Genomic DNA, 91,432 nt, shown 5'->3' on the forward strand with positions numbered 1-91,432 from the left:
GATTTCTCCGACAGGAATGCGACGCATTACATAGTCCCGCACGTCCTCGTTCATGAGATTGCAGACCCCGGAAAAGATCGGGTTCTTCTTGGCGGCGTAATTCGCCAGCTTGGCAAGCGTCTTGGTAGGCGCGATGCCCACGCAGGTCGGGATGCCCGTCTCGGTTCTGACCGCATCCCGCATCCGGGCGGCATGGGCTTCCATGCGATCCCCGAAGCCGGATAAATCGACAAAGCTTTCGTCAATCGAGTATGTCTCAAGGCGCGGGGAATAGCTGTGCAGGACCTCGGTGACTCTACGACTTACGTCACCATTTATGTGGAATAGAAGTCAATCCCCGCCAGTCTGTTGCGGCAGTACGCTGAACCTTTTATTTTGCCGCTTCCATGGTCCGGGGATCAGCAGCGGATTTGTGTGGGAAGCGTGGACAATGGGGCGTAAATCATCGAAGTTTCCAGTGAACTTGCTGATTATGTTTACCGCTTTTGTAAGTAGGACATCACCATGAGCATTCGCGTCGGCATTGTCGGCATCAGCGGTTTTGGCGGCGGTGAAGCGCTGCGCCTGATCGCCAGCCACCCGTCGTTCGAACTGGTGTACGCCGCAGGCGAGGGTAGCGCCGGCAGTCGATTGATTGACCGCTTCCCCGGCGTGCCGGACAAGCTGGCCGACCTGGTGATCGAGAAATGGGACCCTGCTGCGCTGCCGAAGCTAGACGTGCTCTTCGCCTCGTTGCCTACGGGCACATCGGCCGAAGCGCTGGCGCGCGTTCCGGACGGAGTGAAGATCGTCGATATTGGGGGCGACCACCGCTACGTCGAGGGATGGGCATACGGCTTGGCTGACGTCTGGCCTGCACAACTCGAAGGTCAGAGCCGCGTCGCCAACCCCGGCTGTTTTCCTGCAGCTACGCTGAATGCTCTGGCTCCACTGCTGGTGAACAAGCTGATCGCGCCCAGCAACATCATCATCGACGCCAAGACCGGCATTTCCGGCGCAGGTCGGGGCGGCGGTGACAGCAAGTTCGGATACGCAGAGAGCAACGAGAACTTGCAGCCCTATGGTCTGCTCAAGCATGTCCACATGCCTGAGATAGCCAAGACCATCGAACATCTCAGCGGTGGCGACGCCTTCGGTCTGGTTTTCACGCCGCATCTGGTGCCGATGACCCGTGGTGTGCTGGTCACCATCTACTGTCGCGGAACCGCGACTACCGATCAGTGCCTAGACGCGGCAAGGCGCTACTATGCCGACCGTGCCTTTGTGCGGGTGACCGATAAGCCGCCGCAAACAAAATGGGCTACCGGCTCGAACCTTTCATTCGTCAGCTATGCAGCTGATCCAGAGCGAAACCTGGTGATCGCGATGGGTGTGGTGGATAATCTTGGCAAGGGTGCAGCCGGCCATGCGGTGCAAAACGCAAACCTGATCTGCGGCCTGCCAGAAACCACCGGTCTGGAAGGCGCATCTGTTTGGCCGTGACAGGAGGGCCCCATGACAGAAAACAACTGCGATAGCGCGACACTTCCCAGTGCCGATGCTGAGGGCATTGTGGACGTGTTGGGCTTGGCCGAAAACTTGAAGACCGAGATGCGCCATAGCTGGCTATCGAATGGCCGGCAGGAAAGTGTCGCGGAACATACGTGGATGATGTCAGTGGCGGCCGTCCTGATGGCTCCACACCTTCAGCATCCTGTCGACCTGGGACAGACCCTGAAGCTGATCGCACTCCATGACATAGCGGAGGCCATCACCGGGGATATTCCATATTTTGAAGAAAGCACCCGTAAGAACACCAAGCTTGCTTATGAAGCGGAAGCCATGGAAGCCATGCGCGGGATGCTACCAGCGGCGTCGGGAAGATTGCTCTTTGAGCTATGGCGTGAATACGAAGACTGCGAGACCGCAGAGGCGAAGTTTGCACGTGCGCTCGACAAGCTTGAGGTGCAGCACCAACACAATCTTGCGGATTTACAGACCTGGACCGAGCAAGAGTTAGATCTCGTCTACACAAAGATGGACCGCGAATGCGCCCATGACACGGCATTGATAACCTTGCTTGCTGTCATCAGATCCAGGGCAGAAAAGAAGATGCGGCATCATGGAATTGACCCAATCGAAATCAAAGCGCGCGCGCTCTGACCGGCGGCTCAGTCTCCTATCATCCTCTGACAATGGACCTGTTGTATGATCAGCTATATCACCGTCGGTGCCGATGACATCCCGCGCGCAAAGCGATTTTACTCTGCGTTCCTGCCTGCCCTCGGCTACGAACTGGTAGAAGGCCCGGAAGGTCTCAGCTACGAGCTCCCCGAGCTTCCTGACGAGCCTGCCGTCTTGCCCGCATTTTACGTCAAACCCCCATTTGACGGACGTCCGGCATCGGTTGGCAATGGCGCGATGGTGGCATTCCAGACACGAAGCCAGCAAGAAGTCCGTGAACTTCATTCGGCAGCGCTCGCTGCCAACGGTAGGGACGAGGGCCAACCTGGCTTCCGCGATGCGTATGGCCCTCATTTCTACGTGGGCTATCTCCGGGACCCTCAGGGAAACAAAATTGCGCTTTATTCCAACAATCCAGACGAGCCTGGACGAGACGGTTAGACCGCCATTTGCCCAAGTCCGATGAAAGCCCGGTTTGTCCATGGCCCGCAAAGCGGCAAGCGACGCTGCGCAGGGTTATCGACGCAAGGAGCCCATCTGAAGGAGCCCATCTGTATGGACCTGCACCAGTTCTGTTCCGGTCTTTTGAGAGCGATACTCGCCATCAAGGAGACCGGATATGGCAGCAATACACAGCGATGAGTTCAAGCGTGATGCAGTTCGCATCGCGCTCACCAGTGGCCTGACACGGCGTCAGGTTGCGTCTGATTTGGGGATCGGGCTTTCGACGCTCGGCAAGTGGGTTCGGGCGGTTTCGGAGGAAGCCAAGGTGCCTGCGCAGGATGCCGAGCTTCTGCGCGAGAACGAACGACTGCGCAAAGAGAACCGTATTCTCCGGGAGGAGAGGGAGGTGCTAAAAAAGGCGGCGATGTTCTTCGCGGCTCAAAAGCCGTGAAGTTTCAGTATATTGCCGAGTATCGTGGTGTGCTGACCCGCAGCCATCTGTGCCGCCTGATGGGGGTGTCAGAACGCGGACTTCATGCCTGGAAGCACCGGCCCCCGTCGTATCGCCAGCGGCGCGACATGGTGCTTCTCGCCCATATCCGCGATCAGCACCGCCTGAGCCTGGGCAGCTACGGTCGACCACGGATGACCGAGGAGCTGAACGAGCTGGGCATTCGTGTCGGACAGCGGCGTGTCGGGCGGCTTATGCGCCAGAATGGCATCCGGGTCATCCGCAGCCGCAAGTTCAAGCGCACCACTGACAGCGATCACGCCTTCAACATCGCACCGAATCTCCTGCAACAGGACTTTACCGCGAGCGGGCCGAACCAGAAGTGGGCGGGCGACATCACTTACGTCTGGACGCGCGAGGGGTGGATCTATCTGGCTGTGATTATTGACCTTTTCTCAAGGCGCGTCGTTGGCTGGGCCATCAGCAACCGCATGAAGCAGGATCTTGCCTTGCGGGCGCTGAACATGGCCATCGCGATCCGAAGGCCGCCGCCGGGCTGTATTCACCACACGGATCGCGGGTCGCAATACTGCACTCACGACTATCAGAAGCTGCTGCGCAAGCACGGGTTCAAGGTGTCGATGAGTGGGAAAGGCAACTGTTACGACAATTCCGCAGTCGAAAGCTTCTTCAAGTCGCTGAAGGCCGAACTGGTCTGGCGCCGCAACTGGCAAACCTGCCGCGAGGTCGAAGTCGCCCTCTTCGAATACATCAACGGCTTCTACAACCCGCGCCGGAAACATTCAGCCCTCGGCTGGAAATCACCAGTGGCCTTCGAACAAAGGGCCGCCTAACATGAGCACGTGACCGGAACAGAACCGGTGCAGGTCCAAACAAGCCGCGCGGGGTGCCGCGGGTAGATGACCGGCGGGTTCTGAACGGCATCTACTGGCGGCTGAGGACCGGCTCTGCGCGATGCCCTCTTTGCGGCACAACTCGGCGATACTGTCGTCACCGCGAAGACCTTCAAGCACGATGCGGATCTTGTCTTCGGCCGAGAAGTGGCGGCGGGTCTGACGCCGGATGTCCTTGACCACGCGCTCTGCAGGGGGCTTGGTCGGCGATTTTGAATTGGAGGATTTGGGCTTCATCTTCGTTCCTTCGTCACTACGACGAAGCCCAAATCCTCCTTAAATCACAACCTTAAATCTGTGCCATAGGCGCTGACGGGGGAAAGGGATAAGTCCGTCCGGGGAAAGGGGAACCTCGGCTATCACCCGATTTGCGCAACAGAGCCGGTGAGATCCGAACCACTACAGATCATTCATCAAAAAAGGCCAGAACGTGTCATGCAGCGTTCTGGCCTATCCATTTGAAACGCACTGATCCGCGTGGTGGGAAGTCTATCGCGACGCGTCGAACAATCGGGCTTTCAAGTCTTCGAAGTGATCAGCTATCTTTGAGAAGATCCCGGCCGCTTTCTTGCGGTCCTTTAGCGATTTCTTCAAATCCGCTATCGCATTATGTAGGTCTTTAAAGTCTTTTTTACGCCCGTAGCCCAGTGCTTCTGCGATCTCCAATTCAACCCTGGCTCCTTCGATATAGTCATCCAGAGACGGTTTTCCGTCAGCATCGGAAGCCTCACCTGCCTGTAGCGCCTTGGCCTTGGATATCATCGCTTTGGCCCGCACGGTTGGAAGAGGGACGACGGTTTCAACAACTGCGACTGTCGACAGGGCTGTGTTGAGGATCGTGGTTGCCGCCTCTGTCTTGCCTTCATCAATCAGACGCGTGGCTTCGAGGATCGCGTCAGGGTAGGTCTTCAACGGCAATGCCCTGAGCTCGATCACGATCTCACTGGCAAAATCACGCATCAGCGATCGCGCGATCTGAAAGTCTCCGCGGCGAACATGGTGCTCGATCAAGATGCCGATATCTCGTACCGTTTCCGGCGTAGCAATCAAGTCGACGATGCGATAGTCAGCGGCGACAGGGGCCATTGCGAGGTCCGGCTCTCGCGCGACAACCGTCTCAAGCTTTCCAGTCACCCGGGCCAACGCGTCGATGGCGTCCTGTTTATTCCCTTCATGCAAGGCCTCGATCGCTACCTTTGTTTCTGCCAGAGCATCGACCGCTTCCTTGATCAATTGATCCCTGCGATCGGAGAGCTCAGCGGAGACATGTTCCGAAACACTGCCGTCGACGTGTTCGCGCGGTGCATCGTTGCCGCTGGTCGCCCCAGCCTTCTCTGCCAATTCCGTGGAAGACTTCGTGGCATCACCGGCCGTTTCGGTCTCTTGAATAGTTTCTTGTTCAGAGGTCATGATCGGTATCCTTCGCTGTTTTGATGTGCGGAGGGCCACAAGAGCCCTCCGCGTTCAAACCTGAGACATGAGCAAAGTCAGATGTCACTGTTTCGATTGAACAGCCGCTCTTTCAGGCGTCCAAACCCATCGTCGATACGGTCAAAGATCCCTCCGGTATCCTCCTGCGCCTCAATCTGACGGTCCAACTCATCCAGCGCCTCATGCAGATCCTCGAAATCGCTTTCGCGGCCGTAGCCGAGCGCTTCGGCGATTTCGAGTTCCTGGCGTGCCGCCTCAACATAGTCGGCGGCCGTCAGATCGGCATCTTCAGTAGCGGCTTTGTCGTTCGCCGCCTCACCGTCGTCATTGAGCAGAGCTTTGGCCTTCTCGATCATCGCTACGGCTCTGAGCGGAGGCAGGGCGATCACTATGTCGGTCACCACCTGGGTGCTCAGTGCGGCGTTGAGTACCGTCATCGCTTCGTCGGTCTTTCCGTCATCAAGCAGTGCCGTCGCTGCAAGGATCGCGTCGGGATAGGTCGCAAGCGGAAGGCTGGTTGTCCGGATGACAACCTCGGACGCGAACCCGCTCAGCAGCGGTCTCGCTTCCTGGAACTTCCCATCGTCGACCAAGTCCGCGATCTGTTTGCCGAGTCCTCGGACGGCTTCGACGCTGCCCAGAACGTCATAGGTGACATGATCGATCCGTACGGGCGCCAAAGCGAGATCCGGTTCACGCGCGAGGACGGTCTCGAGCTTCCCCGTGGCCAACGCGAGCGCAGCAATCGCCGCATCTATATCGCCCTTCTCGATCGCGGCGATCGCAGCGTTCGTTTCATGGAGCGCGTCGACCGCCTCCTGGATCACGGCGGTGCGTTTATCGGCGAGCTGTGAATCGGTTTCGGCGGTCACGCTCTCTTCGACCTGCTCCCGGTTGACCGCCTGCGCTTCAGCTTCCGCCTGAGCCGTATCCTGAGACCAGGAAGGGCCGGCGCTGACAATCAGCAGGGCCAAAGCTGTTCCCGCGTAAAGATTCCTGAGTTTCATCAGTCTGTTCCTTTCGGCTGTGATTGGTTCTACGGCGGTTTCGCCGCAGAGTTGGCACGATCAATGCCCGGATCAGGCCTCCTTGACCGCGATTTTCCTGACCTTGGCCTGCGCCTCGGGAGTCTGGGGCAGCTTGATCGTCAGAACCCCGTTCTTGAAGGAGGCTTGCGCCTTTTCGCCATCCACACCGGGGGGGAGCGGAATTGTCCGGTAGATCGCGCCGTAGCTGCGCTCGGAGAGGTAGTATCCCTTCTTCTCCTCCTGGCGCTCGATCTTCTTCTCCCCCTTCACAGTCAACATGTCATCGTTGACCGTCACCTCGATGTCCTTCATCTCCATGCCCGGCAGTTCGATCGACACTTCGATCGCCTTGTCGGTCTCGACCACGTCGGATTTCGCCTCGCCGCTACCAAAGGGCCATTCGAAATGACCGACCCTGTTCCAGAAGTTCTCGAACACATGGTTCATTTCGCGCTGGAGCGTCGCGATCGGGTTGTCTTCGCTGCTCTTGGCGTCTGGCGCGCCGTCCTTGCGCGCCCAGGGGATCAGGTCCTTGATCTGCATGATGGTGTCTCCTTCGATTTTCAGGCGCCCTTGACGGCGATCCTTTTCGGCTGCGCCTCAGGGGCTCGGGGGAGCGTCAAAGTGAGGACGCCTCCACGCATCTCGGCTTCGGTCCTGTCGGGGTCGAAGTTCTCGGAAAGCGTGAAGTCACGCTCAAAATCGCCCTCGGCACGTCCAGCATAGGCAAGTTCCAGGTTTTCTGGCCGCATCGGCTCAACCTTGCCGCGGATCGTCAGCACGCGGTTTTCAAGCGTGATTTCGACCGCATCGGCGGCGACACCAAGCATTTCGACCATCATGGAGACACACTGATCGGTCTCGACGATATCGGTCAGCGGGTGGTAGATGCGGCCGCCGCCGGCGGTTTCAGGCGCGTCAGTCGGCGTCTTTTCGGTGGCTTGCGTGATGTCGGTGCTCATCGTTCCAGCCCTTCTCAGGCTGCCCTGATCTCAACTCTCTTCGGCTTCTCCTCCTCAGGCCGGGAGATGACGACCCGCAGTACGCCGTTCGCCATCTTCGCCTCGACCTTGTCATCCGAGGCCGCGAAGGGCAGACGGATCGCGCGAGAAAACTTGCCATACCCGCGCTCTCTGCGGTGCCAGCGCGCGCCCTCGGACACCTCGGACGCCGTTCGTTCGCCCGAAATCGTCAGGACGTTGTCCTTGACCGCGATCTCGATATCGCCCGGCTCGATGGCAGGAAGTTCGGTAGTAATGGCGACGGCTTCCGCATCCTGCCAGACATTCACTGTCGGGAATGCCGCACGAGACGGCGACGGCCAGAAACCGCGGTCGAGATCGCGCATCATGGAGCGCATCAGCGCAAAGGGGTCGCTGCGGCGTAGATATGTTGGATAGAGCATTGCTGGTCTCCTGTGGCTCAACGACGTCGTGCAGGAAAACACTGCTTTCGCGGTTCCATCGCCACGGCAAGAGATATCGATCCCGAAACCTTTTCGATTCTACGCTCACAAGGATACCACGCAGGTATAATTTATGCTAGCATTTCAATTTCTAGCGGCGTCTGATGGAGCTTCGCGACGGCCAACAGATCCTTGGAGGTCAAATGATGATTGCATCCGACCATGCGTTGATCGGGACGACGATCCATCGGGTCGCCCAGCACATCCAGCAGCGGATCGACGATGAAAGGCGTGAGACCGGTCTGACGCGACAGTCGTGGATGGCAGCCGCCCATGTGGACGATTCCCCGGCCTCGTGATCAGCGACCTCACGGCGCGGCTGGAGGGCAACTCGTGGACCGCATGGCGCGGGGGCTGGGTTGAGCGGTCGCCGTCATAAAATGAGCGGCGGTCGCAGACCGTTGTGCCGACGAGAAAGACGCAGAAAAGCTTGCGATAACTAGACCCCTGACGAGCGGCGTTGAAGGAAGACATCTTACCGGACCTATCAGTCGACGAGAGGCGTGTTCTTCTCGCACTTCTCGAACGCATACGTGCGCAGCACTCACGCTAGAGGGAGCAAATCGGTATGGAAAGAAAGACTGGATCTTCTCGAGCAATCGGCGCAGGGTCTCCTGCAACGAGAGACCGTGGACGAGCCCGATCTTGTGGCAATTGGGTCCAAGGTGAAAAGAACGGAAGCGGTCGCTGCGTGACACTGTCACTGGCGCAGATGATCGGCGACCAACCCTGACTGGATAATGAAACGGAGAAGACGAATGGCAAACGGAGCTTGCGATATTTGCGGTCGCCCGGCGACGGCGCGCGTGCGCGCCTCGGTGAACGGCAGGGTTCAGAACATGGAGCTTTGCAACCAGCATTACAGCGAAATGGCGCGCCGGTCGGGGCGCAGCGCCTCGCCGCTGGAGTCCCTGTTCGGACGGCGTTCCCTTCTTGACGAATTCTTCGGCGAGAGCGGTTTCGGCAGCCTCTTTGGTGACAGTCCGCTGCAAGGCGGCACGCTCGGCTCTATAGGTGATGGCGATGACGCTGTCGTCGACGCCACTGTCGGCGAGGGCGCGCCGCGGCGTGGATCGCGGCGCGGCGGCGGACGCACCATCGCCGACCGGCTGAGCGAACAGGGCAACAAGCTGCTGCAGGATGCGGCACAGAAGGCCGGGGAATTCGGGCGCAGCGAGGTCGATACCGAACATCTGCTTCTGGCATTGACCTCGTCTGACGTCGTCAAGACGATCCTGGAACAGTTCAAGGTCGATGTGGACGATCTGCGGCGCCAGATCGAGAAGGAAGCGAAGCGTGGAGACGCCAAGACGGAAGGCGAAATCGGCGTCAGCCCGCGTCTCAAGGACGCGCTGAACCGGGCCTTCATCGCCTCGAACGAGCTTGGCCATTCCTATGTCGGGCCGGAACATCTGCTGATCGGGCTCGCCGAAGAGGGCGAAGGCCTTGCGGCCGCGATGCTGCGCAAGCTGGGGTTGACGCCGCAGGCGCTGCGTCAGCAGGTGACGAAGGTGGTCGGCAAGGGAGCCGAGGAAGGCCGCGTCGAGACTCCGTCGAACACACCCGATCTCGACCAGTTCAGCCGTGACCTGACGAAGCTCGCCCGCGATGGCAAGCTCGATCCCGTCATCGGCCGCGCCCGCGAGATCGAGACGACGATCGAAGTGCTGGCCCGCCGGAAAAAGAACAACCCGGTGCTGATCGGCGAGCCCGGCGTGGGCAAGACCGCCATCGTCGAGGGACTTGCACAACGGATCGTCGCGGGCGAAGTGCCCGAGGCGCTGCGCGACAAGCGGCTGGTCGAGCTCAACATCAACTCGATGGTGGCCGGGTCGAAGTATCGCGGCGAATTCGAGGAGCGAGTCCAGAAGATCCTCAAGGAGATCACCGAGGAGAAGGACAGCCTGGTCCTGTTCATCGACGAGATGCACACCATCGTCGGCGCCGGCCAGGGCGGTGGCGAAGGTGGTCTCGACATCGCCAACACCTTCAAGCCGGCGCTGGCGCGGGGCGAGCTGAACCTGATTGGCGCGACGACGCTCAACGAGTACCAGAAATACATCGAGAAGGACGCGGCGCTCGAGCGACGGTTCCAGCCGGTCTATGTCGAGGAACCCACGATAGCTCAGGTCATCATGATCCTGCGCGGCCTGCGCGACACGCTGGAGGCGCACCACAAGGTGACGATCACCGACGAGGCCATCGTCGCGGCAGCCGAGCTTTCTGATCGCTACATCACTGGCCGCTTCATGCCCGACAAGGCGATCGACCTGATCGATCAGGCAGCCGCACGGGTGAAGATCAGTGCCACAGCGCGCCCTGTGGACGTCCAGGAGTTGGAGGCCGAAGCCGCGCAGATCAGGCGCGAGCAGGACTATGCCGCAGCCCGCAAGCAATTCGACCGAGCAGCAGAACTGAAGAAGGAGCTGGAGCAGAAGCAGAAGGAGCTGGACGAGCTTCTGGAAATCTGGAAGCGCGACCAGGCTTCGGCGACCGCCGAGGTGCGCGCCGATCACGTCGCGCAGATCGTCTCCAAGATCACCGGCGTTCCGATCACGGAGCTGACCGCCGAGGAGAAGGACAAGCTCCTCAAGCTCGAGGAGAAGCTGCACGAGCGCGTCATCGGCCAGGAAGAAGCGATCCGCGCCGTGGCCGATGCGGTGCGTCTCGCGCGCGCGGGTCTGCGCGAAGGATCCGGTCCGACTGCGACCTTCCTGTTCCTCGGGCCGACCGGGGTTGGCAAGACGGAACTGGCCAAGACGCTCGCGGAGGTGATCTTCGGCGACCAGGATGCGCTGATCCGCATCGACATGTCCGAGTATGGCGAGCGCCACTCGGTCGCCCGGCTGGTGGGCGCGCCTCCCGGCTACGTCGGCTATGACGAGGGGGGCCAGCTGACCGAAAAGGTCCGCCGCCGGCCCTATTCGGTGGTGCTGCTCGACGAGATTGAGAAGGCACACCCGGATGTGTACAACATCCTGCTTCAGGTGTTCGACGATGGCCGCCTGACAGATGGCAAGGGCCGCGTGGTGGACTTCACCAACACCATCATCATCGCCACCTCGAACCTCGGTTCCGACATCATCCAGCGCAACCTCACGAAACGCGGCAGCAGTGAGTTCGACGAGGCCAAGCAGAAATCCGAACTGATGGAGGTGTTGCGCGGTCATTTCCGGCCAGAGTTCATCAACCGGATCGACGAGATCATCGTCTTTCATTCGCTGAATCAGTCGGAGATCCGCCAGATCGTCGAGTTGCAGCTCAACCGGGTGAAGCGGACCGCCCTTACCCAGGGCGTCGAACTCGAATTGGACGTGAGCGTCGTGGATCACTTCGGCGCGGTCGGCTTCCGCCCCGAATTCGGCGCCCGCGAGCTGCGCCGGCTGATCCGGTCGGAGCTGGAGACCGAGTTGGCTCGCGAGATGCTCTCCGGGCGGATCGAGGATGGTGACAAGGTCCGCGTCGCCTGGTCGGAAGACGAACAGAGGGTCGTGTTCGAAAAGATCGTAAAGGACACCGGTGACGACAGCCCGGACGATCAGGCCAAGGCCGGGATCGAGGAGCCCAGCGAAGTTGCCGAAAACAACACGGACGTTCCGAAGCCCAGCGTTGGGGATGAGGTGCAGTCCAAGGACGACAAGTCCGCCGAGTGACAGCGCAAAAGACTGGCCCGGCGCGATATCGGTCGCGCCGGACCATCTCTTCGGAGAGTTATAGGAAGGTCCACGGCATGAACGTCATTAGATCATTCCGCAATCTCGACCGGCACGGCCAACAGCGCGCGCCTGAGGTCATCGAGGAAGAAGTGCGGCAACTTGAACCGCACCTTGCGCGCTTTCGCGAGGATCTGGTCCGGCTCGAAGTCGTTGCCTCGCAGACGAGGGGCAAGAAGCGCATCGAAGTCAGCCTGCGCCTGCAACTGCCGTCGGGCGTGATCGCGGCGCGGGAAGAGGGATTCGAGATCGAGCCTGTCCTGCGCAAGGCCTTTGCCGACCTGCGCCACCAGGTCGATCGGCATGTGGCGCGCCTCAAGCACGAGCCTGAATACAAGCGTCCCGCCCGCCGGCGCCGGATCGGCGCCCCGCTGTCGCCCGCGCGGGATGCGGCGGAAGCGGACCGGCGCCAGCTCTTCTTTGACCTGATCGAGGATCATCTCGATACGGTCTACGATACCGTCAGGCGCGAGTTGACCTATCTCGAGTGTAGCGGGTCTGTGCCGGCTGGCTACCTGAGCGTTCGCGATATCGTCGATGCGACGATCCTCAAGGGGCTGGCCCGCTTCGAGGATCGGCCTTCGGAGTTTTCCGTCGGCGACTGGCTGAAACGGCTGGCTTTTGAGACCATCGAGGAAGAATCCCGCGCCGCCCGCCGCGCCGTGCCTGAGGATGCCGCCTCCATCGAGGCGGAACCCGAGGCCCCGGCGGAGGATCCGACCGAGGCGGATCAGGCGATGTTCGAGTTCTACCAGCCCGACGAAGTGCTGATGCTGGAGGACCTCATCGCCGACGACGGCGGCACAGACCTCGAGACCGAAGTGGATCGTCATAAGATCGCCATGGCATTGCACCGGGCTATCGCAGATCTTGCTCCGGTCGAGCGCCGCGTCCTGTATCGGATGTACCTGGAAGACGCCACGATCGCGGAGACGGCAGACCTTTTCGGCCTGACCGAGACAGAGGTCGCCGAGATCGCAGAAAATGCGGGCGCGACACTACGCGCGAGGCTTGCCGAAGCCGGGTTGGTCAGAGATCCATCAGGCCGCGCGCCCATCGAACGGGAAATCGCTCACACGCAGCGTCTGCCTCAGCCGATCGAGGATCGCCGCCGCGTGGCCGCCGCCCTAACCGGCGAGGAGGCCGGCTCCGACACCTGACATGGAACTGAATAGGAGATCGACCAATGACCACAGCCTCTGAAAACCCGACCGACAAGATGCAGGACATGCTGTGCAGCCTGTCCCGGAATTGGTGGGCATTTGTGTTACGCGGCGTGCTCGCATTGATCATCGCAGTGCTAGCCTTCGTCATGCCTGCGCAATCGCTTCTGGCGCTCACGCTGGTCTTCGGCGCGTTCGCCTTTGCCGACGGCGCGTTCGGCCTCGTCGCCGCGATACGTAACATCCGCAAGGGCGAACGCTGGGGCTGGCTGATGTTCAGCGGCATTCTGGGCATCGCCACGGGCGTCGTCGTGGTTGTCTCGCCTTTTGTCGCGACGCTTGTGCTTGCGACATTCCTCTGGGCCAGCATCGCCTTCTGGTCCGTGTTCTCGGGTGCCCTCGAGATCGCGGCAGCGATCCGCCTGCGAAAGGAAATCGACGGCGAAATCTGGCTGATCCTGAGCGGCCTTCTCTCGGTCGTTCTCGGTGTCGTCGTGACCTGGATGCTGCTGACGCGCCCGGTCGAAAGCTTCCTCGCGCTCGGCTGGCTGATCGGCTTCTACGCCGCGTTCTTCGGGGTGATGATGATCCTCCTCGGGTTACGGCTTCGCAAGGCGGATCGTTCGGACGGTGCGGCCTTCGATGACGCTCCCCCATCGGCAAAGGCGTGAGGTGCCCTGTGGTGGATGACGGGCGACTTGCCGGCGAGGAGCACGATTTCACCCGATGGGACGAAACGATCTTCGACCGTTGCCTGAGCACCGGCTTCAATCCGTTCGGCAGCGGTCCGACGCCAATCTTCCTGCGGCACCGGGACGCAGAGGCGCCGGACGCCGATGCAAAGCCGTGCATGCCACCTGACACCGAAAATGCGAGGTGCTGATGTCGAACCGCCTGCCTGACTTGGCATTTGCGGCTGCGGCCGCTGCCTTGGGCATCGGCATCGTTTTCGTTTTTCGCTCGATGTATCTTGCCGAAGACACGCTGCCTTTCGCGCAGGAGATGACGCTCATCTTTCTCGGCGCTGTCGTGACGATCATTCTGACCGCGGCGCTTCTCAACCGCCAGACCGATCTCGAGCTTCGCAAGGAAGGAAGGGTCATCATCCTCCAGCAGCAATGCGACATTTACATGGCCTGCATCGAGAAGGTCGCAGAGATCGTGGAAACCGCAAGGCACGATGCGAGGCTGATCGATGAACTGCGTGTTCTCAGCCACAAGCTGGCTGTGGTCGCGAGTGCAGGGGTCGTGTCCAGCTTCGAGCAGGTACTGGAGAGCTTGCAGTCCGGTTTTGCTGACGGCACGCTCTCGGACGGGGACGGAGAGCGCGTGATGAATGCCGTCGCCGATCTTACGATAGCGATGCGGTCGGACGTGCTGCACGCTGCTGCCTTTCCTTCGCAGAACACCGAACGCGCCGTTCGCCTGAATTCGAGGCGAATGGAAAAACTCGACGATCTCGAACGTCACCTTCTCGTATCCACCGACACCCGGGAGAACTGATATGCGCGGCCATAATCGTCCACCATTCCCGCCGAAAATTCCCGGAACCGATCTGCCATCCTGGGACGTGCCGACGGCAATCATCTACCGTCCTGCCCGTTCCGCGATGACATCGGCGCCTCGGCCCAACTACTGGGTCCTGGAGTTCGAGCCGTCCCGGCCGCCGCAGATCGACCCGCTGATGGGACATACCTCCAGCGACGATCCCTATCGCCAGATCCGGCTGAAATTCCCCGACCGCGACAGCGCCGTGGACTTCGCCGAGCGGCAGGACTGGCGATATGTCGTGCGCGAGGACGTCGGAAAGGCCCGTGCGGCGAACCCGTGGGCGGGGGAGACGCGCCACCGGCTGCACAGGGGCGTCGATGCCCCGGGAGCCTTCCGGGTCCCGTTCCGCCCCGATCGCCGCCTCTCAAGAGGCGTCCAGCATGAGAGCACGGCCGACCCGTCTACCAGCGACAGGGAGAGTTTCGACCCGGTCCTCGAAGCCTCGCTCGAATCCTTTCCTGCCTCTGATCCTCCGGCGTGGACGGGTGTGACAGTCGCAGGGAAGAAACCGTGACGACGGCCGGCCACAGGCGCGACGAGGCGTCGCATGTTCCCGTGGGCTGACACCGTCGCACGCCGATACCCGCCGATCGTCGTCTGGTCGGTCATTGGGATCAGCGCCCTTGCGTTCCTCTATCAGGTCGGCCTGCCGCCGCGCGTGCTCGACCGGTTCCCGTTCGACTTCGCGCTAGTGCCGTCGCGCGTCTTCGGTCAGCTCCGCCTCGTCGCCCCGTCCGACTGGACCCCGTTCCTGACCAACATCTTCCTTCATGCGGGCTGGCTTCACCTCATCCTCAACATGTGGACGCTGTGGATCTTCGGCCCCGCCGTCGAAGATCGGCTCGGACCGGGTAGATTCACGCAGGGCCGAGTGGTGCGGGCCATGCAAGATGATGGCGCCCCAGTTCGAGGCGGCGGCGCGCTCGCTCGAACCCCATGTCCGCCTGGGCAAGCTCGACACCGAGGCCAAACAGCAGATTGCCGGCCGCTACGGGATCCGCGGCACTCCCACCATGATCCTGTTCAGGAGCGGCAAGGAAATCGCGAGGACGAGCGGTGCAATGCCTGCCGCGCAGATAGCGCAGTGGGCGCGGTCGCACGTCTAGAGTTTACAGGTATTGGCCTTACCTGCGCCATGCCATCAGGACAAGAAGGACAAGAACATGCATGGCGTGACCGGATTTATTGAAAGTGCGGCCTTGTTGGTCTTTGCCGCGTTCGTGCTCGTGACGATATGTTCACGGATCGGCATGCCCAGTATCGTCGGTTACATTCTTGCCGGCATAGTCATCGGACCTGCCGGCCTCGGCCTGATTGCCGAAAACGCTGCCCTGAGCAGCATCGGCGAGATCGGAGTAGTACTCCTGCTGTTCGCTCTTGGCCTGGAATTCTCGTTCGAGAAGCTCGTAACGCTCAGGAAGCATGTCTTCGGTCTTGGAGCCGCGCAGGTTGCAGTCACGACGATATCGGTGTCGTTGATAGCGAGTCTGATCTTCGATCTCGCGCCCGTCCCCGCTATCCTCATCGGCGGGGCCGTTGCCATGTCATCGACGGCCATGTGCCTCAAGGTGCTCGCAAGCGCGAACGCTCTGGGATCGGCCCAAGGGCGTCTGGCCATTGCAGTGCTTCTGTTTCAAGACTTGGCAGCTGTAGCATTCCTGCTTCTGCACGATTCGATGAGCGGAGCCGCCGAGGGACATGGCGTGATAACGGTCGTCGCCAGTGCAACGGCATTGGTTGCAGCTCTGTTCATTGCGCGTGGCCCGTTGCAGTTGCTGGCCCGTTGGGTAGCGTCGCGTGGCGATCCGGAACTTGCCCAGCTTCTCGCGCTCACCATTGCACTAGGGTCCGCGATTGTCGCGGCCACTGCCGGCCTTTCTCCGGCACTCGCCGCATTCGCGGCCGGCATGATCATCGGCGAGGGAGACGCGCGCCATGCTGTCGAGAACGAGATACGGCCTTTCCGCGATTTGTTTGTCGGGATATTCTTCGTCGGCATCGGAACGCAATTGCCACTTTGGATCCTTCCATCTCAATGGCCTGCCGTGCTGGTCTGGCTTGCAATAATACTCTGCGGAAAGACGCTGATTGTTTTCGTCGTCGCCCGACTATTCGGCGAAGCGCTTCAGACCTCATTGCGGACCGGAGTCATCTTGGCCAACGGGGGAGAATTCAGCCTGATGTTGCTATCGGTTTCCTCGACGTCGGGTACAGTGGCCGAGGAGTTCGCCGGCCCCCTCCTCCTCGCGATTGGAGTGAGCATGTTGGCTGGAAGTCTTATGATTAGATGGGCGGGGTCAGGCTTAGGATCAATCGACATTAGGCCCTGTTGACAAAGTATGGCAGCCATATTTTTGCGGTGGCCAAGGCGAGAAATGCTGACACTCTATGTGTTTGATCCCATGGTTTGATGGTGCGATCCTTTCTCAGGAATGGAAGGATGCCCTATGGGACAAGTTCGTCACGGAAGCGCCACGACCACGCACGCTGTCAGAGCAGCAATACAGCGATCGCAGGCTTCGCTCGCGACGCTGAGCCGGGAGTTCGGCATCAATCCCAAGACAGTGGCGAAGTGGCGCAAACGGGCGACGATCGAGGATCTGAAGACCGGGCCAAAGGAACCTCGTTCAACGACCTTGACCGAGGCAGAAGAGGCAATGGTCGTTGCGTTCCGGCGGCACACGTTGCTGCCACTGGATGACTGCCTCTTCGCTCTGCAGCCATCTATCCCGCACCTGACGCGATCAGCGCTGCACCGGTGTCTGCAGCGTCATGGTATCTCCCGGCTGCCGGATGTCGAAGGGGACAAGCCGAAACGCAAAGCTTATATCGGCTTGCCCCATAAGGCGACGGGCGGTGCGTCAAGGCCGCACCGCCTCAACCTCGATCTCGACCAGCCAACCTGGATTCACAAGACCGGCGACCTGAAACACCGATCGGGTAGGCAGGTTCTTTTGCGCATCAGTGCCGAAGAACTGCGTATAGCCTTTCATGAATCCAGCAAAGTCCATCGGAGCTTCCTCAGACGGAGCCACCAGATAGACTTGCATCTTGACCACGTCCCCCATCGACAAACCCATGTCCTGAAGCTTCGCTTCGATCTGCTTCAGAACCGACACGGTCTGTGTCTCAGTGTCGCCATAAGCGGCGATGCTGTTCGGATCGGCCGAATTATCGGCAGAGGCGGGAACGGTGCCGCTGACCAGGACACGGGTGGCATCGGCCGGAATTTCGATTGCCTGCGCGATGGGAAAGTCGGAATCCGGGATTGGATGACGGATGACGCTTGCATCCTGGGCAATGGCTGCAACGGGCGCCGCCGCCAGCATTAGTGTGGCCAGGCTGACTTTGAGACGGATCATACGGATGTTCCTTTTGGGTTCATTCAGGCAACGGACCGGCAGCTTCACGCGCTGCCTGAACCGTTTCAAGCGTGGCCGGAAAAACCTCGCTATCCTCAAGCGTGCCCTGAAGATACCCCACCACGGCAAGGATTTGCTGGTCGTCCAACACGTGCCGGAAGGGAGGCATTCCGTGCAAGCCGTTCACGATAACAGAGACGGGGTAATCCCCGACGATCAGGTTTTCATTGCCGGCCAAGGCGGGATACATGCCTGCCCCAACCGCGCCCTTGGCATCCGGCATGTGGCAGCCTGCGCAGAGGGCCCGATAGATATCCTCGCCTTCGGTTTGTGTGATCTTGTCGGGATCCTGGAACAGCCGGGACTCGAAGGGGGTGGGCTGAAAGGTTTCAATCTCTGCTGCCGGCGCCCCGTCCCCTGTTGCTGTAGGGGATGGTGCAGACGTTTGTGGTGCCGATGAGTTGTCGTTGGCCCGCTCCTGGGCCGCGGCTAGTGCAGGAGCGGCGGCCAGGGCCAAGGCCGCCAGTGTCATTGGAAAACGCATTGTCCTGCCTCCGTTCAGCCGTTGATGACGCGGTCGTGCAGACGCGAGATCGCGTCAAGCGCCGAGGTGATCGCGCCTTCCTGCCAGGCAGGGAGGTATGAGACATGCTCACCCGCCATCAGGATGCGCCCGTCGATCCTGGTCGCCTGGTCGTAGTTCGCCTCACGGTCGCGCCACAGGCCATAGCAGCCCAGCGTCCAGGGTACCCGGTGCCAGACTACGCTGACACCGGTCTTGAATTCGTCCATGTACTGCGGATGGATATGGGACCCGTATTCGAGCGCCCATTTGATGCGATCCTCGGGGCTCATCGCAGTGAATTGGTTGGAGATGGCCCCCCATGGATAGCCGCCCAGCAAAACGGCTGGCCCATCTGACTGATAACCCGTGGACGGATAGCTGATCAGCGTGATCGGCAGGTCGGTATAGGTGATGCCGCCATAGATATGTTCGTCCTGCTCCCAGAAGCGGCGCTTGAACTCCAGCCCGAACTTCGTCCCTTCAGCATAGGGCATGTTGTCGACGACGCTCTGCATTTCGGACGAGAGGTCGGCCTCGATCTGGCTGAGGATCGAGAACGGGATGGTGCACACGCACCAGTCGCCCGACGCAGTACGCGGCTCGCTCGTGCCGTCCGATCCGACATAGGTGACAGTTACGCCCTGATCGTTCTGACGGATCTGCGTGACCTTGCAATTATATTTGATCAGATCGCCGACCTGCTTCTCGAAGGCCGCCGCGATGCGATCCATGCCGCCAACAGGCTGGAACATGGTCTCCTGGTGATCGGTCACCTGATCCTCAAGCAGCTTGCTCCACAGCTTCGACTGCAGCACGGTGGCGAAGTCGATCGGCTCGGACGGTTCAGGCCTGGCATCGGCCCCGCCGCCGGGCCATTTCGCCCAACCCCGATATGCTGACAAATGATCGCCTTTGCGATAGTTGAACTCATCGTCAAGCACGCCGTAATATTTCAGCGAGGCCATCAAAGCCTCGCGGTCGGAGGGGGACACAGCTTCATCCAAGGCGCCTGCGTTGGTGGCCTTGGCCAGAAGGTCCGAGATGCCGCCGCGGTAATCCGCATTGATCTCCCGGAAGCGCATCGGCTTGCCGTCGAAGGCGTTCGAGGAATGCAGATAGGCGTTCTGATTGCCCTGGATGAAGGGTTCAAGCGCAACCCCCAACCGCCTGCAATAATCCAGCAGTGCGTGGTGGTGATGGGGGATCCGCCATGGGCCGGGGTTGAAATAGTTGCCTTCGGCAAAATCGACCTTCTGGGTGGCGCCGCCCAGTTCGGTGTAGCTGTCGCCCGAATGCAGGGTCCAGCAACGCCCACCGGCCTTTTCACGGTATTCTAGGATCTCGACTTCATAGCCTGCCGCACGCAACTCCAACGCTGCAGTCATGCCAGCAAGACCGGCCCCCAGGATCAGGACCTTGGCTCCCCTGGGATCTCCGTCAAGCTTGATCGGCCCATTGTAGGGCGATTCGGCCGCATGACCCAAGGATGTCATCGCCGCATACATGGCACTGCTGCCTGCGGCCGCGCCGATCATTGAGAGGATGGTTCGACGAGTGGGATGGTTGATCATGCCTGTCTCCAAACCTAAGCACTGCAAACTCGCAGAGCAGACCCGACGGCGACGATCATGGATCCGTCCTCGCGCCTTGAGGAATTAAATACACCAGTGTTGCTAACCGTTGAGAAAGGGAGTTCGTTCCGGCTGGTTCAACTTATCTTTGCAACGAAGCGAACGCGTGGCCCTGCCCGGGCCATGGCGAGCCAGCGAGAGCAAGAGTAGAGAATGAGGAAGGACGGATGAAAATGTCGGGTGCTTGAACGGAGAGTGTCCGGTCTTCTGTGTATGACTGACCCGGTCCATGCTTCCTGAGAGGAGCAAGGATGATGACGATTTCCAACGAGCTGCTGGACGAGTTGCTGAAGGGCTGCAAGCGGCCCGAGGATCTGCTCGGCGATGCCGGGCTGATGAAGGAGCTGAAGGCTCGGCTGATGGAGCGGATGCTTGGGGCCGAACTGACCGCGCACCTGGGCTATGAGGCCGGGGCCGAGCCGCCGCCCGACCAGGCCAACCGCCGCAATGGCACCGCGACGAAGCGGGTGAAGGGCTCGGATGGCGAGGTGCCGCTGGCGGTGCTGCGCGACCGGGACGGCAGCTTCGAGCCCGAGCTGGTCAGGAAGGGCCAGACCCGGATCGACGGAGTGGATGACAAGATCATCGGGCTCTATGCTGCCGGGCTTTCGGTGCGCGACATCCAGGCACATCTCGAGGAGCTTTACGGACTACGGGTGTCGCCGGACCTGATCAGCCGCGTCACCGATGCCGTTCTGGAGGAGGTCCGGGACTGGCAGCACCGGGCGCTGGACCGGATGTATCCGATCGTCATTTTCGACGCTCTGCGGGTGAAAATCCGCGACGCTGACAGCCGGATGGTGCGGAACAAGGCGGTCTACATCGCCCTGGGCGTCACGCGGGAGGGCGAGCGCGAGGTTCTTGGGCTCTGGATCGCCGACAACGAAGGTGCCAAGTTCTGGCTGTCGGTGATGAACGAGCTGCGCAACCGCGGCGTCCAGGACATCCTGATCGCCGTTGTGGACGGGTTGAAGGGCTTCCCGGAGGCGATCACCGCCGCCTTCCCCGAAACCACGGTCCAGACCTGCATCGTCCACCTGATCCGGCACTCCATGAACTTCTGCAGCTGGAAAGACCGCAAGGCTGTGGCCGCCGACCTGCGCCCGATCTACGAGGCCCCGACTGCCGAGGAGGCCGCCCACCGGCTCGATGACTTCGAGGGGACATGGGCCGGGAAATACCCGTCCATCGCCCCAGCCTGGCGACGGGCCTGGGCCGAGGTGATCCCGTTCTTTGCCTTCAGCGCCGCAATCCGGAAGATCATCTACACCACGAACGCCGTGGAGTCGCTCAACCGGGTGCTGCAGAAAACCCTGAAGATTAAGGGTTCCTTTCCGACCGAGGTGGCTGCAATCAAGCTGATCTTCCTCGCTATCCGCAACTTCGAGAAGGGCGGCCGCGCTGTCCGGGAGTGGGTTGCCGCACGAAATCAGCTGGCCATAATGTTCGCAGGGCGCTTCGATGCCTGACCGTATCTGAAAACCGCATGGGCCAGGTCAGATACACAGTGTTTCAGACACTCCCCTTGAACGCCCCCCCTTCCTTTTCCTACTCACTCTTTAAGTTCGTCTCCGAGGCGACCGACAGGAAACATATCTTCACCGTAATGGTGCAGCTTGACGTGGTGGCTGCGGCAGAGCCACCGCACGTTTAACGGCTCATCGTATCGGTCGTGATGGGCATCAACCTTGGCAGCGCCGCAGACTTCGCAGCCCTGCTTTTCCAGTGCGCCAGACATGAGCGCCCGCTGAACCGCAAGATGCGCCTGGTACTTCGGCAGGTTGGTGAGGCGCCAGCTCGTCTGGCGGGTCTCGCTTTTGAGCGACGGTGGCCGTGGGGGCTTTGGATCATCCGCCATCACGCTGCCGCCGCCTGCCGGCCCAAGGTGCGATACACGGTCGGCCGCGAGATCGAAAACACCTCAGCCAGATCACTGATAGAATACTCCCCGGTGTCATACATGCGCCGCAGCTCCTGCTGCTGGCGATCCGACAGCTTCGGCTTCTTGCCGCGCAGCTTGCCCTTGGCGCGGGCCACGGCCATGCCCTCGCGTGTCCGCATCCGGATCAGGTCTGCCTCGAACTCGGCAAAGGTCGCCAGGATGTTGAAAAACAGCTTGCCCATGGCGTCGGCCGGATCATGGATAGCGCTGCCTAGCTGTAGCTTGATCCCGCGCGCGGCCAGCTTATCGGCAATGTCGCGGGCGTCAGGAACAGAGCGCGCCAAGCGGTCCAGCTTCGGCACGACCAGCGTGTCGCCCTCCCGCAAGGCTGCAAGCGCCTGATCGAGACCAGGGCGGGCGCGGTTCGTACCGGTAAAGCCGTGGTCGGTGTAGATGCGATCGGCTGCAACGCCGAAGCTTGCAAGGATGCCCTTCTGCGCAGCAAGGTCTTGTTTGTCGGTGGAACAGCGGGCGTAGCCGATCAAAATCTGTGTCATGGCCTAATCTGTAACAGTAGCCGCCCCTTCATTGCAAAAAATATCGGACCATTCATCTGAGATTTTGTTCCGCCAGCATTTGCTAGCCTTCAAGGGACCTGTTCAGAGCCAAGCTGGCCGTCCTCTCAACGATCCCCTTTCGGACACCAATGTAGATACGATGTTGCTACATACCCAGATGCAGAGTAGTATCTACACTGTATCTACAGGAGGTTCAGATGCGCGCAGTGGTCAAGAAATGGGGAAACAGTGCTTCGGTGCGCATACCGGCCTCGGTTATGGTTGCCGCTGGATTGCGACTGGATCAAGCCGTCGAGGTGCGGGAGGACAACGGACGTATTGTTATCGAGCCGATCGAGAGCGAGGACTATGATCTTGCGCAGTTGCTTGCGGCTATCACTCCCGAGAATACTCATGAAAACGTGGACTTTGGCATGCCCATTGGAAAGGAAGTGCTTTGATGGCGGAGTATGTGCCGGAGGCAGGTGAGATCGTCTGGTTGGAATTTTCACCCCAAGCCGGTCATGAGCAAGCCGGGCATCGTCCCGCTGTTGTGTTATCGCCGGCTGCGTACAATCGTATTGGCCTAATGTTGTGCTGCCCGCTAACCACGAAACGCAAAGGCTATCCCTTTGAGGTGCCGATAGACGACACACGGGACAGCGCGGTTCTGGCTGATCAGGTCAAGTCTCTGGACTGGCGTGCCCGAAAGGCCAAAGCCAAGGGGAAGATTTCAGCGGAGGAGCTGTCCGCTATACGCGGCAAGGCAAGAACTCTTATAGGCCGTTAAGTAAACGGGGGACTTGAAAAGGCAAGGCAGCCACTTCGGCATCGTCAAGAAAGACAACACAGACCCCGCAACTTGACGCTGATTTCTGCAACGGGTTTTCTGGCGCCCTATGGACCGCTGGCACTAGAGAATCAGATCGCAAGAAAACCGACCGTTTCCGTGACGTTGCTGTGACCTCCAGCGCTACTTGGCGCGACTTATCCAGCGCTAAATGACGCAGAGGTTTCGCCAAAACAGCGAAGCAGACCCTCGCGCGTGATGCAGCATATGACCCCTCTGAGCCCTTTGCTGCCGTTCGTGTTGATGCCAGCGAATGCCGATTCAGCAAAAGCACTATTGCCCATTTGTGTGATAAGTCCTGCGCTGCAGCTGACGCAAAGCAGACAGTGATAGCCACAGCCTCAGTTCCTCACCAACCTGGGCAATAGAAAACGGCCGCAGGAGTGCTTCTACGGCCGTTTTGGTGGGGTGGTGATCGATGCTTCCTACGGGAAGAACGGGAAGAGGATCGGCAGAAGGGTCATGCTGACGATGGTCGACACGAGGATCAGCGGCAAGCCCGCTTTGGCATAGTCTTTGAAGGTGTAGCCCCCTGGTCCAAGAACCATGACATTGGCAGGCATGCCGATAGGCGTGGCGTAGGCAAGCGAACCGCCAATGACGATGGCCATAAGAACCGCACGCGGGTCGGCCCCGATCGTGGTCGAGATCGACAGGCCGATTGGAACCAGCAGAGCGGTGGTGGCGGTGTTCGACATGAAGTTCGTCAATGCTACCGCGATCAGGAAGATCGTCAGCATGATGAGGAACATCGGCGTGTCAGGTCCGAGAAGCCCCAGGACCGCGTTGGCGACTGCTGTTCCCGCCCCTGTCGTCTCCATTGCAGTAGCCAGCGAAAGTATGCCTCCAAACAGGAAGATCGTCCGAGCGTCGATTGACTGGTATGCCTGCTTCTCAGTTATGACGCCGAACAAGATCAGGGCGATCGCGCCTATTGCGCCGGTCACGTGCAGGCGGATGCCGATCTGGCTTTCGAACACCATACCTACGACAGTGATGATGAGAACGGCCAAGGCCATGTTCTTTTTCCACTGTGGTATCTCGGGCTTAGAATGGCTGTCGGATGCCGTCGACAGGTCCTCGCCCTCCACCCTATGATCGGGAAGGAGCTTAAGGCCAATCGTGGCCATGAACAGAATCCCGGCCAGAAGCATCGGTAGCCCGATGTAGCCGTATTCGAAGAAGCCGAACCGAAGGCCCTGCGGCTCGAGGGCGGCTTGAGCGATGAGGTTGCCTGGTGCCCCGATAAGGCTCAGGTTGCCTCCCATGGCGGCCGCAAAGACAATGGGCAGCAACAGCTTCGAGCGAGCAAAGCCTGACCGTGCGGCAATGCCGATCACGACCGGGATCAGCACTGCTGCGGTTCCGGTGTTCGAAAGCAGACCCGACATCAGCCCGGTGATGAGCATGATCGCCACGACAAGCTGGCGCTCCGTTCGCGCGAACCTTGTGACAAGGCCGCCAATCTCGCGGGCCATTCCGGTCTGAAACAGCGCGCCGCCAATGATGAACATAGCCACGAAGAGGATGACGTTGCTGTTAACAAAGCCCTCGAAGGCTTCAGCGGGGGTGAGAACACCTGTGATCGCCAGAGCGACGCAGACGATCATCGCCGTCAACGCCAAGGGGATACGTTCCCAGATGAACATGACGATTGCGAAGGCAAGAAGCAGAAGAGTGATGGTTGTCGGACTCATGGTTTCCTCCCAAAATCGCAAGCGGTTCTTTGACCGCATGCGGATAGAGGCCACTGGAGCGGTGGCGCGAGCTGGTATCTCGTTGCTGGCAGACGATCAGCAGGCAGCGTCTGACGCGGCTACGCGTCCGGTGCGTCTTCAGATCATGCGTGCAGCGCCGTCAAAATGATCATGGAAATCCTCCTCCCAAGGCTCCCTGACAGCTTGTCCTGAAGAACAAGCCCTAGCTCCGCAGCATCCGGGGAGACCGGAAGAATTCCTACTTCAGTGAGATTATATAAATTTCTGCAACATTTGCTCAGGCGCTGCTTTCAATCTCCGCAAGGTTCTGCGCCAGCACCGCCAGAAACGCGTCGCGGCGTGGATCGCGCGCGCCTCGGGCCCAAGCTGCTGCAAGGACCAGCTTGTTGCGGGTGAATCCATCTGGGACGGATAACGGAACAAAGGCGACGCCGGATACCGCGATGCGAGACACCCACCGCGGAACGATGGCCAGACCCGCACCGGTTGCGACAAGGTTGACGATCGTGTGCTTCTCCTCAGCCACCTGGGCGATGCGCGCACCCAGGCCCGCATCAGTGAAAAGCTTGATTGTTAGGTCGTGCGAATGCGGCCTCGAACGTCGGTCCGGCACGATGAGCGGGGCATTGGAAAGATCCTGGATGGACAGCATCGACCGACCTGACAGCGGGTGGTCGTCTGGCAACGCGACGACGGCGCTTTCGTAAAACAGGGTCTGAAACTGGATCTTTGGATCGCGGATGTCCGGCGGTCGGCAAAAGGCAATGTCGATACTGCCACTCAAAATCTTTGGTAGCAGATGGATAGTCTTCTGCTCGATCAACTGGATTTCGATCTCGGGGTGATGAACGCGCATGAGTTGGATGAGCTGCGGCATCAATCCGTTCGCTGCACTGTCAATGGCACCGACCTTCAGCAGCGGGCTATCACTGCGCCGCATACCACGCAGCCGCTCCTCGAAACGATCGGCTTGGGCCACGAGCGCACGCGCATCCTCGAGAATGGCCTGTCCAGCTTCCGTCAGCGAAACGCTTCTTGTCGTGCGCAGGAAAAGCCGTGCCTCGAAACGATCCTCCAACAGCTTGATGTGGCGGCCGAGGGAGGCTGGCAGCATGTCGAGTGACTTGGCCGCTCTGCCGAAGTGCATCTCGTCGGCTGCTGCCAGAAAACATCGTAGCTGCAGAATATCCACGCCTCACCCTCATTGTTGCACGTCTTTATATAATTCAGTGAAAATTGCTTCGCAGTCCATGAGCTTTGTAACCTGCCCACAGTGGACGCTGCAGAGCGTCGCGAATGGGAGGACTGCACGATGATGGATGATCACTCCGGCGACGCATTCGGCGAACCGCAACCGAATGAGGACGAGACGATGAAAACCTACAAAATTGCCGCCATTCCGGCCGACGGCATCGGCCCCGAGGTCATCGCCGCCGGGCTTCAGGCCCTTGAAGTGCTGGCCCGTCGCGACGGGGGATTCACCTTTGACGTGACCGAGTTCGACTGGAGCTCAGAACGCTACAAGAAAACCGGTGCGCTGATGCCCGAGGATGGGCCTGAGCAGCTCAAGGCCTTCGACGCGATCTTTTTTGGCGCGGTCGGTGCGCCGGACGTGCCGGACCACATCACTCTTTGGGGGCTGCGCCTGCCGATCTGCCAGGGCTTCGACCAATACGCGAACGTCCGGCCCACCAAGATCCTGCCGGGCATTCAGTCGCCGCTAGCCAATGTCGGACCGGGCGATCTGGACTGGGTCATCGTGCGCGAAAATTCCGAGGGCGAGTATTCGGGCCATGGGGGTCGTGCCCATAAAGGTCTGCCCGAGGAGGTCGGCACCGAGGTCTCGATCTTCACCCGCGTCGGCGTCACGCGGATCATGCGCTACGCCTTCAAACTGGCGCAGTCCCGCCAGCGCAAGTTCCTGACGGTTGTCACCAAGTCGAACGCGCAGCGCTTCGGCATGGTCATGTGGGACGAGATCGCAGCGGAAGTATCCAAGGAGTTCCCGGATGTGACTTGGGACAAGATGCTGGTCGATGCGATGACCGTGCGGATGGTCAAGAACCCGAAAAGCCTCGACACCATCGTCGCCACGAACCTCCATGCCGACATCCTGTCGGACCTGGCTGGTGCGCTTGCTGGCTCGCTTGGCGTTGCGCCAACCGCCAATATCGACCCGGAGCGGCGCTACCCCTCGATGTTCGAGCCGATCCACGGCTCGGCCTTCGACATCACCGGCAAAGGGATCGCTAATCCGGTGGCGACCTTCTGGACCGCCGCCCAAATGCTGGAGCATCTTGGTGAGGCCAATGCCGCAACGCGCCTGATGCGCGCCGTCGAGAAGGTTTGCGCCGATGGTGTAATGACGCCGGATGTCGGCGGCAACGCCAATACCCAGCAGGTCACGGATGCCGTCTGCGACGCCATCCGCGGCGACAACATCTGAGGCCAAAGATGCGGGAGGAGGATGCTAAGGCTCTGCTGTTGCGGATGATGGACGCCGCGATCGCGGCGGCGGACCCAGCCACGGTCCTCCCCCGCCACCTGCCGGAGAAGCCGACTGGCCGGTGCATCGTGGTGGGGGCGGGAAAATCCGCCGCCGCCATGGCTCGTGCCGTGGAAAAGGCCTGGCCAGATGTCAATGTGTCGGGCGTCGTCGTGACGCGCTACGGTCATGCGGTGCCAACGGATCGGATCGTGGTGCGTGAGGCGGCGCATCCGGTTCCCGATCAGGCAGGAATGGATGCCGCCGCCGAAATCCTGCGAACTGTCCAGCAGGCAGGGCCGGAGGATCTGGTGCTGGCTCTGATCTCGGGAGGCGGATCAGCTCTCATGAGCCTCCCCGCAGCGCCTTTGACATTGGACGACAAGATCGCCGTCAACCGCCTGCTGCTGGCCTCTGGTCTTGCCATAGACGACATGAACCGCATCCGCAGGCGCTTGTCGCAGGTGAAAGGAGGTGGCCTTGCACGCGCGGCCACACCGGCGCGGCTCGTGACGCTGGCGATTTCGGATGTGCCCGGGGATGACCCGGCCGCCATCGCTTCGGGACCGACGGTGCCTGACCCGACCAGCGCAGAGGACCTGTCGCATCTGGTCCGCAAGCTCGGCCCGTCCCTGCCCGAAGCCGCACGCGCCATTCTGATGCGCGCGGCGGAGCCGCAGCCGGATTTCACGGTGGACTACCGCCTGATCGCGACACCCCAGATGTCGCTGGAGGCTGCGGCAGAAGTGGCCCAAAACGCTGGTGTCACCCCGGTGCTGCTTGGCGATGCCCTTGAGGGCGAAGCCGCACAAATGGGGACGGTGATGGCAGGGATCGTCCGGGCCATAGCAGCTCACAGCACGCCGGTAAGAGCCCCTGCCGTCCTGTTGTCTGGCGGTGAGGCGACTGTAACCATAGGCGAAACGCTGCCGGGTCGCGGTGGGCGGAACACCGAGTTCCTCCTGGCGCTGGCCCAAGCTCTGAAAGGCCACGCTGGTATCCATGCCCTCGCCGTCGACACCGACGGCATAGACGGAACGGAAGACGCGGCCGGCGCTATCATCTCGCCCCGAACACTCGATGAGGCCAGACGCAAAGGCCTCACAGCCCACGACTTCCTCGCAAGGCACGACAGCTACAGCTTCTTCGACGCGATCGGCGCGCTGCTGCGCAGCGGCCCGACCCTCACGAACGTCAACGACTTCAGAGCGATCCTCGTCGCCTGACCCACAAGGATGACCCCATGATCCGTAACAGACGCGCCAAGATCGTGGCGACCGTCGGTCCCGCCAGTGCCGCCCCGGCCATGCTGCGCCAGCTCTTCGAGGCCGGGGTCGACACGTTTCGCCTCAACTTCAGCCACGGCGAGCACCAGAGCCATGCGGAGGTCGTTACTGCGATCCGCGCGCTTGAAGGAGAGGTTGGCGTGCCCATCGGCATCCTCCAGGACCTGCAGGGCCCGAAGATCCGCCTTGGCCGGCTGAAAGATGGTCGGCAGTCGCTCTCCCGGGGGGAGAAAGTCAGTTTCCTGCCGGACGCCACCTCTGCAGGGGCGGGTCCGCTGCCGCTGCCCCATCCCGAGATATTTACGGCCATCCAGCCTGGCCACCGGCTGTTTATCGACGACGGACGGGTGCGCCTTCGTGTCCTCTCCGTCCGCCCCGACCAGATAGATGCAGAAGTGTTGGAAGGTGGGACCGTCAGCGACCGCAAGGGTGTCAATCTGCCGGACACGGTTCTTGATCTGCCGGTGCTGACGGCAAAGGACCGCGGCGACCTGGAGTTCGGTTTATCTCAGGGGGTAGATTGGGTCGCGCTGTCGTTCGTCCAGAAGGCTAGCGATCTGGACGAAATCACTCAGCTCGTGGACGGCCGGGCGGGACTAATCGCAAAGATCGAGAAGCCATCGGCTCTCAACGACATCGATGCGATTGTCCGCAAAGCCGATGCCGTGATGATTGCCCGGGGTGATCTCGGTGTCGAGATCCCGCCTGAGGACGTCCCCGCGCGGCAGAAGGAAATTATCGCGCTCTGCCGTCGCCACAGCCGCCCGGTCATTGTGGCCACCCAGATGCTCGAATCCATGACCTCCTCGCCCGCACCCACCCGGGCCGAAGCCTCGGACGTTGCTACCGCAATCTATGACGGAGCCGATGCGGTGATGCTGTCGGCTGAGAGCGCGACGGGGGCCTATCCGGTCGAGGCCGTGGCGGTCATGGACCGCATCCTGAACAGCACCGAGGCGCATTCGCTCTATACCAAGGCGGTCGAGGCGAGTCGCGATCAGCCGGCCACGTCGGCGGACGTTATCGCCGATCATGGTGCGATGCTCGGCATCTCGCTCGGTGCCTCGGCGATTGTAGCCTACTCGCTGACAGGAACCACCGCAGCGCGTGTCGCCGCGCGGCGTCCATCGCTGCCGTTGCTGGCCCTGACGCGTGATGCTGCAGTTTCGCGGCGGATGGCACTTCTCTGGGGTGCCAGGGCGGTGACTGAGGATAGCGTCGTCGACTATGAAAGCATGGTCGACATAGCCATCACGACCTGCCGGGACGAGCTGAAGATCAGGGCCGGCGGCCGTATCGTCGTGCTCTCCGGTGTGCCCTTCGGCCAATCCGGTAGCACGAACAATATCCGTGTCGCCACGCTTTCCTGAGCTCAGCCCAACCGAGTCGCCTTCATGACTGAAATTGCTATGATGCATGCACCGCGAGTGACCGCTTTGTCCCGGATTCTGTTGAAAAACACCGTTGCCTGATAGCTCTGACGCTGATTCACTTCTCTTAGGCAGGGAGGTGACGGCCATGATGGGACCTCGGCAAGTTTCACAAGGACAGCTGTTCTACGAGTTCTCGTTGGAGACCATGGTGCCCTCTGATCATCTCCTGCGGGCCATGGACCGGTTTGTCGATCTCTCTTGCGTGCGTTCACTGCTAGCGCCGACATACTCGTCGACGGGCAGACCGTCGGTTGATCCCGAACTGATGATCCGCATGCTTCTGGTCGGCTATTGCTACGGCATCCGCTCCGAGCGGCGGCTGTGCGAAGAGGTGGGACTGAACCTGGCCTATCGTTGGTTCTGTCGTCTCGATCTGACCGATGCAGTGCCTGATCATTCCACCTTCTCGAAGAACCGCCACGGCCGGTTTCGAGACTGCGATCTGCTGCGGCAGGTGTTCGAGGCCGTGCTGACGCGCTGCATCACCGAAGGCCTCGTTGGCGGTAGGCAGTTCGGGGCGGACGCTTCTCTGATCAAGGCCGACGCCAGCCGCTACAGCAAGGTCCGGGCCGAAGATTGGTCCGCGGGCGACACTGTCACCCGAGCCACACAAGAGTATCTGGACACTCTTGATGACACGGCATTCGGCTCCTCCACGTCAGTGCAGCCTAAAACGCTTTCGCCGACCGATCCCGCTGCCCGCTTCACAGGTGCAAACGGCGACAGGCCTTTCTTTGCCTACAGCACCAACTATCTCGTCGACCTGGAGCATGCGATCATCGTGGATGTGGAGGCAACAGCACCCATACGCCAGGCGGAGGTGGCGTGTGTTCGTGAGATGATCGTGCGCACCAAGGAGACATTTGGACTGCATCCCGACACGCTTGTCGCCGATACTGCATATGGAGCAGGCGACATGCTGGGCTGGCTGGTCGAGGAGCAGGAGATCGAGCCGCATATTCCCGTCTTCGACAAGACCGAACGCGGTGACGGTGCATTCCCGGCCACAGCCTTTGCTTTTGACCACGCGGCCAATGAATACACCTGCCCCGGCGGCAAGAAGCTGAAGAAATACTGGCGCGAGATGCGCAAGCCGCGATCCGGCATCTGCAAGGACGGCACAACCCGCTACTATGCCAGCAAGCATGACTGTTCCGTATGCCCCCTGAAGCCGCGATGCACCCCGGGCGCCGCCGTCCGCAAGATCGCTCGCCATCCGCACGAGGACGCGCGAGAGCATGCCCGCCAGCTGGCAAAAACCGATGCCTACGTCGCATCAAGCTATGCCAGGAAGAAGGTCGAGATGCTGTTTGCCCACCTGAAGCGGATCATACGCCTCGACCGTCTGCGACTACGCGGACCAAACGGCGCAAAGGACGAATTCCATCTGGCCGCGACCGTCCAGAACCTGCGGAAACTCGCCAAACTGATCCCGATGACGCCAAAGATCGCCTGAAGAGGCGCAGCGCTTTTGTTTACCAGAGCGACGAGCGATCAAACGGAGCGTGTTTTTCAACGGTATCTCCCGCATAGCGGACCATTGAAGCCTACAGGTTAAGGCATTTAGGCGCAGGAAGCTGCCCGATGGCAGCGCGGCAGAGCATCCGCAGCTCGCCTTGGAAGCGACTAATCGTGCGCCCCGCAACGATAGCACTTACCTGCCGCCCACCCAAACTGCATCCTAGAGTTCCTTAGAGACACTACTTGAATGTCAGAAAAAGATAGTATATTTTCTGACATATGAAAGCCCCGGCTGTATCTGTTCCTGATCGAGTGATGAGGCGTGTTCGCGCAAGCGGACGCGGCAGCGTCTTCACGCCCAGTGATTTCCTAGCCGTCGCCGCCCGCTCATCCATTGACCAGGCTCTCTCCCGGCTGGTAAAGGGAGGCCAGCTTCGTCGTCTCGCGCGCGGGCTATACGACTTCCCCAAGATGCATCCGAAGCTCGGAACACTCTCGCCAGCTCCCGATGACGTCGCCCATGCGCTTGCCCGGGAGACTGGCTCTCAGGTTCAAATTGCTGGTGCACGGGCAGCGAATGCGCTTGGTCTATCCACTCAGGTTCCGGCCCAAAGCACTTACCTGACCAATGGTCCGTCGCGGCGCGTTGTGCTGGGCAAGCGTGTCGTCGATCTTCGCCACGCCTCGCCCAAGCATCTCGTTGCGCCAGGAAGCGCAGCCGGCACTGTCGTTCAGGCCCTTCGCCATGTCGGCCCCGTGCGCGCGGCCGACGTCGCGCGCGTCGCTGCGCGGCAGCTGTCGGCCAACGACAAAAAGACGCTGGCTTCGAGTGCCGTTCAAGCACCCGCCTGGATGCGGCCGACGCTTGTCACGATCGCCAACGCAGCGACGGCCGATATCGGTGGATAAGGTCGCGCTGCTTCCCGCGGAAGACCGCGCTGCTCTTTTCGGGGAGACCAGCGCCGCCCGAGGCGTCGCCGACACGATCATCGAAAAGGACTTCTGGGTCTGCTGGAGTCTCAGGCGCTTGTTCGGCCTGCCCAAAGGAACAACGGCGTCTCTCGTCTTTAAGGGTGGTACATCGCTCTCCAAGGCATTCGGTGCGATACGCCGTTTCTCCGAGGATATCGATTTGTCGTTCGATCGTGCGGAACTAGGTTACAAGGGCGATCGCGATCCCGAGAAGGAGGGGATCAGCAAGAAGCAGGCAGCCCGGCTTATTAACGACCTGGTCAGCGACGTTGAGCGGCACGTTGCCGAGAAACTTCTCCCGGCGCTTCGCGCCGCGATCGTCGAACAGCTGGGTGAGCCAGCCAACGGCGAGTGGTCGCTGGAGATCGACCCCGGCGACGCCCAGACCGTCAACTTCCATTACCCGACGGCGCTTCCCGCTTCTGAATATAAGGGCATGGCCTACATCACCCCGCGCGTAAAACTCGAACTTGGCGCGCGCGGCGATCCCTGGCCGACCGAAGAGAAGGTCATCCGCCCATACGCGGCCGATGACTATCCCGAGTTCTTCGCAGAACCCGACACCAGCGTGACCGTTCTGTCAGCGCGGCGCACATTCTGGGAAAAGGCGACTGCGCTCCATGCAGAGGCACATCGCCCTGCAGAATCTCCGACAGCACAATATTTCTCGCGGCATTACTACGACCTCGCCATGCTCTTCGACACCGACGAGGGAAAAGCCGCCGTCGCCGATCTTGATCTGCTGGCGCAAGTGGCACAGCACAAAACGATCTTCTTCCGTTCGGGCTGGGCCAGCTACGAAACGGCTCGGCCAGGCACACTTCGGCTGATGCCTGACGAAGAGCGGGTCAAAGACTTGCGAGCCGATTATCGGGCGATGGCGCCGATGATGTTTGACCAGACACCGCCGTCATTCGACGACATACTTAAGAAAATTGCCGAGCTTCAAGAAACGATCGACAGCTAATTCAAGGCTGCCCGTGTGGGGGGGGGGAGAATATCAGTTCGATTCGATCCATAGACTTACGCCTCATTGATGACCTCGTTGACTTCGTCCGAGGCACCGGCTTCGTGCTGGGCTTAGCAGATGGAAGAGCAAAGCGCCGCCTGATGCACTGAAGGGCAAAGATGCCAGCTCATCCAGGATCGAAGATTAAACCAAGCTTAATGACTGATAGATAACGATAAAATAGCACAATTGCCACCTGTCAATTATTCACGAGACTTCAGGAACAGGTCGATCGCGGCGCGCAATGATTCGTCAGATAGGAATTCATCGAACTCCAATGTCACCTTCCCGTTCTTGCGCTGCATCGCGACTCCGCTTTCATGGATTATGCGCCGAGAAACGGAGGCGGACGGACGCTTGCGTTTTGGAGTGGCGACCGCGGCCTTTAGGCGGGCCAGGACCTGGGCGGCGGGAACTGGATCGCCCTTCCCCGCCCGTGCAACTTCCTGAGTCATAGCTAGCTCACCCGCCACATTCATCACCGCCTCGCGGGTTTTCGGGTTGGTCAGCAACGGCTTCAATATCCGCGCGTGAAGCTCTTTCACGTCACGCAAAGATGCATACGAGGCGATGATCACGTCCGGGAGCTTCACCAGTTGAAGGTAGCGTGAGAGCCAGCCCTCGGAGACCTCCAGTCGTTCCGCCATAGCTTTTTGCCGACCGCCATAATATGCCTCCAACGCTCTCGCGTAGTCGCGAGCGCGTTCATAATCAGAAATATCCTCGCGGTCGCGGTTCTCTATGTCGGAGAGGCGGAAGGCTTCCTCGTCCGTCAGGTCGCGTACATCTACCAGATACCGGAATTGTGGGTAGTTGTTTGCACGCAGCCAACTGATAGCGAAGTGCCGACGTGCGCCACAGATGACCTCATACCCCTCGCCTGTCCGGCGGACGATAGCAGGAAATTCTTGCCGCCCCTGCGCCTTGATCGAGTTGATAAGGTCGGCGCAATTTTGGTCGTTTAACAGCGAATATTCGCGGTTGTGCCGTTCCCACATGACGCATTGCGCAGGATCTACCCAACGCAGCACCTTTTCCTCCCGTTCTCCGCTTTCGGATAGCGCATTTGAACGTTTCAAAAATCGCGCCCCTGCTTTTTCCTCGGGCACGGCAGTTGCCTCGAAGCTGTTCAGGATATCGTCTATGGCGTTGTGACGTTTGCTCATAGTAGTCCTTCCTTGCGAAGCGCCTTGTGATGGCTGGGCCAAGTCTTGCGAGTGAGAAGTTCCACCTCGCGCCCGACTGCATCCAAGTAGGCGCGACAGCGCTTGTGCGTTTCGGTTCTAGTTGCCGGTCCAGTCAATTCGTAAACCGTGGACAGGTTCGCAGTTGCGTTGTCTATCTCAGCGCTGTCCTTCAGCGTCGCTTGCAGCATATCCTGCGGGAACACCGCATCCATCATCCTTTTAATCGCAAGATGCGCAGATTTTTGATCGTTCATCTTCGAGGCAATAATTTTAACGAAATTATACTCGCGCGCGCCGCCATGTTCGGCCAGCTCCGATAAGGTCGACTCCATCATCTTCAGGAAGTGTGCTGTCGAGGCGAAATCAATATTGTTTGGCGGTGCCGGTATCAGCAGTGCGTTCGCCGCTCGCAGAACCGAAAGCGACAACATGCCAAGCGCTGGTGGCGGGTCAAGCACGATGATGTCGAACTGGTCAGCAATGCTTTCGACCCCATCCCTCAAGCGGTCGAGAATGAAAGTCGGCTCCCGCGCCATCCGGGCTGCAAACTCGTACTCCGCGTCGTAAAGCCCAAGGTTTGCGGGAATGAGCGCTATCCCCGGCCAATAAGTCGCCCGCAGGGCATAGTGGAGCGACTTTGGCCCACCATGGCGCAGAAATGGATACAGCGTATCTTCTTCTTCATCGACATCGATGTCTGGATTCATCCCGAACATCGCAGTGGTGGACGCTTGGCTGTCGCAATCTATCACGCATACACGATAGCCTTTTAGCGCAAAGAACTGTGACAAGTGACTGACGATAGTAGACTTTCCGACACCGCCTTTGAAGTTCTGAACCGCAAGGACCAACGCCGGATCATCGGATGCGCGATGCGGTAGCGTGCCGAATACGTCCCGCATCTGGTTGACCTGCCCCAATGTGTATCCCGTTCGGCGTTTCGTTTCGGGATCTTTGTCTGGTTCCTGCAAACGACCGTCACCCTCAGCGTCACGGATTGCCTTCTCGGTGCGCCCTACCATCTCCGCAGCCGTTCGGACGTTAAAGCGAAGATTGAGCTGTTTCTCATGACCTGGCGAGAAAACTCGTTCCCGCAGGCGTTGGATAACAGTGCTTGCGCGGCTGGTGAGCTGTGTCAACTCTGTCAAACTTACGGATGGAAGAACGGATGTCATGGCGCCTCACGCTACTTTACGCAGATCATGAGCCATTAGGACGGCACCGTAAAGTTCGGATATTCCGAGTTTGCAGCCAAAAAGCCGATAGTTGTGTTCATTGATGGCTTAGTTCGGATTTAAGGAGCCATTTACGGGAGCGGGGCAACCAATCTGTAAGATTTGCATATGGGTCTTGGGAGTCTTCCAACCTCATAAGCATGAAAGTAAAACGTCTCAAGTTCAGATTCATAGATTCATATTGTTCATGCAAGGCTATATGTTTGTAAAACAATGACTTTTATGTGCCCATCCTTACAGTTTGGGTGCCAATTCCTACGAATCGGGATGGCTGTTCTTACATATTGGGGCGGTATGTCATACGCATCGGGATGATTCGTATCCTTACCTTTTGGGCAGCCGCCAGTTTAGTCTCCTGTCCATAAAAAAGAGCCCTATTATCAATGTGTTGCAGTGCTGTGCTACGCTGCCCTTCAACGCAACCCTTACATTTCGGGTGCAATCCCTCCAGCTAAGCGAGAAACGGTTGAAATCTTACGTCTCTGACGATACAAAAGTAAGAGTTGGGGAGTAAGAAAATGGCCGAGAAATCCTATCGCACCGTCGAAGTCCGCCCAAATGCCGAAAGCATTATCAAACCGGGCGAACTAGTCGATCTAGTCGAGGTCACGCCGCTTACCCTTAATGACCGCCGCATCTACAACCAACTCCTGGAAAACGCATGGGACGCTATCGATAAACCAGTCAGCCACGTCATCGCCAAGTCCGCCTTGCGCGGTTCTCATAACTCCAACGACCGTATCGGTGAGAGCATCGAGCGGCTTATGTCTGCAATCGTCAAAGTCGCCGTCACCTGGGATGGTGAATCCGCTATCGAACGCGTGCAACTCTTGGGTGGCAATGTTGAGGCAAACCGCGCCGACGGGCTGCTTGAGTACGAGATCCCGTCGCGTCTGCGACGTATCATCTCCAATTCCACCGTCTTTGCTCGTCTTCAGCGTGAGGTGATGTTCGCACTATCCTCCAAGTACGCGCTTACCCTTTATGAGATGGTTCAGAAGCGCGGGAACCTTCGCTGGCGCAGTTCCGAAAAATTTGCTCTTGAAGCGTTGCGTGGCGTACTTGGCGTGCCAAAAGGCAAACTGACTTCATGGTCAAACCTGAAGCTGCGTGCAATCGATCCGGCGGTCGCTGAGGTCAACGCGCTGTCCGATTTCATGGTTGCGATCGAACCTATTAAGACAGGGCGCAGCGTAACACATGTCGAACTTCGCTGGTGGCGCAAGGATGATGACGCAGCAGGGGCTGCTGACCTTGCGCTGCAGTACTCCAAAGTTGGTCGCAAAGTGCGTGCCGAGGAGCGGGAGGGTCGGGCGCGACCAGCTTGGCTCGACACACGCGGGCAGGCCCTTCGTACTGACACCTATGAGACAGCACGAATGCGCCACCCAGGTTACGACATCTATTTCATCGAAGGCGAATGGCGTACATGGGCAAAGGGCAAACCTGAAGCCGCCAATCCCGACCGCGCCTTCCTCGCTTTTTTTCGCAAGTATGCCGAGGCCAATCCATTGTAATTGCCAATTGGCAATTATCGGAAATAGGTATTATTTACAGCTACCTACTTGTAGGATGAGCGTTATTGCTGAGCTCCAGCGAGCCTGCTGCGCAGTAGACAGGTGACTCGGGTGTAACGCGCGTTCTCGCGCAACTAATCACGTGCCACCACACCTCGTGGGCCCGTGCATCAGTGTGCAGGTGTTGAACGAGGCAATGGTAAATTGCCATCGCAAGGCTGGACTTGACTGGGATGAAACTGCCAGTTTTCTAGCTGGAGTCAGGATGCTGTGCTCGGTTGAGGACGTGACCTTGCGCACGCATGAGGTCGGTCGCGCGCTGGCTGAGCGTTACGGATTTTCGGTGTATGACGCGATGATCGTCGCCGCGGCCTTGATTGCCGGCTGCACTACACTCTGGACTGAAGACATGCATACGGGGCTGCTGGTCGAAGGACAGCTGCGGCTGGTTAATCCGTTCGCTTGATCGCTTTCTCGGACAGCATCCCCAGCTTCTTAGCCTGTGCCAGCAGCATCTTGACCGACGAGGGCTGCCACGTTGTTCGCCCGCGGGGGGTGCGCTCACGCATCGCCTCCAAGCGATCGCAGATGGCCTGGAGGGTGATCTGGGGATCAGCCCCCTTTATTGCAGCCACGATCGCCGGCAGACGGTCGTCGCCTACGCGTCGGGCGGCACGCCCGAGGACTTCTTCGGGCAGGAAGTCGTCCCGAACATAGGCCCGAACAGCCCTCAGAAGCCGCGGCTGTGTCCATTGTCGGTTCTGGGGCAGGGATGCATTGATGATCCGCAGGATATCCTCCCAGGCCATGTGTGGGCGCAGCCTGCGGACATGGGGAACCCAGTCCCCTGCGGTCTGGGCAACACGCTCCATATAGCCATCATGCCGCGCTAGGCGTACCTTGCGAAGCGCCTCCGGGTTTCGGGCACGCAGACCGGGGTTCCCGCCAATGCGGCCTTCGAGACGGGCGCTGGCCAGTCCCGCTTTGGTCCGTTCGCGTATCAATGCCCGCTCGAACTCGGCCGCCGCCCCCAGCACCTGGAGCGTGAACTTTCCCTGGGGCGATGCCGTATCGATCGGATCCTCGATCGAGCGAAAGAACGCACCCTTTGCTTCGAGCTGCTCGATGATCTCCAGCAGATGCGAGAGGGACCGGGCCAGTCGGTCGATCCGAACGACGACCAGCGTGTCTTCCTTGCGGATACCGTCCAGGACGCTCGTCAGGACGGGGCGGGCGCGATTGCCACCGGACCCATGCTCCTCCCGGATGACCGAGCAGCCTGCGGCTTTCAAAGCCTGGGCCTGCGGCAGCAGTGTCTGATCGTCTGTAGAGACGCGGGCATAGCCAATCAGCGGCATGGAGGACCATCTTCCAATATTTGAAGGCGCAAATAAACGACCGTTTGTAAACAGATGTAATGGCCCATTCTGTGATGCTGCTCCGCAAGAAGCCCGGGGTTTTCACCCTAGGTGCACATCCAGAGAGCTAACCGAGGATCATTGCGCAGACAGGCTCCACGAGGGCCGCTAGCACGGCAAATTTAAACCCTTAGGTAAAATGCAAAAGATGTGTATTCTGCATCTATGAAGACCCAAGTACCCGCTATTCCGTGTTATTTTGGCGACGCTCTTCCTGATACCGGAGAGGTCGATGAGACACCCGAGGACGACCTGTGGTTTCTGCCCGGTGCGATCGACGACGAGCCCGACGACCTGCCGCCCGGACCACGGGCTGAACCGCGTGAGATCAAGGTCATCGATGACTGGCAGACCGCAGAGGCGGCCAGTGCAGCCCGTCTTGCCCGTATTGCGGGCAGGCTCGGGGCACTGGACGATCGGCTGCGGCGCGGCCCGAAGGGCTGGCGGCACAGGCTGGCGCTGCTTGAGGCAGCCGATCTCAGCTGGTTTGTCGGTGACCGCATCGGGGCAGACCGGCTGGCACTATGGATCTCCCTGCGCCTGTCCGGCGTGCACGACGATACCGGAGCACTCGCGGGTGTCGGGTGGGCGGTTCGCCGTCTTACAGGCGGGCCAGGTCCGGAAGGGGACCTGTCCGCCTTCCTCGACCGCCGCGACCCGGAGAACATGGAGGCTGATGCGGAGCCCTTTGCGGATCGCGCAGGCGGTTGGCTTGACCTGATGGCGCATGCAACGGCTCTGCACCCGATCACCCGCGCTTGCATGGGCTTTCACCTCTGGAGCCTTGCTGGGCTTGGGCACCAGGGCGATCAGATGGAAAAGGCGGTCACAGCCGCACGGATCGCGGCCGGCGACGGCAAGGGTGCGGTCTTTGCGCCTTTGGCCATGGGCGGGGCAGGGGGGCTGCGCGCTGGCGGCCCACCCGCTGAGCGTCTGGCGCGGTGGCTCGACGGGATGGAGACGGCATGTCTGACCGCGATGCGCCATCTTGATGATATCGAGGCGTGGGCGGAGAGGGCGCAGATTGCAATGATCCCGCTGTCGGGCCGCACGACCCCGGCCTTGCGCACCGTGCTGACCGAATGGCCGCTCATCTCCGCCCCAATGGCTGAGGCCCTGACCGGCGCCAGCCGAGCAGCCGTTCAGCGCAACCTCGCGTGGATGGAGGAACAGGGTCTGATCCGGGAGATGACCGGGCAGGGGCGGTATCGGATGTGGCGCGCGGCGATTTGACGGTGGCAGGGATGTGCCTCGCCTTTCGGGCTTCCCCTCCGCTACGGGGGCGGATCTCAGTCCAGACAGAGACCCGAAACTGTGCCCTTGTGTCGCGTAGCACTTAAATGCGGCATACGAAACTCAATAAAATCAACGGAGCAGCTTTGCCATCAAAGGCGGTATCTTGCCGTTAAATTCGACATTCTTGCCATTAAAACTGACACAAGGTGCGCGGAGTTGGACGGTTGGCAGCGATGGAAGGTGATGACGAAGACTTTGGCGATGCATGGGATTAGACGCTGCCCGCTGCAGTCTACCGTATTATCGTGCGGAACAGGAGAAGACTTCCGCGAGCTGGCGCCTGAGTATTATATTTAAGGGAAACAAACGCCGCCCAATGCGTCGTGTGCCGGAATTAAGGACAACGCGACACCTACCGATGCTTCGGATGCGAAGATCTGATTTGGTGCCTCGCCCGCCGGGTCTTGCCGCTGCGGGCGGAGCAATATGATGACCAAACTGCCGCGTTCCCACCTCCAAGGACCCTTCCCTACTTTGGTCAGGTCACCCCGTCCCAGATCAGGCCTGGCATGGCGGTTTGCTATGCCCCCTGAGCACTAAACCGTATGGAACTGGAACTATCGGTTAACTTTCCTTGTCAGTGGCACGATCCGGTGCTCCGAACAGCCGTGTCCCCACACCCACAGACTCTGCCAGCACCATGGTCAGATCTTCCTGCCCAAGATCGGGCCTTGCATGGCGGCTGAGAAAACAGAACATTCCAAAGACGCTGCCATCGGCCCGCCTGACCGGCACGGACAGATGGCTGCCGATCGGGATCATCTGCGTGATCGGCAAATCAGTCGCTATGGCGTGCTGACTGGTATCGGTGATCAAGCTGGGCAGACCGCCATCCAGGATGTGTTTGCAGTAGACTTCCCTCAGATCCATGCTCTGGCTCGGGCGGATCATCGCCTCGAGGCCAGGGGCACTGACCGCTCGAAATACCGCCCGTTCCTGTACGAATTCGGAGAGATAGGCGACTTCCATCCCCAGTGTCTCGCGCACGGTATCAAGTGCATTTTGAATTGCAGCACTATCGGCCGGGCTGGCGGAGAGAGCGGACTGTGGGATGGACTCTTGTGGCATGGCGATCCTCAAGATGAGTGTTACAAGTCCATCATATGTAAGCGCGACGCGGCCCCCCTCCTGCCGCTTCTGATCTGACCGGGTCATTCTCTGTGCGCATGAGCGTTGGAGGTGTTGGTTTGGAACGAGACGGCAAAGTGGGCGTCCATTTGGACGGCCCAAGGGACGGCAGGGTTTCTCGGCTGGAGGTGATCGAGGGGCCGAGCGGGCGTCGGCGGCGCACGAAGGCGGAGCGGGCGCGGGTCGCTGCGGAGAGCCTGGTGCCGGGGGCCTCGGTAACGGATGTCGCGCGGCAGCACGGGACGACGCGCTGGCAGGTCTACGACTGGCGGAAGAAGTTGCGGACGGGGCAGCTTGTCGTGCCCGAGAGCGTGGCGGCCCTGCCGATGTTTGCAGAGTTGGTCGTCGAGGGTCCCGCAGCGGCGATGCCGGCAGAGACGGAGGTCGCCACCGGCGTGGAGATCGTTGTCGGCGATGTCGTGATCCGCGTCGGGGCCGACGCCGATGAGATCCTGCTGACCAGGTCCATCCGGGCGGCGCGGACGGCGACATCATGATGCTCGGTCAGGGAGGGCCAACAAAGGTCTATGTGGCGACGCGCCCGGTGGACTTCCGCAAGGGGATCGATGGCCTCGCGCTGGCGGTGCAGGAGATGTCCGGGCTCGATCCATTCTGTGGGGCGGTCTTCGTCTTCCGCTCGAAACGGGCGGACAGGATCAAGCTGCTGGTTTGGGATCAGACCGGAATGGTGCTCGTTCACAAGCGCCTTGAGGGAGGCAAGTTCGTCTGGCCGCAGATGCGGGACGGAGTGATGCGGATCTCCTCGGCGCAGCTGGCGGCTCTGTTCGAAGGGTTGGATTGGCGGCTGGTGCGGCCGGAACGGGCGCGGCGTCCGCTGGTCGCAGGGTGAGCGGGCGGACGCACGGGAATTCCCTGTTTTTGCTAGCCAGAACCGCGTTTGCGTGATTCACTCCGAGGCATGGATGCCGATGCCCTCAGCCGTGAGAACGCTCATCTGAAGGCCCGCCTGACCGAGGTCGAGGCGGCGCTCGTGGAGGTGCAGGAGGCCAATCGTCGGCTGGAGGGCATCCTGCGGGCATCGCAGCGCGAGCGCTTCGGCAAGAGTTCCGAGAAGCTGTCACCCGACCAATTCAATCTGCCGCTCGAGGATGCCGAACTGGCCCAAGGCGTCCTCGCGGCCGCGCAGGAGAAAGCAGAGGCCGCGCTTGCCCAAACGCGCGGGGAAGAACCTCGTAAGCCCGCGCGCAACCGCGGGCATCTGCCGGCGCACCTGCCCAGGGTCGAGCGCGTGATCGAGCCCGCCAGCATCCAATGCCCCTGCGGCTGCGGTGAGATGGCCCGGATCGGGGAAGATATATCCGAGCGGCTCGACGTAATCCCGGCGCAGTTCCAAGTGCTGGTGACGCGGCGCCCGAGATACGCCTGTCGCCGCTGTTCGCAGGTCGTGGTGCAGGCCCATGCCCCTGAGCATGTCGTCCCTGGCGGGCTGCCGACCGAACGGCTGATCGCGTGGATCATCGTCTCGAAGTTCGGCGACCACCTTCCGTTCTACCGCCAAGCGGGGATCTTCGAGCGGCAAGGTCTCCACCTCGACCGTGGAACACTCGGCAACTGGACGGGGCGCGCCTGCTTCCACCTGATGCCTGTCATCGACCACATGAAGGCTCATCTGCGCGGCGCCGACCGGATCTTCGTGGACGAGACCCGCGCGCCGGTGCTCGATCCGGGCCGGAAGGCCACCAAGAGCGGCTACTTCTGGGCCGTCGTGTCCGACGATCGCGGCCATGGCGGTGTCGGTCCGCCCATCGTGCTGTTCCACTACGCCCCCGGCCGAGGACGGGAGCATCCGCTAAAGTTCCTCGCCGGATACCGCGGCCGGTTCCTGCAATGTGACGCCTACCAGTCCTACAACGCGCTGACCGAGATCACGCGCGATGAGGGGCCGTGGCAGCTGGTCAACTGCTGGACCCATGTCCGCCGTCGCTTCGTGAAGCGCTTTGAAAGCGAGGGCTCGCCCATCGCCGAGGAGATGCTGCGCCAGATCGCATTGCTGTATCAGATCGAGAAGACCGTGCGCGGCCAGGCTCCCGCCGACCGTCTCGCCGTCCGGAGCGCCCAGGCCGCCCCGATCATCGCCGCGCTCAAGCCCTGGCTTGGAACTCAGCTGTCGCGCATCCCGCAGAAATCCCTTCTGGCCGAGGATATCCGCTATACCCTCGCGCATTGGCCCGGCCTGATCCGCTTCCTCGACGACGGCACCCTCGAGCTCGACACCAACCCGGTCGAAAACCAGATCCGTCCGATCGCGCTGACCCGCAAGAACGCCCTCTTCGCCGGCAACGAGGTCGGCGCCGAGAACTGGGCCATGCTCGCCTCGCTCGTCGCCACCTGCAAAATGGCCGGCGTGAACCCCGTCGACTATCTCGCCGACACCCTCCGCGCCATCCTCGACGGACACCCCAAATCCCGCATCGAAGACCTTATGCCCTGGCGGCACGCACAGCCGTCAAGCCTCACCGCATAGGGCCGCGACGTCGCGCTTACCATCATATGTGAAGCGCGCAACTTCATCGTACGCAAAGCATGACGCATTCTATGTATCAAAAGACACGTCGCCACGGGGGCGTATTGCGACGGATAACAAGTTTCAGGCAGCAATCTTGCGTCCCGCCATCACGCCCAAGTGCAATGCTTCATCACAGAGACATGATGAACAGGATGTGTCTGGCAGTGTCAGGCCGCCGATAAGGGGCGTAGAGGCATAGCAGATCGTCTGTTCGCATAGGGGCTCGACAGCCTTCTTCCGAAATTTGCTGAGCCCGCACTGCCAATGGGTAATTGGAATTGGCTCAGGACAGCGACCAACTCGTTGGAGTACTGCCGAAGAGTACCGGCCGTTGTAGTCTTCTGCTCTGCTACGGCGGCTTTGTGATGGGTCACGTGATCAAGGAGGGTCACGCCGGCACTGATCTCCTCCAGACCGATGAGCAACTCCCCGGAAATAGCAAAGTGACGAAAGCTACGATCTGACGCCTGCTGGTCTTCAAGGACGAGGATATCGGAACAGCTGACTGTCAGCATGGCGCCAGTTGTGGCCGGTTTTGTCGTGTGGCGGAGCTGACCCGCGACTGTTTCTACCCTGCGCGTGCAGTCGGGCTGGCGCTTGAGGCCCGCGTCGTGGCAGGGCGCACCGGTGGCAGCGTAGATCTCCTGTTCGAAGGTAGCGTCACTAAGCGTCAAATGATCGCCAATAAAGGCTAAACCCTCAGCAGAGACTTCTGGCTGCGTTGCTCACGCGGCCAGTGCAAGGGCCCCTGCGTAAGACAGGGTCAGGCTAAGCCTTTTTATCCCGCCTCAGAAGATGTTTCACCAGCGCCATAATGGCCAGCGTAAGTACCACCACCACGAGCAGCATGAACAGCCCGCATGCCAGCATCATCGTTCCCATTCCTGGACCCTCCATCATTCCCATGCACTCACTAGCTGCAGTAAAAGGCGATGCCCCACTCGCGGAATGCCTTACGCTGACACAATCGGATTTTGCGTTTTTCTATTTAATGATACGAGTTATTTTCGGGACCGCATAACGAGGGTCCTCATGATAGTCGATGATGTTGGCAAAACGACCATCGGCATCAAACAAGAACACGCCTGCAGTGTGATCCATTGTATAATCACCCTCCTCTGCGGGCACCTTTCTGTATGTGGCCCGAAATCCCTCCGCAGCCGCCTCAATCTGGGGCAGGGGGCCCGTCAGCCCCGTTATGCGGGGATCGAAATTAGACAGGTAGTCGTCGAGCACTTCCGGTGTGTCACGTTCCGGATCCACTGAAATCAGAACCGTATTCATCTGGTCCGCTTGGGGCCCGAGGGCCTCAAGCCAGCCGGAGATGTCACTGAGCGTGGTGGGGCAAATATCCGGACACCAGGTGAAACCGAAGAACACCATTGTCGGGCGACCCAGCCAGTCCTGTGGCTCGACCGTTTTTCCATTCTGATCCATCAGCGTGAATGACATGCGATCGATCGAGAGGGGCAGAACGCCCGCAGCGTCCTGTGCCCGATCACGCGTTTGCCACCAGCCAACAGACAGCATGAACACCACCGCAGCCCCCGCCATGGCAACACCGCGCAGCAGGGTTGCCGATCTCATTCGTCGGGTGATGTGCAGGTCGGCTCGCTCGCGCCGATATTCTGGACGGTGACGGGAATGGTCACCTCACCGGCATCGCGAAACGTCAGTGTCACAGGGAATGTCTCGCCCTCTTCCAGAACTTGGGTCAAATCCATCAGCATGGCGTGATAGCCCCCTGGTTCCAGCGCGACCTGACCCCCTGCGGGGACCGGAACCTCCATCGCATGGGGCATCGAGGCGATCCCGTCGGTCATGACCGTCTGGTGCAGCATGGGCATATCTGCTGCAGGTGTGGTGATGGACATCAATGCATCATCTGCCGTGCCGGAATTTCGGATGGTCAGATAGACCACGCCGGGCCGCGCTGTGCCAATGGAGGCACGGGACCAGGCCCGAGAGACCTCCAACGGACCGGTTGTCACGGTTTCGCAGGCCAGGGCAGGGCCCGCGGCGGCGATCAGGGCGAGGGTGGTAAAGATGCGTTTCATGTGGGTCACAATCTGGCTTGAAGGTCGGCGACGATTTCGGATGCGGGCGTGCCGTAGGTGAACTGGCCAAGCCAGTCTCCCTCGGGGCTGATCAGGTAAAGGCCAGGGCTGTGGGACATGGCATACCCATCAAGAGCCTCCAAATTGGCTTCGCGCTCGTAATAGATGCGAAAACTGTCCGCCGCAGCGCGGGTTTGTGCCGCATCTCCGGCAAGGCCCAGGATTGAGGGATGAAACGCCTCGGTATACTCGGCAAGACCCATTTCCCGGTCGCGCTCGGGGTCGATCGAGATGAACAGTGGCTGCACCTCGCCTGCCTGATCACCCAGATCGTCCATGACCTGAGCCACCTCGGCCAAGGTGGTCGGGCAGATATCAGGGCAGTTCGTGAACCCGAAAAATACCAGAAGATGCTTGCCCTCGAAATCGGCCGGGGTGCGCAGGCGTCCCCCCGCGTCGGGTAGGCTGAAGGTTGGACGAAACGCCGCCTGAGCGATCGGTTCGGGGCTGCGGTCGACGAGCAGAAAGGCCGCGCCCATAGCCACCAGAGCCACGGCAACAGCCGCCCAGAGAAATTTTTGAAGCGTGGTCAGCCGCATGTTGCCTGCATCCGTGATCGTTTCCCGAGGCCTAAAGCCTCTAGCCACATGAGCTTCAAGCAAGAAAGCCTGCCGTCACGCATTGGTGACACCAAAGTCAGCCCAGAACTGTCGCCAACAGGTTCACGTTCAGCACGATGATGATGACGGCGATCAGGGCGCATAGGCCGGTCAACCAGCGCGGGGATACCATCGGCCCCATCTTGGCGCGGCTGGCGGTAAACATCACCAGCGGAACAATCGCAAAAGGCAGCTGGAAGGACAGCACGACCTGACTGAGGATCAGAAGCTGACCTGTGCCTTCACTGCCATACACCAGAATTACTGCAGTTGCCGGCAGAATGGCAAAGCCTCGGGTTATCAGGCGCCGCTGCCATGGTTTAAGGCGCAGCTTGATGAAGCCTTCCATGACAATCTGGCCAGCCATGGTCGCCGTTACGGTCGAATTCAGTCCTGAACACAGCAGCGCCAGACCAAACAGCACTGGTGCAATCTCGGAACCAAGCAACGGTGCCAGCAGCAGATGCGCCTTGTCGATTTCGGTCACTTCAGTTTCCCCGACAGTGTAGAACGCAGCAGCGGCCAAAATGAGGATCGCGCAATTGATCAGCAGCGCGAACATCAGTGCGACGGTCGAATCCCAGGTGGCCAATCGCAGGGCCTCCCGTTTCGAGGGCAGATCGAGGCCATAGGCACGGGTCTGCACGATCCCGGAATGCAGATACAGGTTGTGGGGCATCACTGTCGCGCCGATGATGCCAAGCGCAAGATACAGCATGTCGGGATTGCCGATGATCTCCCGGCTTGGCGCAAACCCTGCGATCACCGCGCCCCATTCGGGGTCGGCCTGCGCGATCAGGACCGCAAAACAGGCGGTGATCGTTGCCAGCATCGCAATGATGAAGGCCTCGACCCACCGGAAGCCCTTGTTCTGAAGCCACAGGATCAGGAATACGTCAGCAGCGGTGATGAAGATCCCGATTTCGAGGGGGATTCCGAAGAGGAGATTTAAGCCGATGGCGGTACCGATCACCTCAGCCAGATCGGTGGCGATGATCGCCAGTTCGGCAAAGATCCACAGCGGAAACGACAGCCATTTTGGATAAGCGTCATGGCATGCCTGGGCCAGGTCCCGCCCCGACGCCACTGCCAGCCGCGCACATAATGACTGCAGGAGAATTGCCATGACATTGGACAACAGCGCCACGAACAGCAGCGTGTAGCCAAATGCGGCGCCGCCCGCCAACGAGGTCGCCCAGTTGCCGGGGTCCATATATCCGACGGCGACCAGGTAGCCGGGCCCGACGGAGGATAGAAAGCGCCGGAAACGCGTCGTGCCGCCGCCAACGGCGATCGTGCGGAACACTTCCGACAGGGAAGGGGTGTCGCGCTCTTGGCGCCACGCGGAACGGGACATTCGGCGCAACCTTCTTTGAAAGGAAAAGTTAGCTGTGGCTAACAATCTACCCGTTGGCTTTACCCGTCAATCGATAAGTGCGACACTTGCGAGATGACCGCAGACAATCATGCCACCGCAACCGCCAGCGATACTGTGCATCCGGACAATCGGGCAGAGGCCTTTCATGGCGTCCGTGCTGCCCGGCGCAACGAGTTGGCCGAAGACTACGTTGAACTGATCGCAGAGCTGATCCATGAACAGGGTGAAGCCCGGCCGGTGGATATCGCGGCACGATTGGGGGTGCGCGCGCCGACGGTCACCAAGGCCCTGGATCGCCTGGCCCGTGAGGGGCTGATCACCCGCGAGCGATACAGGTCCGTCTTTCTGACAGAAGAGGGACGACGACTGGCACTGGAATGCCGCCGCCGCCATGCCATTGTGCTGCGGTTCCTGATCCGCCTCGGCCTGGATGCCGAGACGGCGGAACGAGATGCCGAAGGGATCGAGCATCACGTCAGTGAGCGCACACTGGCCTTGTTCGCGGCCTACGCCGATCGGGCCTAGGCCGCCCGGTCAGGATGCCTCCACGGCACTGCGCACATCCGCAAGCAGGCTGTCCATGCTGATATCCCTCATCTGGCGACCATTGAGAAAGAAGGTCGGTGTCTGGCGTACACCGATCGCCGCGATATCGGCCGCGTCCTGATTGAGGATGCCGACGATATCGGGGGACAGACGGGCTGTCTGCGCCTTTTCCATATCCAGACCGGCCGCAGCCGCAATTTGCCATGCAAGGTCCATTCGCGGTGCGCCATGGACAGCCCATTCCGGCTGCCGTTCCAACAGCGCATCGAGGACAGGCTCGAACTTGTCCTGCATGCGCGCAGTCTCCAGGATGCGGACCGCCTCGTCGGACCCCTCGTGAAACACCGCATAGCGCATCACGACGCGGACCTGATCGGGAAACTGCTCGCGGATGTCCTGAACGACCGGATGAAAGGCGCGGCAAGCCTCACAAGATGGATCGAAGAACTCGACCAGCGTTATCGGGGCGTCTTCTGGTCCAAAGCTGGGCGCGTGACCGCGGACCAGCATGTCTGTTTCCACAGCCGGGGCAGCAGCGGCCAGAGTGTCCGCTTCGGCCTGACGATTGCGCGTCAGCACGAGCGCGCCGCCGGCAAAGGCGGCAATCCCGATGGCAGATGTTCCGATGAGCACGGTGCGGCGGTTCATGGGCGTTTTCCTTTCGACAAGATGAGGCAGGCCAGAACGGCTGCAAAGGCGGCGAATGCAAGATAGGGGATGGGCAGGCTCAGGATCGTCTGTGCCTGGTCGGTGCAGGACGGGCCGTCCTTGGTGCAAGGCGCGATGCTCTGCGGGATCAGGCCAGCATAGAGGCCGGAATGCCAGCCGGAAAGGACCAGCCCGGCCAGCGCCAGCGGCAATCCGTAGAGACGTGCCAGACCGTCACCGCGCCACAGCGAGATGGCCAGGACAGGAACCAGCGGAAACATGGCAATGCGCTGGTACCAGCACAGGGTGCAGGGCATCTGCCCCAATACCTCGCCGATGAACAGCGCGCCGAGCGTAGCCGCGAGTGCGACCAGAAAGGCAGTTGATATTGCGATATCATTCCGGGACAGGCCCCGGGGGTCAGGTGCGGTCAAAAGAGAGTTCCTTCGAGCGGGAGGGACGGAGCATGGCTGTCAGCACAAGCAAGGCGCCGAGGCTGATCGCGATGTCGGCCCCGTTAAAGGTCGGCCAGTGCCAATCACGCCAGTAGACATCCAGAAAATCGGTCACGGCACCTTGCCGCAGGCGGTCGATGATATTGCCCACAGCACCCCCCACGATCAGCGCGAGGCCTATGCCTTCGCGCCTCGTGTCCGCCCGAAAGGCCATTCCCGCAAAGATGATCGCCAGGGCACCCGTCAGGGCAACCATCAGCAAGGGACGACCTGCCATAAAGTCCGACATCATGCCGAAACTCGCCCCCTCGTTGAAACCAAGTGTCAGATTGAAGCCGGGAGCGAAGGCATGAACTTCCCCGGGAGACAAACTCCGCAGGACCGCGAGCTTGGTGATCTGATCGGCAGCCGCAGTGGCGACGATCATCGCCAGGATCAGGAGCGTCTTCATTGCAGTGACCTTTCCCGGATGCCGATCCAGCGCGGAACCGACTGGCAATAAATGTCGTAAGCAGGGCCTAGCGTCCGCCGCAATTCACGTTCTTCTGAGCGGACCTGAACAAGCGCCGAGCCTGCAAACAGCAGGACCCCAAAAATTGCCGGGATGGAGGGCACGGCCAGAGCGGTTCCGAGCAGCAACATGAGCTGACCCACAAAAACGGGGTTGCGGCTGAAACCGAACAATCCAGCCGTGACAAGTGCGCCGGTCGCCCCCTCGGCCACCCCGATCCGCCATGACGCAGCCATCGACATCTGGGCGGCAAATGCCAGCATCGCACCCAGGCTGGCCATGAACAGTCCCACCAGACCGATCCACACAGAATTCTGGAAGGACCGCAGGGGATCAAGATCGCCCATGCTCGGCATGAGACGCCATGCCAGCGACCCAAGGAGGGCCAGAGCGAACGCAGCTCGGAAGCCTAGCGCTGCAAGACGGTCGCCGCCCGTGGCGAGACGGAACAACCAGACCGGACGATGCGCCTCCCGGGCATTGATCGCAGATCCCCAGAAGAACAGGGCCAGATAGGCGCCAAGAAGAACCAGCGCTGCACTGCCCATTCCAGTCATTATCGCCTCAGCGCTTCTGTTCGGGATTGTAGCGCAAGAGGCGCAGGGCGTTCAGGGTCACCAGGACCGTCGCGCCCGTGTCAGCCAGGATCGCGATCCAAAGACCGGTCATGCCAAGGACGGTGGTGACCAGAAAAATAGCCTTTAATCCTAGAGCAATACTGACGTTCTGCCGGATATTGGCCATCGTGGCCCGCGCCAGCCGGATCTGGGCCGGAATGTCGGTAACCCTGTCGCGCAGGATGGCCGCATCAGCGGTCTCCAGTGCGACATCCGTGCCGGAACCCATCGCGACACCGATGCTGGCCTGTTTCAGGGCAGGGGCGTCATTGATGCCATCCCCGATCATCATGACGCCACCTTGAGCGTTCATGTCGCGAATGGCGGCCAGCTTGTCTTCTGGCATCATCTCGGCCTCGAACCGGATATTGAGCCCCTCGGCGATGGCGGCAGCTGTGCGTGGGTTGTCGCCGGTCAGCATGATCGAGGAGATGCTCATTTCGGCCAGCTGGCGCACAGCCTCCGCCGCATCGGGCCGCAGCTCGTCACGCATGGCGATAAGACCGAGCGGGACACCTTTGCGATAGACGGCGACGGCCGTCTTGCCCTCTTCCTCGAAGATGGTCGCCTGACGCAGGCCAAGACCATCCAGGCCATCGTTCTCCGACGCGTGCCGGGGTGAACTTACCCATGCCGAGGCATCTCCTACGGTCGCCTCGACCCCTCGTCCGGTCAAGACGCGTGCATCGCGGGCGGGCAGGGGTGTGACGCCCGCCGTTTTGGCCCTGTCCAGGATCGCCACGGCGAGGGGATGGCTCGATCCGCTCTCGACACCAGCGGCGACCTCCAGCAGCTGCGCCTCAGTCGTGGTTCCGAACGTCACCAGGTCGGTGACCTGCGGGCGTCCGTGGGTCAGGGTCCCGGTCTTGTCGAAGGCGACATGGGAAACCTTGGCCGCGGCTTCGATCACCGCGCCGCCCTTCATCAGCATTCCCCGGCGCGCGCCGGTGGACAGGCTCGATGCGATCGAGGCCGGAACCGAAATCACCAGCGCACAAGGGCAGCCGATCAGCAGGAGCGCCAGTCCACGATAGATCCAGGTATCCCATGACTGACCGAACATCAGCGGCGGGAGCACGATGACAAGCGCCGAAACCGCAACGATGGCAGGCATGTACCACCGGCTGAACCGGTCGATGAAGCGTTCCGTGGGGGCGCGGGCTTCTTCCGCCTCCTCGACCAGCCGGATGATCCGGGAAATGGTGTTGTCCTCGGCCGCTTTCGTCACGGTGACCCGCAAGACCGCTTCCGTGTTGATCGAACCGGCAAAAACATTTTCGCCCGGGCCGCGGGTCCGGGGAATGCTTTCTCCGGTCACCGGGCTTTCATCGATCCCGGACGTGCCGTCTGAAATCTCTCCGTCTGCGGGGATCCGGTCGCCGGGACGGACCAGCACCGTCTGACCGATCGTCAGGCTGGACGCGGCAACCTTCCGGGTCACGCCGTCCACCTCCAAGAGCGCCGTTTTCGGAACCAGGTTTGCCAAGGCGCGGATGCCGTCTCTTGCCTTTCCGGCCGCGACACCCTCCAGGACCTCGCCCACGGCAAAGAGAAAGACCACCAAGGCAGCCTCTTCGGCGGCATTGATGAACAACGCGCCCAAGGCTGCGATGGTCATCAATCCCTCGATCGTGAAGATCTGACCCAACCGCGCAGCGGCGAAAGCGCGACGCGCGACGGGGGCGACACCGATAAGGCAGGCCGCGACGAAGGCCCAGCTCCCGATCTGCGGGGCGATCAGCTCCATTGCCCAAGCCGCCGCCAACAGCAGTCCGGTCAGGATGACCAGCCTGCCCTTGCCAGTCTGGTACCATGCCTTGCCGCGGTCTGCAGGGTCGTCATGGACGTGACCGGGACTGCCGTGGCCGGAGTGGTCGGTCTTCGCCACAGCGGGGTGATCGGCGTGACTGTGGCCATGATGGCTCTCCGGCGCACTCCCCGGGATCACGAAATCCTTCTTTCCCGCTGCACGGGTCTGAATGCCGTATCCGAGCGCACGCACGGTCTTCTCGATCTTATCCGTGTCGGTAAGGCGTTCATCAACGGTCAGGCGCAGGCGTTCGGACATGATGCCGATCTCCACATCCCTGACGCCAGGCAAGCGGGACACCGCGCCGCGCACCTTTGTCGCGCAGGAGGCGCAATCCATTCCGGACACTGTCCAGTCGCACAGGGTCATGCCGGGTTCATTTGCGATCGTCATCATTCTCTCCTCTGCAGAAAGCAGGGCCGTTGCCATCATCGATTCGGAGGTTTACTCCCTCTAGCAGCTATAGGTTCAAGGAGAATGTTCATGCTGACGATTGGAAAGCTGGGAACGTCGACGGGGGTCAAAGTGCCAACGATCCGCTACTACGAGCAAATCGGCCTGCTGCCCGAAGCCGAGCGCAGCGCCGGTAATCAGCGCCTTTATACGCACAAGGCCCATGAACGACTGGCGTTCATCCGACACGCCCGCGAGCTTGGCTTTTCCCTCGAAGCCATCCGCGACCTTCTCAGCCTGTCCGACGATCCCGATCAGCCCTGTGCCGCAGCCGACGCAATCGCCAAAGCGCAGCTTGCCGAGGTTGAAAGCCGTCTTGCCCGCCTGACGGCCCTGAAGACCGAACTTGAGCGTATGGTGGTCCAGTGCGCGGGTGACCGGATATCCGATTGTCGGGTCATCGAGGTCTTGGGCGATCATTCGCTGTGCGTTACGAACCACCCCACGATCGACGATGCCGGTCAGTGATTAGCTGGCGATGACGGAAACGGATGCTGGGAAGTGGAGGGCTCGGATGCAGTGGGAATTAGATCAGAGCATCCGATCCCCTAACAAGACCGTGATCGAGAGGCATTTCATCTTGAACCTCTAGCTGCTTTAGGTCGCAGACACGCGCGTGTCGATGACGAGAGGCGAGATACGACATGAACCAACAAACGCTGCGACAATTCCGATGCTGACGGTCATTGCGGCCCTGATCGGCGGCGTGCGAGGGGTCCAGCGTGCGCGCGCCCTCGGCGGCACCCGACTGGACAGGGTTCAATATGCGGGTGGATACGCGATTGCTTTCGGCTTGGCCGGAACAATCATCGGTGTCTGCATCGCCCGCCTTTTCGAACTGTAGACAACCTATCGATGCTGCGTGGGGAGCCTGCTCCCCAATGCCAGACCTTATTGCCTGACGGGAAACCAGACCTGATGATCTTGCAAGCCTTGCTGACTGCCGGCGCGATTGCCGTCACGACATCATCGCACGCCGAAACCCCGGCTGAGCTAACTCACCTCACCGAGGCAGTTGCCCCCATGTCGCGACATGAGGTCGTTCCGGGAGACACGTTGGATTCGATATTGTCGCATGCTGGTATCGGCGCACCTCTCCGGACCGAGGCCGCACTGGCGATTTCAGATGTCTTCGACCTGTCGACCCTTAGCCCGGGGCAAATCCTCAGATGGAGTGTGTTTTCCGACGATCCCTCCCAACTTGCGCGTCTTTCGCTTCTGACCCAAGACGGAACGGACATCGTTCTGGATTTCACGCAACCTCTCGAAGCATCCTTGATCAAGACGGAGATCCTGCTTCGGGACCGCCGGGAAACTTTTATCCTGGACAGCTCTCTCTTTGAGGCGCTCGCCGCCCGCGATGCGCCCGAAAGTTTCGCAGTTGACCTTGCGGCGCTCCTGGCAGGCCAGATCGACTTTCGGGACCTTGAAGGAACCGAGCGCATCGCGTTGATGTGGAGCGAAAATATCCTGCCTGATGGAACAGTCGTAGGTTACCCGCAACTCGCCTATGCGCGGGTCGAAAAGAACAAGGACATCTTCGAGCTCGTGACCGGCTCGGTTGAAGAGCCCTTCATCCTGTTTCGGAATGGTGCGCAGGTCCAGCAGTCCGCGCGGCCTGTCGCGGGAGCCCGGCTGTCTTCGGTCTTCGGCAAACGCCGGCACCCCGTGCTTGGCACGCAACGAATGCACACGGGGGTCGATTACGCCGCACGGACCGGAACGCCGGTCAGCGTCACCGGCGCAGGAACGGTCGTGTTTGCAGGAACCATGCGGGGATATGGTCGGACGATCGATGTCGATCACGGCGGGGGCGTCTTGACCCGCTATGCGCATCTCTCGCGTTTTGCAGCGGGGATCGCTCCAGGTGTCGAGTTGAATGCCGGGGCCAGGATCGGTGACGTGGGCGCAACCGGTCTCGTCAGTGGACCTAACCTTCATTACGAAGTTCGCATCGACGGCAAGCCAACGGATCCGATCAAGAAAACACCGGCGCCCCGAACAGCGATCGCCAAACCGACTGACCGCGTCATGTTGACAGTAGCGCGTCTCTCCACCGGCTATTTTCTTCGCGACGACACGGGAACGGAAAGCTGATGGCACTCAAACATCCTCATCGTACGGATCGAGGGGCATAAAATGATCAAACTGACACGACGCGCCGTGATGATGGCAGCCGCAGCCAGCGGTCTGCCATCTTTATCCTGGGCTGAAAGCCGCCCTGCCATCCATGTCGTGGAGGGCAGCGGCTGCGAATGCTGCAAACAGTGGACCAATTACCTGCGGGAGAACGGCTTCCAGGTAACGAGTGAAGAGCGGTTTGGCACCTTGCTGATGCAGCACAAAATCGATCTGGGCGTACCGATCGAACTGACTTCCTGTCATACCGGCAGCGTCGATGGCTACTTCCTGGAAGGACATGTCCCTGCTGACGATATTCGGCGCTTGCTCCAAGAGCGCCCTGAAGCTCTCGGCCTGACGGTTCCAGGAATGCCATACGGCAGTCCCGGTATGGGCCCGGAAACAAAGCGCGACGCATACGATGTCCTGCTTGTTCGCCGGGACGGTACCAGTGAAGTGTTTACCCGCTATCCTGAAGCATCATAAAAAAACATCCGAGCAGGAAATAGATCGATGCCAAACTTCTCCCGGCGCCATGCCTCGCTGGCTTTGCTTGCTCTTCTCGCTGCATGTGGAAAATCCGCGCCGTCGACGACGCCGGCAAGAGGAGCGATACCACAGTTCAAACGGTACTCAGGGCCCCCTGTTACTCAGGTCGTGGTCAACAAGGCTGAGCGGCGGATGTTTCTGTTGAACGGGCAAACCGTTCTGAGATCGTATAACTTTGGCCTCGGAAACCAACCGCTCGGCCCAAAACAATTCGAGGGCGACGGAAAAACGCCCGAGGGGCTATATTACATAGACCGTTTTAATCCACGGAGCCGATATCACCTATCAGTGGGCATATCTTATCCAAATGAACAGGATAAAGCTTATGCAGCTCAATTCGGTCGAAGTGCGGGCAGCGATATCATGTTCCATGGCCGCGGCCCCGAAGGCAATGTCTTCGCACCGAAGAATCGGGACTGGACTGCAGGCTGTCTGGCATTGACTGACCAGGAAATAGAAGACGTCTATGCAATGTTGCAACCCGGAATTCCGGTTATGATCTATCCCTAGAAGCATGGACATTGGCTAGACAAAGATTCAAAAATTCATATAAAAAAAGGCGAAAGGGAAAAAATAAAAAGTTTAATATGACGGGCGGTTTATCATATTAAACTGAATTAATAACCGATATCGAGTTAAGCAAAGGAGCCTCATATATGTTAAGCAGACGACACTTCATACAAACGACCACCGCGCTTTTCTCGGCCGCAATTTCCACCCCCCTGCTTGCGGCGTCTTGGCCAACAGAGCGGCAAAAAGCTGCTTGGGATGCGCAGGTCACCCCTTCCGGATATGATGCCTTCACATCCAATCCTTGGGGATTGCACCCGCGCTTTCTCCCGCAAAGAGTGCAAGCCAATAGCGGCTTAGTGCCGGGCGACATTCACGTGGATGCTGTTGCGAAATACCTCTACCATATTGAAGCTGGTGGAACGGCAATGCGCTACGGCGTGGCCATCGGTAGGGGAGATCTATATGAACCTGGTGTCTATACGATAAAGCGAAAAGTCGAATGGCCGCACTGGACCCCGACGCAGAGTATGATTGCTCGGGAACCAGAAATCTATGGCCAGTTTGAAGGGGGCGTAGAGCCAGGCCCAAGGAATGCGCTCGGCTCTCGCGCTCTTTATCTCTACGTCGGCGAGAGAGATACGTATCTGCGCATTCATGGTACCCCGTTTCCAATAAGCATTGGGACGAGTGCGAGCTCTGGCTGTGTCCGGATGGTCATGGCACATATCAATGACCTATATCCAAATGTCGAAACAGGCTCTACCGCGTTTCTCTATTCGACAGCAGAGAGCGTGACATCCCGCAGCTAAAAGAATCTAGATTCTTTTATGTCCTCTAATTAACTTGAGGGCTGTGATTTCTGACATATAGGACTGCCTGCAGCGGTGGTGAGCGGAAGCAAGGTCGTTTCCACTTGCCCACGATGTTCGTACCAGTAGCAATTATCACTTGGAAGAAGTCTCGCTGTAGACACATCTTGCCCCGGCGCAGCAAGAGAGATCAACTCTGGGGGAAGCTCCTGCGGATTGCTCCCAGCCACGGTATTTACCGCTGTAGTTCCGCAACCCGCAGTGACCAAGACGGCTGCAAGTACAGCGTAGGATCCAATTTTCATATCACGCTCCAACAACTGGCTCATATCCAATTATTAATCTTCCACTAAATTTCAATAGACTCAAGTCCTTCACGGAATTTTTTGTGAGAAGTCTTATTTCATCTAACGCTGTATCAAGTATCCATTCGATAATCGATGGATATATAAAATATTTGGGTCAAATTGGATATCTTGAAAAGAACTTCACTGCACGCATAAGCGCCTCTTGACGGTCTGTCTGGTTCAGCAGATCAACGATCAAACGAATCTTGTAGTGTTTGATTGATATGGAAGAAAAAGCTGCCCTGGCCGGATTTGCGGCCCTGTCTCACGAAATCCGCCTGCGGATCATCCGGCTGCTGGTCTTTGCAGGTGCGAAAGGCATGGCGTCCGGGGCCATTGCCGCAGCCTTGGGCGATGCCAGCCCATCGCTCGTTTCCTTCCACCTCAAAGAGCTGGAAAGCGCAGGCTTGGTCGAAAACTGGCGTGACGGGAAATCCATCATCTACAGCGCCAAATTCCCTGCGCTTTCGGATCTGGTCGCTTTTCTGATGCACGATTGCTGCGAGGGCCATTGCGCATGGTGCGACCAGGCCATCGCTCTTTTCGCCAAGTGCAGCGGACGTCCCACAAACGCGAACTGTGACATTTGACATGCGCAAGCTTCTTGGATTCGTCGAAAACAATCTGCTGTTCATGGCGGTTGCCACCACAGCTTTCGGACTTGCCGTGCCCTCTATCGGGATAGGGCTTGAGGCGGGGATCAGCCCCCTTCTGGCGCTCCTGATGTTGGTCATTAGCCTGACCTTCGACGCGGCGGCCGTTCGGATCGTTTTCCGCAAGCCGAGCCGTCAGATTTGGGCTCTGGGTCTGGTCTATGGGCCAATGTCGCTGGCAGGCTGGCTGACCGGGCGCATCTTCTTCGGCAGCGGGCACCTTGCGGCGGGACAGACGTTGGTCGGCATGCTCCCGACTGACGTATCCGCACCCCTCCTGGTGCTGCTGGCACGCGGCAATGTCGCCTTGGCTGCTGTCCTGAATGCCGTGAACACGGCCTTGTCCCCGTTCATCATCCCATTCCTGTTTCTGTGGCTGACAGGCATCGAGCTGACCGTTCCTGTTGGCGCCGTGGTTCTGGAGCTGGTGCTGGTTGTGGTGGTGCCGACCGTCGTCGGCGTCTGGCTGCGGACCAAGTTTCTGAAGCAGGTATCGCGGTTCGACTATGCGTGGCCTGGGCTGGGGTCCGTATTGTATCTGGTTCTTCTGCTGGCCGTGATCGGGCCGAATTCAGCGACGATCCTTGGCTACGGCTGGTACGCGCTGGTGATCGCTCTGGCAGCTTTGGCACTGAACCTGATCGGCTATGCTGTCGGCATGATTGCCAAGCTGTTCGCGGAGGATCGCGCGGAGCTGATCGCCTATCTGTTCACCACGAGCAAAAAGGAATTCAGCATCGCGGCTGCATTCGTTGCAGCATCGGGTCTTCCTTCTGAAATCGCGGTGCCCGCTGCTTTCTTTGCAGTGATCCAGATGATCACGTCACCGATTGCGGCAAAGATGATGGCGTCAGAGCGTGAAAGCCTGTTGGGGGTCTGAGATAGACCAATGATCCACCGAAGGCGGCAGGGTCAACTTCGACCTCCATACCCATAGTGGCGACGAGTCCATCGACTACGAGCGCGGCAGTAGCGCGACTAATGGCGAGGGCAACATCGAAGCGCCCTTTGATGGTGGTAGCGTCTGGTTCTGCGAAATCGCGATAGCACGTCGATCAACATGACCATCAACGTATGCAGCGATTAAAGCGCCATCGTCGAAACTTATTGAGCCTCGGGTAGCCATTCGTAGGCGAATGGCTTCCTTTTCCCTTCTGCAGTCTCTGCTGCCCTGCACGTGAAGAAAGCCGAAATGCTGGTAGCAACATCTTACTGAGACGGTAACATTCATGCGCGAACCTCTGGAAATCCATTGATGTGGAACTTTGACCTCAATAGACATCACTCATGATCCGCGTGCTGCGCCAGCTTGCTATGATCTTCATCGTGACCTTGGTCTCGATGGGAGTTACTGCATCCGCTGGAAATGCTTCGATGGATCTGAAATGCGACATGATGCTGACAGCGGCCTCTGCCGATAGCTCGGAGGATCATTCGCAGCACCGTGCTGGTGACCCTTCAGACCATTCTCTTCAGAATATCGTCATTGTCGAAGATCATATCCATGACGAAGACACTTCCTCCGAAGAGCAAGGATCGCACTGCAAGGCCCATGCGTGCCCTATAACCGCGTTTTTGGCTTCCAGCGACATTGCCCAGGCTTTTCTGTTCAGCCACGCCCTTTATGCCTTGCGCACGGCCCCACTGGTAGACCTGACCTTCTCAGAAAGACTGCGCCGCCCTCCGCGGGTCTGATCCGAACGCTGGCTGCCGTGGTCTGAGCGACTGCGGCCTTCATTATTCTGATCCATAAGCGGAAACGTTTCATGAAACTCGTGTTTGCAGTTGCGATGCCGCTGCTTGCGGTGGCCTGTGCGCCGTTGCCCCCTGTGGATACGTCCGCCGGGCTTGTGGGCGTCGACGATGCTACGTCGCCGGTCTCAACCCTGAAGGCTGGTCCTGCCGTCACCTATCGAAGTCGCAGAGCCGGAAATGCTCGATGACCTGAGCGAGGGGCAGAACGTTCGTTTTGCTGTCGACCGGGTCGCGGGAACCCTGACCATCACTGAACTTCTGGAATGATCCGGAAAATCGAACATCGGAGAATGACAATGATCTCGTACAAAGCTCTTATCGTTGCGGCTGTCGCTGCAAGCAGTCTCGCAACGCCGCTTTTTGCCCAGGATGCTGATTTCCAGATGCCTGAGCAATGCGCCATGGCAGCACCGGCCGGAGAAATGCCCGCCACTGGTGAAATGCCTGCAGGAGACGCCCCTGTCGCCGGAATGCCCGCTGGCGATATGCCGATGGGAGGAATGCCCCAAGGCTCTGCCCATCACGGCAACAATGCAGGCGGCATGGGCGCCATGATGGGTATGGGCGGCATGGATATGGAGACCATGCCCGAACATGTTCAGGAAAACATGCGCCGCATGATGGTCACCATGCCCGCCATGCACGACGGCATGATGAATGAGAATGCCGACGTGGCCTTTGCCTGCGGGATGATTGCCCACCATCAGGGCGCCATCGACATGGCGGAAGTGCTTCTGGAGCATGGCGAGGACGATCAGATGCGGACCCTGGCGCAAGAGATCATCGACGCCCAAGTCGGTGAGATCGAGCAGATGACTACCTGGTTGGCTGAAAACGCCAACTGAGCCCACTTTGAGCCGCGCGGCATTGCCCGCGCGGCTTTCTCTCGGACATTCCTAGGATGACATCCTCAGAAGGGGACCGTGCAGCTTTTGACCTTCCCATGATAGGAAGCCCCATATATGTCTTATAGACAACACGGAGCTAAGCCCATGAACATCGGAGACGCGTCTTATCGTTCGGGCGTATCGGCCAAGATGATCCGCTACTACGAGCAGATCGGGCTGATCCCCGCAGCCGCGCGCACGGCTTCAGGGTATCGCGATTATGCCGATGCCGACGTCCACATGCTGCGGTTCATCGCGCGGGCGCGGGATCTTGGTTTTCCGATCAGTGAGATCACCGAACTGCTGGATCTGTGGCGTAACACTGACCGGCGCAGCGCTGACGTGAAGGCTCTGGCGCAAGCTCGGGCTCAGGACTTACGGCAGAAGATCATGCACCTGAAGGAGATGGCCGATACCTTGGAGGAACTGGCCCGATGTTGTGCAGGTGACGATCGCCCGGACTGCCCCATCCTGCAGAACCTGGAGACGCGGGCAGATCCGACGCAGGCCAACCGCAAACGGCGGATGCAAAAGCCAATGACGATCAAGGAAAGGCTTATATCATGATCAACAGACGTCTTTTTATCGGAACGCTGGCAGCGGCTCTGGCACCGGCAAGCGCTGTCCTGAGCGCCTTACCCATGCCTGAAAGCACCCTGATTGCAGTGGTTCGATCACCCGCCTGTGGCTGCTGCGGCGCGTGGATCGATCATTTGCGCGACGCCGGATTCACGGTCGAGGAAACCCTCTCGGATGACGTCGACGCATTCAAGGATCAGCATCCTTTGCCTCAGCCTCTTCGGTCCTGTCACACTGCTCTTGTCGATGGCTATGTCCTTGAGGGCCACGTTCCGGGAGACGCGATCCGCACCCTTCTGGATCAGAAGCCTGATGCGTTTGGTTTGGCGGTTCCCGGAATGCCGATCGGGTCGCCCGGCATGGAGATGGGCGATCAGACCGAACCGTTCGATGTCATCCTCTGGAACGCATCGGGCACTGACGTCTTTGCGCGATATTGAAGGTTGTCATGGCACAGCCTGCGTCGGGACGTGGCCGATCTGGAGACGAAATCTGATCTCAAAACCGGATCGCCTGCCGATCTGAGCGGGCAGGCCACTGCCCCCCGATCAGGTCGTTGATCACATCAGTGTTCCATGCGCTTGCACAGGATCACTCGGTGTCAGGCCCTTCCTTGCGGAAGGGCCTTTCGTCTGCCGTTCCTTATGCCGGTGCGAAACCAGCATCCGTCAGCACTGCGACCAACTGCTCACGCGACGCGGTCGAAGTGACATCGACCGTGTGCGTTGCAGGATCAGCTTTCACATCTGCTGCCGGATCGACGGACTGGATGGCCTTGGTGACGCCGCGCGCACAACCGCCACAGGTCATGGTTTCAATGTGGAACTGCATGAGGACCTCCTTTGAACATTGATCTCATCAGGCTCGAGATAGGGTTTCCAATGCTGGTAAGGTCAATGACAGAGCGCGCGATTGTATTCCGGCCTTCACGCTTGACCTTCCCATGATGGGAATGCCCATCTGTAAAAGCGGAACAAGCTTTAGAAGGTGATCCGTCATGAACATCAGCAGCAGCGACATGAAACCCGACCTGCATTCGACAGTCGTCTTGGACATAGAGGGCATGACCTGCGCGTCCTGTGTCGGACGAGTAGAGCGGGCGCTGAAGGCGGTACCGCGGGTCGAGACGGCATCCGTGAACCTCGCCACGGAACGGGCAGAGATCGCTGGTCTAAATCTGGACCGGTCAGCGCTGGTCAGGGCGGTCGAGACCGTCGGCTATGATGTCCGCTCACCCGCAATCGATCTGGCTATCGAGGGGATGACCTGTGCGTCCTGCGTGTCCCGGGTGGAACGCGCGCTGAAATCCGTGCCGGGCGTGACCGAGGCCACGGTCAACCTGGCCACCGAACGGGCCCATATCACTGGTCAGGCGGATGCCGCAGCCCTGATCCGCGCGATCGATAGCGCCGGCTATGACGCGCGGATCGCTGTCTCGGCCTCTGCGGTGTCGGATGAAGTCGCGGACCGGAAGGCAGCCGAGGAGGCAGCCTTGAAGCGCGACCTGTGGATCGCCGCGGCGCTGACGTTGCCCGTCTTCCTGCTTGAGATGGGCTCGCACCTGTTCACATGGGTGCATATGGCGGTGATGAACACCATCGGCATGCAGAACAGCTGGTATCTGCAGTTCGCCCTGACCACAGCAGTGCTGCTCGGCCCCGGGCGACGGTTCTACACCAAGGGCTTTCCCGCATTGGCCCGGCTGGCTCCGGACATGAACAGCCTGGTCGCGGTTGGCACTTCGGCAGCCTATGGCTATTCTCTGGTTGCCACCTTTGTTCCTGCCCTGCTGCCCGCAGGCACGGTGAATGTCTATTACGAGGCGGCGGCGGTCATCGTCACCCTGATCCTGCTTGGCCGGTATCTGGAGGCCCGCGCCAAGGGCCGGACCTCCGAGGCGATCAAGCGGCTTGTCGGCCTGCAGGCCAAGACGGCCCGGGTGGTCCGCGCCGACATCGTGATTGAAGTGCCGATTGCCGAAGTGCGGCCGGGCGATATCGTTGAGGTCCGCCCGGGCGAGCGGGTACCTGTCGACGGCGACGTGACGGACGGCGCCAGCTGGATCGACGAGAGCATGATCTCGGGTGAACCCGTCCCGGTCGAAAAGACCATCGGCAGCACCGTCACCGGCGGCACCATCAACCAGACCGGCGCCTTCACCTTTCGCGCCACTGCTGTCGGCGACGCCACCATGCTGGCCCAGATCATCCGCATGGTCGAGGCCGCTCAGGGCGGCAAGCTGCCGATCCAGGCGCTGGTGGACCGGGTGACGATGTGGTTCGTGCCGGCCGTGATGGCCTTGGCGACGCTGACCTTTGCCGTCTGGCTGATCGTCGGCCCCGATCCTGCACTGACCTTTGGGCTCGTAAATGCCGTGGCGGTGCTGATCATCGCCTGCCCCTGCGCGATGGGCCTTGCGACACCGACCTCGATCATGGTCGGCACCGGGCGGGGCGCAGAGCTGGGGATTCTGTTCCGGAAGGGAGAGGCGTTGCAGGCCCTTCAGGAGGTTCGCGTCGTGGCCTTCGACAAGACCGGAACGCTGACCGAAGGTCGCCCCCAGCTGACCGACCTGAACCTCGCCCCCGGTTTCGATCGCGCCTCCGTGCTTGCGGCTGTTGCCGCCGTGGAGGCAAAGTCCGAACATCCGATCGCGCGCGCCATCGTTGCGGCAGCGGCCGAAGAGGGTCTGACATTGCCGCATGTGTCCGGGTTCACGTCGCAGACCGGCTATGGCGTCCAGGCGCAGGCGGGAACCCAAACGGTCGACATCGGCGCCGATCGCTTCATGACGAAGCTCGGTCTAGATGTAGCACTTTTCGCCGACGTCGCAGCGCAGTTGGCCGAAGAGGGTAAGTCCCCGCTCTATGCGGCCATCGATGGCCGTCTGGCAGCGATCCTGGCCGTGGCCGACCCGATCAAGAAGACGGCGCCGCAGGCCATCCGTGCCTTGCACGCGCTTGGCCTGAAGGTCGCGATGATCACCGGCGACAACGCCCGCACGGCGCAGGCCATCGCGCGCCAACTGGGCATCGATGAGGTCGTGGCCGAGGTGCTGCCCGACGGAAAGGTGGCCGCGGTCAAACGGCTGCAGGCACTTGGCCGGGTCGCTTATGTCGGCGATGGCATCAACGACGCCCCGGCCCTGGCCGAGGCTGATGTCGGTCTTGCCGTCGGCACGGGCACCGATATTGCGATCGAGGCCGCGGATGTGGTGCTGATGACCCGTCGTCTGACCGCCGTGTCGGACGCGATCGCGCTCTCTAAGGCCACGATGCGCAATATCCGGCAGAACCTGTTCTGGGCGTTCGCCTATAACGCCGCCCTGATCCCGGTGGCAGCAGGCGTGTTGTGGCCGGCCTTTGGCGTTCTTTTGTCACCAGTCTTTGCGGCCGGGGCCATGGCGCTGTCGTCCGTCTTTGTCCTTGGAAATGCCCTTCGGCTGAAGCGTTATTCACCTGGAGTGTTGCATGAAGTCTGAAAACCTCTAAAGAGCGGGGCCTTCCAGAGGCCCGGTTCTTTGCCAATATGATCCGCAGCTATGGGCGACCCCCCTGATCTTGCAGGGCGGTCGCCCCCGGCATGTGTTGGAAGGATGCCGTGCCGGGATACTCGCTAATTTCATGACATCGGCTTACAAAGATGATGTTAGATCAGAAGCCCATGCGGGCATTCTCATTCCAACGCGCCTTCATCCTAATGGATTTCAACAACATGATATTTTTCATCTTTCCCCAGAAGCATCCCCGAAATTTGTGGATAACTTCGTACCATCCAACAGCCTTCGATCCTAAGAGTCGTTTTAGTTAATAATCGTAATCAAGCTTGCTGAGTCGGCATGAACAGAGCGGAAAAGTTACATAATAAAGCTTATAAAATTTCTTGGTGACGCGGGGGGACGCGCTATCCTGAAATGCGACTTTCTGTGCTCAACAATGGCTTGAGCCATGAAAGGATCATAGAATGAAGGTTCGGTTCTCTCACCTTTCCCTTTCCGAGCGCCGCAAGATCGAGCGCTGGCGGCAGATGAAGCTGAGCCCTGACGAGATGGCGCGCAGGCTTGGCCGGCACCGCTCGACGATCTTCCGCGAGCTGCGGCGCAATCACTTCCATGACGGCGAGATCCCGAAGCTCAGCGGCTATTGGTGCGTCGTAGCGCAAAGCTATTCGGATGGACGACGGACCCGGCAGCGCAAGCTGGTGCGTGATCCCGGGCTCCGTGACCAAGTCGAGCGCTGCCTGAGGTCCGGCTGGACCCCCGAGCAGATCGCCGGCCGTATGCGTTATGAGAAGGCCCCGCGCCGGGTCTGCCAGGAGACGATCTATCAGCACATCTATTCCGAGGACGGTCGTCGAGGTGAGCTGTGGCGCCACCTGCCCTCTGGCCGCCGGCGCCGTCGRGGCTACCGGCTTCGCAAGCGCCCGCCACCGAGATTTGCGCCTGAACTCAGCATCTTGTTCCGCCCGGACATCATTGCGCATCGCAAGCAGTTCGGTCACTGGGAGGCTGACCTGGTGCTGTTCCGGCAGAAGTACGGGCCGGCCAATGTCACCACCATGATCGAGCGCACAAGTCGCTTCCTGGTCGCGTTGAAGAACACCGAAAAGCGCACCAAGCCGATCATGGCGCAGATCGCCCAAGCATTGACGCCCCTGCCCCGGCATGCCTGCCGATCGATCACCTTTGACCGTGGTTCCGAGTTCATCGATTGGCCGCATCTGCAGGCGGAGGTGGGCGCCCAAACCTGGTTCTGCGAGGCGCAGTCACCGTGGCAGAAAGGCGCCGTCGAGAACGCCAACAAGCGTCTCAGACGATGGCTTTGCCGCGACACCGATCCGAACACCCTTTCCCAGGAGGAGCTCCGTCAGCTCTGCGCGGGCCTCAATGCCACGCCGCGCAAGTGCCTCGGCTTCCGAACGCCTGCCGAGGTGTTCAAGGCTAACATACTCGGACGCGGCTACAGACGGGAGAAACTATCCCGGCAACCGAAGTCGCATTTGGGCTAGCGCGTCCACGGGGGGGTCTATTCTGAAATGCGACAAGCCATGATTTATTGGTGTTTTCAGATCGAGGATCTCCCCCGTGATGTCGCATCTCAGGGGGCATCCGCATTCATCTGGCCACGCCCCGTCTGCGCGGATTGCTGGCGCTGACCATGGCCGCCGCGGCGGCGGCCATGGTCCTGGTCAACTCGGTCATGCTGGTGCGGGGTACGCTTGATAACCTACAGCCTCGTGTCTGGATAAGCACGAATGAGGTATGAGCATGATACATTTTGATAAGGCAGATAGGCCAGTCGCCTGATACGCCCATTGCGGCGACTGAACATCCGGCCCAACACTTTAATTCAGGCCAGAGTGGCGGGGTATCCTGCTGCGGCCAGTGCCACTTGAAGGTTGTCCGGCTTAGCCCGGCTTTCCAAAGCGATCGTTCGTAACGCCATGTCGAACTCGATCTGTGCCTCGGGGTCGATTGCATGGATGGTCTTTTGCACCGTTGCCTTGCAGTGGCCGCAGCTCATGTTGGGAATATTGAATGTCGTCATTTGTTTTTCCTTTTTGCTTTCTTACAGATCCACCCGCCGCAGGCGGAGGGCGTTGGTAATAACCGAAACGGAGGACAGGCTCATCGCCGCAGCTGCGATCATCGGTGACAGCAAAGTCCCGGTGATGGGGTAAAGCAGACCTGCCGCAATTGGCACGCCAAGCGCATTGTATGCGAAGGCGAAGAACAGGTTCTGCTTGATGTTGCGCAATGTCGCCCGCGCCAGCTTGCGTGCCCGGACGATGCCCATCAGGTCACCACCCAGAAGGGTTATCCCGGCGCTTTCCATGGCCACGTCCGCGCCCGTGCCCATGGCGATGCCGACATCGGCAGCGGCCAGTGCGGGCGCGTCGTTCACCCCGTCTCCCGCCATGGCGATCTTGTGTCCCTCGCGGCGCAACTGGTCGATCAGGTCTTTTTTGGCTTCCGGAAGGACACCTGCGCGGACTTCGTCGATGCCGAGCTTGCTCGCCACAGCCTGTGCCGTGCGCTCGTTGTCACCCGTCGCCATGATGACGCGCAGCCCCTGTGCGTGGAGTTCGCGGATCGCTTGCGCGGTACTTTCCTTGATTGGGTCGGCGACCGCCACGATGCCGGCCAGGGCACCATCGACAGCGATGAACATTGCCGTCTTGCCCTCGGCGCGCAGGGTATTGGCCTTCGCCTCGGCCGTGCCCGTGTCTAGTCCCATCTCCTGCATCATCGCCGCGTTGCCGAGCGCCACTACCCGTCCGCCAACCGTGCCGCGCACGCCTTTGCCGGTGACGGCTTCAAAATCCACTGCCTCTTGTCGCCCCGCGCCCTGCGCTTCGGCGCCTTCGACGATCGCTTCGGCCAGCGGGTGTTCCGAGCCGCGCTCGAGCGCTGCCGCCAGGGACAGCAAGTCCGCTTCGGTCCTGTCCCCCAGCACCACGGTATCCGTCAGCTTTGGCTTGCCCATGGTCAGCGTGCCGGTCTTGTCGACAATCAGGGTATCGACCCCCGCCATCCGCTCCAGCGCTTCGGCATCCTTGATCAGCACACCCGCCTGTGCGCCCCGCCCCGCCGCGGTGGTGATCGATATCGGCGTGGCCAGCCCAAGGGCGCATGGGCAGGCAATGATCAGGACTGACACGGCCGAGGCAATGGCAAAGACCAGCGAGGGCTCGGGGCCGAAAATTAGCCACACGAGGAAGGCTAAGATTGCGATACCGACCACCGTTGGCACGAACACTGCCGAGACCCGATCGGCCATCCCCTGGATCGGGGCACGGGACCGCCGCGCGTTCGAGACCATCGCCACGATCTGCGCAAGAACCGTGTCGGCGCCGACCTTGCCCGCTTCGATCACGAGGCTGCCGTTCTTGTTGATCGTGGCCCCGGTCACTGCATCGCCTGAACTTTTCTCCACCGGCATCGACTCGCCGGTCAGCATGCTCTCGTCCAGGGATGAGCGGCCCTCGATCACTATGCCGTCCACCGGCACCGCATCGCCCGGGCGCACGCGGAGCCGGTCACCTTCCATGATGTTTTCCAAAGGCGCGTCATATTCCGAGCCATCCGGCAGGATACGCCGCGCGGTCTTTGGTGCGAGATCGAGCAGCGCTCGAATAGCATCCCCAGTGCGTTCTCGTGCCCGCAATTCCAGAACCTGACCCACGAAGACCAAAGCCACGATCACCACGGCCGCCTCGTAGTAGGTGCCGACACCATGACCCATTCGGTAGGCATCGGGAAATACGCCGGGCAGGAAAGTCGCGACGAGCGAATAGAGATAGGCCGCGCCCACGCCAAGACTGATCAACGTCCACATGTTCGGTGATCGGTTTACAAGCGAGTCCCAGCCTCGCTTGAAGAAAGGCAAGGCGGCCCAGAGGATAATAGGCGTCGCCAGAACGAATTCGAGATAGCTCGCGATTTGGTGGCCAATCCAGTCCCGCACCGGCAGAGCGACCAGTTCACCCATTGTCAGGATGACCAGTGGCACTGCGGCGGCGGCTGAAATCCACATGCGCCGAGTGAAGTCGGTCAGTTCCTCGCTCGGCTCGTCCGAGGGCAGCATCGGTTCGAGCGCCATGCCGCAGATCGGACAGTCGCCGGGCACATCGCGGACAATCTCCGGGTGCATCGGACAGGTATACTGAGCGTTGGCCGGAGCAGCCTTCTTTTTTCCAGCTGCGCGGCCAGAGGCGTAGAACCAAGGATCTGCCTTGAACCTGGCCTTGCATTTCTCCGAGCAGAAATGAAACGTCTTGTCTCCAAACACCGCTCGACGTCCGTCAGGCTTGACCGCAACCGTCATCCCGCAGACCGGGTCCTTTGCCGTCTCGGTCCCCGCAGGGATGTCTGGCGACGCGTGATGATGATCGTGATCCATGTCCTGCCAACTTTCTACTGATTTTCTTCCATCTAAGATGCCCGGCGAGTGACACCCTCATTTGAGTGCTTCAGTTAGCCTCGACGCGGCGAGTGCCTGCGGGAGCGTCGCCATTCGCCTCGATATCGGCGATGTACCTTTTCATTTCTGCGATCTCGTTGCGCTGCGCCTCGATGATCGCGTCAGCAAGGTCCCGGACCCTTGGATCGGAAATATCCGCGCGCTCACTGGTCAGGATGGCGATGGAATGGTGAGGGATCATTGCCTTCATCCAAGCAAGATCCTCGACCGTCTCCTGGCTTCGCACCAGCCAGAGGGACAGAACGAATGCCAAGCCGGCGCCCACGAAGATCGCAATGTTTTTCTTCCGATCGGAATACATGCCCAACATGAAGGCGAGCATGATGACCGCCATGACCGATCCCATGTAAATCGCCATCCACATGCGGGTCTGCGAAAACGCGATATGATCAATCGAGTAGGTATTGAGATACATCAGTCCATACATGACGATGGTGGAGGTCGCGATCATCGCGATAAAGCGGCCATATCCCATGATATGTCTCCGTTTCTATTTTAGGTTTCTCTTGAAGCCGGAACATTGAGGCTGTGCCTCATGGTCGGAATGATCCATTTTCATCTTCGGCTGCAGGCACAGTAGAACTTTTTGCCTGCAGCCGTTTGCGCTGCAAAGCGCGGCTCTCTATCGAATAGCGTGCTCAATGCCCGAGCATCGTAACCTTGATCAGCATCCAGACGGCCATGGCGATCATCATCAGGTTCTCGGTCAGCGAGACGAAGCCCAAAGGCACGTTGCTGTCGCCACCCACGCAGGCACATTTAATTTCGCGCTTGTCGATGTAGACCGCCTTGTAGACGGACACTGCACCGATCGTGCCAATGAATAGCGCCACTGGGATCGACAGCCACATCAGCGCGCCCGCGACCATCAGCACCCCTGCCAAGCCTTCAGCGAAGGGATAGACATAGCCGTAGCGTACCCATTTTTGCGCCAGCAGGTCATAGTTCAGGAACATCGTGGCGAAGCTGTCCACGTCCTTCAGCTTTTGCAGGGCAAGCAGACACATCGCGAAGGCGACGAACCATTCCGCTGCGGCAACGGTGATCAGCTGCCCGAACGCGGCCCAACTGGTAGCGAATCCCATCGCGGCCGCCATGGCGAACAAAGCGATCACCGGCCGATAGGTCGTCGCACTCTTGTCAGGCACGGTCTTGCCGAAATGCCGCCGCAGATCGTCGTAGCCCCCGATCCGCTGGCCACCGATGAAGGTCTGCGGAGTGGTTTGGACGCCATGTTGCTCCTTGAAGGCATCGACCTCGGAGCGGGTCGTCAGGTGGCGGTCCTCGACGCGGTAGCCTTGACGCTTGAGCAAGTCGAGCGATTTGAGCCCGTAGGGGCACATATGCTTCGTCATGACCATCCTGTGGAGGGTGGCGGCTCTAGACGCTGCGTTTGCCATTGGATGTCCTCAATATCTTGCAAAGACGTTTGTGCCGGTGCCGGTCCAGAGAATGACCTCGAACGGCTCGCTCTGATCGCCCATCTCCATGCCGGGCGAGCCGATCGGCATTCCCGGAACCGCCAGGCCAAGGGCATCTGGCCTTTGATCCAACAGGGCGTGGATCGCGTCTGCCGGAACATGACCTTCGATCACATAGCCCTCGACAAGAGCGGTGTGGCAGGACCTGAGAGGCTGGGGCACGGCATGCTGATCCTTGAAGGCATCGACATCATCCGAAAGGGTTTCCTCGACCGTGAACCCGCTTTCCCGCAGGTGATCGATCCACGCGCCACAGCAGCCGCAATCTGGAGAGCGGACGACCGAGATGAGGGTTTTTTCCGACGCGGGTGATGCGCCCAGCACAACACCTGACGGGGCAAGAACCGCTGCCAGTGTTCCGATGAAAATGCGCCTGTTGATCACGATCTGATCCTTTCCTGGATAGAGGTACTGTCTTTGGTGCGATACTTGCGGTTGCCTTGCGCCGGGGTTGTCTGCACGGCCAACTCCTGCAGGATGGGACAATCCGGGCGCTCGTTTCCGGCACAGGTTCGGGCCAGCTCCTCCAGCGTGCCGGCCATGTCCTGGAGATGAGCAATTTTCTGGCGAAGATCCTCGGCCCGCGCCTGTGCCAAGGCTTTTACATCCGCGCTGCGCCGGTCCTTGTTTCGCCACAGGTCCAGCAACTCGGTGATCCCTGCGATCGAGAAGCCCAGATCCCGCGCGCGCGCAATGAACCGGAGCATATGGACGTCAGCATCCGCATAATCGCGATACCCTGCCGGTGTCCGCTCTGCCCGCGGGATCAGTCCGATCTGCTCGTAATACCGGATCATCTTTGCCGTGACGCCGGACTGCGTGGAGGCCTCTCCGATATTCATGACTGTTGCTCCGTCGCGTGTTCGGGACAGATATGAGGCTTCCCATCATGGCAAGGTCAAGGGACGTAGCGGATTTTTCTACCGTGTTGGAGAGCGATCAGTCATATCGAGGACAACGCGCTGATCGCTTATAGATGGAGAAGAAAGCCGCGCGAGCGACGCCGCGCGGCTCATAGCGGGCTCAGTTGGCGTTTTCAGCCAGCCAGGTGGTCATCTGCTCGATCTCGACGACCTGAGCATCGATGATCTCCTGCGCCAGGGTGCGCATCTGCTCGTCCTCGCCATGTTCAAGAAGCACTTCTGCCATGTCGATGGCACCCTGGTGGTGGGCAATCATCCCGCAAGCGAAGGCCACATCTGCATTCTCATTCATCATGCCGTCGTGCATGGCGGGCATGGTGACCATCATGCGGCGCATGTTTTCCTGAACATGCTCTGGCATGGTTTCCATATCCATGCCCCCCATGCCCATCATGGCGCCCATGCCGCCGGATTGGCTGCCATGCCCCATTGACGAGCCGTGCATTCCAGCAGCGGGCATATCACCTGCAGGCATTCCGGCGGGCGGCATATCGCTGGCGGGCATGTCGTTTGCAGGTGAGGCCATGGCGCATTGCTCAGGCATCTGGAATTCAGTGTCCTGAGCAAAAAGCGGCGACGCAAGGCTGCTCGAGGCGACAGCCGCAATGATAAGAGCTTTGAAAGAGATCATTTTCATTCTCCGATGTTCGATTTTCCGGATCATTCCAGAATTTCAGTGATGGTCAGCTTTCCCTTCACCCGGTCGACGGCAAAACGGATGTTCTGCCCTTCGCTCAGATCATCGAGCATTTCCGGATCTGCGACCTGGAAGACCATCTTCATGGCCGGCATATCCAGGTTCTTCAGCTCCTCATGGTCGACCGTCACCTTGCTCCACTGGGTGTCGATCTTGGTGACGGTCCCATTGGTGATGTGCGTGTCGGCCAGTGCGGCTCCCGATGTCAGGATCAACGCCGCTGCGGTCAAATGGATCAGTTTCATGGTCAGGTCCTCGCGGTTCAGGATTCGGTGACGTTCAAGGGGCCGTGCATACCGGACTCGTAGTGGCCCAGCATCAGGCAGGCGAATTCGTATTCGCCGGCGTTCTCGAAGGTCCAAAGGATCTCGCCGGTCTCGCCGGGCTGAAGACGGACCGCATTCGGATCGTCATGTTCCATCTCGGGGAACCGCGCCATCAGCTCCTTGTGCTTGGCATTGGCATCCACCGTGTCCATGACAAACTCATGATCCAGTTCACCAGCGTTGGTGATGACCAGGCGGACAGTCTCCCCCGACACGAACGACAGCTCCGCAGGCTCAAAGATCATCGTGCCCTCGTCGGTTTCCCGCATGGTGACTTCGATGGTCTTCATGTCACCGTCAGAGGCGTCTGCAGGCGCGCCCATGGCGTATTCATCGGTCGTGTCTCGGAAGTGGTAGAAATTGTCTGGCGGCGTAATCTCCGGGTGAACCAACACCCACCCAACCGGCGGCGGCAACCGCCAGGGAGATCACGCCATGAAGCAGAATACCGATAGCTCGTCCTTTTCGCCGCTGCCCGACGCAGGCGGGTATGATCCGATCGAGGATCGCCTGCGGGCGAATGTCCGGGCCACCATTGAAGCCATGTTCGAAGAGGAACTTGCCGCCTTTCTTGGTCGGCTTCGTTACGGCCGCGGCAATGAGCGGGCCAGGGGCTACCGCCACGGGCACCGCGATCGGCAGCTGACCGGCACATTCGGCACCGAGACGGTGCGGGTTCCTCGTGCTCGGATCGAGAACGAAGCCGGCAAGATCACCGAATGGCGATCGAAGGCACTGCCCCGCTACAGGCGGCTGACGAAGAAGGCCGAGGCCCTGATCGCGGCGGTCTACCTGGCCGGCACCAACACGCGCCGGGTCAAGCGGGCGCTGTTCGGACTGTTCGAGGGGGCGGTGAGCAAGGACGTGGTCAGCCGGGCCTGGCGCAAGGTGAAGGTCGACTGGGACGCCTGGTCCACCCGCGACCTGGCCGAGGAGGATATCGTGCGGCTCATCCTCGACGGCACCGTCATCAAGACCCGGCTGGACCGCAAGGCCACCAACATCTCGGTGCTGGCGGCGATCGGCATCCGCCGCGACGGACAAAAGGTGCTCCTCTCGATCAGGAACATGGGCGGCGAAAGCACGGCTGCCTGGGGCAGCTTCCTTGCCGACCTGGACGCGCGGGGCCTCAGGCGGCCCGAGTTCGTAATCGTTGACGGCGCCCCCGGCCTTGAAGCCGCGCTTGTGGCGCTCTGGGGCGGGGACCTGCCCATCCAGCGCTGCACGGTTCACAAGCACCGCAACCTGCTTGGCCACGCGCCCAAGCGCCTGCATGACGAGCTGAGCGAAGACTACCGCGACATGATCTACGCCGACAGCGCCGCCGAGATCGAGACGCGCCGCAAGGCCTTCCTCCGCAAGTGGAAGCTCAAGTGCCGGGCCGTGGCCGATAGCCTTGAGGAGGCCGGCGATCGCCTCTTCAGCTTCACCCGCCTCGATCCGTCGCAATGGAAATCCGCACGGACCACCAACGCCATTGAGCGTCTGAACGAGGAGTTCCGCCGCCGCATCAAGACCCAGACCGTGCTGCCCTGCGCTGAAACCGTGCCGATGCTGCTCTGGGCGCTCCTGGCGTCAGGGCAGATCCAGATGCGAAAAGTCGATGGCTGGGAAACCCTTTCTCAGCCTCTCGTGCCGATGTCTCTTGACCTCGCGGCCTGACCGGAGCCAACGTTACATGCTCGGAGCGCGCTGCTCGCCAATTTCCACCACATTCGCGACACGACCGCATCATGGCGATGAAAAATTGATTGTCTGGCATGGGCTTCACGGTCCTGTGCCAATTTTGATCCATATCCGGCCCTGCGGGTCGGGGAAGGCAACACCCGCTGCCCGGCGGGAAGCACCCTGTTGAACAAGGAAGTCAATGCCATGCCGATCAGTCTTGCCGCCGCTGCACAGACCTACCGCGAAGCCGCGCGCGATGCGGTGCGCCGCCATTCGACCTTCCACCTGGTACAGGCGGCGCTGCTGGTCGTCGCGGGGATCGTCGCCATCGTCTTCCCGGCCTTTTCTTCGGCTGCTGCCGTCGTGGTGTTCGGCTGGCTGCTGATCGCCAGCGGCATCATTCAGGCCATCGGCCTGATCAGCGCACGCCATGCGCCGAACTTCTGGCTGCAGATCATCTCGGCCATACTTGGTGTGTTGCTGGGCATTCTGCTCTTGCGCAACATCGCGCAGGGGATGCTGCTGCTGTCGCTTCTGCTGATCATCTTCTTCATGATCGAGGGGATGTCGAAGGTTGTCTTCGCATTGACGATCCGTCCCTTGCCCAACTGGCTTTGGGTTTTTGCCAGCGGGGTGCTCTCGGTCGTGCTGTCGCTTGTGCTTTTTGCCGCGATGCCGGTCACTGCGCTGTGGCTGATCGGGCTGATGCTGGGGCTCGACCTCATCGCCATTGGCGCGGCCCTTGGTGCGATGGCGTGGAGGCTTCGCGGGCAAGCGGTGCCCGCCGCCTGATCCCCTAGGGCGCCCGGCTTCGGGCGCCATTTTCTTGCAATGAATTGACTGAAAGGCGCCGAAATGGCCAGCAACCCGAAATCGCAGACGCGAAAAACCCTTCCCATCGACCTCGCCTTGCAGGGGGGCGGTTCGCATGGGGCGTTTACATGGGGCGTTCTGGACCGCATCCTCGAGGAAGACTGGTTCGAGATCGATGGCATTTCCGGCACCTCGGCCGGCGCCATGAACGCGGCAATCCTGGCGGCCGGCATGGCCACCGGCGGGCGGCAGACCGCGCGTGAGATGCTGACCGCCTTCTGGCGCCGGACGGCCGATGCCGCGCGCTTCAGCCCGTTCAAGCGCGGGCCGCTGGAGGTCCTGACGGGCAAATGGACGCTGGACAACTCGCCCGCCTTCATCGCCATGGATCTGATGGCGCGGCTGATCTCGCCCTATTCGCTGGGTGGGGCGGCAGGGAACCCGCTGCGCGACATCCTGACAGACCTGATCGATTTCGACGCGCTGGCGACCGGGCCGGTCAAGCTGTTCATCACGGCAACCAATGTGCACACCGGGCAAGGCAGGGTGTTCCGCAAGCATGAGGTGACGGCCGATGTGCTGCTCGCCTCGGCCTGCCTGCCATCGATGTTCCAGGCCATCGAGATCGACGGCGTGCCCTATTGGGACGGCGGCTATGCGGGCAACCCGACGATGACGCCGCTCGTGCGTGAATGTGAAAGCCTCGATACCGTTCTGGTGCAGATCAACCCGGTCGAGCGGCGCGAGACGCCGCGCACCGCGCGCGAGATCGCAAGCCGCCTGAACGAGATCTCTTTCAACGCCCAGCTACTGAAAGAGTTGCGGATGATGGCGCTGCTGCGCCGTGTCATCGACCCCGGCAATGGCGAGGCGCGGTACTGGAAAGAGATGCGCCTGCATCGCATCACCTCGGACATCATGGTGGACCTTGGACATTCCTCGAAGCTGAATGCCGAATGGGACTTCCTGAAGATGCTCTTCGACGAAGGGCGCCGCGCCGCCGAGGATTTCGGCCGCACCCATATTCAGGACATCGGGGTGCGTTCGACCTTCGATATCGACGCGCTGGCGGACGAGCTCTGACATGCTGGGTCTGCTGGGTATTCTGTTGGGCCTTGCCCTGATCATGGTGCTTGCGTTCCGCAGTTGGACAATCCTGCTGCTGGCGCCTTTGGCTGCTGCGGTGGCGGCGCTTTTTTCCGGTCAGCCGATGCTGGCGCACTGGACGCAGACCTTCATGCCTGCGGCGGCGGGGTTTGTGGCGCAGTTCTTTCCGCTTTTCCTGCTGGGCGCATTGTTCGGCAAGCTGATGGACGACAGCGGATCGGTTTCAGCGATCGCCGATTACATGACGCGCCGGCTCGGCCCCTCGCGGGCGATCCTTGCCGTGGTGGCTGCGGGCGCGATGGTCACCTATGGCGGTGTCAGCCTGTTTGTGGCGTTCTTCGTTCTGGCGCCAATGGGGCAGGCGCTGTTCAAGGCGGGAAGCGTGCCGCGCAGGCTGCTTCCGGCGGCACTCGCGCTTGGAACCTCGACCTTCACCATGTCGGCCATGCCGGGAACGCCTGCGATCCAGAACGCGATTCCGATGCCGTTCTTTGGTACCACCCCCTTTGCCGCACCTGGGCTTGGCATCATAGCCAGCATCATCATGGCGGCCATCGGCCTGGGCTGGCTTTCCTTCCGCGAACGTCAGGCCAAGGCGCGGGGCGAGGGTTATGGCGCGGCCGAAAAAGGCTCCGCCGTCTCGCGCGAGCTGGCCAGCACCGCACGCGAGTTTGACCCTGCCGAGATCAGCCGCGCCGGATCCTGGGGCGGGCGGCCACCGATCGGCCTGGCCATTCTGCCGCTGGTTCTGGTTGTCGTGGTCAACCTGATCCTGACGCAGTTCGTGCTGCCCAGCATGGATTTCGATTTCCTCTCGCAGCCCGCATGGGGCGAAACCACCCTGTCGGCTGTCGGCGGGGTCTGGTCGGTGGCGCTTGCGCTTCTGGTCGCCTGCATCGTGCTGGTTGCCATGAACCGGCGCCGCTTTCGCAATCTGCGCGAAAGCATCGACTCGGGCGCGACGGCCGCAGTACTTCCGATCATGAGCGTGGCAAGCCTTGTGGGGTTCGGCGCGGTCGTGGCGGCCCTGCCTGCGTTCGAGATGGTGCGGGACTGGGTTCTGGGCATCGGAGGCGGGCCGCTCGTGTCACTGGCGGTAGCGACGAACATCCTTGCCGCGTTGACCGGATCGGCTTCGGGCGGGATGACCATTGCGCTGCAGGCCCTTGGCCCCACCTTCATGCAGATCGCGTCAGACACAGGGCTGGACCCTGCGCTGATGCACCGGGTGGCCGTGATCGCCTCGGGTACGCTGGACAGCTTGCCGCATAATGGCGCGGTGGTCACGATGCTTGCGGTCTGTGGCTGCACGCATCGCGAAAGCTATCTGGACATCGTCATGGCCGCCATTGTCAGCGCGCTTGTTGCCCTTGTGGCCGTGATCGTGCTTGGCACAGCCTTCGGTTCCTTCTAACCCGATAGGGACAGAGCTTCGGGATCGTCATGACACAGCCCACGCCGACCGCCGCACCACCGGCCCTTTTGAACATCACGCTGGGCGTCATGCTGGCGCTGATGCTGGGGTGGTTCTTCCACATCGCCTCGGGCGTTCTGGTGCCAATGGTGCTGGGGCTGATGATCTCTTATGTGATCATGGCCACCCGCATGGGTTCCCGCCGCCAGAGTGACAGAAGGAGAAAAGGCAAGAACAGTAACCAGCATCAACGATTTCATCGCTTTTCCTTTATGTTGCTCGATAGGGTCAGTTCAGCCCAACCGCCTGCCGCCTCGCGGCGTCAGGATGGTCTCGGGGCTGTAGTTGCTGGCATGTTCGGGCAACTCGCCCGTCCATTCCCATGCCTGCGTACCGGGGGGGTTCTCGAACCAGCCCGGATCGGAATAATCGTCAGGGGCGATGCCTTCGCGCACCTTCATGACAGAGAACATGCCGCCCATCTCCAGCGGACCATGCGGACCCCAGCCTGCCATCATCGGGATGGTGTTTTCGGGAATCTCCATGGACATCTCGCCCATGTCACCCATACCTGCTGTTCCCATCGACATGTATCCGGGCTGGTGCCGGCGAACCATGTCGGTGACGCGGGTCTTGTTGGCGCCGATGATCGTGGGCAGTTCGTGACCCATAGCGTTCATGGTGTGGTGTGACTTGTGGCAGTGGAACGCCCAGTCCCCTTCATGAACGGCATCGAATTCGTAGGCACGCATCGCGCCTACCGGAATATCGATGCTGACCTCAGGCCAGCGGGCCTCCGGCCGGACCCATCCTCCATCCGTGCAGGTCACCTCGAAATCATAGCCGTGCATGTGGATGGGGTGATTGGTCATTGTCAGATTGCCGACACGCACCCGGACACGGTCGCCTTTGCTGGCGACAAGCGGGTCAATGTCCGGGAAAATGCGGCTGTTGAAGGTCCACAGGTTGAAGTTCGTCATCTCGGCAACGCGCGGGATATAGGTCCCGGGGTCGATGTCATAGGCGGCCAACAAAATCCCGAAATCCCGATCCACTGGCATGAAGGCCGGGTCGCGGGGATGCACGATGAACAGCCCCATCATGCCCATGGCCATCTGGACCATCTCATCGGCGTGGGGATGGTACATGAAGGTCCCCGATTTCACGAGATCGAACTCGTACACGAACGTCTTGCCCGACGGGATGCCGGGATGGCTAAGGCCGGACACGCCGTCCATTCCGGAAGGCAGGATCATGCCGTGCCAGTGAACAGACGTATGCTCAGGCAGGCGGTTGGTCACATAAATGCGGACCCGCTCGCCCTCGACCGCCTCGATCGTTGGACCAGTGGACTGGCCGTTATAGCCCCACAGGCGCGCGACCATCCCGTCTGCCATGATCCGTTCGACCGGCTCCGCGACGAGGTGGAATTCCTTGACGTTGCCATTCATCCGATAGGGCAGTGACCAGCCGTTCAACGTGACGATCGGGTTATACTCGATCCCGGTCGTCGGGCGCGGTGGCACCTGAGTATAGGGACTATCGGTACGAGCCGCTTCGGGCAGATCGCGAAACCGCGTCTCTGCCTGGCCCATGTTGACGGTCAGGGCGGCGGCCCCTGCGCCGATGCCCGCACCCATCAATTGCCTGCGATTCATCATTCTTTCTCTCCGTTTTCAGTTGCGCCACCCCAGATCGCGGCGGTGGCGTCAGCCTCGGCGAGCCAATACTCTCGCTTCGCTTCGGCGGCACTGAGTTGAGATTCCAGCCCTTCGCGGGCGTCGTTCAGCAGTTCGAACGTAGAGGTCAGCATGCCGTTGTAGCTGAGCAGCGCCTGCTCATCGATTTCCCGGCGCAGGGGCAGGACCTGGTCGCGCCAGTGCAGGGCGATCTGATGCTTGCCCGTGACGGCCGTGTAGGCCGACCGCGCCTCGGACCTGGCATTGATTGCCGTTTGCGCCAGGCTGTTGGCTGAACGCAGGTATTCCAGCTTTCCTCGCCGGGAAATCAGGCCGCTGGTGTCGTAAACCGGAATGCTGAAGGCAACATCGACGATAGGAGAGCGTTCGTTGTCGCGCCCTTCCCGCTCGATTTCGACGCCCGCCACGACCTCCGCATCGGACAGCATTCGAGTCTGGCCGCTCAGTTTGTAGCGCGCAGCCACAGCTTCCAGCTCCAGGCGACCCGCAGCGAGGTCGACGCGGTTTTCCAACGCCATCCGTTCGATATTGGCGCGGTTCGGCGCGCTGCGCGGCAGTGCCGGCAGGCTGTCGGGAACATAGAAATCAGTATCGGTGCCCCACAGGCCTAGCAGTCGAACTAGTTTTTCCTTCGCCAGTTGCGCCTCCAGCCTTGCCTCAGCCTGTTCGGCGGCCAGCTCGGCGGTGAACACATGCTCCCGTGCCTGATCGGCACGGCTCAGCGCTCCCGTTTCGCCAAGTTGTGCTGCCAGCTCGGATGCCGCGTCTGCGGCGCCTTGGGCGCGCCCGACAAGTCCGGCGGCCTCGAACGCACCGACGGCCTCGATCCAGGTCCGGCGGGTTTCATGCGCCAGCGCCAGGGTCTCGCCCGCGGCAGCCAGCTGCGCCTGCCGGAACTCCAGATCAGCGGCCCGTGTGCGGGATTTCTTCGTGACCAAGTCCAGAATGGACGATGCCACCGTGCCTTCCACCGACCGGGTGACATCACCACTGACCAGCCCGGACACGGAGATACCGACGCTCGGCACCGGCCCGAGGGCCGTCTCCCACAGGTCCGCCGCGGACAGCCCCAGGTCGGCGTAACTGGCCTGCAGGCCGGGGTTGTTCAGAAGTGCCACCTGAACCGCCTGTTCGGCGCTGATCGTCTTTCCCTGAACGATGGCGCGAACGCGTTGCGCATGGGCCTGCCGTTCAGCCGGGGACTGAAGCCATGCCGCCTCTGCCCCGGTTGCCTGCCGGGAGATCCCTGCAACAGTCGCGAACCCTGCCCTCTCGTCGCGGGCTTTGCTCATCGTCGCCGTATCTGCGCAGGCCGTCAGCAACAGCAGTGCGCCCATCGAAAGTCCCAATGCCGTTTTCATTCGACACCCGGGCCTTGCGCATTGTTCAGATCGATCCAGTTTCCCGGTTCCTGAACGGCGCGGCTTCGATAGGTGACGGCGGGACCGGCCTGCAGGGTCGAAACCGGCGACGCGGTATCGGCGACGCTTACAAGTCCGACAGATGTATCCAGAGGAGGCAGAGGCGCGCAGGCCACCGCAAGCAGCGGCATCGCAGCCGCGAACACGAACTTCATGTGAGGATTCCGCTTTCTGATCAGAAGGATGATCGCCGCAGCCTGTCAGGCTGCAGCTTGCAACGCTTGGATCAGTCCCGCGGAGGGCGGCGCAGTCCTTCGGAGACGGTTAACTCCACCAGCGGGGCGGTGCGGACGGCATCCAGTGTCTTGCTGAGCAGAAAAGCCTGGGCAACTTCGCTTGAGGTCAGGAACGCGGTCGCCGGGCAGGCATGGGCTTTGCAGTGCGAGCCATGTCCCTCGGAGGATGTATCTTCGTCATGCACATGGTCTTGAACCAGCACCGCTTGTTCATGGACATGGTCGGAACCCCCTGCCCCGGAGTGCTGGCCATGTCCGTCTGGTGCCTCGACTGATGCCGCTGTCAGCATCATCTCGCACTTCAGATCCATCGAGGCGTTGCCAGCAGACACGGTGATGCCCATCGTGACCAGGGTCACGACGAAGAGCATAGTCAGCTGGCGCAGCATGTGGATCATGAGTGATGTCCATTGGGGTCAAAGTTCTACATCAATGGATTTCGAGACGCTTACGCACGAATGTTACCGCCTCGGCAGGATGTTGCTGCCTCGCGAAATGCTGCTGCAGATACCGCGGAGTGCAGGTGCAGTTGCTGCAGATCGAACGTGGTTATTCAGAGCCCTACGCATAAAGCATCACCGGTACACCCGGCTGGAGCATTGCGTAGACATCCTCGATTTCCTGATCGGTCAGGGCAAGGCACCCAGCTGTCCAATCCCGGTTGCGTGGTGCAAGGGCGTTCCCCTCCGGGCCTCGCCCGTGGAACATGATGTCGCTCCCGGCACTACGACCAAACTGTGCGGCGTAAGCCTTGTCCTGTTCGTTGGGGTAGGAAATGCCGACAGACAGGTGATACCTGCTGCGCGGGTTGAAGCGGTCGATGAAATACAGCCCCTCGGGCGTCTTTCCGTCGCCTTCGAACTGCTTGTGACCGACCGGCTGGTTGCCCAGCCCAAAATCATAGGACCGCAATACAGTCTGGCCGTTCAGCAGGTGCATCCGGCGTTGGCCCTTGTAGACAGCCACCTGTGTTACCGGCGGGCCGGAGTATCGCTTGAACTGCGGTGCAGGGGCCAAGCTGGGCCCTGATGAGCCGCATGCAGCAAGGGATGCGAGCATAGCCAACGACGCATGTCGGCGATTAAAGGTCATCATAGAGAACGCTCCTTGGAGATCATGCTTCAGGCCGGCGCAGCGGCGTATCGGTTAAAAATTGTGTGGCTTCCGTCCTTGAGCACGAGCAGGACATCATAAGCCTCACGGCGGCTTTCCGGGCCCATTCCGGGGCTGCCATAGGGCATGCCCGGAACGGCCAGTCCAAGGGCGTCAGGGCGCTCTTGAAGCAGTTTGCGGATATCGGTGGCTGGAACATGTCCTTCCACAAAATAGCCCTCGACCGAGCCAGTGTGACAGGACGTCATGTCGATGGGAACGCCGAGATCGATCTTGTGCTGCATGAGAAGCGTGCCGAAACGTTCCTCGCTTGTGACCTGAAAGCCGGCATTCTGAAGGTGCTTTGTCCATTGCTTACAGCATTCGCACCCCCTGCCCTCCACGACATGAATGGCGGTGGAAACGACAGGCAGCTGCCCAAATGCAGGCAGTGCGGTTAGGGCGGCGGCGGCACATAACACGAAGCGACGGGTGATGAGGTTCAACGCCGATCCTCCCAGAAAAGGCGGCCAGGGGCCGCCGACGAGCCTGAAGATTTTGATGCGATCATTCGTTCGGACCCTCACGGTCGGAGACCTCGGCCTGATACTCGGATTGGCGCATGGGCCATGTGCTTTTGATGTAGGCCAGGGTGGCACGGATTTCTGCATCCGTCAGAATGCCATCAAAGGCCGGCATGTCGCTTTCATAGCCGGGCACGACACCACCGACCCCCAGCTTGGTCAGTGTGAAAAGCTGACTGTCTGAATGGTGCCATGTATGCCCTGTTTCGTCATGGGGCGGTGCCGGCATCCGCCCGCTCTCCAGCGTACGTTTCCAGTCTGGCTGTCCTTCCATATCCGGGCCGTGGCATGACGCGCAATTTTGCGCGTAGAGTTCTTTTCCTTGCTCGATCTCTTGTGCCGTGACGGGGACGCCCAGAAAAGCCACTTCAGCCCTTTCGGACCGATTGACCTGGGCGAAAGCTGCCGCGGTCGCTACACCGGCAAATGACAGGCCGGCGAGCATCATGGTACGCACTCTCATGCCGGTCCCCGAAGGTACTTGAGAAGGGCGGCTATGCCCAGGACCAGGATCGCCAGGACGAGAACCGCAAAGAGTCCGCAGCCCAGCATCATCATGGTCGCCATGGGGCTATTCATCATTGTCATGCCATTGCCCTCCACAGAGGGTGGTCAAGCCATTCTTCGCAAGCGGCATTGACCGCAGAAATCTCAGGGGAAAACTGAGTGTGTAAAGCTGCATGCAAACTTTGCTGCATAGGACACCTGACTATCTGGATTTGAAACGGGACTGCCGATTTGAATGGATTCAACAGTCCTGGCGGCGAGCAAGCTCAAGGGCACAAAACCTTGTGCGCAAGCGTCGCCAGCCGCGGCGGCAGTCAAATCAGATGAATGGGCGTGGGGGGCTTCGTAGCGGCAGCCAATTCAGGTCACTGAACATGACATCGGCAACCTGCCGCCTCAGGAGACGCCGAACCTGTCTGAGATCAGAGGTCTGGAATTCAGGAACCGTGACGAAGCCCCCCGCTGCACAGATCAGATTGCAGCCCGCCGTTCCAACTTCACCCCTGTCGCTGCAATCCAGGCATTCGGACAAGCCGGGATGTGCCATTGCCATCATGCCGTCATCGGGCGTTGAGGCGGCAGTCGCCAGCGCGGGCATCATCGATCCAACCGCAAATACGGTGAAGGCGACAAGAAAGAGAGCCCGTAGACAGTTCTTCATGACTATCGAGTTAGCGGCATGCTGCAAAGAAATCCACGACAAGATGATCGCATTGCCGTGACCGCAACAGGTTGGATCTGACCGGGACACTGCCGCTTATCCGGCACCCGCCCTCGTCATTCGACCGATTGCTTATCAGGGCCACATCTGCGCGGCATGAAGCACACGCAGGATCGTCACGACAGACGGCGTCTCAGCATAGATGACAATGTAGTTCGGGCGAACAACTAACTCACGTGTCCCTTGAACGCGTCCTGATCGGCACCGCTTGGGATGCATTGGAAGTTGCGCAACCTTTCCCTGAATTTCCTCCATCAGAGCAAAAGCGGCATCAGGATTATCATCTGAGATATAGTCGACAATTGCCATAAGGTCAGCGACCGCGAAGGCTTTCCATTCGAGTTCAGGCACCCCGTTTGCCGTCGATCAATGCCCGGGCGTCACGCATGAGCTGGTCATGTGGAACGCCAGGCCGGGCGTCTGTCAGCGCTTCCTGCACCTTCGCCCGGAACCAGCTATCATAGCTTTCAGGATTTGCAGTCAGACCGGCCGGCAGACCCCCTTCAGCCGCCACACGGGTCAGCAGGATACGGACTGCGTCTGATAGGGTCAGGCCTACATCTGCCAGTGCGCTACTGGCCTGTGCCTTGAGATGATCGTCCACACGGACATGCAGCATCGAGGTATGGGTGGGCATTCAATCCTCCTTTGTATCTCATATGAGATACACAATGACATAGGAGGATCAAGACTTGTTTGGCTTCATCTGGCTCAGCAGTGTAGAATGGAGCTTCAAGAATAAGGCGCAAGACACTGTAGTGTTTAACGTTATCGCATTATCCCCGATATTACCCCCGAAAATTGTGGATAAGTGCTCACCGTCCGGCGGCTGCGTGATGATTGCTGAGGTTAAGGTCAACCAAGGTGCGTCAGCACAGGTGGTCAGGACAAGGGACCGAGAGGTTAAAGCGCTGTCAGAAAAACGTGCGGTTTCATTGCGACCCACGTGCACACCGCTAGTGGATCACTGGAGTGCCAAAAAAAGCCGTTGCGCAGATTAAAGCAACTCTGCAGGTCGACCCCATGCTTTTTTGCCGACAGCAAGGTGGCTCAGGAAGCATACAGCGCTCAGATCTAAGCGCCCGTTCATGCTGTGGCGAGCACTAGCGGCTGCTCTGGGCTTTTCACGTCGATACATGTGCGCCGCGCTGGCGTCAGCTATGCGGGACCTTCCCGCCGTTCGCCGCACCTGCAGCATCACCACCACTATGAACACAGAAAACGCTCCAAAGGACAGAAAGCGGACCTTGGCTGTGGCGAAATTGCTAAATCGCGCAGCGAACAAGTTTCGACATGCTGTGTTGCGCTTACCGATTGGCCCACTATCTTGTGGTTATGACGTTTAGAATTCTCTCGCTTTCAGGAGGCGGATACAAAGGCCTCTATACGGCTCAGTTCCTTGCAGGGCTTGAGGCGGAAAGTGGTGGCGTTCCATTGCATCGACGTTTTGACCTGATTGCAGGGACATCCATTGGTGGTGTCCTTGCCCTCGCAATATCATCAGGAAAAACAACAATGCAGGATGTTGTCGAAGCGATGTCGACGCATGGGACGGACATCTTCGGAACGAAAGAACCGCCCACATCTAAGCTTGGCGTCTTTTTCGACCTAATCGCTCACCGCGCTAAGCCGAGATACAGCGCAACACCACTGCGGGACCTCATCTGCAAACTTGTTGGCAATGACACCTACATCGGCGACTTAAAGCAGAAGACTATCGTTCCCGCCGTCAACGTGACGAAGGGCAGTCCGCAGGTATTTAAAACCCCGCATCACGAAAGCTTTCAAAGAGACTGGAAGTTGCCGCTCGTGGATGTCGCCCTTGCGACTTCCGCAGCCCCAACATTTTTTCCTTTGCATGCGGTCGGAAATGAGCGCTTCGCGGACGGTGGTGTTTACGCCAACAGTCCTGATGAACTTGCGGTGCATGAAGCGCAGCATTTTCTCGGAAAGAATTTTGGGGAACTGGAAATTCTAAGTGTCGGGACTACAACTGCTAAGTTTAGTTTTCCCGCAAAACTTGCGAGTAACATGGGATATAAAGACTGGCTCACGGACCAGCGGCTGATTTCGGTAATGATTGCAGCTCAACAGATGAATACCGATTTCATGATGAGGCATCGGTTTGGTGAAAAATACTTCAGGGTAGATTCTTTCCCCTCCTCTGCCCAGCTTCCTGAAATGCGTTTGGACAATGCGAGTGCAAATGCAAGTAGTGACCTAAAGGGTCTGGCGGAGGCTTCTTTGCGGGATCACCTCCCTGGCCTGAGAGCGGCGGGATTTTTTGATTACGAGGCCGGGGAGGAAGATTTTTTGAAGAAGGCTGAACTCGCGGATTTCTTCCGTAATTTAAGAGGTGAGCATGGGTATCGCGGCCAAGCTATTTTATAACCCCGAGGATCGGGCGAATACGCTTTCATATCGCGTTCGACCTTCCGATGAGCAAATTCGCCAACAGCAAGAACGTTGGAACGACCTTGCAGATGTGCTCAAGGAAGGCTTGCGCGTTTCCTATGGCAAACCGGTTTCATCTTGGCTGCAGGGTTCTTATAAGTTTGGCACTCAAATCCGTCCCGCTCGCATGGGCGAAGAATTCGACATCGATTTGGGCGTCTACATTGAATGGGAGGGAAGCGCAGAGTCGGGTGACGTGGAGCCGTTGGAGCTCAAGGACAAAGTGCAGTCTATACTCGCGGACTACGCTAATGAACCCGCTAACGATGCAACAGGAACATCTGATCCTAAGTCACGTTGCAACCGAATATGTTTCATTGGCGATTTCCATATTGACGTTCCCAGCTACCATTTGGATCGCACTAGAGATTCGCGCGACTTGGCAACAGAGAATAACGAGTGGGAGAATAGTGATCCCAAAGCCATTTATCTGTGGTGGAAAGATCAATTCGAGGGAGAGGATCGCCACAGGGCGCGGAGATTGGCACGCTACTTAAAAATGTGGGCCGCTCTGACATTCGAAAGTTCGTCTCGTCCATCTTCAATTCTTCTAACCGTGCTGGTCGCGCACGCGTTGAAGTCGATTGATACCCAAGAGATTTCGGGTGACGACGAATTCTTCCGCACAGTTGTTGATGAGATCGAGAGACGACTTCGCAGCTCACTCATCGTGCGCAATCCAGCAAATATCCGTGAGAACCTCAATCGACTATCGTATGATGACTGTACTGTGTTCATTGGCAAACTTGCAGAGCTCTTGAGCATCGCAGATCGCGCACTGGGTGCAGCTGATGAGTTTCAGAGTGCGGATATATGGACTGAAGCTTTCAGGCACTTCTTCCCGTTTCCGAAAGAAGATAAGGACGCTGTCGCCAAGGCGGCAGACTCCGGGCGATATGTGATTGCGGTTGCTCGCTATGATCCTGACGTGCGGGTCGTTGCCATTTCGGGAAAACGGCGGTGGGATGGTTTCAACGGTTTGGGGCCGATCCCGAAAGGTTGCGATATCCGATTTGAAGTAGTTAACTCCCAAAGCCTCCCGGAAGGTTCGACGGTCTATTGGACTGTTCGAAACGAGGGTGCGGAGGCGGAGGCGACAAACGATATGGGGCATGTCGCCGGAACTGGTTTGACCAATAGTGAGAACAGTGCCTACAGGGGAAGCCATTTTGTAGACGTTGTCGTGAAGCTGAACGGCAGGATAATCGGACGGCGAAGGGTGATTGTTAGGATTTCCGGACTGGGTATCCCAAAGCGAAACTCTGCAAGGCCAGCGTGGACAGCTCTGCGTTAGCGCCAGACGACAACAACGGGAATATTGCGCCTGTAGCAAATGGCAACCTCGACGGGCCTCATTGCAGCATTATGAGTGACCATCGAATGTCAGCTAAGGGCTGGAGGCTCACGCTGCACCTGCATTCGCTGCGGCCAGCTTGAATGTCGCTGATGGGCTCTTCGTGTCGATAGTTTTGCGCCGCGCTGGCGGCGGCTATGAGACAATCTGCCTTTCAGCTCGTCACACGCCCAGCACCAATTTTGCTGCAATGGCCCACATGACGATCGCGATGATCGCTTCCAAGATACGCCAGGCAGACGGCTTGGCGAAGGTCGGGCGTAGCCATGCCGAGCCGTAGCCGAGCGAGAAGAAGAACAGGAAAGACCCCGACACCGCACCTGCTGCAAACGATCCCGTCTCACCGACAAAACGTGTTGAGATTGTGCCAAGCAGCACCACCGTGTCGAGATAGACGTGAGGGTTCAGCCAGGTAATGGCGAGGCAGGCGGTCAGGGTTTTGGCCAGACCTCCCGCTTTCCGCTCCGTGCCGACAATCAGGGCTTCGGTGGATTGCAGAGCGGCCTTCATGCTTTTGGCCCCATACCAGATAAGGAACGCAGCGCCGGCGTAGCGCATGGCGGGGGCGAGCCAGGGAAGCAACTGGGCGATCTGACCGAAGCTCGTCACCCCTAGCAGGATCAGGATGGCGTCTGAGATGGCGCAGGTGAGGCAGACGGCCAGAACATGTTCGCCCCGCAGCCCTTGGCGCAGGACGAAGGCATTTTGTGCGCCTATTGCCATGATCAAGCTGAGGCCGGTCAGCATGCCGGTCAGAAATACGGAAGAGTTCATCAGGGTCATCCACTACTCAAGTAACCCTTGATCTACCGGCCGACGTAGCATTAGGAAAATTCATTCCTCTAATGCAGCATTAGAAAGGGTTGTCATGCTCGACTATGCCGGGGCTCGTGCCGTTGCGATCATCGTGCAGACCGGCAGCTTCGAAGGCGCCGCGCATGTGCTGAACGTCACGCAGTCTGCCATCTCGCAACGGGTGCGCAACCTGGAAGAGCGGTTGGGCACGGTCCTGATCCAGCGCGGTCAGCCTTGCACCGCGACCGAAGCCGGTGCCTGGCTCTGCCGCCACATGGAGCACGTTGGCATCTTGGAGGAGTCTCTTCTAGAGCATTTGCCGGGACTTGCCGCTCCGAGCGGCGGGCAGCGTGTGACGCTGGAAGTCGCAACCAATGCCGACAGCCTGGGAACCTGGTTTCTCCCCGCGGTGGCCTCCTTTGCGCAGCAGTCCGGCTATCTTTTCAACATCGCCATAGACGATGAGCAGCATACGCCGGATTGGCTCCGTCAGGGCCGTGTCCTTGCCGCTGTCACGTCCCTCGACAGGCCGGTGCAGGGCTGCATGGTCAAACCTCTAGGTCGCTTGCGATATCACGCAGCGGCAACTCCTGACTTCATGCAGCGGCATTTCCCGGATGGTGTGACACTTCAGGCTCTGGCCGAAGCCCCCGCGCTGAGGTTCAACCCGAAGGACAACCTTCAGCAGGCATGGGTGCGGCAGGTCTTTGGTCAGTCCTCGGCTCTACCCAGCCACTCCTTGCCGTCAACTCAAGGCTTCGTGGATGCCTGCCGTGCCGGGCTTGGCTGGGGGCTGAACCCGGCCTGCCTGATCTGCGATCACCTCGCGACAGGCGCGCTGGTCGAACTTGTGCCAGGGACCGGCTTCGACGTGCCACTGTTCTGGCAGATCAGCCGTCTTGTTGCAGGTCGACTGCAGGGCCTTACGCAGGCTGTTCTCGCAGCTGCTGAGGGTGAACTGGTGCATCCGTAAAAAGCCTCTACAGCTTGGACCGGTGTGGGCTGCCAAAGCAAAACGTGCTGCACGAGGGGCGACTTAAGGCTCTTCGCATCGATGCTGTTTTACAGTCATGAGTCCGCTTCCCAAGAGATGTGGTGATAGTAGGAACCCTAAGCTTCGTCTCGAAGACAGCCTGAGATTGTCAAGAAAAAACGTCATTTTGACTTTTTGTCAGACCAAAAGGTCAGACTGCTTTCTCGGGCGGGCAAACGCATTCACAAGCGGCCGTTCCAAAGCTGCAATGCGGATTAAAGAATGCCTGCCTCTCTGGCCCCCTTCTCACAGTGTTCAAAAACGATCCAGACCGTGTGAAAACTTGGCGAAGTCTGATGGTGTGCAGGGTTTCGGCTGGACCGGAGATTTCCCTTTAGGGGATCCGGATCAAACGCTTGATTTTGGGTTTTGGGGTCCTGTGGGGATCTCTGAAGGCGAATATGGGCTGATACTTAAGGAAATGGGGAGCCTTTACAGCCTGACTGCCGCAATCAACGCCGGAATGCCGACAAGGCTGATCGCTCGACGCAAATTGTAGGCGATGGCCGTCAGGCTGAACTCAGCGCGCACGTTCTCCAGCCTGCGCATCAGGAATGCACCCTGGCCCATCCATTGCTTCACGGAGCCGAACGGGTGCTCGACGCTCTCGCGCCGCTCATCGAGCACACCGGGCCGCGCGGCAAGCCGTTTTGCCATCCGGTCCAGCACGGCCTCGTTCTCATAGCGTGCAACCTTGCGATAGGCCGCAGCGGTGCAACGTGTTTTGAGTGCGCAGGACTTGCAAGCAGCCGAATTGGCATAGTCGAACACGCGGATCTCGCCACGAACCGGGCGGCTATGCACATGGCGCAAAGCCGCGCCGCCCGGGCATGTGTAGATATCTGCCTCGGCGTCATAGCGGAACTGGTCCTTGGGAAAAAATCCCTTGGCAACAGCAGAGCCGCGCTGCGGTTTGGGAACGTAAGGCACGATGCCTGCCATCTCGCAGGCCTCGATATCTTCGATCTTGAAGTAGCCCCGGTCTGCCACGGCATCGATCTGCGCAACATCGAGGATCTCACGCGCAGCCTTGGCCGTCTCGGTCAGCAGGCCCAGGTCGCTGACCTTGTTGTGGACCTGCTGCTCCGCAATCAGTTTGTGCTTGGTATCGACCGCGATCTGGATGTTGTAACCGACCCCGACGCGGCTGCTGGACTGCATCGCGCGTGCGTCCGGGTCGGTCAGCGAGATCTGGTCCTCGCCGCTGTCCGCAAGGGTTTTGTTATGATCATTAAGGTGTTCACGCCGCTCCCGGAGCGCTGCAATCTTTTCCTGAACCCTCTCGACGGTGCCCCTCTCTGGCGCGTCCTCACCGTCCTTGTCGGCCTCATCAAGCTGCTTGAGATACCGCGCCAAGCGCTCATCGCTTTCCGCCATCGCTTTGGCCAGCTTGGCCTTGGTGAAATTCCGCTCCCGGCTGTTCACCGCCTTGATCCGGGTGCCGTCGACCGCGATCAACTCTCGTCCGAACAAGTCGAGTTCGCGACACAGCACCACGAACTCCCGGAACACCTGGCGGAACGCCGTCCGGTTGTCACGTCGGAAGTCTGCGATTGTCTTGAAGTCGGGCGTCAGACGGCGGAGCAGCCAGATGACTTCAAGGTTGCGTCGCGTCTCGACCTCCAACCGGCGGCTGGACCGTACCCGGTTCAGGTATCCATAGATGTAGAGCTTCAAAAGATCGGCCGGATCATATCCCGGTCGACCGGTACTCTTCGCCTGGACCCGCTCGAAGCCAGCAGCCTTCAGATCGAGCCCGTCAACGAAAGCATCGATAAACCGGACAACGTTGTCCCGCCCCACATAGTCGTCCACAGAGTCCGGCAAAAGCAGGAACTGGGACCGATCACCGCCTGAAATATGTGCCATGCCCAAGAATACCACGGCCGCTCAATGCTGGGAATCCGGTTCGAGTTTTCACACGGTCTGGATCGT

General features: G+C 60.0%; 99 protein-coding genes and 6 pseudogenes (1 of these 105 running past the window's edge). 54 read left to right on the top strand and 51 right to left on the bottom strand.

What is annotated here, in order from left to right; genetic code table 11:
* Positions 1-318: the beginning of a Y-family DNA polymerase gene (locus SY26_RS18110; protein WP_084693921.1), read on the bottom strand. It extends 729 nt beyond the left edge of the window; 318 of the gene's 1,047 nt are visible here — the first part of the coding sequence; it begins with the start codon at positions 316-318; its stop codon lies off the left edge, out of view.
* 186 nt (positions 319-504) lie between these two features.
* Here SY26_RS18110 and argC point away from each other — a divergent pair, with 186 nt between their 5' ends.
* From argC to SY26_RS21285, 5 genes and pseudogenes are all read left to right on the top strand, one after another.
* Positions 505-1,482: an N-acetyl-gamma-glutamyl-phosphate reductase gene (gene argC, locus SY26_RS18115; RefSeq protein WP_045983514.1), complete on the top strand. Its 978-nt coding sequence runs from the start codon at positions 505-507 to the stop codon at positions 1,480-1,482.
* Between the two features lie 12 nt (positions 1,483-1,494).
* Positions 1,495-2,142, top strand: coding sequence for an HD family hydrolase (locus tag SY26_RS18120; protein WP_045983515.1), 648 nt, complete (start codon positions 1,495-1,497; stop codon positions 2,140-2,142).
* Positions 2,143-2,187: 45 nt separating this feature from the next.
* Entirely contained in the window at positions 2,188-2,604 is a 417-nt protein-coding gene (locus SY26_RS20635; RefSeq protein WP_084693922.1) for a VOC family protein, read from the top strand.
* 178 nt (positions 2,605-2,782) lie between these two features.
* A protein-coding gene (locus SY26_RS18130) for an IS3 family transposase (protein ID WP_369799452.1) occupies positions 2,783-3,912 on the top strand; the annotation gives its coding sequence in 2 pieces (ribosomal slippage) (positions 2,783-3,029 and positions 3,029-3,912; 1,131 coding nt in all).
* Positions 3,913-3,947: 35 nt separating this feature from the next.
* Positions 3,948-4,028: pseudogene (locus SY26_RS21285) on the top strand (IS5/IS1182 family transposase); the annotation flags it as partial.
* Here the strand turns inward: SY26_RS21285 and SY26_RS20640 are convergent.
* The 7 genes and pseudogenes from SY26_RS20640 to SY26_RS21290 all read right to left on the bottom strand — a co-directional run.
* A pseudogene (locus SY26_RS20640) lies at positions 4,024-4,209 on the bottom strand (IS3 family transposase); the annotation flags it as partial. The pseudogenes SY26_RS21285 and SY26_RS20640 overlap by 5 nt on opposite strands.
* 252 nt (positions 4,210-4,461) lie before the next feature.
* On the bottom strand, positions 4,462-5,382 hold the full coding sequence (locus SY26_RS18135; protein WP_052714917.1) for a YfdX family protein: 921 nt from the start codon (positions 5,380-5,382) through the stop codon (positions 4,462-4,464).
* Between the two features lie 77 nt (positions 5,383-5,459).
* Entirely contained in the window at positions 5,460-6,410 is a 951-nt protein-coding gene (locus SY26_RS18140) for a YfdX family protein (RefSeq protein WP_046001705.1), read from the bottom strand.
* A gap of 72 nt (positions 6,411-6,482) precedes the next feature.
* Complete coding sequence (locus SY26_RS18145; RefSeq protein ID WP_045983517.1) at positions 6,483-6,974, bottom strand: Hsp20/alpha crystallin family protein; 492 nt, start codon at positions 6,972-6,974, stop codon at positions 6,483-6,485.
* A 20-nt stretch (positions 6,975-6,994) separates the two neighbouring features.
* Complete coding sequence (locus SY26_RS18150; protein ID WP_046001706.1) at positions 6,995-7,393, bottom strand: Hsp20/alpha crystallin family protein; 399 nt, start codon at positions 7,391-7,393, stop codon at positions 6,995-6,997.
* Positions 7,394-7,407: 14 nt separating this feature from the next.
* Positions 7,408-7,836, bottom strand: a complete 429-nt coding sequence (locus tag SY26_RS18155) for an Hsp20/alpha crystallin family protein (protein WP_045983519.1) — start codon at positions 7,834-7,836, stop codon at positions 7,408-7,410.
* Between the two features lie 131 nt (positions 7,837-7,967).
* On the bottom strand, positions 7,968-8,171 hold the full coding sequence (locus SY26_RS21290; RefSeq protein WP_157020529.1) for a hypothetical protein: 204 nt from the start codon (positions 8,169-8,171) through the stop codon (positions 7,968-7,970).
* A 483-nt stretch (positions 8,172-8,654) separates the two neighbouring features.
* Between SY26_RS21290 and SY26_RS18165 the strand changes: the two genes are divergently transcribed.
* The 9 genes and pseudogenes from SY26_RS18165 to SY26_RS20650 form a co-directional block, all read left to right on the top strand.
* On the top strand, positions 8,655-11,549 hold the full coding sequence (locus SY26_RS18165) for an ATP-dependent Clp protease ATP-binding subunit (RefSeq protein WP_046001707.1): 2,895 nt from the start codon (positions 8,655-8,657) through the stop codon (positions 11,547-11,549).
* A 77-nt stretch (positions 11,550-11,626) separates the two neighbouring features.
* Positions 11,627-12,769, top strand: a complete 1,143-nt coding sequence (locus SY26_RS18170; protein ID WP_045983521.1) for a sigma-70 family RNA polymerase sigma factor — start codon at positions 11,627-11,629, stop codon at positions 12,767-12,769.
* 26 nt (positions 12,770-12,795) lie between these two features.
* On the top strand, positions 12,796-13,443 hold the full coding sequence (locus SY26_RS18175; RefSeq protein WP_045983522.1) for an HdeD family acid-resistance protein: 648 nt from the start codon (positions 12,796-12,798) through the stop codon (positions 13,441-13,443).
* A gap of 211 nt (positions 13,444-13,654) precedes the next feature.
* Positions 13,655-14,275 carry a hypothetical protein gene (locus SY26_RS18185; protein WP_045983523.1) on the top strand — a complete coding sequence of 207 codons (621 nt, stop codon included), beginning with the start codon at positions 13,655-13,657 and terminating at the stop codon, positions 14,273-14,275.
* A gap of 1 nt (position 14,276) precedes the next feature.
* Positions 14,277-14,837, top strand: a complete 561-nt coding sequence (locus tag SY26_RS18190; protein ID WP_045983524.1) for an NADH dehydrogenase ubiquinone Fe-S protein 4 — start codon at positions 14,277-14,279, stop codon at positions 14,835-14,837.
* A 33-nt stretch (positions 14,838-14,870) separates the two neighbouring features.
* A pseudogene (locus SY26_RS20645) lies at positions 14,871-15,173 on the top strand (rhomboid family intramembrane serine protease); the annotation flags it as partial.
* Complete coding sequence (locus SY26_RS22075; protein WP_045983525.1) at positions 15,094-15,429, top strand: co-chaperone YbbN; 336 nt, start codon at positions 15,094-15,096, stop codon at positions 15,427-15,429. The pseudogene SY26_RS20645 and the gene SY26_RS22075, both read left to right, overlap by 80 nt.
* Before the next feature lie 57 nt (positions 15,430-15,486).
* Positions 15,487-16,656 carry a cation:proton antiporter gene (locus SY26_RS18200; RefSeq protein WP_046001708.1) on the top strand — a complete coding sequence of 390 codons (1,170 nt, stop codon included), beginning with the start codon at positions 15,487-15,489 and terminating at the stop codon, positions 16,654-16,656.
* Between the two features lie 114 nt (positions 16,657-16,770).
* A pseudogene (locus tag SY26_RS20650) lies at positions 16,771-17,163 on the top strand (IS481 family transposase); the annotation flags it as partial.
* A 21-nt stretch (positions 17,164-17,184) separates the two neighbouring features.
* On the opposite strand, the gene SY26_RS18205 reads toward SY26_RS20650, so the two are convergent.
* Genes SY26_RS18205 through SY26_RS18215 form a run of 3 tightly spaced genes read right to left on the bottom strand, consistent with a single transcriptional unit; the run spans position 17,185 to position 19,821 of the window.
* Positions 17,185-17,685, bottom strand: coding sequence for a RidA family protein (locus tag SY26_RS18205; RefSeq protein ID WP_046001709.1), 501 nt, complete (start codon positions 17,683-17,685; stop codon positions 17,185-17,187).
* A 19-nt stretch (positions 17,686-17,704) separates the two neighbouring features.
* Positions 17,705-18,217, bottom strand: a complete 513-nt coding sequence (locus SY26_RS18210; RefSeq protein WP_052715373.1) for a cytochrome c — start codon at positions 18,215-18,217, stop codon at positions 17,705-17,707.
* Positions 18,218-18,243: 26 nt separating this feature from the next.
* The gene (locus SY26_RS18215; protein WP_232303398.1) at positions 18,244-19,821 is read right to left on the bottom strand and encodes a flavin monoamine oxidase family protein; all 1,578 of its coding nucleotides are present in this window, start codon (positions 19,819-19,821) and stop codon (positions 18,244-18,246) included.
* Between the two features lie 314 nt (positions 19,822-20,135).
* On the opposite strand from SY26_RS18215, the gene SY26_RS18220 reads away from it, so the two are divergent.
* Positions 20,136-21,350 carry an IS256 family transposase gene (locus SY26_RS18220; RefSeq protein ID WP_046001770.1) on the top strand — a complete coding sequence of 405 codons (1,215 nt, stop codon included), beginning with the start codon at positions 20,136-20,138 and terminating at the stop codon, positions 21,348-21,350.
* A gap of 83 nt (positions 21,351-21,433) precedes the next feature.
* Here SY26_RS18220 and SY26_RS20655 read toward each other — a convergent pair whose 3' ends face one another.
* Together SY26_RS20655 and SY26_RS18230 are read right to left on the bottom strand one after the other, a co-directional pair.
* A complete protein-coding gene (locus SY26_RS20655) occupies positions 21,434-21,739 on the bottom strand; it encodes a hypothetical protein (RefSeq protein ID WP_046001711.1) in 306 nt (101 codons plus the stop codon).
* Positions 21,739-22,320 carry a recombinase family protein gene (locus SY26_RS18230; protein ID WP_046001712.1) on the bottom strand — a complete coding sequence of 194 codons (582 nt, stop codon included), beginning with the start codon at positions 22,318-22,320 and terminating at the stop codon, positions 21,739-21,741. Before SY26_RS18230 ends, SY26_RS20655 begins: the two co-directional genes overlap by 1 nt.
* A 218-nt stretch (positions 22,321-22,538) precedes the next feature.
* Here SY26_RS18230 and SY26_RS18235 point away from each other — a divergent pair, with 218 nt between their 5' ends.
* On the top strand, positions 22,539-22,781 hold the full coding sequence (locus SY26_RS18235) for an AbrB/MazE/SpoVT family DNA-binding domain-containing protein (RefSeq protein ID WP_046001713.1): 243 nt from the start codon (positions 22,539-22,541) through the stop codon (positions 22,779-22,781).
* A complete protein-coding gene (mazF, locus tag SY26_RS18240; protein WP_046001714.1) occupies positions 22,781-23,110 on the top strand; it encodes an endoribonuclease MazF in 330 nt (109 codons plus the stop codon). Before SY26_RS18235 ends, mazF begins: the two co-directional genes overlap by 1 nt.
* Positions 23,111-23,595: 485 nt before the next feature.
* On the opposite strand, the gene SY26_RS18245 is transcribed toward mazF, so the two are convergent.
* Together SY26_RS18245 and SY26_RS18250 are read right to left on the bottom strand one after the other, a co-directional pair.
* A complete protein-coding gene (locus SY26_RS18245; protein ID WP_046001715.1) occupies positions 23,596-24,867 on the bottom strand; it encodes an SLC13 family permease in 1,272 nt (423 codons plus the stop codon).
* Between the two features lie 298 nt (positions 24,868-25,165).
* Complete coding sequence (locus tag SY26_RS18250; RefSeq protein WP_046001716.1) at positions 25,166-26,080, bottom strand: LysR family transcriptional regulator; 915 nt, start codon at positions 26,078-26,080, stop codon at positions 25,166-25,168.
* Positions 26,081-26,260: 180 nt separating this feature from the next.
* Here SY26_RS18250 and SY26_RS18255 point away from each other — a divergent pair, with 180 nt between their 5' ends.
* The 6 genes from SY26_RS18255 to SY26_RS18280 all read left to right on the top strand — a co-directional run bounded on the left by SY26_RS18255 (position 26,261) and on the right by SY26_RS18280 (position 33,492).
* Positions 26,261-27,334: a tartrate dehydrogenase gene (locus SY26_RS18255; protein ID WP_046001771.1), complete on the top strand. Its 1,074-nt coding sequence runs from the start codon at positions 26,261-26,263 to the stop codon at positions 27,332-27,334.
* A gap of 8 nt (positions 27,335-27,342) precedes the next feature.
* Positions 27,343-28,599, top strand: coding sequence for a glycerate kinase (locus SY26_RS18260; RefSeq protein ID WP_046001717.1), 1,257 nt, complete (start codon positions 27,343-27,345; stop codon positions 28,597-28,599).
* Between the two features lie 17 nt (positions 28,600-28,616).
* A complete protein-coding gene (pyk, locus tag SY26_RS18265; protein ID WP_046001718.1) occupies positions 28,617-30,029 on the top strand; it encodes a pyruvate kinase in 1,413 nt (470 codons plus the stop codon).
* A gap of 148 nt (positions 30,030-30,177) precedes the next feature.
* Positions 30,178-31,548 carry an IS1182 family transposase gene (locus SY26_RS18270; RefSeq protein WP_046001719.1) on the top strand — a complete coding sequence of 457 codons (1,371 nt, stop codon included), beginning with the start codon at positions 30,178-30,180 and terminating at the stop codon, positions 31,546-31,548.
* Positions 31,549-31,868: 320 nt separating this feature from the next.
* Positions 31,869-32,462 carry a DUF6088 family protein gene (locus SY26_RS18275; protein ID WP_046001720.1) on the top strand — a complete coding sequence of 198 codons (594 nt, stop codon included), beginning with the start codon at positions 31,869-31,871 and terminating at the stop codon, positions 32,460-32,462.
* Complete coding sequence (locus SY26_RS18280) at positions 32,455-33,492, top strand: nucleotidyl transferase AbiEii/AbiGii toxin family protein (protein WP_046001721.1); 1,038 nt, start codon at positions 32,455-32,457, stop codon at positions 33,490-33,492. Before SY26_RS18275 ends, SY26_RS18280 begins: the two co-directional genes overlap by 8 nt.
* 245 nt (positions 33,493-33,737) lie before the next feature.
* Here the strand turns inward: SY26_RS18280 and SY26_RS18285 are convergent, their stop codons facing one another.
* Positions 33,738-34,700 (bottom strand): ParB/RepB/Spo0J family partition protein, encoded by a 963-nt coding sequence (locus SY26_RS18285; RefSeq protein ID WP_046001722.1) that lies wholly within the window; start codon positions 34,698-34,700, stop codon positions 33,738-33,740.
* On the bottom strand, positions 34,697-35,896 hold the full coding sequence (locus SY26_RS18290; RefSeq protein ID WP_046001723.1) for an AAA family ATPase: 1,200 nt from the start codon (positions 35,894-35,896) through the stop codon (positions 34,697-34,699). Before SY26_RS18290 ends, SY26_RS18285 begins: the two co-directional genes overlap by 4 nt.
* 578 nt (positions 35,897-36,474) lie before the next feature.
* Between SY26_RS18290 and SY26_RS18295 the strand changes: the two genes are divergently transcribed.
* Together SY26_RS18295 and SY26_RS18300 are read left to right on the top strand one after the other, a co-directional pair.
* Entirely contained in the window at positions 36,475-37,473 is a 999-nt protein-coding gene (locus SY26_RS18295) for a replication initiation protein (RefSeq protein ID WP_046001724.1), read from the top strand.
* Between the two features lie 163 nt (positions 37,474-37,636).
* Positions 37,637-37,939: pseudogene (locus SY26_RS18300) on the top strand (PIN domain-containing protein); the annotation flags it as partial.
* On the opposite strand, the gene SY26_RS18305 reads toward SY26_RS18300, so the two are convergent.
* Positions 37,923-38,831: a recombinase family protein gene (locus SY26_RS18305; protein WP_046001725.1), complete on the bottom strand. Its 909-nt coding sequence runs from the start codon at positions 38,829-38,831 to the stop codon at positions 37,923-37,925. The pseudogene SY26_RS18300 and the gene SY26_RS18305 sit on opposite strands and share 17 nt — an antisense overlap.
* 225 nt (positions 38,832-39,056) lie before the next feature.
* Between SY26_RS18305 and SY26_RS18310 the strand changes: the two genes are divergently transcribed.
* On the top strand, positions 39,057-40,124 hold the full coding sequence (locus tag SY26_RS18310) for a hypothetical protein (protein WP_046001726.1): 1,068 nt from the start codon (positions 39,057-39,059) through the stop codon (positions 40,122-40,124).
* Positions 40,125-40,751: 627 nt separating this feature from the next.
* Here SY26_RS18310 and SY26_RS18315 read toward each other — a convergent pair.
* Positions 40,752-41,255, bottom strand: a complete 504-nt coding sequence (locus SY26_RS18315) for a GAF domain-containing protein (RefSeq protein WP_052650436.1) — start codon at positions 41,253-41,255, stop codon at positions 40,752-40,754.
* 119 nt (positions 41,256-41,374) lie between these two features.
* Between SY26_RS18315 and SY26_RS18320 the strand changes: the two genes are divergently transcribed.
* The 3 genes from SY26_RS18320 to SY26_RS18330 all read left to right on the top strand — a co-directional run bounded on the left by SY26_RS18320 (position 41,375) and on the right by SY26_RS18330 (position 43,800).
* On the top strand, positions 41,375-41,812 hold the full coding sequence (locus SY26_RS18320) for a transposase (RefSeq protein WP_198143210.1): 438 nt from the start codon (positions 41,375-41,377) through the stop codon (positions 41,810-41,812).
* A complete protein-coding gene (gene tnpB / locus SY26_RS18325; protein WP_071209476.1) occupies positions 41,809-42,165 on the top strand; it encodes an IS66 family insertion sequence element accessory protein TnpB in 357 nt (118 codons plus the stop codon). Before SY26_RS18320 ends, tnpB begins: the two co-directional genes overlap by 4 nt.
* A 69-nt stretch (positions 42,166-42,234) precedes the next feature.
* Positions 42,235-43,800 carry an IS66 family transposase gene (locus SY26_RS18330; RefSeq protein WP_046001728.1) on the top strand — a complete coding sequence of 522 codons (1,566 nt, stop codon included), beginning with the start codon at positions 42,235-42,237 and terminating at the stop codon, positions 43,798-43,800.
* Positions 43,801-44,826: 1,026 nt separating this feature from the next.
* Here the strand turns inward: SY26_RS18330 and SY26_RS18340 are convergent.
* The 4 genes from SY26_RS18340 to SY26_RS18355 form a co-directional block, all read right to left on the bottom strand.
* Positions 44,827-45,429 carry an SCO family protein gene (locus tag SY26_RS18340; RefSeq protein ID WP_046001730.1) on the bottom strand — a complete coding sequence of 201 codons (603 nt, stop codon included), beginning with the start codon at positions 45,427-45,429 and terminating at the stop codon, positions 44,827-44,829.
* A complete protein-coding gene (locus SY26_RS18345; RefSeq protein WP_046001731.1) occupies positions 45,426-45,899 on the bottom strand; it encodes a copper chaperone PCu(A)C in 474 nt (157 codons plus the stop codon). Before SY26_RS18345 ends, SY26_RS18340 begins: the two co-directional genes overlap by 4 nt.
* Before the next feature lie 5 nt (positions 45,900-45,904).
* On the bottom strand, positions 45,905-46,498 hold the full coding sequence (locus SY26_RS18350) for an SCO family protein (RefSeq protein WP_046001732.1): 594 nt from the start codon (positions 46,496-46,498) through the stop codon (positions 45,905-45,907).
* A 97-nt stretch (positions 46,499-46,595) separates the two neighbouring features.
* The gene (locus SY26_RS18355; protein WP_046001733.1) at positions 46,596-47,915 is read right to left on the bottom strand and encodes an Nramp family divalent metal transporter; all 1,320 of its coding nucleotides are present in this window, start codon (positions 47,913-47,915) and stop codon (positions 46,596-46,598) included.
* Positions 47,916-48,008: 93 nt separating this feature from the next.
* On the opposite strand from SY26_RS18355, the gene mntR reads away from it, so the two are divergent.
* Positions 48,009-48,461 (top strand): manganese-binding transcriptional regulator MntR, encoded by a 453-nt coding sequence (mntR, locus tag SY26_RS18360; protein ID WP_042252241.1) that lies wholly within the window; start codon positions 48,009-48,011, stop codon positions 48,459-48,461.
* A gap of 9 nt (positions 48,462-48,470) precedes the next feature.
* Here the strand turns inward: mntR and SY26_RS18365 are convergent, their stop codons facing one another.
* Genes SY26_RS18365 through SY26_RS18385 form a run of 5 tightly spaced genes read right to left on the bottom strand, consistent with a single transcriptional unit; the run spans position 48,471 to position 52,919 of the window.
* On the bottom strand, positions 48,471-49,130 hold the full coding sequence (locus SY26_RS18365) for a thioredoxin domain-containing protein (protein WP_046001734.1): 660 nt from the start codon (positions 49,128-49,130) through the stop codon (positions 48,471-48,473).
* A complete protein-coding gene (locus SY26_RS18370; RefSeq protein WP_369799453.1) occupies positions 49,127-49,564 on the bottom strand; it encodes a disulfide bond formation protein B in 438 nt (145 codons plus the stop codon). The genes SY26_RS18365 and SY26_RS18370 overlap by 4 nt, the downstream gene beginning before the upstream one ends.
* Positions 49,551-50,036 carry a signal peptidase II gene (lspA, locus tag SY26_RS18375; RefSeq protein WP_046001735.1) on the bottom strand — a complete coding sequence of 162 codons (486 nt, stop codon included), beginning with the start codon at positions 50,034-50,036 and terminating at the stop codon, positions 49,551-49,553. The genes SY26_RS18370 and lspA overlap by 14 nt, the downstream gene beginning before the upstream one ends.
* Entirely contained in the window at positions 50,033-50,644 is a 612-nt protein-coding gene (locus SY26_RS18380; protein ID WP_052715375.1) for an isoprenylcysteine carboxylmethyltransferase family protein, read from the bottom strand. The genes lspA and SY26_RS18380 overlap by 4 nt, the downstream gene beginning before the upstream one ends.
* A 16-nt stretch (positions 50,645-50,660) precedes the next feature.
* The gene (locus SY26_RS18385) at positions 50,661-52,919 is read right to left on the bottom strand and encodes a heavy metal translocating P-type ATPase (RefSeq protein ID WP_232303400.1); all 2,259 of its coding nucleotides are present in this window, start codon (positions 52,917-52,919) and stop codon (positions 50,661-50,663) included.
* Positions 52,920-53,006: 87 nt separating this feature from the next.
* On the opposite strand from SY26_RS18385, the gene SY26_RS18390 reads away from it, so the two are divergent.
* The 13 genes from SY26_RS18390 to SY26_RS18430 all read left to right on the top strand — a co-directional run bounded on the left by SY26_RS18390 (position 53,007) and on the right by SY26_RS18430 (position 61,629).
* Positions 53,007-53,444 carry a helix-turn-helix domain-containing protein gene (locus SY26_RS18390; RefSeq protein WP_045980921.1) on the top strand — a complete coding sequence of 146 codons (438 nt, stop codon included), beginning with the start codon at positions 53,007-53,009 and terminating at the stop codon, positions 53,442-53,444.
* A 205-nt stretch (positions 53,445-53,649) separates the two neighbouring features.
* Positions 53,650-53,820, top strand: a complete 171-nt coding sequence (locus SY26_RS21705; RefSeq protein WP_198143211.1) for a hypothetical protein — start codon at positions 53,650-53,652, stop codon at positions 53,818-53,820.
* Between the two features lie 74 nt (positions 53,821-53,894).
* Positions 53,895-55,073 (top strand): M23 family metallopeptidase, encoded by a 1,179-nt coding sequence (locus SY26_RS18395; RefSeq protein WP_052715376.1) that lies wholly within the window; start codon positions 53,895-53,897, stop codon positions 55,071-55,073.
* Between the two features lie 42 nt (positions 55,074-55,115).
* Complete coding sequence (locus SY26_RS20660) at positions 55,116-55,583, top strand: DUF411 domain-containing protein (RefSeq protein WP_084693925.1); 468 nt, start codon at positions 55,116-55,118, stop codon at positions 55,581-55,583.
* 27 nt (positions 55,584-55,610) lie between these two features.
* On the top strand, positions 55,611-56,156 hold the full coding sequence (locus SY26_RS20665; RefSeq protein WP_084693926.1) for a murein L,D-transpeptidase family protein: 546 nt from the start codon (positions 55,611-55,613) through the stop codon (positions 56,154-56,156).
* Between the two features lie 146 nt (positions 56,157-56,302).
* On the top strand, positions 56,303-56,968 hold the full coding sequence (locus SY26_RS20670; RefSeq protein WP_084693927.1) for a L,D-transpeptidase: 666 nt from the start codon (positions 56,303-56,305) through the stop codon (positions 56,966-56,968).
* Positions 56,969-57,539: 571 nt separating this feature from the next.
* A complete protein-coding gene (locus SY26_RS18405) occupies positions 57,540-57,905 on the top strand; it encodes a helix-turn-helix transcriptional regulator (RefSeq protein WP_046001738.1) in 366 nt (121 codons plus the stop codon).
* A 1-nt stretch (position 57,906) separates the two neighbouring features.
* Positions 57,907-58,848, top strand: a complete 942-nt coding sequence (locus tag SY26_RS18410) for a bile acid:sodium symporter family protein (protein ID WP_046001739.1) — start codon at positions 57,907-57,909, stop codon at positions 58,846-58,848.
* A 407-nt stretch (positions 58,849-59,255) separates the two neighbouring features.
* The gene (locus tag SY26_RS18415; protein ID WP_046001740.1) at positions 59,256-59,663 is read left to right on the top strand and encodes a hypothetical protein; all 408 of its coding nucleotides are present in this window, start codon (positions 59,256-59,258) and stop codon (positions 59,661-59,663) included.
* A gap of 216 nt (positions 59,664-59,879) precedes the next feature.
* The gene (locus SY26_RS20680) at positions 59,880-59,990 is read left to right on the top strand and encodes a copper-binding protein (RefSeq protein WP_255352903.1); all 111 of its coding nucleotides are present in this window, start codon (positions 59,880-59,882) and stop codon (positions 59,988-59,990) included.
* A complete protein-coding gene (locus tag SY26_RS22080) occupies positions 59,987-60,568 on the top strand; it encodes a DUF305 domain-containing protein (RefSeq protein WP_255352899.1) in 582 nt (193 codons plus the stop codon). Before SY26_RS20680 ends, SY26_RS22080 begins: the two co-directional genes overlap by 4 nt.
* A gap of 147 nt (positions 60,569-60,715) precedes the next feature.
* Positions 60,716-61,177, top strand: a complete 462-nt coding sequence (gene cueR / locus SY26_RS18425) for a Cu(I)-responsive transcriptional regulator (protein WP_084693929.1) — start codon at positions 60,716-60,718, stop codon at positions 61,175-61,177.
* Positions 61,174-61,629, top strand: coding sequence for a DUF411 domain-containing protein (locus tag SY26_RS18430; RefSeq protein WP_046001741.1), 456 nt, complete (start codon positions 61,174-61,176; stop codon positions 61,627-61,629). The genes cueR (SY26_RS18425) and SY26_RS18430 overlap by 4 nt, the downstream gene beginning before the upstream one ends.
* 202 nt (positions 61,630-61,831) lie before the next feature.
* On the opposite strand, the gene SY26_RS18435 is transcribed toward SY26_RS18430, so the two are convergent.
* A complete protein-coding gene (locus tag SY26_RS18435; protein WP_046001742.1) occupies positions 61,832-62,020 on the bottom strand; it encodes a heavy-metal-associated domain-containing protein in 189 nt (62 codons plus the stop codon).
* Positions 62,021-62,047: 27 nt separating this feature from the next.
* Positions 62,048-62,209 (bottom strand): hypothetical protein, encoded by a 162-nt coding sequence (locus tag SY26_RS21710; protein WP_198143218.1) that lies wholly within the window; start codon positions 62,207-62,209, stop codon positions 62,048-62,050.
* On the opposite strand from SY26_RS21710, the gene SY26_RS18440 reads away from it, so the two are divergent.
* From SY26_RS18440 to SY26_RS22130, 3 genes and pseudogenes are all read left to right on the top strand, one after another.
* A complete protein-coding gene (locus SY26_RS18440) occupies positions 62,187-64,670 on the top strand; it encodes a heavy metal translocating P-type ATPase (RefSeq protein ID WP_046001743.1) in 2,484 nt (827 codons plus the stop codon). The two genes, SY26_RS21710 and SY26_RS18440, sit on opposite strands and share 23 nt — an antisense overlap.
* A gap of 482 nt (positions 64,671-65,152) precedes the next feature.
* A complete protein-coding gene (locus tag SY26_RS18445) occupies positions 65,153-66,196 on the top strand; it encodes an IS30 family transposase (protein WP_046001744.1) in 1,044 nt (347 codons plus the stop codon).
* An 83-nt stretch (positions 66,197-66,279) separates the two neighbouring features.
* Positions 66,280-66,408: pseudogene (locus SY26_RS22130) on the top strand (MFS transporter); the annotation flags it as partial.
* Between the two features lie 129 nt (positions 66,409-66,537).
* On the opposite strand, the gene SY26_RS18450 reads toward SY26_RS22130, so the two are convergent.
* The 9 genes from SY26_RS18450 to SY26_RS18490 all read right to left on the bottom strand — a co-directional run bounded on the left by SY26_RS18450 (position 66,538) and on the right by SY26_RS18490 (position 72,888).
* Complete coding sequence (locus tag SY26_RS18450) at positions 66,538-66,735, bottom strand: heavy-metal-associated domain-containing protein (protein WP_042246697.1); 198 nt, start codon at positions 66,733-66,735, stop codon at positions 66,538-66,540.
* Between the two features lie 21 nt (positions 66,736-66,756).
* Positions 66,757-69,090 (bottom strand): heavy metal translocating P-type ATPase, encoded by a 2,334-nt coding sequence (locus tag SY26_RS18455; RefSeq protein ID WP_046001745.1) that lies wholly within the window; start codon positions 69,088-69,090, stop codon positions 66,757-66,759.
* Positions 69,091-69,160: 70 nt separating this feature from the next.
* Entirely contained in the window at positions 69,161-69,646 is a 486-nt protein-coding gene (locus SY26_RS18460; RefSeq protein ID WP_046001746.1) for a DUF305 domain-containing protein, read from the bottom strand.
* A 163-nt stretch (positions 69,647-69,809) separates the two neighbouring features.
* A complete protein-coding gene (locus tag SY26_RS18465; RefSeq protein WP_046001747.1) occupies positions 69,810-70,571 on the bottom strand; it encodes a MauE/DoxX family redox-associated membrane protein in 762 nt (253 codons plus the stop codon).
* A 9-nt stretch (positions 70,572-70,580) separates the two neighbouring features.
* The gene (locus SY26_RS18470) at positions 70,581-71,036 is read right to left on the bottom strand and encodes a DUF411 domain-containing protein (protein ID WP_369799454.1); all 456 of its coding nucleotides are present in this window, start codon (positions 71,034-71,036) and stop codon (positions 70,581-70,583) included.
* Complete coding sequence (gene cueR / locus SY26_RS18475; RefSeq protein ID WP_046001748.1) at positions 71,033-71,494, bottom strand: Cu(I)-responsive transcriptional regulator; 462 nt, start codon at positions 71,492-71,494, stop codon at positions 71,033-71,035. Before cueR (SY26_RS18475) ends, SY26_RS18470 begins: the two co-directional genes overlap by 4 nt.
* A gap of 181 nt (positions 71,495-71,675) precedes the next feature.
* Positions 71,676-72,239: a DUF305 domain-containing protein gene (locus tag SY26_RS22085; RefSeq protein ID WP_255352900.1), complete on the bottom strand. Its 564-nt coding sequence runs from the start codon at positions 72,237-72,239 to the stop codon at positions 71,676-71,678.
* Positions 72,236-72,517, bottom strand: a complete 282-nt coding sequence (locus tag SY26_RS18485; protein WP_046001749.1) for a copper-binding protein — start codon at positions 72,515-72,517, stop codon at positions 72,236-72,238. The genes SY26_RS22085 and SY26_RS18485 overlap by 4 nt, the downstream gene beginning before the upstream one ends.
* Before the next feature lie 17 nt (positions 72,518-72,534).
* The gene (locus SY26_RS18490) at positions 72,535-72,888 is read right to left on the bottom strand and encodes a cupredoxin family protein (RefSeq protein WP_232303402.1); all 354 of its coding nucleotides are present in this window, start codon (positions 72,886-72,888) and stop codon (positions 72,535-72,537) included.
* A gap of 145 nt (positions 72,889-73,033) precedes the next feature.
* Here SY26_RS18490 and SY26_RS20685 point away from each other — a divergent pair, with 145 nt between their 5' ends.
* The 4 genes from SY26_RS20685 (at position 73,034) to SY26_RS18510 (ending at position 77,600) form a co-directional block, all read left to right on the top strand.
* Complete coding sequence (locus SY26_RS20685) at positions 73,034-74,260, top strand: IS256 family transposase (protein WP_046001750.1); 1,227 nt, start codon at positions 73,034-73,036, stop codon at positions 74,258-74,260.
* 189 nt (positions 74,261-74,449) lie between these two features.
* Positions 74,450-75,058 carry an HdeD family acid-resistance protein gene (locus SY26_RS18500; protein WP_198143212.1) on the top strand — a complete coding sequence of 203 codons (609 nt, stop codon included), beginning with the start codon at positions 74,450-74,452 and terminating at the stop codon, positions 75,056-75,058.
* A gap of 63 nt (positions 75,059-75,121) precedes the next feature.
* Positions 75,122-76,162 carry a patatin-like phospholipase family protein gene (locus tag SY26_RS18505; protein ID WP_035715050.1) on the top strand — a complete coding sequence of 347 codons (1,041 nt, stop codon included), beginning with the start codon at positions 75,122-75,124 and terminating at the stop codon, positions 76,160-76,162.
* Position 76,163: 1 nt separating this feature from the next.
* A complete protein-coding gene (locus SY26_RS18510; protein WP_084684278.1) occupies positions 76,164-77,600 on the top strand; it encodes a GntP family permease in 1,437 nt (478 codons plus the stop codon).
* Positions 77,601-77,893: 293 nt separating this feature from the next.
* Here SY26_RS18510 and SY26_RS18515 read toward each other — a convergent pair whose 3' ends face one another.
* The 8 genes from SY26_RS18515 to SY26_RS22090 form a co-directional block, all read right to left on the bottom strand.
* Positions 77,894-79,261: a multicopper oxidase family protein gene (locus tag SY26_RS18515; protein ID WP_046001751.1), complete on the bottom strand. Its 1,368-nt coding sequence runs from the start codon at positions 79,259-79,261 to the stop codon at positions 77,894-77,896.
* Positions 79,258-80,637, bottom strand: coding sequence for a TolC family protein (locus SY26_RS18520; protein WP_052715378.1), 1,380 nt, complete (start codon positions 80,635-80,637; stop codon positions 79,258-79,260). Before SY26_RS18520 ends, SY26_RS18515 begins: the two co-directional genes overlap by 4 nt.
* A 20-nt stretch (positions 80,638-80,657) precedes the next feature.
* The gene (locus SY26_RS18525; RefSeq protein WP_046001753.1) at positions 80,658-80,876 is read right to left on the bottom strand and encodes a hypothetical protein; all 219 of its coding nucleotides are present in this window, start codon (positions 80,874-80,876) and stop codon (positions 80,658-80,660) included.
* A 71-nt stretch (positions 80,877-80,947) separates the two neighbouring features.
* On the bottom strand, positions 80,948-81,355 hold the full coding sequence (locus SY26_RS18530) for a hypothetical protein (protein WP_046001754.1): 408 nt from the start codon (positions 81,353-81,355) through the stop codon (positions 80,948-80,950).
* 163 nt (positions 81,356-81,518) lie between these two features.
* Positions 81,519-82,052, bottom strand: a complete 534-nt coding sequence (locus tag SY26_RS18535; protein WP_369799455.1) for a murein L,D-transpeptidase family protein — start codon at positions 82,050-82,052, stop codon at positions 81,519-81,521.
* Positions 82,053-82,078: 26 nt separating this feature from the next.
* Complete coding sequence (locus tag SY26_RS18540; RefSeq protein ID WP_052715379.1) at positions 82,079-82,555, bottom strand: DUF411 domain-containing protein; 477 nt, start codon at positions 82,553-82,555, stop codon at positions 82,079-82,081.
* A 61-nt stretch (positions 82,556-82,616) separates the two neighbouring features.
* Positions 82,617-83,081, bottom strand: a complete 465-nt coding sequence (locus SY26_RS18545) for a cytochrome c (RefSeq protein ID WP_232303404.1) — start codon at positions 83,079-83,081, stop codon at positions 82,617-82,619.
* Between the two features lie 11 nt (positions 83,082-83,092).
* Positions 83,093-83,221: a hypothetical protein gene (locus tag SY26_RS22090; protein WP_255352901.1), complete on the bottom strand. Its 129-nt coding sequence runs from the start codon at positions 83,219-83,221 to the stop codon at positions 83,093-83,095.
* Positions 83,222-83,586: 365 nt separating this feature from the next.
* Between SY26_RS22090 and SY26_RS21315 the strand changes: the two genes are divergently transcribed.
* A complete protein-coding gene (locus SY26_RS21315) occupies positions 83,587-83,862 on the top strand; it encodes a hypothetical protein (protein ID WP_157020531.1) in 276 nt (91 codons plus the stop codon).
* Between the two features lie 74 nt (positions 83,863-83,936).
* Here the strand turns inward: SY26_RS21315 and SY26_RS20690 are convergent, their stop codons facing one another.
* Positions 83,937-84,212: a type II toxin-antitoxin system mRNA interferase toxin, RelE/StbE family gene (locus tag SY26_RS20690; RefSeq protein WP_084693930.1), complete on the bottom strand. Its 276-nt coding sequence runs from the start codon at positions 84,210-84,212 to the stop codon at positions 83,937-83,939.
* A complete protein-coding gene (locus tag SY26_RS18550) occupies positions 84,205-84,498 on the bottom strand; it encodes a type II toxin-antitoxin system RelB/DinJ family antitoxin (RefSeq protein ID WP_046001756.1) in 294 nt (97 codons plus the stop codon). The genes SY26_RS20690 and SY26_RS18550 overlap by 8 nt, the downstream gene beginning before the upstream one ends.
* Before the next feature lie 677 nt (positions 84,499-85,175).
* On the opposite strand from SY26_RS18550, the gene SY26_RS18555 reads away from it, so the two are divergent.
* Both SY26_RS18555 and SY26_RS21320 read left to right on the top strand, forming a co-directional pair.
* A complete protein-coding gene (locus SY26_RS18555) occupies positions 85,176-86,252 on the top strand; it encodes a CBASS cGAMP-activated phospholipase (RefSeq protein WP_198143214.1) in 1,077 nt (358 codons plus the stop codon).
* On the top strand, positions 86,224-87,609 hold the full coding sequence (locus SY26_RS21320; RefSeq protein WP_157020532.1) for a cyclic GMP-AMP synthase DncV-like nucleotidyltransferase: 1,386 nt from the start codon (positions 86,224-86,226) through the stop codon (positions 87,607-87,609). Before SY26_RS18555 ends, SY26_RS21320 begins: the two co-directional genes overlap by 29 nt.
* Positions 87,610-87,831: 222 nt before the next feature.
* Here SY26_RS21320 and SY26_RS18560 read toward each other — a convergent pair whose 3' ends face one another.
* Complete coding sequence (locus SY26_RS18560; RefSeq protein WP_046001784.1) at positions 87,832-88,443, bottom strand: LysE/ArgO family amino acid transporter; 612 nt, start codon at positions 88,441-88,443, stop codon at positions 87,832-87,834.
* A gap of 94 nt (positions 88,444-88,537) precedes the next feature.
* On the opposite strand from SY26_RS18560, the gene SY26_RS18565 reads away from it, so the two are divergent.
* A complete protein-coding gene (locus SY26_RS18565) occupies positions 88,538-89,437 on the top strand; it encodes a LysR family transcriptional regulator ArgP (protein WP_046001757.1) in 900 nt (299 codons plus the stop codon).
* Between the two features lie 492 nt (positions 89,438-89,929).
* On the opposite strand, the gene SY26_RS18570 is transcribed toward SY26_RS18565, so the two are convergent.
* Positions 89,930-91,366, bottom strand: a complete 1,437-nt coding sequence (locus SY26_RS18570; protein WP_045999910.1) for an IS1182 family transposase — start codon at positions 91,364-91,366, stop codon at positions 89,930-89,932.
* Positions 91,367-91,432: the final 66 nt, after the last annotated feature.

This window comes from Paracoccus sp. 228 (assembly GCF_000967825.1).
Classification (GTDB): Bacteria; Pseudomonadota; Alphaproteobacteria; order Rhodobacterales; family Rhodobacteraceae; genus Paracoccus; species Paracoccus marcusii.

Coding starts and splice junctions, on each gene's coding strand:
- pyk (WP_046001718.1), top strand. CDS start 28,617: ATGATCCGTAACAGACGCGCCAAGATCGTGGCGACCGTCGGTCCCGCC.
- SY26_RS21290 (WP_157020529.1), bottom strand. CDS start 8,171: ATGGGCGGCTGCCATCCACGACTGTCGCGTCAGACCGGTCTCACGCCT.
- SY26_RS20655 (WP_046001711.1), bottom strand. CDS start 21,739: ATGGCGGATGATCCAAAGCCCCCACGGCCACCGTCGCTCAAAAGCGAG.
- SY26_RS18435 (WP_046001742.1), bottom strand. CDS start 62,020: ATGCAGTTCCACATTGAAACCATGACCTGTGGCGGTTGTGCGCGCGGC.
- SY26_RS18245 (WP_046001715.1), bottom strand. CDS start 24,867: ATGAGTCCGACAACCATCACTCTTCTGCTTCTTGCCTTCGCAATCGTC.
- SY26_RS18230 (WP_046001712.1), bottom strand. CDS start 22,320: ATGACACAGATTTTGATCGGCTACGCCCGCTGTTCCACCGACAAACAA.
- SY26_RS22085 (WP_255352900.1), bottom strand. CDS start 72,239: ATGATCCGGAAAATCGAACATCGGAGAATGAAAATGATCTCTTTCAAA.
- SY26_RS18190 (WP_045983524.1), top strand. CDS start 14,277: ATGCGCGGCCATAATCGTCCACCATTCCCGCCGAAAATTCCCGGAACC.
- SY26_RS18215 (WP_232303398.1), bottom strand. CDS start 19,821: ATGATCAACCATCCCACTCGTCGAACCATCCTCTCAATGATCGGCGCG.
- SY26_RS18355 (WP_046001733.1), bottom strand. CDS start 47,915: ATGTCCCGTTCCGCGTGGCGCCAAGAGCGCGACACCCCTTCCCTGTCG.
- SY26_RS18145 (WP_045983517.1), bottom strand. CDS start 6,974: ATGCAGATCAAGGACCTGATCCCCTGGGCGCGCAAGGACGGCGCGCCA.
- SY26_RS18170 (WP_045983521.1), top strand. CDS start 11,627: ATGAACGTCATTAGATCATTCCGCAATCTCGACCGGCACGGCCAACAG.
- SY26_RS18165 (WP_046001707.1), top strand. CDS start 8,655: ATGGCAAACGGAGCTTGCGATATTTGCGGTCGCCCGGCGACGGCGCGC.
- SY26_RS18270 (WP_046001719.1), top strand. CDS start 30,178: ATGATGGGACCTCGGCAAGTTTCACAAGGACAGCTGTTCTACGAGTTC.
- mntR (WP_042252241.1), top strand. CDS start 48,009: ATGACCGCAGACAATCATGCCACCGCAACCGCCAGCGATACTGTGCAT.
- SY26_RS18530 (WP_046001754.1), bottom strand. CDS start 81,355: ATGATCCACATGCTGCGCCAGCTGACTATGCTCTTCGTCGTGACCCTG.
- SY26_RS18255 (WP_046001771.1), top strand. CDS start 26,261: ATGAAAACCTACAAAATTGCCGCCATTCCGGCCGACGGCATCGGCCCC.
- SY26_RS18290 (WP_046001723.1), bottom strand. CDS start 35,896: ATGACATCCGTTCTTCCATCCGTAAGTTTGACAGAGTTGACACAGCTC.
- SY26_RS20670 (WP_084693927.1), top strand. CDS start 56,303: ATGTTAAGCAGACGACACTTCATACAAACGACCACCGCGCTTTTCTCG.
- SY26_RS18430 (WP_046001741.1), top strand. CDS start 61,174: ATGATCAACAGACGTCTTTTTATCGGAACGCTGGCAGCGGCTCTGGCA.
- SY26_RS18390 (WP_045980921.1), top strand. CDS start 53,007: ATGCTGACGATTGGAAAGCTGGGAACGTCGACGGGGGTCAAAGTGCCA.
- SY26_RS18410 (WP_046001739.1), top strand. CDS start 57,907: ATGCGCAAGCTTCTTGGATTCGTCGAAAACAATCTGCTGTTCATGGCG.
- SY26_RS20635 (WP_084693922.1), top strand. CDS start 2,188: ATGATCAGCTATATCACCGTCGGTGCCGATGACATCCCGCGCGCAAAG.
- SY26_RS18295 (WP_046001724.1), top strand. CDS start 36,475: ATGGCCGAGAAATCCTATCGCACCGTCGAAGTCCGCCCAAATGCCGAA.
- SY26_RS22075 (WP_045983525.1), top strand. CDS start 15,094: ATGCGGGCTGGCTTCACCTCATCCTCAACATGTGGACGCTGTGGATCT.
- SY26_RS18140 (WP_046001705.1), bottom strand. CDS start 6,410: ATGAAACTCAGGAATCTTTACGCGGGAACAGCTTTGGCCCTGCTGATT.
- SY26_RS18380 (WP_052715375.1), bottom strand. CDS start 50,644: ATGGGCAGTGCAGCGCTGGTTCTTCTTGGCGCCTATCTGGCCCTGTTC.
- SY26_RS18365 (WP_046001734.1), bottom strand. CDS start 49,130: ATGAACCGCCGCACCGTGCTCATCGGAACATCTGCCATCGGGATTGCC.
- SY26_RS18560 (WP_046001784.1), bottom strand. CDS start 88,443: ATGAACTCTTCCGTATTTCTGACCGGCATGCTGACCGGCCTCAGCTTG.
- SY26_RS18525 (WP_046001753.1), bottom strand. CDS start 80,876: ATGAAGTTCGTGTTCGCGGCTGCGATGCCGCTGCTTGCGGTGGCCTGC.
- SY26_RS18330 (WP_046001728.1), top strand. CDS start 42,235: ATGGATGCCGATGCCCTCAGCCGTGAGAACGCTCATCTGAAGGCCCGC.
- SY26_RS18285 (WP_046001722.1), bottom strand. CDS start 34,700: ATGAGCAAACGTCACAACGCCATAGACGATATCCTGAACAGCTTCGAG.
- SY26_RS18485 (WP_046001749.1), bottom strand. CDS start 72,517: ATGAAACTGATCCATTTGACCGCAGCGGCGTTGATCCTGACATCGGGA.
- SY26_RS18535 (WP_369799455.1), bottom strand. CDS start 82,052: ATGATGACCTTTAATCGCCGACATGCGTCGTTGGCTATGCTCGCATCC.
- SY26_RS18465 (WP_046001747.1), bottom strand. CDS start 70,571: ATGGCAAACGCAGCGTCTAGAGCCGCCACCCTCCACAGGATGGTCATG.
- SY26_RS21320 (WP_157020532.1), top strand. CDS start 86,224: ATGGGTATCGCGGCCAAGCTATTTTATAACCCCGAGGATCGGGCGAAT.
- SY26_RS18340 (WP_046001730.1), bottom strand. CDS start 45,429: ATGAGATCGGCAACCCTGCTGCGCGGTGTTGCCATGGCGGGGGCTGCG.
- SY26_RS18545 (WP_232303404.1), bottom strand. CDS start 83,081: ATGATGCTCGCCGGCCTGTCATTTGCCGGTGTAGCGACCGCGGCAGCT.
- SY26_RS18120 (WP_045983515.1), top strand. CDS start 1,495: ATGACAGAAAACAACTGCGATAGCGCGACACTTCCCAGTGCCGATGCT.
- SY26_RS18315 (WP_052650436.1), bottom strand. CDS start 41,255: ATGCCACAAGAGTCCATCCCACAGTCCGCTCTCTCCGCCAGCCCGGCC.
- argC (WP_045983514.1), top strand. CDS start 505: ATGAGCATTCGCGTCGGCATTGTCGGCATCAGCGGTTTTGGCGGCGGT.
- SY26_RS18505 (WP_035715050.1), top strand. CDS start 75,122: ATGGCCAGCAACCCGAAATCGCAGACGCGAAAAACCCTTCCCATCGAC.
- SY26_RS18440 (WP_046001743.1), top strand. CDS start 62,187: ATGAACATCAGCAGCAGCGACATGAAACCCGACCTGCATTCGACAGTC.
- SY26_RS18345 (WP_046001731.1), bottom strand. CDS start 45,899: ATGAAACGCATCTTTACCACCCTCGCCCTGATCGCCGCCGCGGGCCCT.
- SY26_RS18175 (WP_045983522.1), top strand. CDS start 12,796: ATGACCACAGCCTCTGAAAACCCGACCGACAAGATGCAGGACATGCTG.
- SY26_RS18155 (WP_045983519.1), bottom strand. CDS start 7,836: ATGCTCTATCCAACATATCTACGCCGCAGCGACCCCTTTGCGCTGATG.
- SY26_RS18520 (WP_052715378.1), bottom strand. CDS start 80,637: ATGGGCGCACTGCTGTTGCTGACGGCCTGCGCAGATACGGCGACGATG.
- mazF (WP_046001714.1), top strand. CDS start 22,781: ATGGCGGAGTATGTGCCGGAGGCAGGTGAGATCGTCTGGTTGGAATTT.
- SY26_RS18135 (WP_052714917.1), bottom strand. CDS start 5,382: ATGACCTCTGAACAAGAAACTATTCAAGAGACCGAAACGGCCGGTGAT.
- SY26_RS18350 (WP_046001732.1), bottom strand. CDS start 46,498: ATGCGGCTGACCACGCTTCAAAAATTTCTCTGGGCGGCTGTTGCCGTG.
- SY26_RS21710 (WP_198143218.1), bottom strand. CDS start 62,209: ATGTCGCTGCTGCTGATGTTCATGACGGATCACCTTCTAAAGCTTGTT.
- SY26_RS18310 (WP_046001726.1), top strand. CDS start 39,057: ATGAAGACCCAAGTACCCGCTATTCCGTGTTATTTTGGCGACGCTCTT.
- SY26_RS18185 (WP_045983523.1), top strand. CDS start 13,655: ATGTCGAACCGCCTGCCTGACTTGGCATTTGCGGCTGCGGCCGCTGCC.
- SY26_RS18220 (WP_046001770.1), top strand. CDS start 20,136: ATGACGATTTCCAACGAGCTGCTGGACGAGTTGCTGAAGGGCTGCAAG.
- SY26_RS18275 (WP_046001720.1), top strand. CDS start 31,869: ATGAGGCGTGTTCGCGCAAGCGGACGCGGCAGCGTCTTCACGCCCAGT.
- tnpB (WP_071209476.1), top strand. CDS start 41,809: ATGATGCTCGGTCAGGGAGGGCCAACAAAGGTCTATGTGGCGACGCGC.
- SY26_RS18260 (WP_046001717.1), top strand. CDS start 27,343: ATGCGGGAGGAGGATGCTAAGGCTCTGCTGTTGCGGATGATGGACGCC.
- SY26_RS18205 (WP_046001709.1), bottom strand. CDS start 17,685: ATGATCCGTCTCAAAGTCAGCCTGGCCACACTAATGCTGGCGGCGGCG.
- SY26_RS18405 (WP_046001738.1), top strand. CDS start 57,540: ATGGAAGAAAAAGCTGCCCTGGCCGGATTTGCGGCCCTGTCTCACGAA.
- SY26_RS18455 (WP_046001745.1), bottom strand. CDS start 69,090: ATGGATCACGATCATCATCACGCGTCGCCAGACATCCCTGCGGGGACC.
- SY26_RS18550 (WP_046001756.1), bottom strand. CDS start 84,498: ATGCCCACCCATACCTCGATGCTGCATGTCCGTGTGGACGATCATCTC.
- SY26_RS18460 (WP_046001746.1), bottom strand. CDS start 69,646: ATGGGATATGGCCGCTTTATCGCGATGATCGCGACCTCCACCATCGTC.
- SY26_RS18515 (WP_046001751.1), bottom strand. CDS start 79,261: ATGATGAATCGCAGGCAATTGATGGGTGCGGGCATCGGCGCAGGGGCC.
- SY26_RS18450 (WP_042246697.1), bottom strand. CDS start 66,735: ATGACGACATTCAATATTCCCAACATGAGCTGCGGCCACTGCAAGGCA.
- SY26_RS18510 (WP_084684278.1), top strand. CDS start 76,164: ATGCTGGGTCTGCTGGGTATTCTGTTGGGCCTTGCCCTGATCATGGTG.
- SY26_RS18565 (WP_046001757.1), top strand. CDS start 88,538: ATGCTCGACTATGCCGGGGCTCGTGCCGTTGCGATCATCGTGCAGACC.
- SY26_RS22080 (WP_255352899.1), top strand. CDS start 59,987: ATGATCCGGAAAATCGAACATCGGAGAATGACAATGATCTCGTACAAA.
- SY26_RS18490 (WP_232303402.1), bottom strand. CDS start 72,888: ATGAAGACCATCGAAGTCACCATGCGGGAAACCGACGAGGGCACGATG.
- SY26_RS20665 (WP_084693926.1), top strand. CDS start 55,611: ATGCCAAACTTCTCCCGGCGCCATGCCTCGCTGGCTTTGCTTGCTCTT.
- SY26_RS18305 (WP_046001725.1), bottom strand. CDS start 38,831: ATGCCGCTGATTGGCTATGCCCGCGTCTCTACAGACGATCAGACACTG.
- SY26_RS20660 (WP_084693925.1), top strand. CDS start 55,116: ATGATCAAACTGACACGACGCGCCGTGATGATGGCAGCCGCAGCCAGC.
- SY26_RS22090 (WP_255352901.1), bottom strand. CDS start 83,221: ATGACAATGATGAATAGCCCCATGGCGACCATGATGATGCTGGGCTGC.
- cueR (WP_046001748.1), bottom strand. CDS start 71,494: ATGAATATCGGAGAGGCCTCCACGCAGTCCGGCGTCACGGCAAAGATG.
- lspA (WP_046001735.1), bottom strand. CDS start 50,036: ATGAAGACGCTCCTGATCCTGGCGATGATCGTCGCCACTGCGGCTGCC.
- cueR (WP_084693929.1), top strand. CDS start 60,716: ATGAACATCGGAGACGCGTCTTATCGTTCGGGCGTATCGGCCAAGATG.
- SY26_RS18570 (WP_045999910.1), bottom strand. CDS start 91,366: ATGGCACATATTTCAGGCGGTGATCGGTCCCAGTTCCTGCTTTTGCCG.
- SY26_RS18210 (WP_052715373.1), bottom strand. CDS start 18,217: ATGACACTGGCGGCCTTGGCCCTGGCCGCCGCTCCTGCACTAGCCGCG.
- SY26_RS20685 (WP_046001750.1), top strand. CDS start 73,034: ATGAAGCAGAATACCGATAGCTCGTCCTTTTCGCCGCTGCCCGACGCA.
- SY26_RS18200 (WP_046001708.1), top strand. CDS start 15,487: ATGCATGGCGTGACCGGATTTATTGAAAGTGCGGCCTTGTTGGTCTTT.
- SY26_RS18150 (WP_046001706.1), bottom strand. CDS start 7,393: ATGAGCACCGACATCACGCAAGCCACCGAAAAGACGCCGACTGACGCG.
- SY26_RS21705 (WP_198143211.1), top strand. CDS start 53,650: ATGCTGACGGTCATTGCGGCCCTGATCGGCGGCGTGCGAGGGGTCCAG.
- SY26_RS18385 (WP_232303400.1), bottom strand. CDS start 52,919: ATGATGACGATCGCAAATGAACCCGGCATGACCCTGTGCGACTGGACA.
- SY26_RS18235 (WP_046001713.1), top strand. CDS start 22,539: ATGCGCGCAGTGGTCAAGAAATGGGGAAACAGTGCTTCGGTGCGCATA.
- SY26_RS18395 (WP_052715376.1), top strand. CDS start 53,895: ATGATCTTGCAAGCCTTGCTGACTGCCGGCGCGATTGCCGTCACGACA.
- SY26_RS18415 (WP_046001740.1), top strand. CDS start 59,256: ATGATCCGCGTGCTGCGCCAGCTTGCTATGATCTTCATCGTGACCTTG.